At 41.3% G+C, this 115343-nt stretch carries 91 protein-coding genes, 1 pseudogene and 1 riboswitch (2 of these 93 cut by a window edge); of the genes and pseudogenes, 62 read left to right on the top strand and 30 right to left on the bottom strand.

What is annotated here, in order from left to right; genetic code table 11:
* The 14 genes from RMZ41_RS13370 to RMZ41_RS13305 form a co-directional block, all read left to right on the top strand.
* Positions 1 to 373: the end of an anthranilate synthase gene (locus RMZ41_RS13370; protein ID WP_322641798.1), read on the top strand. It extends 1832 nt beyond the left edge of the window; 373 of the gene's 2205 nt are visible here — the last part of the coding sequence; its start codon lies off the left edge, out of view; its stop codon occupies positions 371 to 373.
* A 70-nt stretch (positions 374 to 443) separates the two neighbouring features.
* Entirely contained in the window at positions 444 to 1319 is an 876-nt protein-coding gene (gene trpC, locus RMZ41_RS13365; protein WP_322641799.1) for an indole-3-glycerol phosphate synthase TrpC, read from the top strand.
* Between the two features lie 121 nt (positions 1320 to 1440).
* Positions 1441 to 2247 (top strand): tryptophan synthase subunit alpha, encoded by an 807-nt coding sequence (trpA, locus tag RMZ41_RS13360; RefSeq protein WP_322641800.1) that lies wholly within the window; start codon positions 1441 to 1443, stop codon positions 2245 to 2247.
* Positions 2248 to 2285: 38 nt separating this feature from the next.
* Positions 2286 to 3539: a tryptophan synthase subunit beta gene (trpB, locus tag RMZ41_RS13355; protein ID WP_322641801.1), complete on the top strand. Its 1254-nt coding sequence runs from the start codon at positions 2286 to 2288 to the stop codon at positions 3537 to 3539.
* A 426-nt stretch (positions 3540 to 3965) separates the two neighbouring features.
* Complete coding sequence (trpD, locus tag RMZ41_RS13350; RefSeq protein ID WP_322641945.1) at positions 3966 to 5066, top strand: anthranilate phosphoribosyltransferase; 1101 nt, start codon at positions 3966 to 3968, stop codon at positions 5064 to 5066.
* A 51-nt stretch (positions 5067 to 5117) separates the two neighbouring features.
* Complete coding sequence (locus RMZ41_RS13345; RefSeq protein WP_322641802.1) at positions 5118 to 6674, top strand: NAD(P)/FAD-dependent oxidoreductase; 1557 nt, start codon at positions 5118 to 5120, stop codon at positions 6672 to 6674.
* A 692-nt stretch (positions 6675 to 7366) separates the two neighbouring features.
* Positions 7367 to 10861 carry a ferritin-like protein gene (locus RMZ41_RS13340; protein ID WP_322641803.1) on the top strand — a complete coding sequence of 1165 codons (3495 nt, stop codon included), beginning with the start codon at positions 7367 to 7369 and terminating at the stop codon, positions 10859 to 10861.
* A 59-nt stretch (positions 10862 to 10920) separates the two neighbouring features.
* The gene (locus RMZ41_RS13335) at positions 10921 to 12525 is read left to right on the top strand and encodes an FAD-dependent monooxygenase (RefSeq protein ID WP_322641804.1); all 1605 of its coding nucleotides are present in this window, start codon (positions 10921 to 10923) and stop codon (positions 12523 to 12525) included.
* 124 nt (positions 12526 to 12649) lie between these two features.
* Positions 12650 to 13288 (top strand): hypothetical protein, encoded by a 639-nt coding sequence (locus RMZ41_RS13330; protein ID WP_322641805.1) that lies wholly within the window; start codon positions 12650 to 12652, stop codon positions 13286 to 13288.
* Between the two features lie 183 nt (positions 13289 to 13471).
* A complete protein-coding gene (locus RMZ41_RS13325) occupies positions 13472 to 14449 on the top strand; it encodes an aromatic ring-hydroxylating dioxygenase subunit alpha (protein WP_322641806.1) in 978 nt (325 codons plus the stop codon).
* A gap of 159 nt (positions 14450 to 14608) precedes the next feature.
* Positions 14609 to 15760: a methyltransferase gene (locus tag RMZ41_RS13320; protein WP_322641807.1), complete on the top strand. Its 1152-nt coding sequence runs from the start codon at positions 14609 to 14611 to the stop codon at positions 15758 to 15760.
* Positions 15761 to 15767: 7 nt separating this feature from the next.
* The gene (locus tag RMZ41_RS13315) at positions 15768 to 16454 is read left to right on the top strand and encodes a glutathione S-transferase family protein (RefSeq protein WP_322641808.1); all 687 of its coding nucleotides are present in this window, start codon (positions 15768 to 15770) and stop codon (positions 16452 to 16454) included.
* Between the two features lie 253 nt (positions 16455 to 16707).
* Entirely contained in the window at positions 16708 to 17775 is a 1068-nt protein-coding gene (locus RMZ41_RS13310) for a methyltransferase (protein WP_322641809.1), read from the top strand.
* A 142-nt stretch (positions 17776 to 17917) separates the two neighbouring features.
* Complete coding sequence (locus RMZ41_RS13305; protein ID WP_322641810.1) at positions 17918 to 19192, top strand: cytochrome P450; 1275 nt, start codon at positions 17918 to 17920, stop codon at positions 19190 to 19192.
* Between the two features lie 98 nt (positions 19193 to 19290).
* Here the strand turns inward: RMZ41_RS13305 and RMZ41_RS13300 are convergent, their stop codons facing one another.
* Complete coding sequence (locus RMZ41_RS13300; protein ID WP_322641811.1) at positions 19291 to 19443, bottom strand: hypothetical protein; 153 nt, start codon at positions 19441 to 19443, stop codon at positions 19291 to 19293.
* Between RMZ41_RS13300 and topA the strand changes: the two genes are divergently transcribed.
* Positions 19436 to 21604 carry a type I DNA topoisomerase gene (gene topA, locus RMZ41_RS13295; protein WP_322641812.1) on the top strand — a complete coding sequence of 723 codons (2169 nt, stop codon included), beginning with the start codon at positions 19436 to 19438 and terminating at the stop codon, positions 21602 to 21604. The genes RMZ41_RS13300 and topA overlap by 8 nt on opposite strands.
* A 31-nt stretch (positions 21605 to 21635) precedes the next feature.
* On the opposite strand, the gene RMZ41_RS13290 is transcribed toward topA, so the two are convergent.
* The 3 genes and pseudogenes from RMZ41_RS13290 to RMZ41_RS13280 form a co-directional block, all read right to left on the bottom strand.
* On the bottom strand, positions 21636 to 23264 hold the full coding sequence (locus tag RMZ41_RS13290; protein ID WP_322641813.1) for a DNA sulfur modification protein DndB: 1629 nt from the start codon (positions 23262 to 23264) through the stop codon (positions 21636 to 21638).
* Between the two features lie 3 nt (positions 23265 to 23267).
* Complete coding sequence (locus tag RMZ41_RS13285; protein WP_322641814.1) at positions 23268 to 23822, bottom strand: GIY-YIG nuclease family protein; 555 nt, start codon at positions 23820 to 23822, stop codon at positions 23268 to 23270.
* Between the two features lie 241 nt (positions 23823 to 24063).
* Positions 24064 to 24227 (bottom strand): annotated as a pseudogene (locus RMZ41_RS13280) (phosphoribosyltransferase); the annotation flags it as partial.
* Positions 24228 to 24474: 247 nt separating this feature from the next.
* Here RMZ41_RS13280 and RMZ41_RS13275 point away from each other — a divergent pair.
* On the top strand, positions 24475 to 25269 hold the full coding sequence (locus tag RMZ41_RS13275) for a peroxiredoxin-like family protein (protein WP_322641815.1): 795 nt from the start codon (positions 24475 to 24477) through the stop codon (positions 25267 to 25269).
* A gap of 163 nt (positions 25270 to 25432) precedes the next feature.
* Complete coding sequence (locus RMZ41_RS13270) at positions 25433 to 25795, top strand: hypothetical protein (RefSeq protein WP_322641816.1); 363 nt, start codon at positions 25433 to 25435, stop codon at positions 25793 to 25795.
* 218 nt (positions 25796 to 26013) lie between these two features.
* On the opposite strand, the gene RMZ41_RS13265 is transcribed toward RMZ41_RS13270, so the two are convergent.
* Positions 26014 to 29328 (bottom strand): ATP-binding protein, encoded by a 3315-nt coding sequence (locus RMZ41_RS13265; protein WP_322641817.1) that lies wholly within the window; start codon positions 29326 to 29328, stop codon positions 26014 to 26016.
* 865 nt (positions 29329 to 30193) lie between these two features.
* Between RMZ41_RS13265 and RMZ41_RS13260 the strand changes: the two genes are divergently transcribed.
* Both RMZ41_RS13260 and RMZ41_RS13255 read left to right on the top strand, forming a co-directional pair.
* Entirely contained in the window at positions 30194 to 31291 is a 1098-nt protein-coding gene (locus RMZ41_RS13260; RefSeq protein WP_322641818.1) for a response regulator, read from the top strand.
* Between the two features lie 125 nt (positions 31292 to 31416).
* The gene (locus tag RMZ41_RS13255) at positions 31417 to 32109 is read left to right on the top strand and encodes a response regulator transcription factor (RefSeq protein ID WP_322641946.1); all 693 of its coding nucleotides are present in this window, start codon (positions 31417 to 31419) and stop codon (positions 32107 to 32109) included.
* 480 nt (positions 32110 to 32589) lie between these two features.
* On the opposite strand, the gene RMZ41_RS13250 is transcribed toward RMZ41_RS13255, so the two are convergent.
* On the bottom strand, positions 32590 to 33504 hold the full coding sequence (locus RMZ41_RS13250) for a DUF928 domain-containing protein (RefSeq protein WP_322641819.1): 915 nt from the start codon (positions 33502 to 33504) through the stop codon (positions 32590 to 32592).
* 294 nt (positions 33505 to 33798) lie between these two features.
* Positions 33799 to 35700 (bottom strand): ATP-dependent zinc metalloprotease FtsH, encoded by a 1902-nt coding sequence (gene ftsH, locus RMZ41_RS13245; protein ID WP_322641820.1) that lies wholly within the window; start codon positions 35698 to 35700, stop codon positions 33799 to 33801.
* A 369-nt stretch (positions 35701 to 36069) separates the two neighbouring features.
* Between ftsH and RMZ41_RS13240 the strand changes: the two genes are divergently transcribed.
* Entirely contained in the window at positions 36070 to 36615 is a 546-nt protein-coding gene (locus RMZ41_RS13240; RefSeq protein ID WP_322641821.1) for an NADPH-dependent FMN reductase, read from the top strand.
* A gap of 43 nt (positions 36616 to 36658) precedes the next feature.
* Here RMZ41_RS13240 and RMZ41_RS13235 read toward each other — a convergent pair whose 3' ends face one another.
* Both RMZ41_RS13235 and RMZ41_RS13230 read right to left on the bottom strand, forming a co-directional pair.
* Positions 36659 to 37783 carry a ferrochelatase gene (locus tag RMZ41_RS13235; protein ID WP_322641822.1) on the bottom strand — a complete coding sequence of 375 codons (1125 nt, stop codon included), beginning with the start codon at positions 37781 to 37783 and terminating at the stop codon, positions 36659 to 36661.
* A gap of 148 nt (positions 37784 to 37931) precedes the next feature.
* Entirely contained in the window at positions 37932 to 39269 is a 1338-nt protein-coding gene (locus tag RMZ41_RS13230; protein WP_322641823.1) for a voltage-gated chloride channel family protein, read from the bottom strand.
* Between the two features lie 416 nt (positions 39270 to 39685).
* A riboswitch (Fluoride riboswitch) is annotated at positions 39686 to 39762 on the bottom strand.
* A gap of 316 nt (positions 39763 to 40078) precedes the next feature.
* Between RMZ41_RS13230 and RMZ41_RS13225 the strand changes: the two genes are divergently transcribed.
* From RMZ41_RS13225 to ilvB, 3 genes are all read left to right on the top strand, one after another.
* Positions 40079 to 40660 (top strand): hypothetical protein, encoded by a 582-nt coding sequence (locus RMZ41_RS13225; RefSeq protein ID WP_322641824.1) that lies wholly within the window; start codon positions 40079 to 40081, stop codon positions 40658 to 40660.
* Between the two features lie 175 nt (positions 40661 to 40835).
* A complete protein-coding gene (locus RMZ41_RS13220) occupies positions 40836 to 42098 on the top strand; it encodes an MFS transporter (RefSeq protein ID WP_322641825.1) in 1263 nt (420 codons plus the stop codon).
* 132 nt (positions 42099 to 42230) lie between these two features.
* Positions 42231 to 44144 carry a biosynthetic-type acetolactate synthase large subunit gene (gene ilvB / locus RMZ41_RS13215; protein ID WP_322641826.1) on the top strand — a complete coding sequence of 638 codons (1914 nt, stop codon included), beginning with the start codon at positions 42231 to 42233 and terminating at the stop codon, positions 44142 to 44144.
* A gap of 443 nt (positions 44145 to 44587) precedes the next feature.
* Here the strand turns inward: ilvB and RMZ41_RS13210 are convergent, their stop codons facing one another.
* From RMZ41_RS13210 to RMZ41_RS13200, 3 genes are all read right to left on the bottom strand, one after another.
* Positions 44588 to 45397, bottom strand: a complete 810-nt coding sequence (locus RMZ41_RS13210; RefSeq protein WP_322641827.1) for a DUF928 domain-containing protein — start codon at positions 45395 to 45397, stop codon at positions 44588 to 44590.
* Between the two features lie 145 nt (positions 45398 to 45542).
* Positions 45543 to 47879, bottom strand: coding sequence for a CHASE2 domain-containing protein (locus RMZ41_RS13205; RefSeq protein WP_322641947.1), 2337 nt, complete (start codon positions 47877 to 47879; stop codon positions 45543 to 45545).
* A gap of 183 nt (positions 47880 to 48062) precedes the next feature.
* Entirely contained in the window at positions 48063 to 49031 is a 969-nt protein-coding gene (locus RMZ41_RS13200) for a DUF1822 family protein (protein ID WP_322641828.1), read from the bottom strand.
* Between the two features lie 976 nt (positions 49032 to 50007).
* Here RMZ41_RS13200 and RMZ41_RS13195 point away from each other — a divergent pair.
* Both RMZ41_RS13195 and RMZ41_RS13190 read left to right on the top strand, forming a co-directional pair.
* A complete protein-coding gene (locus RMZ41_RS13195) occupies positions 50008 to 50529 on the top strand; it encodes a hypothetical protein (protein ID WP_322641829.1) in 522 nt (173 codons plus the stop codon).
* A gap of 311 nt (positions 50530 to 50840) precedes the next feature.
* Positions 50841 to 51389, top strand: a complete 549-nt coding sequence (locus RMZ41_RS13190) for a L,D-transpeptidase (RefSeq protein ID WP_322641830.1) — start codon at positions 50841 to 50843, stop codon at positions 51387 to 51389.
* 113 nt (positions 51390 to 51502) lie between these two features.
* Here the strand turns inward: RMZ41_RS13190 and RMZ41_RS13185 are convergent, their stop codons facing one another.
* The 4 genes from RMZ41_RS13185 to RMZ41_RS13170 form a co-directional block, all read right to left on the bottom strand.
* Positions 51503 to 54226, bottom strand: coding sequence for a CHAT domain-containing protein (locus RMZ41_RS13185; RefSeq protein ID WP_409875255.1), 2724 nt, complete (start codon positions 54224 to 54226; stop codon positions 51503 to 51505).
* Positions 54227 to 54424: 198 nt separating this feature from the next.
* Complete coding sequence (locus RMZ41_RS13180; RefSeq protein WP_322641832.1) at positions 54425 to 57103, bottom strand: ATP-binding protein; 2679 nt, start codon at positions 57101 to 57103, stop codon at positions 54425 to 54427.
* A 102-nt stretch (positions 57104 to 57205) separates the two neighbouring features.
* A complete protein-coding gene (locus RMZ41_RS13175; protein WP_322734429.1) occupies positions 57206 to 57385 on the bottom strand; it encodes a hypothetical protein in 180 nt (59 codons plus the stop codon).
* Positions 57386 to 57478: 93 nt separating this feature from the next.
* The gene (locus tag RMZ41_RS13170) at positions 57479 to 58576 is read right to left on the bottom strand and encodes an ATP-binding protein (RefSeq protein ID WP_322641833.1); all 1098 of its coding nucleotides are present in this window, start codon (positions 58574 to 58576) and stop codon (positions 57479 to 57481) included.
* A gap of 198 nt (positions 58577 to 58774) precedes the next feature.
* Here RMZ41_RS13170 and RMZ41_RS13165 point away from each other — a divergent pair, with 198 nt between their 5' ends.
* Positions 58775 to 59116: a hypothetical protein gene (locus tag RMZ41_RS13165; protein WP_322641834.1), complete on the top strand. Its 342-nt coding sequence runs from the start codon at positions 58775 to 58777 to the stop codon at positions 59114 to 59116.
* A gap of 121 nt (positions 59117 to 59237) precedes the next feature.
* On the opposite strand, the gene RMZ41_RS13160 is transcribed toward RMZ41_RS13165, so the two are convergent.
* The 3 genes from RMZ41_RS13160 to RMZ41_RS13150 all read right to left on the bottom strand — a co-directional run bounded on the left by RMZ41_RS13160 (position 59238) and on the right by RMZ41_RS13150 (position 63252).
* Positions 59238 to 60263, bottom strand: a complete 1026-nt coding sequence (locus RMZ41_RS13160; RefSeq protein WP_322641835.1) for an ABC transporter permease — start codon at positions 60261 to 60263, stop codon at positions 59238 to 59240.
* Positions 60264 to 60503: 240 nt separating this feature from the next.
* Positions 60504 to 62153: an ABC transporter substrate-binding protein gene (locus RMZ41_RS13155; RefSeq protein ID WP_322641836.1), complete on the bottom strand. Its 1650-nt coding sequence runs from the start codon at positions 62151 to 62153 to the stop codon at positions 60504 to 60506.
* Between the two features lie 223 nt (positions 62154 to 62376).
* Positions 62377 to 63252 (bottom strand): DNA adenine methylase, encoded by an 876-nt coding sequence (locus RMZ41_RS13150; protein WP_322641837.1) that lies wholly within the window; start codon positions 63250 to 63252, stop codon positions 62377 to 62379.
* A 294-nt stretch (positions 63253 to 63546) separates the two neighbouring features.
* Between RMZ41_RS13150 and RMZ41_RS13145 the strand changes: the two genes are divergently transcribed.
* The 5 genes from RMZ41_RS13145 (at position 63547) to RMZ41_RS13125 (ending at position 68357) form a co-directional block, all read left to right on the top strand.
* Positions 63547 to 63873, top strand: coding sequence for a hypothetical protein (locus tag RMZ41_RS13145; protein WP_322641838.1), 327 nt, complete (start codon positions 63547 to 63549; stop codon positions 63871 to 63873).
* A 425-nt stretch (positions 63874 to 64298) separates the two neighbouring features.
* Entirely contained in the window at positions 64299 to 65828 is a 1530-nt protein-coding gene (psbB, locus tag RMZ41_RS13140; RefSeq protein WP_322641839.1) for a photosystem II chlorophyll-binding protein CP47, read from the top strand.
* 108 nt (positions 65829 to 65936) lie between these two features.
* Positions 65937 to 66044, top strand: a complete 108-nt coding sequence (locus RMZ41_RS13135) for a photosystem II reaction center protein T (RefSeq protein ID WP_084227385.1) — start codon at positions 65937 to 65939, stop codon at positions 66042 to 66044.
* A gap of 320 nt (positions 66045 to 66364) precedes the next feature.
* Positions 66365 to 67462, top strand: coding sequence for a 30S ribosomal protein S1 (locus RMZ41_RS13130; RefSeq protein ID WP_322641840.1), 1098 nt, complete (start codon positions 66365 to 66367; stop codon positions 67460 to 67462).
* Between the two features lie 160 nt (positions 67463 to 67622).
* Entirely contained in the window at positions 67623 to 68357 is a 735-nt protein-coding gene (locus RMZ41_RS13125) for an HAD family hydrolase (RefSeq protein WP_322641841.1), read from the top strand.
* 168 nt (positions 68358 to 68525) lie between these two features.
* Here the strand turns inward: RMZ41_RS13125 and RMZ41_RS13120 are convergent, their stop codons facing one another.
* Positions 68526 to 69911 (bottom strand): AtzE family amidohydrolase, encoded by a 1386-nt coding sequence (locus RMZ41_RS13120; protein WP_322641842.1) that lies wholly within the window; start codon positions 69909 to 69911, stop codon positions 68526 to 68528.
* A gap of 231 nt (positions 69912 to 70142) precedes the next feature.
* Entirely contained in the window at positions 70143 to 70292 is a 150-nt protein-coding gene (locus RMZ41_RS13115; protein ID WP_409875250.1) for a hypothetical protein, read from the bottom strand.
* Between the two features lie 226 nt (positions 70293 to 70518).
* Here RMZ41_RS13115 and RMZ41_RS13110 point away from each other — a divergent pair, with 226 nt between their 5' ends.
* Together RMZ41_RS13110 and RMZ41_RS13105 are read left to right on the top strand one after the other, a co-directional pair.
* Entirely contained in the window at positions 70519 to 71160 is a 642-nt protein-coding gene (locus RMZ41_RS13110; protein ID WP_322641843.1) for a ParA family protein, read from the top strand.
* Positions 71153 to 71773, top strand: coding sequence for a hypothetical protein (locus RMZ41_RS13105; RefSeq protein ID WP_322641844.1), 621 nt, complete (start codon positions 71153 to 71155; stop codon positions 71771 to 71773). Before RMZ41_RS13110 ends, RMZ41_RS13105 begins: the two co-directional genes overlap by 8 nt.
* 144 nt (positions 71774 to 71917) lie before the next feature.
* Here RMZ41_RS13105 and RMZ41_RS13100 read toward each other — a convergent pair whose 3' ends face one another.
* Both RMZ41_RS13100 and RMZ41_RS13095 read right to left on the bottom strand, forming a co-directional pair.
* Positions 71918 to 72937 carry an acyltransferase family protein gene (locus RMZ41_RS13100; protein WP_322641845.1) on the bottom strand — a complete coding sequence of 340 codons (1020 nt, stop codon included), beginning with the start codon at positions 72935 to 72937 and terminating at the stop codon, positions 71918 to 71920.
* 483 nt (positions 72938 to 73420) lie between these two features.
* Positions 73421 to 74308: an alpha/beta hydrolase gene (locus RMZ41_RS13095; protein ID WP_322641846.1), complete on the bottom strand. Its 888-nt coding sequence runs from the start codon at positions 74306 to 74308 to the stop codon at positions 73421 to 73423.
* A gap of 309 nt (positions 74309 to 74617) precedes the next feature.
* Between RMZ41_RS13095 and RMZ41_RS13090 the strand changes: the two genes are divergently transcribed.
* The 8 genes from RMZ41_RS13090 (at position 74618) to RMZ41_RS13055 (ending at position 85569) form a co-directional block, all read left to right on the top strand.
* Positions 74618 to 74929, top strand: coding sequence for a BMC domain-containing protein (locus RMZ41_RS13090; protein ID WP_322641847.1), 312 nt, complete (start codon positions 74618 to 74620; stop codon positions 74927 to 74929).
* Positions 74930 to 75014: 85 nt separating this feature from the next.
* Positions 75015 to 75365 (top strand): carbon dioxide-concentrating mechanism protein CcmK, encoded by a 351-nt coding sequence (locus RMZ41_RS13085; RefSeq protein ID WP_322641848.1) that lies wholly within the window; start codon positions 75015 to 75017, stop codon positions 75363 to 75365.
* A 1054-nt stretch (positions 75366 to 76419) separates the two neighbouring features.
* Positions 76420 to 77607 carry a HetZ-related protein 2 gene (locus tag RMZ41_RS13080; RefSeq protein ID WP_322734465.1) on the top strand — a complete coding sequence of 396 codons (1188 nt, stop codon included), beginning with the start codon at positions 76420 to 76422 and terminating at the stop codon, positions 77605 to 77607.
* 273 nt (positions 77608 to 77880) lie between these two features.
* Positions 77881 to 79110, top strand: coding sequence for a pilus assembly protein PilB (locus tag RMZ41_RS13075; protein ID WP_322641849.1), 1230 nt, complete (start codon positions 77881 to 77883; stop codon positions 79108 to 79110).
* Between the two features lie 394 nt (positions 79111 to 79504).
* On the top strand, positions 79505 to 80188 hold the full coding sequence (locus RMZ41_RS13070) for a Crp/Fnr family transcriptional regulator (protein WP_322641850.1): 684 nt from the start codon (positions 79505 to 79507) through the stop codon (positions 80186 to 80188).
* A gap of 239 nt (positions 80189 to 80427) precedes the next feature.
* Positions 80428 to 81645, top strand: coding sequence for a lipid-A-disaccharide synthase-related protein (locus tag RMZ41_RS13065; RefSeq protein WP_322641851.1), 1218 nt, complete (start codon positions 80428 to 80430; stop codon positions 81643 to 81645).
* A gap of 67 nt (positions 81646 to 81712) precedes the next feature.
* Positions 81713 to 83464 carry an ABC transporter ATP-binding protein gene (locus RMZ41_RS13060; protein ID WP_322641852.1) on the top strand — a complete coding sequence of 584 codons (1752 nt, stop codon included), beginning with the start codon at positions 81713 to 81715 and terminating at the stop codon, positions 83462 to 83464.
* Positions 83465 to 83787: 323 nt separating this feature from the next.
* Positions 83788 to 85569 carry a M61 family metallopeptidase gene (locus tag RMZ41_RS13055; RefSeq protein ID WP_322641853.1) on the top strand — a complete coding sequence of 594 codons (1782 nt, stop codon included), beginning with the start codon at positions 83788 to 83790 and terminating at the stop codon, positions 85567 to 85569.
* Positions 85570 to 85669: 100 nt separating this feature from the next.
* Here the strand turns inward: RMZ41_RS13055 and pyk are convergent, their stop codons facing one another.
* Positions 85670 to 87439 (bottom strand): pyruvate kinase, encoded by a 1770-nt coding sequence (pyk, locus tag RMZ41_RS13050; RefSeq protein WP_322641854.1) that lies wholly within the window; start codon positions 87437 to 87439, stop codon positions 85670 to 85672.
* Positions 87440 to 87818: 379 nt separating this feature from the next.
* Between pyk and crtR the strand changes: the two genes are divergently transcribed.
* Complete coding sequence (crtR, locus tag RMZ41_RS13045) at positions 87819 to 88709, top strand: beta-carotene hydroxylase (protein WP_322641948.1); 891 nt, start codon at positions 87819 to 87821, stop codon at positions 88707 to 88709.
* A gap of 303 nt (positions 88710 to 89012) precedes the next feature.
* On the opposite strand, the gene RMZ41_RS13040 is transcribed toward crtR, so the two are convergent.
* The gene (locus RMZ41_RS13040) at positions 89013 to 89990 is read right to left on the bottom strand and encodes a carbohydrate kinase (RefSeq protein WP_322641855.1); all 978 of its coding nucleotides are present in this window, start codon (positions 89988 to 89990) and stop codon (positions 89013 to 89015) included.
* A gap of 364 nt (positions 89991 to 90354) precedes the next feature.
* On the opposite strand from RMZ41_RS13040, the gene RMZ41_RS13035 reads away from it, so the two are divergent.
* The 6 genes from RMZ41_RS13035 to RMZ41_RS13010 all read left to right on the top strand — a co-directional run bounded on the left by RMZ41_RS13035 (position 90355) and on the right by RMZ41_RS13010 (position 96116).
* Positions 90355 to 90618 carry a helix-turn-helix domain-containing protein gene (locus RMZ41_RS13035; RefSeq protein ID WP_012410583.1) on the top strand — a complete coding sequence of 88 codons (264 nt, stop codon included), beginning with the start codon at positions 90355 to 90357 and terminating at the stop codon, positions 90616 to 90618.
* A 397-nt stretch (positions 90619 to 91015) separates the two neighbouring features.
* Entirely contained in the window at positions 91016 to 91702 is a 687-nt protein-coding gene (locus RMZ41_RS13030; RefSeq protein WP_322641856.1) for a DUF6391 domain-containing protein, read from the top strand.
* Positions 91703 to 91827: 125 nt separating this feature from the next.
* Positions 91828 to 92823 (top strand): glycosyltransferase, encoded by a 996-nt coding sequence (locus RMZ41_RS13025; protein ID WP_322641857.1) that lies wholly within the window; start codon positions 91828 to 91830, stop codon positions 92821 to 92823.
* Positions 92824 to 92929: 106 nt separating this feature from the next.
* The gene (gene rfbB / locus RMZ41_RS13020; RefSeq protein ID WP_322641858.1) at positions 92930 to 93991 is read left to right on the top strand and encodes a dTDP-glucose 4,6-dehydratase; all 1062 of its coding nucleotides are present in this window, start codon (positions 92930 to 92932) and stop codon (positions 93989 to 93991) included.
* Between the two features lie 228 nt (positions 93992 to 94219).
* Positions 94220 to 95413, top strand: a complete 1194-nt coding sequence (locus tag RMZ41_RS13015; protein WP_322641859.1) for a serine/threonine-protein kinase — start codon at positions 94220 to 94222, stop codon at positions 95411 to 95413.
* A gap of 76 nt (positions 95414 to 95489) precedes the next feature.
* Positions 95490 to 96116 (top strand): type I restriction endonuclease, encoded by a 627-nt coding sequence (locus RMZ41_RS13010; protein ID WP_322641860.1) that lies wholly within the window; start codon positions 95490 to 95492, stop codon positions 96114 to 96116.
* Between the two features lie 213 nt (positions 96117 to 96329).
* On the opposite strand, the gene msrA is transcribed toward RMZ41_RS13010, so the two are convergent.
* Positions 96330 to 96998, bottom strand: a complete 669-nt coding sequence (gene msrA / locus RMZ41_RS13005) for a peptide-methionine (S)-S-oxide reductase MsrA (protein ID WP_322641861.1) — start codon at positions 96996 to 96998, stop codon at positions 96330 to 96332.
* Positions 96999 to 97157: 159 nt separating this feature from the next.
* Here msrA and RMZ41_RS13000 point away from each other — a divergent pair, with 159 nt between their 5' ends.
* A complete protein-coding gene (locus RMZ41_RS13000) occupies positions 97158 to 97667 on the top strand; it encodes a YidH family protein (protein ID WP_322641862.1) in 510 nt (169 codons plus the stop codon).
* Positions 97668 to 97719: 52 nt separating this feature from the next.
* On the opposite strand, the gene RMZ41_RS12995 is transcribed toward RMZ41_RS13000, so the two are convergent.
* A complete protein-coding gene (locus tag RMZ41_RS12995) occupies positions 97720 to 99927 on the bottom strand; it encodes a recombinase family protein (RefSeq protein WP_322641863.1) in 2208 nt (735 codons plus the stop codon).
* A 78-nt stretch (positions 99928 to 100005) separates the two neighbouring features.
* Between RMZ41_RS12995 and RMZ41_RS12990 the strand changes: the two genes are divergently transcribed.
* Both RMZ41_RS12990 and RMZ41_RS12985 read left to right on the top strand, forming a co-directional pair.
* A complete protein-coding gene (locus RMZ41_RS12990) occupies positions 100006 to 101358 on the top strand; it encodes a proton extrusion protein PcxA (RefSeq protein WP_322641864.1) in 1353 nt (450 codons plus the stop codon).
* Between the two features lie 94 nt (positions 101359 to 101452).
* Positions 101453 to 102742: a murein transglycosylase A gene (locus RMZ41_RS12985; RefSeq protein WP_322641865.1), complete on the top strand. Its 1290-nt coding sequence runs from the start codon at positions 101453 to 101455 to the stop codon at positions 102740 to 102742.
* A gap of 161 nt (positions 102743 to 102903) precedes the next feature.
* On the opposite strand, the gene RMZ41_RS12980 is transcribed toward RMZ41_RS12985, so the two are convergent.
* Positions 102904 to 103137, bottom strand: a complete 234-nt coding sequence (locus tag RMZ41_RS12980) for a DUF3134 domain-containing protein (protein WP_100900013.1) — start codon at positions 103135 to 103137, stop codon at positions 102904 to 102906.
* Between the two features lie 202 nt (positions 103138 to 103339).
* Entirely contained in the window at positions 103340 to 103768 is a 429-nt protein-coding gene (locus RMZ41_RS12975) for a hypothetical protein (protein WP_322641866.1), read from the bottom strand.
* Between the two features lie 890 nt (positions 103769 to 104658).
* On the opposite strand from RMZ41_RS12975, the gene RMZ41_RS12970 reads away from it, so the two are divergent.
* From RMZ41_RS12970 to RMZ41_RS12920, 11 genes are all read left to right on the top strand, one after another.
* Positions 104659 to 105276, top strand: a complete 618-nt coding sequence (locus RMZ41_RS12970; protein WP_322641867.1) for a hypothetical protein — start codon at positions 104659 to 104661, stop codon at positions 105274 to 105276.
* Between the two features lie 18 nt (positions 105277 to 105294).
* Entirely contained in the window at positions 105295 to 105672 is a 378-nt protein-coding gene (locus RMZ41_RS12965) for a hypothetical protein (protein WP_322641868.1), read from the top strand.
* Entirely contained in the window at positions 105620 to 108367 is a 2748-nt protein-coding gene (locus RMZ41_RS12960) for a hypothetical protein (protein WP_322641869.1), read from the top strand. Before RMZ41_RS12965 ends, RMZ41_RS12960 begins: the two co-directional genes overlap by 53 nt.
* A gap of 80 nt (positions 108368 to 108447) precedes the next feature.
* Positions 108448 to 109242: a hypothetical protein gene (locus RMZ41_RS12955; protein ID WP_322641870.1), complete on the top strand. Its 795-nt coding sequence runs from the start codon at positions 108448 to 108450 to the stop codon at positions 109240 to 109242.
* 152 nt (positions 109243 to 109394) lie between these two features.
* Positions 109395 to 110444, top strand: coding sequence for a hypothetical protein (locus tag RMZ41_RS12950; protein WP_322641871.1), 1050 nt, complete (start codon positions 109395 to 109397; stop codon positions 110442 to 110444).
* Between the two features lie 57 nt (positions 110445 to 110501).
* Positions 110502 to 111323: a hypothetical protein gene (locus tag RMZ41_RS12945; RefSeq protein WP_322641872.1), complete on the top strand. Its 822-nt coding sequence runs from the start codon at positions 110502 to 110504 to the stop codon at positions 111321 to 111323.
* 55 nt (positions 111324 to 111378) lie between these two features.
* Complete coding sequence (locus tag RMZ41_RS12940; RefSeq protein ID WP_322641873.1) at positions 111379 to 112083, top strand: hypothetical protein; 705 nt, start codon at positions 111379 to 111381, stop codon at positions 112081 to 112083.
* Positions 112080 to 113690 carry a TrbI/VirB10 family protein gene (locus tag RMZ41_RS12935; RefSeq protein WP_322641874.1) on the top strand — a complete coding sequence of 537 codons (1611 nt, stop codon included), beginning with the start codon at positions 112080 to 112082 and terminating at the stop codon, positions 113688 to 113690. Before RMZ41_RS12940 ends, RMZ41_RS12935 begins: the two co-directional genes overlap by 4 nt.
* A gap of 117 nt (positions 113691 to 113807) precedes the next feature.
* Positions 113808 to 114377, top strand: coding sequence for a hypothetical protein (locus RMZ41_RS12930; protein ID WP_322641875.1), 570 nt, complete (start codon positions 113808 to 113810; stop codon positions 114375 to 114377).
* A gap of 197 nt (positions 114378 to 114574) precedes the next feature.
* Positions 114575 to 114814, top strand: a complete 240-nt coding sequence (locus RMZ41_RS12925; protein ID WP_322641876.1) for a hypothetical protein — start codon at positions 114575 to 114577, stop codon at positions 114812 to 114814.
* Between the two features lie 60 nt (positions 114815 to 114874).
* Positions 114875 to 115132: a hypothetical protein gene (locus RMZ41_RS12920; protein WP_322641877.1), complete on the top strand. Its 258-nt coding sequence runs from the start codon at positions 114875 to 114877 to the stop codon at positions 115130 to 115132.
* Between the two features lie 52 nt (positions 115133 to 115184).
* Here the strand turns inward: RMZ41_RS12920 and plsY are convergent, their stop codons facing one another.
* Positions 115185 to 115343 carry the 3' portion of a glycerol-3-phosphate 1-O-acyltransferase PlsY gene (gene plsY / locus RMZ41_RS12915; protein ID WP_322641878.1) on the bottom strand. Its footprint extends 522 nt past the window's final position, so 159 of the gene's 681 nt are visible here — the last part of the coding sequence; the start codon falls outside the window, past its right edge; its stop codon occupies positions 115185 to 115187.

Here is a 115343-nt window from a genome sequence, read left to right as displayed (position 1 = left end):
GTCAATTGTTGAAGCTTTCGGTGGTGAACTGGGAGTTCTGGACTATCCCCAGCATGGCAAAGTATCTCGTGTTTCTGTCATAGCATCTGATTCTGCCATTTTCCAAAACATACCACGAGCATTTGAAGTTGGTAGATATCACTCATTGTTTGCGATCAAAAAAAGTCTTCCTAAAGAACTTAAAGTTACAGCCATCTCCGAAGATGGTGTGATTATGAGTATCGAACATCAAACATTACCAATCGTAGGTGTTCAGTTCCATCCAGAATCAATCATGACTCTGGTCGGAGGGGTTGGTCTGACGATTATTCAGAATGCAGTCCATACATTAACAACCAAAAAACTTGCCTCAGCTATTGCAGATTGCAAGTAATTAACTCTAGCCGTGATTACATTTAATCGCTTGCTAATGCCATAACTACATCAAAATTTCTAGAGTCTATATGTCAAATAGTCAATATCAAACAACCGAGTTTCTCACTACCATTAATAACCAAGTGACACCAGTACCAGGAAACTCCCCCCATATTCTCGCAGAGATTGTATTGTACAAACAGCAAGAAGTCGCTCAAAGACATGAGCAGCTGCCTCTAGAGGTGTTAAAAAATCAAGTTAGTACTGCCCCTTCCCCCCAGAATTTTCTCCATGCTTTGCAACATAATCCTCATAAACCCAGTTTGATTGCAGAGGTAAAAAAAGCTTCACCTAGTAAGGGAGTCATTTGTGCCGACTTCGATCCTACCAGGATTGCCCAGGCATACGATCGCGGTGGTGCTACCTGTTTATCAGTCTTAACCGATGAGAAATTTTTCCAAGGCAGTTTTGAGAATCTGCGAAAAATAAAAAACAGCGTCACACTGCCATTATTGTGTAAAGAATTCATTATTGACCCATATCAAATTTATCTAGCACGGGTTCATGGGGCAGATGCAGTATTACTAATTGCCGCCATCTTATCCGATCGAGTTCTCCAAGATTTTCTAGCAATTGCTCAAGATTTGGGTATGAACGCTCTAATAGAAGTGCATACTCTCAGCGAACTCGATCGGGTGTTAGCATTGCCAAAGGTGCAATTGATCGGGATTAACAACCGTAATCTCGAAGATTTTACTGTTGACTTAACAACAACTCAATCCTTACTAACAGAGCGTCAGCAGAAAATAACTAGTTTAGGGATAACAGTTGTCAGTGAGTCTGGTTTATACACATCGGCTGATTTAGCTAGAGTTGCCGAGTGGGGAGCCGATGCAGTTTTGGTTGGAGAATCCTTGGTGAAGCAAACTGATATAGAACAGGCTGTGAAGCGTTTGTTGAATTAAAACAATTGGACTTGATGCTTATATCTAACTTCAAGTAGCTAATCTATCGCAGACTTACCTATCAACCTGAATCTTCAGTCTAAATTTCAATTAGTTATTAACCTTTCAGTGGATCGTCAATATGCCTTCTATCTCTCAAAATTTTGAATCTTTACGTGCAAACAACCAGTGTGCCTTAATTCCCTTTGTGACTGCTGGCGACCCTAGTTTAGATATCACAGCAGAAGCTTTGCGCGTTTTAGATGCTAGCGGTGCTGACTTTATTGAATTGGGAGTTCCCTACTCAGATCCCCTCGCAGATGGCCCTGTGATTCAAGCAGCAGCAACCCGTGCTTTAAAACAAGGGACTCGATTAGCTGATGTTTTAGAAATGGCTCATAAAGTCATTCCTAGTTTGCGATCGCCAATTATTCTGTTTACTTATTACAACCCAATTTTGAGCTTGGGCATTGGGCAGTTTCTCCAACAAGCTGCTGTATCAGGAATTAAGGGGTTAGTAATCCCTGATTTACCTTTGGAAGAAGCCAACAAAGTACTAGAACTTGCTGATGCTGTTGGCATTGAAGTTATATTGTTAGTAACTCCCACAAGTTCAAAAGAGCGGATTGAAGCGATCGCCCGCCAATCTCGTGGCTTTATCTACTTGGTAAGCGTTACAGGCGTAACTGGTGTACGTTCCGAAATTGATACTCGTGTTAAACATGTCATCAAAGAAATTCGCAGTGTAAGTAACAAACCGATTGGTGTTGGTTTTGGCATCTCTGAACCAGAACATGCTCGTCAAGTAAGAGATTGGGGTGCTGATGCGGTCATTGTCGGAAGTGCCTTTGTGCAGCGTTTAGCAGAAGGTACACCATACCGAGGGCTGCGAACCATTAAAGATTTCTGTAACGATTTGAAGACATCAATTACCCTTGCTTTGAGATAAATATTTACGTCACTACACGCAAAATTTTGGAGATTTTTATGTTAACGAACGCACAACCAATTACTCTTTCAACTCCACTAAACAAGCAACAACCTAATGTGCTTGGTAGATTTGGCCAATTTGGTGGTAAGTACGTACCAGAAACTTTAATGTCGGCTCTTACCGAGTTAGAAACGGCGTTTCAGAAATACCACAACGAGCCGCTATTCCAAAAAGAGCTTCAGGAAATGCTGCGGGATTACGTTGGACGTGCCACTCCCCTATACTTTGCACAAAGACTGACTGCCCGCTACGCTAAACCTGATGGTACAGGCCCACAGATTTATCTCAAACGTGAGGATTTAAATCATACAGGAGCGCACAAAATTAATAACGCTTTAGGGCAAGTACTTTTAGCCAAGCGTATGGGCAAACAACGCATTGTTGCCGAAACAGGAGCCGGTCAGCATGGTGTAGCTACAGCAACAGTATGCGCTCGTTTTGGTCTGCAATGTGTGATTTACATGGGCATTCACGATATGGAACGGCAAGCCCTGAATGTATTTCGGATGCGCCTGATGGGAGCAGAAGTTAGACCCGTAGAAGCAGGAACAGGAACACTTAAAGATGCAACCTCAGAAGCAATACGGGATTGGGTGACAAATGTGGAAACAACCCACTACATTCTAGGGTCAGTTGCAGGGCCACATCCCTACCCAATGATGGTGCGATTCTTTCAAGCAGTAATCGGCCAAGAAACTCGCAATCAAGCCCTAGAAAAGTGGGGAGGATTACCAGATATTCTTCTAGCTTGTATAGGTGGAGGTTCTAATGCCATTGGGCTTTTCCATGATTTTGTTGATGAGCAATCTGTGCGCCTAATTGGAGTTGAGGCGGCGGGCGAAGGTATTGATACTGAGAAACACGCAGCAACTTTAACACGAGGCAGAGTAGGAGTTTTGCATGGTGCGATGAGTTATGTGCTACAGGATGAAGACGGTCAGATTGTTGAGGCACATTCTATCAGCGCTGGGCTAGATTATCCTGGTGTTGGGCCTGAACACAGTTATCTCAAAGATATTGGGCGGGCTGAATATTACAGCATTACAGATGAACAAGCTTTAGCCGCATTTCAATCAATTTCTCAATTAGAAGGAATTATTCCCGCCTTAGAAACGGCTCATGCGATCGCATACTTGGAAATACTTTGCCCACAACTCACTGGTAGTCCCCGGATTGTGGTCAATTTTTCCGGGCGCGGAGACAAAGATGTACAAACTGTTGTCAAGTTTCTTAACTTGAATCCAGCTTAACTAGTAGTTCGCTTTCGTGACTTGGCGGGGTAAAGGGGAAAGGGGAAAGGTTTTAAATCCCTTACCCCTTTCCCTAGCCCTTACCAAGCATTGTTAGCTTGCCAGACTACTAGCTACTTTGCTTTACCGCCAAATTAGAGATTATGTATGGCGAGAGCCTTCTATGCAAATTAGGTAAAATCTCTGCAATAATTCCAGAGCATAACTTACAGCTATTTTCAGTCAACCAAAAAGTTTTAAAAAAAATCTGTAATCTGCATAAATCCTTAAACTACAACTGATAAGTTAACTAAGTTTGCAATTAAAGACACCTGTTTCATTTTGATATCTGCAATACAAAAATGAATTTGACTATTGCAAGTTTTAAGTAGTTTTTTAGATAGATTAACTAGCTTTTATTAAAAAAGCTGCATGGTATCGAAATTTATGATTAAAGTACCTGTTTTGATTGAAGAAGTTTCTCCAACCTACAAATGTCCTGATTTCTCTGCGTTATTGCAGCAATTGTTAGATGGTCAATCGCTTACAGTTTCTCAAGCTGGCGATTTAATGTACAGTTGGCTCACAGAAGCTATTCCTCCCGTGTTTTCAGGTGCAATTTTAGCTGCAATTCAATCTAAGGGAGTGTCAACTGAAGAATTATTGGGTATGGTGAAAGTTCTATACTCCCAATCGTTAAAAGCAACTTTGCGCGATCGCGTTGTTGGGACATCACCATTAGTTGATACTTGCGGTACTGGTGGAGATGGAGCATCAACATTTAATATTTCCACAGCTGTTGCCTTCGTAACGGCCGCAGCTGGAGTTAAAGTTGCAAAACATGGCAATCGTTCAGCATCTGGTAAAACAGGTTCAGCAGATGTATTAGAGGCTTTGGGTTTAAATCTCAAAGCTAGCACCAAGAAGACTCAAGAAGCTGTTGAGGCGGTTGGGATAACTTTTCTATTTGCACCAGATTGGCATCCAGCTTTGAAAGCGATCGCACCATTACGAAAAACGCTAAAAGTACGAACAGTTTTTAACCTTCTTGGGCCATTACTCAATCCCTTACGACCAACAGGACAGGTTATTGGCGTAAATAATCCCGCAATGGTTGAGACTTTTGCTCAGGTTCTACATCAACTTGGAACTCGCCGAGCCATTACCCTATACGGACGAGAAAAATTGGACGAAGCAGGTTTGGCAGATAAAACTGACTTAGCAGTAGTGTCCAACCAACAACTGCACCTATTGACAATCGACCCTCAAGATTTAGGTCTTAATCCAACCCCCATTAGTGAACTCAGGGGTGGAGATGTTCGAGAAAATGCTGAGATTCTCAAAGCAGTTCTGCTTGGTAAAGGTACTCCAGCCCAGCGAGATGTAGTGGCTTTAAATACAGCTTTAGCTCTGTATGTAAGTGAGTCTATAGCTGAAACTGGTAACTATTTCGATACTTTTACTAAAGCGATCGTTCTGGCTAAAGACATTCTAAACAGTGGTATTGCTTGGGAAAAATTGGAACAGCTTGCTGAGTTTCTTCAGTAATAACACGTTGAACGGTGGTATTTTTAAATAAAAATTTGGAAGACTTAGAAAATGGACACCAAGACAATACTTCATGTGTGCAAACTGGCTAATTCCCAACAAAGCAAGCACATAACCATTCTAGGGGCTGGCATTGCTGGTTTGGTAGCAGCCTATGAGCTTGAACGCTTAGGTCACACAGTCGAGATTATAGAAGGTAGTTCGCGCATTGGGGGGAGAATCTGGACTCACCACTTTGGGGACGATCCGCAAGCTCCTTATGCTGAACTCGGAGCTATGCGTATTCCCAGCGAACATAAGCATGTCCTCCACTACGTACACGAAATGGGACTGGACAAAAAACTGCGGAAGTTTGTCACAGTATTCGAGGAGCAAAACGCTTTGATGAATATCCAGGGAAACATCTTCTCTATGAAAGACGGGCCTCGGATATCCCAGCAGCACTATCAAGGTATTTTTCTCGATTCTCGCTACAGTGAGAAAACTCGGCTATTTGGGGCTTGGCTAAAAACTATTGTCAATACAATATCTCCTGGGAATTTGCGCGAAAGTCTAGAGCGCGACCTGAATTCACACTTAATGGATGAGCTAGAGAGGCTGGATTTGGAGCCTTTTTTCAGTGAAGATGGCGAAAGCATTGATTTTCATGGCTTCATCAAAGCTAACCCTGGTTTTCGGGCTAGGTGTAGTAAGGCACTTGATATGTTCTTCAGCGACATCCTAGTTGAAACTAGCCACGATTTATTGCAGCTTGAAGGGGGTATGGATCAGCTAATTCACTCTTTAGCTGCCGCAATTAAAGCTCCCATCAAGTGCAACCAAAGGGTAATAGCTTTACATGTGCAGGAAGATGGCGTTGAAGTGTCCTGGTTAGAAGGTAAGCAAATGCATACACGCCATTGTGATTATGTGTTGTGTACTATCCCTTTCTCAATCCTACGCAAAATGGATTTGAGGGGGTTTGATCGAGAAAAACTTACTTCAATCCACAACACCGCATATTGTCCAGCCACCAAAGTCGCTTTTCACTGCGCCCAACCCTTTTGGGAAAAGCATGGGATTAAAGGCGGAGCATCTTTCAGTGGTGAGGGCATTCGTCAGACATATTATCCTTCAGTGAATACTAACCCCTCTTTAGGTAGCGCTTTATTAGCTAGTTATACCATCGGTGACGATGCCGATCGCTTAGGGATGATGTCTGAACAAGAGCGCTATACTTACGTCAAAAAGGTAGTGAGCCAGCTTCACCCAGAAATTGAAGCACCTGATATGGTTATGGATATGGCTAGTATTGCCTGGGGTAGTTACGAATGGAGCGATGGAGGATGCTCTATACCTTGGGGTGATGATGTATCTAGTGAATCTAACCACCATATTCATTATCTAGAAGCTGCTAGACCACAGAATACACTCTTGTTTGCTGGTGAACACTGTTCTAGGTTCCCAGCGTGGATTCAGGGATCTATTGAGTCTGCACTGGAAGTTGTGTACGAAATTGTCACCCATAAACCAGTGAGAAAATCAACGATAACACTGCCAATGGTGTCTGCAAAAAAGGCCAAAACCCCTATCGGCTCGCTTCAAGGAACAAGCAAAAGAACCGAATAAGATTACTTACAGCAATTTTCAGGTAATTACAGCAGTTTTCATGTATTTGAACCACATCTATCGTAAGGGCACAGCATTACTGTACCCCTAGTAGTACGCCAAGGGAACTTGGCGGGGTAAAGGGTAAAGGCGAAGGGGGAAAGGGTTTAAATCCCTTACCCTTTTCCCTTTCCCCTTTCCCCAGCCCTCACAAGCGTATTTTTGGGTTGGCAGACTACTAGTGCATAGTCTATTTACGTGAAAATGGCTGTAATTAATTTGTAGCGACTTCTTTGGAACAGTTTAAAATAGGCAGCTTCATATTTATGACCCAATGCAGTTCAGATAAGACCAAAACACTTCTAGAGACGGCGATTTATCGCGTCTCAATAACCCAAAATTTTTTACCAATAGTCTTTAACTGAACCGTATTGATTTATGACCAGGAAATTTTGTAAAAAAAGGTAAAGTTACTATCAAGCTGCATAAATTGCTAAATTAACTCTGATAAGTACGCAAAGGTTCAAATCAAGCCTGGTACATAGTCTTTAACTCGTTAAAAATGAAAGAAGGCACATCCAAGAGCTTCCTCTGCTCTCCTGCTTTCTTGAAAAGAATCCACTTTCAAACTGGCATTCTGCAATGCCCGAAAAAAAATTGGCAAGAAAAGCCAGATCGCGCAAATATTGCCATTTCTTTCTCAGGAAACTGCTATGAGCATTTTGGATTTTCCCCGACTGCACTTTCAAGGCTTTGCCCGCATCCACGCCCCTACAGGGCACAAAAATGGGCTAGTTGATCTCACTACCAATACAGTGTACATGAACGGCGATCGCTTCGATTGCCACCGCCCTATATCCGAATACCACGAACATCTCTACCAATTAGGGCCCCGATTTAATAGTGAAGGTAATTGGGATGACAATGGCCCATTCAGTATGGCTCAGGGATGGGACTTCGGGGGGAATGGTCATTTTGCAATTGAAGCACAGATTGTCAGCACTCAAACAACGCTCGGACAGGTTGATCGGCAAGACCCAGTAGTGGGACGTAGCATTGATATGTGGGGTCACTACAACGAATATTTAGCTACTACCTTCAATCGCGCCCGGATCTTTGACTGCGATCCGGCCTCTAACTGGACTACCACAATTATGGTAGGTCAATTAACCTTTGGCCGCCTTGGTGCCTCCCATGAAGTCTCAAATATGCTCTCGGCACCTGTGGAGGGGGTGCAACCAGCCCGTTGGCAGAATTTCAATCATATCCACGAATTGCCTAAACACTGCTTGAACAATGAATTTGGGCGGGCAGCAGTGCATCAGTTTACCATCTCCAAAGCGGCGACAGATTTATTGTGGGGCGAAGAAGCAGCACTTTCACCAACAGTTTCCTTATTGCACGAGGCAATGACTAGGGACGACGTGTTGGGGCTAGTAGTACAATTCGGCTTGAGCAACATGTCAACACCGCAGCAACCCGACTCGCCTGTGTTTTGGGAACTGCATGGAACCATAGGTTTATGGTGTGAGGGAGAACTTAGCACTTATCCAGATGGGCGACTACTGACTCCTCGCCACTTACCACCTAACTCAAAAACACTATCCAATCTAACTGTTCAGGTAACTCGCCAAGGGGCAAGCCTGAATATGGTGACAGCAGTACCGTGTGTGGGACGAGCGATAAAACCGGGGCCAGGGCCAACTCATGCGATCGCAGCCAAGCTCGACTTTGGTGAATTAGAATTGCGTACAGTCCAAAGTCTGCGGTTAGTAGCACGAATCCCTAAAGATGCCTATCAGCAAGAAGCACATCAACTTACCAGTGGGATTGTAGATGTACCACTCGCAGAACCCTTTGAAGACCTGAGCTATGAAATTGAACAGCAAGGTTTATGCATCATTGCGACACAGCCCAATGGTCAACAGCAGATTTTGCTTCAGGAGGAGGAAATTAATCTCCAGATCGATCAAGCCTGCTTGTCCGTGGAATTCCCCGATTGGCAACGGGGCGAAGACCACGCTGTGGAATTAGAGGTGCGGTCTTTTGTGCGGGGGCATCCTGCGCCAGTTGAGGCGGTCTACCTGCGACAGTTCTATAATCCGAAAGCATTGCCTCACCTACGCTACGAATTTGAACGTGACCCCGCTAACGTTGGTCAGACTTTCCACTTTCCCCAGAGTCACGAATTGGAAATTGTCCATTTCAAACCAGGGAAACAGCAAGAAATCGGCGAATTCACCCCTAGTTGTGTTGTCTCGACAGACGAGAAAGGATGCGGGTGGGTAACTCTACGTGGTTCCCAATCAGGAACTACACGGGTATTGTTATCGGCTCGACCCGATGAACAACCTGGCGATCGCCTCCAGCACGCGAAGCGCGAGCGCAACCATCCCGATCAGGCAATTATTGCCTACGATAACGATGATTTGCTCGGCTTTTGGTCTGGTGCTGGTTCCTTTGCTGTCCGGGTATTAACAAACGATTGGCACTTAGAGGAAATTGCAGAAGAGAAAGTCAATTTCCACCTCATCTATGAGCAAATCCTAGCTTACTACGAGTTAGTCTTCTCCTTTATGAAAGCTGAGGTTTTCAGCCTAGCTGATCGTTGCAAGGTAGAAACCTATGCTCGCTTGATGTGGCAGATGTCCGATCCCTGCAACAAAAACAAGACTTATTACATGCCACCAACCAGGGATATGTCCCAGCCCAAAGCAATGCTTTTACGTAAATTCTTAGCTAATCAACAGCGAGTTGGTTACATTCCCAATCCAGTACCAGAGCCAAAACGCACCCAGCGCACCATCGATACCCGTGATGAATTAGTCGTTGCTTTACGACATGCTGCGGAATTGGAGATCGCAGTTATGCTGCAATACATCTATGCGGCATACTCTATCCCCAACTATGCTACAGGTCAAGAATATGTGCGTCGGGGTTTGTGGACAACCGAGCAGTTGCACCTCGCTTGTGGTGACGGTAAAGAAGTGCGCGATTATGGGATGCGGGGTATGTTACTGGATATATCCCGTGAAGAAATGATCCACTTTTTGATGGTGAATAACATTCTCATGGCGATGGGTGAGCCTTTCTATCCAGCAACCCCTAACTTTAGCAACATCAATCGCCGCTTTCCGATTGAAGTAGATTTTGCTCTGGAACCCTTAAATGCCACCACTCTACAGCGATTCATGCGTTTCGAGTGGCCTGACTTCCTAGAAGAAGACCTCGCTGGTGAACCTGTCTTGAACGATCCTACAGCCGATCGCCTTCACGGTTATGGTTCCTTAAGCGAACTGTACCGTCAAATCCGTTCGGCACTGGAGACAATTCCAGATTTAATTGTTGTCAAGAAAGGTTGTGTTGGTGGCGAACACCACCTGTTTTTGCGTGAAGATTTTAACAAAGCTCACCCAGACTATCAATTCCAAGTAGACGACGTGAAAAGTGCGCTGTTTGCGATCGATTTAATTGTTGAGCAAGGGGAAGGATGTGACTCATCCTCACCTAAGTTTGAAAAATCCCACTTTCAGCAATTCCGACGCATAGCTGAGGCTCTGGTTCGAGAGCAGGTAACTGATGCTGGAACTAGTAGTACGCCAAGGGAACTTGGCGGGGTAAAGGATAAAGGCGAAGGGGGAAAGGGTTTAAATCCCTTACCCTTTTCCCTTTCCCCTTTCCCCAGCCCTCACTTAGCATTTTTGGGTTGGCAGACTACTAGCCGCCAGGTTCCTTGGAATCCAGCATACCCCGCGATGCGGAATCCGACATTGCATCATCAAGATTACAACACCAATATTGTGACGGTTCCCCAAACTCGTAGGGTGATGGAAATCTTTAACGAGTGTTACTTGTTAATGATGCAGATGATGGTACAGCATTTCGGGTTAACGCCATCTGGCAGCTTGCGGCGATCGAAGCTGATGAATGCTGCTATTGACGTAATGACAGGTATGATGCGCCCTCTAGGGGAATTGCTGATGACTATGCCCTCTGGGAAGCGCGGCAAAACCGCAGGCCCATCCTTCGAGATCGCGACCCCACCCGCGTATATTCCCATACCAGAAGTAGCATATCAGGCGATCGCTCGGCGGTTTGAGCGACTGGGGAATCAGGCTAGGGAATGTGAGGCGATCCACAGCACTGTTTATGAAATGTTCGACTTCTACACGAACTTCTTTGAAGACCTAGCTAAAAATCATCGGTAAACGCTACATAAAAATACTGACAGCACCTCAGTTGAATACTCAAAATCTTTCAAAAGTATATGAATAACACTGCTCTTAAAACAGATGTCCTTATTATCGGCGGTGGCCCTGTAGGTTTAGCGATGGCGCTTGAACTGCGTTACCAGGGCATCGATTGCATACTTGTGGAAGAATCTAATGGGGTAATTACTCACCCAAAAGTAGGGACTGTTGGCCCACGTTCGATGGAAATATTCCGCCGTTGGGGTATCGCCCAACAAATACGTGATGCTGGCTGGCCTGAAAAACACCCCCTGGATATTGCATGGGTGACAGCTGTTGGTGGTTATGAAATACATCGACTCTCCTTTCCTTCTTGTGCCGAAAGACCTCTGCCTGTTCATACACCTGAACCCGAACATCCATGCCCTCAGCACTGGCTTCTTCCATTGCTTGTGCGTAACCTGGGCACATATCCAGAGGGTTCAGTGCGTCTGTGTTGTCGCCTAGAAAAGTTCGAGCAGGTAAATGATGGTATCGTTGCTCAAGTCACAGATGTTGATAACAGACACACAGAAGTAATTCATGCTCGATATATGGTAGCTTGTGATGGAGCTCGTAGTCCCATACGCAAGTTATGTGGCATTGACGCTCCTTCGTTTCACCCCACACGCATTTTTCAAAACATTCTCTTTAAAGCACCAGAACTACCAAATCAACTTGGGTCGAGCAAAGCGTTGGTTTTTTATCTGCTTAACCCAAAGACATTGCGTTATCCACTCCGTACCATTGACGGCAAGGGTTTGTATCGCCTAACAGCAGTTCCAGGGGAAAATGGCGAATTGCGTGACCCTTATGAAGCAGTTAAAGAAGCGATCGCCATTGATACACCGATAGAAATTCTTTCCAGTATTTCATGGCATCTCACTCACCGAGTCGCTAAACGTTTCCGGTATGGAAATATTTTCTTTGTCGGCGACTCTGCTCACACACTCTCGCCTTCTGGGGGTTTAGGAATGAATACTGGTATATGTGATGCAGTAGACCTTGGTTGGAAACTTGCTGCCACCATCAATGGCTGGGCGGGGCCTAACCTGCTTGATACTTATGAAAGTGAACGCCGTCCCATCGCAATGCGAAACTTGGAAGAGTCAAACCTCAACCTCCAGCGTACTCTCAGCCGCACTCTACCGCCAGAAATCTTGAGTGATTCTCCTGAAGGTCAGCAGTGCCGACAAAAAATCTCTGAGGGTATGGAGCGTGGTGACATTAGGCGTGAGTTTGAAGCCCCAGGAATTCACTTCGGGTTCCGTTACAAATCAGATGCCATCTTCTGTGACGGTAAGGCCCCCAGTGACCATCCCCAGCAGTGGACTCAAAGCAGCTACCCCGGCTCACGGGCACCGCATACATGGTTAGAGCCTGGTAAATCTACTCTGGATCTTTTCGGATATGGGTTTGTGCTGTTGTGCTTTCAGGGGGAACAAGGGGTTGAAACTTTCGAGAAAAACTGCCAGCAAAGAGGTATGCCTTTAAGAATTCACCAGATTGTTAACCCTGAAATTGCTAATCTCTACGAGCGCGCCTATGTTCTAGTGCGACCTGATGGCCACGTAGCTTGGAGAGGGGATGTTTTACCTGAAGACCCAACTGTTCTCATTGACCGCGTGCGGGGCTACTTCTAAACTATCCTCAACCATTCTTGGAGGTACGGTTTGAGCCAGACTTAAATCTTCAACCTTAAAAAGACACACCACAGATTTTGTCCCGAACCCAGAGTGATCATTACGGTTTAGAACGCGGATTGGTATGAGTACACTCCCTGGATTAGTGCATAAAGATAACTCCTACTCGAAAATTCAGCCCATAAACATTCTAAGTAAAAAAGTTGAGACAATCATGAAAGTTGAAACAGTTGATATAGTTAATGACTTTGCTTCGCAACAGATATCAAAGACTCTCTTAAACCAGTATGAGAGTGAAGAGTATAGGCTTAGTTTTCTTTGGCACGGTTTCTTTGTCTTTGTTTTGGGATGTATCGCGCCCATATTCATCCCTCTGTACGCCAACCCACGAGGAGGACTTTCCGCTCACACCCTTGGTCTGATGCTAGGAATATTCCTTATATGCATAGGTCTGACCATTCCCTACGCTCAGTTTACAAAGCGGCGTGCTGAACTGGCATTTTGGCTTTTTGTTGTTAGTGCCTATAGCGGTTATACTATCCAAATTTTTGCAGCAGTGTTTGGTCTGACACAAAGCTTTCTTGTCACCGCCAGGGGTTATTCTGGGGGTCTGTTCTGGATGGAGATAGCTGCAACTGTCGGTTTAAGGCTAATTAGTGTCTTTACCCTCGCAGGTTGTTTTATTGTTCTGTACAGTTTAAGACAAGCTCAAGTTAATTCAAAGTCAATTTTATCGCCGCTTTCAACTACTAAAATCCAGTAAGCGAGCCAAGTCGCTTCTCGAAATTAAAAATTATTAATTGAAAATTACCTGTTCCCTTCTAAGAGAGAAAACCCCTGGGTTTGAAGCCCCGTTCCTTAGAACGAGCATTTAGGTATGGTTCTAAATCCCCACCAATTCCCCATTCCCAATTCCCTTTTAAGTATTATTAGGAGCTTAATCAAGATGGTAAACGATATCACCCTCCAAAACGACTGGCATGTAGTAGCGCGATCGCAAGACTTGGAAACAGGCAAAATTTTGACAGTTCGGCTACTAGGAGAAGATTTAGTGTTGTGGCGCTCTGGCGACCAAGCTTTGGCTTGGGAAGACCGATGTCCACACCGGGGAGCCAGCTTTGCTCAAGGGTGGGTTAAGGATAATAACCTCTTTTGCCCTTATCACGGTTTTGCCTTTAACGATTCTGGAGAATGCGTACATGTTCCGGCTCATCCAAATCAGCCACCATCAAAACTTTCACGCGGTTGTGTAAAAACATTCCACACTCAAGAGCGTTATGGAATGATATGGGTGTGTCTCGGAACACCACAAAGAGATTTACCTCCTCTTCCAGAGTGGGAAGACACTAGCTATCGGCGGTTTTTCTTTGGCCCAGTCCGCTATCAAGCTAGTGGTCTGCGTGCGGTAGAAAACTTCTTTGATTTTAGCCACATACCATACGTGCATGGGGGAAGTTTGACCAAAGCTGAACGTGCAGTTATGGATGGGGACTATAAAGTAGAGGTGCATTCAGAAGGTATCAACGTCAGTGAAGTTAATGTCTGGCAGTTTGATATTGAGACAAAACAGGAAACATCTGTGATTGCAGACTACTGGATCTTTCGTCCTTTGACTGTTTGCCTACGCAGTAGCGGTTCAGACAATCACCGGATGGCTGTTTTCTTTACAGTCACTCCAGTAGATGAGGAGGAGTCTATTGCATGGAGATGGATCTTTCTAAATCATGCTCATCAAGTCCCAGAAACCGAGATTAATGAATTAGCAAATGTAATTATTTATCAAGATGTTGCAATTGTAGAGTCTCAACGACCACGACGTTTACCGTTGAACTTGGAAAGCGAGTTTCATGTGGCAAGCGATCGCTCCTCTGTGATCTACCGTAAATGGCTAAAACAGTTAGGTGTCAGTTTTGGCGCTGTATAGTCAATAGTTTTGCGAAAACAGCTATTGTTTTGATGATTGTGTTACAAAAACAAAATATTTTGGATAAATCAGATTTTAGTAACACAATCTTTTTGCCTAGTTTTTGTTGAAATTATAATCTCATAAATAAACCTCAATTAAATCTGAGAATAATACAAAATGACAACACAGCTTTCTCAACAAAACCAAAAAACTTTTGCTTCTAAAGCAATCAAATCAAGTTCAATTAAACTACCTTCTTGGTTTGAATTTAAGTTTGGTACCTGGATTGCTAATAAGTTAACTAAATTTTTAGAGTCTCAAACCCCACCTGATGTACGCTTGCTTGAAATGGCTAGTGTATATGAACAGTCTCAATGCTTGTATGTAGTTGCCAAATTAAAAGTAGCAGATTATTTGGTCGATGCTCCCAAGAATATTGAAAGTTTGGCGGCTGAACTCAATGTTCAGGTAGAGCCATTAGATAGAGTCTTACGCTATCTGCATGAATTGGGAATTTTTGGGCAAGATCGTTTTGGCAGATACACCTTAAATAAAGTTTCTGAGTTTTTAGTCAGCAATCATCCTCAATCTATGCAGAATGTTGTTGCCTTATACAATGAAGAACCTTACACTGCTTGGAGTCATTTACTGCACACTGTAAAAACTGGGGAGAATGCCTTTACCTCTACTTACAAAATGTCCTTATATGAATACCATGAGGCACATCCAAATTCTGCCGATATTTTTAACCGGGGCATGAATTCTATTAGTATCCCCCTTGATCAAGCTGTGGCTTCTGATTACAACTTCTCTATTTATCATACCTTGGCTGATATTGGTGGTGGACAAGGAAATTTGTTGAAACAAATTATCCAGCGTTATCCTTCAGTGCAAGGTATTCTATTTGAGACGGCTGCTGTTCTCATTGAAGAAGTAAAAGAAGAGTGGCAGTACGATCCGTTGGCGAGCCGAATTAAATTGCAAATTGGTGATTTCTTTAATTCAGTGCCGACGGATGTTGATGCATATATCTTGAAAGGTGTTATTCATAACTGGCCTGACGATAAAGTGGTTCAAATATATAAAACTATTTACCAAAATATGAAACCAGAAACCCAGTTGCTACTCATGGAGCCGGTTATTCTGGAGGACGATCCACTACGACGGGCAAAGCTAAATCTTGATGTCAATATGATGGTTATTAATAATAGTCGAGAGCGGACAATAGAACAACATCGCCGGCTTTTAGAAAAATCTGGTTTCAAAATTACAAAAGTTGTCCCGACACGTTCTTTTATTTCTGTTATTGTGGCTCAACGAGCATCATAATACTAATATGAAGCTTTACTATGCCCCTGCTTCATCCTACTCACAGCGAGTCCTCATCGCCCTATACGAGAAGAATATTGATTTTACACCCATTCAAGTCAATCTTTTCGATCCGCGATCGCGCGAACAATATATGCAAATTAACCCTTTTGCTAAAATTCCAACGCTGATTACGGACTCTGGACAAGCTTTTTTTGAAGCTTGCATCATTATTGAATACCTTGACGAGTACTCTAAAAACCAACCCCGTCTCATTCCTGATGACTCAAATCTGGCTTTAGAAGTCCGTTTCTTGGAGCGGGTTCTGGATGTGTATATCAATTTGGGACGTGAGGCGCTGTTTGCGGATACCCAGCGTCCGGTTGAGGAGCGAGGCAATAAGGAGGTTCTGAAAGCAAAGCGGCTATTGGAAACAGCTTGCAATTTGCTAGATGCACGGCTTCAGGGGCGTAGTTGGCTAGCGGGCGAACAGTTTTCCTTAGCAGACTGTGCAGCAGCCCCGATTTTGGCCTATCTACGTATGGTTTATAACTACCAGCACCTACCTATGCTAACAGATTACGTTAGCCGTCTTGAGTTCAGACCTTCTGTAGCGCAGGTGCAGCATCAGGGAAATGAACAGATGAGGCAGATGCTAGCGACACTAAAGTATCCACTCAAACTAGTAGTACGCCAAGGCAACTTGGCGGGGTAAAGGGGAAGGGTGAAAGGGAAAAGGTTTTTTATCCTTTACCCTTTTCCCTTTACCCAACCTCCACCTAGCATTTTTGGGTTGGCAGACTACTAGTGCCTATTAAGACTTATCGAAGCAGTGTTATTGCATGAGTTACGGAACTTCTGAGTTGTTGAGTCAAAAAAAGCATTATTTTTCTGCTAAAAGACAGGTACATTTTCTCAAAACTTTCCAGACACAATTCATTCAAAAATTGGTTTTAGGATAAATAATTATGTTATCAACAGCTATTGTTCAAACCAATATCGATAATCAAAAAGATGGTACACCGCCTTCAGCAATACTGATGCAAATGTTGAACGGTCATTACCTAACTCAAGCAATTTACGTAGCAGCAAAACTGGGTATTGCAGATTTACTCAAAGATGGTGCAAAAAGCAGCGACGATTTAGCTAAGGATATAGAAGTTGATGCCCAGTCTTTATATAGATTACTACGTGCCCTAACAAGTCATGGTATCTTTGCCGAGATTGATAATTCCTACTTTGAATTGACATCACTGGCAAAATATCTTCAGACAGATACCCCTGATTCAATGCGTTCCGTGGCACTTTTGGAAGGTGAAGATTGGCTTTGGCAATCTTGGGGAAATATGTTCAATGCAGTGAAGACAGGAATTTCTGGCTTTGAAGATAAGTTTGGTATGAATGTTAGGGAGTATTTTGCTCAGAATCCTGGAGTTAGCAATAACTTTAAAGCAGGACTGAATAGATATTCGGCAATCATTAATAATGCTGTCTTAGAAGCTTATGATTTCTCCTCCTTTTCTTATTTAGTTGACATTGGTGGCGGATATAAGACTCTATTACCTACTGTCTTAAAAGCAAATTCTAACATAAGTGGTATTTTATTCGATTTACTATCTGCGGTAGAACGTTTCAAAGAAGAACATAATTTGCAGGTAAAAGAACTGCTGGGAAGATATAAAATAGTTATCGGAGACTTTTTTGAGTCAGTACCCACTGGGGGGAATGCCTATATTCTCAAACAAATGATTCACAATTGGGGTGACGATCGCGCAATTCAGATTCTGAAAAACTGTTACCAAGCCATGCCTAAAGATGGAAAACTACTTGTGATTGACCCAGTAGTTTACTCTAATTCTGAGCCATCTTTTGCTACGTTCTTAGATTTACAAATGCTGGTAACTAATTCTGCTACAAGTATACGAACTATAGATGAGTTTGAAAATCTTTTTACTAAAGCAGGCTTTCAACTTACCAACATCATACCCACTAAATCGCCATGCAGCATTATTGAAGGCAGTAAAGGTGGTTGTTAAAAAAATTTATTTTCCATTCCCCACTACCTCAGCGCAGAGCAACCTTTGATTACGAATTACGAATTGGCACAAGTAGCCAATCGTAAACGATTACATGAGTAATTTACGCCATTTTTGAGTTAAACAACACTAGGACTTTTATATGATTGAAAGATTCAATCCATTTTTGCCTGAAGTTATCGCAGATCCCTATACGGTCTACCGTCATTATCGAGAAGAAGATCCTGTTCATTGGGGAATTTCCTCCAATCCCCAACTACCAGGAGCTTGGTACATCTTCCGTTATCAAGATGTGATGCAAGTCCTTGAAGACACTAGATTTGGCCGTGAGTCCCATAAAGCGCGAGAAGGCGGTGAAGGCGCACTTGTACCTCCAGCTTATAAGGGATTTCGCTCAATGGTTAGCAATTGGATGGTCTTTCGAGATCCCCCAGACCATACACGGCTGCGTTTGCTGGTTAATAAGGTTTTCGCTCCAAGGGTGATCGAAAACGTCCGTCCGGCTATCTTGGCGATTACAGACAATTTACTCGATAAAGTCCAAAACCTTGGAGAAATGGACTTGGTAGAGGAGTTTGCTTTCCCTTTACCTGTCATGGTAATCGCCGCTTTGTTAGGTGTCGATCCAGAAGATCGCCCATTGTTTAGACAGTGGTCGGTAGCTTTGTTAGAAGCTAGTAGTTCGCGTCTGAAAACAACACCAGAAGCCTATGCACGGGCAGAGCAAGCAACTCAAGAATTGATAGACTATTTTAAGCAGGTCATTGCACAACGACACAAACATCCGCGCCAAGATTTGATTACGGATTTGGTCAAAGCCCAAAATGAGGGCGATAAACTTAGTGACGACGAAGTTCTTTCTATGTGCATACATCTGCTAACAGCAGGTCATGAAACAACGGTAAATCTAATTAGCAAGGGGACGCTAGCTTTGTTACGTAACCCAGATGCTCTTAAGATGTTGCGTGCCCATCCTGAACGCATCCCGACGGCAGTTGAAGAACTGTTACGTTATGATAACCCCGTCCAACTGGTGACGCGCTGGGCTTACGCAGATATCGAAATTGGCGATCGCCTAATTCGGCGCGGGGATAGCGTGGGGCTGATGCTTGGTTCTGCCAATAGAGATCCCGCACAATTTCAAAATCCAGAGGTTCTAGATATACAACGTGAGAACTACAGGCATTGTGGGTTCGGTAGTGGTATCCATTTCTGCATTGGTTCAGCACTAGCGCGGGCTGAGGCACAGATAGCCTTCAATGTCCTGCTAAACCGTTTACCCAACCTTCATTTGATAGATAACACAGTTGAATGGACACATAATATTGTGTTTCACGGGCCTAAACACCTACGAGTTGGCTTTAGGACACCAGAGGCGATGGAAGCGAAGCAGTTGCAGCAAAGTGTCGCTAATTAACGAAGAGTTTTTAAACGGTGAAGAGATTCTTGGTAGTTTAGCACAGATGGCTGTGCTAAACTACCAAGGTATTTGTATCAACTTTTAGGTAATTCACTTTAGAGTTCAGCAATTGCCAAAGCTTTTTGGTACAGTATTCTCAAAAATCCAGATAATAAAGAAAGGCGATCGCCCTTGGCGTTAGCTGTGCGATCGCTAATTGTAATTGCCAGTTTATTACTCAGAATCAAGAATGCAGTTGCTATGATCAAACGCCTGCTTGTGGTCGAGTCTCCCGGAAAAGTCAAAAAACTCAGTCAAATTCTGGGTTCAGATTGGAAAGTTCTCGCTAGTTGTGGTCATATTCGAGAACTCAGCAATGAAGGGGACGATTCCTTGGGCTTTGTCATGGATGGTAGTAATGTCCGGTGCAACTACATCCCGCGCGACCAACGAGCGAAAGAAACAATTCAGAAACTCAAGTCTGCGGTGAGGCAGGTTGATGAAGTTGTCTTAGCAACTGACCCAGACCGGGAAGGTGAGACAATCGCTTGGCATCTCAAAGAAACACTGGGTTTAAGGGAACCGAAACGAGTAATTTATACTGAGATTACAGCATCGGCGGTGCAGAGTGCGATCGCTAATCCCAGAAAGCTAGACCAAAACTTAATCGGTGCTGGGTTGTGCCGAGATTGTTTAGATAAGTTGGTAGGTTACAAGGGTAGTCCTTTAGTTTGGGCGTTGAATAACGGCGCTAAAAGTGTCGGCAGAGTCCAAAGCGCGACATTGCACTTAATTTGTCAGCGAGAAAACGAAATTCTGGCTTTTGTCCCCCAAGATTACTGGAGTGTTTGGGTAGATTATGCTGAAGGATTCCGGGCTTTTTATAAAGGGACAGTCGATTCTGCAAAAGATGCAGCAGAGCAAGAAACGGAAACTCACGATGATGCAAAGGTAGGAAATAGTACAGAAACACCAGAGTCTAAGCGTGTTCTTTCCGAAGCAGAGGCAACACGTTTAGTTGAAGAAGCAAAGCGACATCCTCATCAGGTGATTCATTTTGAAGGAAAAATCGTTAATCGTCAGCCACCGCCACCATTTACAACCTCCAGCCTTCAGCAAGCAGCCGGTTCAAAGCTGAGGTTTGCTCCCGATAAAACTATGGTTGTTGCTCAAAAGCTTTATGAGGCTGGGCTGATTACATATATGCGAACAGATTCAGTAATGCTGAGTCCAGAATTTTGTGCCAGCGCCCGTAAATGGTTAGAGCAAAATGACCCGCCGAATGTACCGTTGCAAGTCGCCAAACATCGTAGTAGCAAATCGGCTCAAGAAGCACATGAAGCGATTCGCCCCACGGATGTGTTTCGTCCCTCGGCTCAGTTGCGCTTAGAACTTCCTGATGATGAATTTAATTTGTATGTAATGATCTGGAAACGGTCAATTGCCTCTCAATGTAAGGCTGCCCAATTGCGTAAAACTTTGGTGATTACTCAATCTGGTTCTTTATTGTGGTCAGCTAGAGGGCAAGTGATTGAATTTTACGGTTATGCACGGTACTGGAACAATCTCAGCAAGGATAGTGTTTTACCTTCATTACAACAGGGACAAGCATTAAAACTGGAGAATGCTGGACATGAGAAGAAGCAAACTCAACCACCACCACGTTATAGCGAACCCAAATTAGTGCAACTGATGGAACGTAAAGGAATTGGTCGCCCAAGTACTTATGCACCTACTGTTGCTACCCTAAAAAAACGCAATTATGTTGAATTGAAAAAAGACCATCTGCAACCGACAGCGTTAGGGTTAGAAGTTGATGCGTTTTTGCTCAAAGCACTGCCGGATTTACTAGAGGCGGAATTTACAGCAAAAATGGAAGATGCCCTTGATGCCATTTCCGAAGGAAAGAATTCTTGGCAACATTATTTAACTAGTTGGAATCAGAATTACTTTGTCCCAGCACTCACCAAAGCTAAAACTGTAGTTGCGAGTTCTCCAAAAGGTAAAGCTAATGTGATATCTGAGCGCAAATATGAAACTTCTAAAACGCGATGTCCTGAATGCAAAAGTTTTCTTGCCAAAATTCCCAGTACTAAAGTTAAAAAGAAATATTTTCTTAAATGCACAAAAGGCTGTGATATCGTGCTATTTTGGAGCGACTTTAATAAAACTTGGCAGCCACCACGAACTAAAGCAGTTGAGGCTGAGAATCAACAAAAGCCTCCCGTGAAAATAACAGAGTATCCCTGCCCAGTATGTAAGAAACCTCTAGAGGAGTACAGTTATATCAAAGAGGGACAGAGTAAGAAAATGTTGCGATGTTGCGATCCAAAAGCCCGTAAGGATACTAAACATAAAGATGTAGCTTATTTCAGCACACAAAAAGGGTGGTGGAGTCCGAAGTTTGGGGAAATATCAAAACCTAACTGATTTTAGCTATTAGTGTTGCAGGTCATTCAATTTAGTCTTTTACTTCTTCAGTTTCTTTAAAAATATCCTCATCATCTTCAATTTCATCAGATTCCTCTTCGTCCTCTTCAGAAGAGTCAAGAAAATCTCTAACTTCAGCAAATGAGTCATCTGATTCAGAAGATTCCTTTATCTGCTCATCAATAAAATCAACTTCAGGTAATATTACATGAAACTCTTTTCTCCAAGTTGAAATCGAAGCTTCATTCCAGTTGATCTCGTTACTGACATCATCTTTAGTACGTTTTATCAAATCTCTCACGCCATCAGACGAATCCAACAATATCATTTTGACAAGTTCTATACATTTCTCAGTTCCAGTTCCTGTAGTAATCATGGTTAGTTTTTCATTTGGCCGCACTAGAACATTAAACCAATGGGGTGCATTTCGGCAGAAAAAGCCATCTTTATCCATTTTAGTAATACTAAGCGATACGGCATCAAGAATCGTTGGAATACGATACTCTATTCTTATCTTAAGGAGGAACCTTGCAACAGCAGAAAATAGAATTTTTTGTCCTAGTATAGTATACAGAATATTAGAATCTCGTAATTCTTTTATACTTGTTTTTTGAACTGCACTTAATCGAGATTGTTCAGGTTGAATAGGGATATTAATACCTACGTAGTTAAGCTGTGATACCCAATCCTTGAATGGTTGAAGTTCAGTAAAAAACCACTTAAGCAATGCTTTTGTGCCTATTACAGGAAGTTTAGGATGAGACTCATAATAGTTTGCTAAAGCTGTATCACGTTCTGTTAATGAATTAAATGATTTCTTTAAAGCTTGCTTCTGATAATCTTTCAATAGTTCAATAGTACATTGGCTAACCAAATCTAGAGTCGTTAGGTAAGGTTCTGATTGAGTCAAATTCCTTGACTTGGAAGACCATTTAACGAATCTATCTTCAAGCACTCCTTCCTCTAAAAGCTTTCTAGGAATCAATGCTGATATTTTACTGTCATCAAGCAATAGTTGAGTTTGTTTATCGATTGATTTAGCAGTCTTGTTTATAACTGTAAAGATATTGCGAGTTGCTTTAATTATCTCATCTCTTACAGTTTCGCTTGAGTCTGCATGACCAACCTTGCCAAGATCGCGAAAGACTAGATAAACGACTGGTATATCAAAGGTTTCTGAGCAATTGAAATTTTCATTTATTTGTTGGGGATTTAAAGGCTCTTTTCCAGTATGGGCATTCCAATATCTCCTTAGCGAAAGAAGTCTATGTTGACCATCAATTACAATTCTAGCGACATTCTTATATAATTTTAAATTGACCCATTTTTCAATAGGTTTTCCGTCGCTACTAACTGTAGAGAAATCCCAAAACTCTCTTTGGTCATTCGAGTTGGGTAAAAGTACGACGACAATTGAATTAAAAAAGCGAATTCCACCTTGTGCTAAGTAAGAAAATATTTCTGTATTCGCTCTGTTTTCATCTAGTTTCCTCTGAACTCGTTCAGAAAAACTCCAACTGCCTTGAATTTCATCAGCAAATCTAATATTTTCAACTGCATCACTTTGATCGAGTGTTGTTACAAAGTACCTAACATCACCAAACTTACCACTGATTGCCTTATATTCAATCGTCTCTGGAGACTGATTATCTAATTCCATTTTCTAGCTCCTCTGTGTATTAAATTTAGGCTGACATAGTTGAATTAACAGGCTTTCCAATTCTCTAGAAATATTTTTTGGGCAAGGAAAACAAATGAATAAGAATTCATCATTGAGTCTCAAGTTTGCGTACTTTGAGAAAAACCCATCATCTCGCTCTAAATGCTGAATGAATCTATTTCTTAAGTTGCTTGCAGTACCAATGTAATCTGGGCGTTGGAGAATGCTACATGAAATTAAAAGATTTTTTAATATTCTTCGTTCTTTAGGCTGAGAAACAGCTTTGATAAATTGATTCATTTGTTGAGACAAACCAACGGACTCTCCACAAGTATCGACAATGAACTTACTTCTATTATCTTTCTCAGAAAATTTTGTTTTAAATACCGTATTTTTCATACGAGTATCTATATGGTCAGATAATTTATTTTCTAAAAAATCAAATGCATGATACAAGGCATAAATACCTGATGTTTCAGGAAGATAATCTGCTGCGGATATAGTTGCTGTGACTACAGTAAAGTTCTTGAAAAAGTTGTCGTGGACTGTTTCTTCCATAGATAGAAATAACAAAAAATTTAGATAAAAAAGATCCTTTCTATCTCCATGAGCAGAAAGCTATCCTTTTCTCACCACTTGGTATTTAAGACGGTATCTACTCACGCCCGAGGAACAAGAGTACATCTTAAAGGCAAACGATGCTCCTAAAACAGAATACAGACTGTTTCGAGGTTGCAATGTGTACTTTAGCACAAATAAAGAACAGCTAAAAGCTGGTAAATATAAGACTATGTATTTTTTAACACAGTTTCCTTGCTTTAACCGCTAGTTCTGCGATGTTCATCTGCTCGTAGTGTTCAAAGGGTTGATGAATCCAGTATCAGTAAAGTACTCGACATAATAATAGGGTTTTAGAACTGAACAGGCTTTATACCAAAGAACGACGGTGCAAATTCCTTCAATAGTGATTAAATTTTATGGTTATGCCCGCTACTGGAACAACTCAGCAAGAATACAGTTATATAAAAGAGGGGCAGAGTAAGAAAATGTTGCGATCTTCTGATATACAAGTACGTAAGGATACTAAACATAAAGATGTAGCTTATTTCAGTACTCAAAAGGGTAGTGGAGTCCGAAATTTGGGGAGTTAAATTGTTAGGTTCTAGCTCTGATATTCTTACAATAGATAGGGAATTGGAAATAGAGAATAATGAATACTCAAACACGCTGCAATTCTCCAAATATTTACTCGATTTTGAGTCAAACTCAACGCTTGCGAGTTAGTGATGGAGAGATTAAACCTGTTTTAGATGGTTGGTCGAATAGTTCACAGTTGCTCGTACTTATTTGGTCGCAGTTGGGAGATTTTGATAATTTAGAATACTCTTGGTGGCTGCAAAGAGAAAAAGAAAAGATCGAAGCAAGAGGAATCACAATTCGCGCGATTGGAATTGGAAACCGCAATTCTGGTGTCAAGTTTTGTGAATATACGGGGTTTCCTCAAGAATGGTTGTTTGTGGATACAATAGCCGAAATTCACACTTTATTAGGACTTTATCGCGGTCTATCTATACAATTCCCAATGCTATCAACGTCGCAAAAAGCTTGGTTGAATTTAATGCTAATGTGTGCTGGGATTGGTAGCCCAGGAACTCTGAAGGAAGTTTTTCGGGGTTATAAAGGTGATAAAAAAGCTCCTCAATTAATTGCTGATGAGGAAGTTGTCAGGGGTACACCTTTACCACCAATGAAAGGTTCATTTTTTAAAGCTGCTGGAGGAAAAGGCTTTCAGCGTCCGTTTGAACTAGCAACCCTGCGCCTGAGAAACATGACCGAAGTTTTGAGCAACTGGAATACTTATGTACCAGATTCATCTCATTTGACACAACGGGGAGGAACTTTTTTATTTGATTCTCAAGGTAAATTAATTTACGAACATTGCGATCGCAATATTCTGGGTTTTGCCGAAAATATGAGCAATCCCTTAGATTTTTTGGATAAGTAATTCCTTATTAAAATTAAATCGTTGTTATAAATTTTCCCACTTACGCACCTAAAAGTACTTTCATTACTTTTGCGTTACTCAAGTTTGTGAATTCTGAACTATATAGTTGTTTAACTTAGGTATTAAATAAAATGACTACCAATAGTTTAGGAAAAGCAAAAACTTGAACCGTTTCAAAAAGCTATCCTCAATTGTGTTCCTGCTATTAGCCTTCAGTTATCCGCCTGCTTTGGCTGAAGCTAAGGATACTACTCTCAATCATGTGCTAAATGAACAGAGTCTTGACGCACAGACGAAATTAGTTGGACAAAGTGAAGAGCTTTTGTTAGCTCACCGATGGAATCGACGACGTTATCATAGACGGCAACGGACTGGACGATATTATTATCAACGCCAGCGCAATCGACGACATTATTACAGACGACGCTATCGCTCTATAAATTATCACGGACAACCATATCGTCATGGAGAATGGGAACTTGTGCGCGATCGTCATGGGCGATTAATCTATAATTGGCAGCGTTAGTAGTAAGTTTTACACTTATTATCTTTGAGAATCTTTATGCGTAAATCTTTTTTAATTTTCAATTATTTATCAAACAGAATTCAGAGTCAGGAGCCAGAAAACAGAGATGAATTCTGTTCGTAACGCACTACGATCAGGGATTTGATGCGTTACGCTGTCGCTAACACATCCTACGTATATATTCTCCAAATCAAACCGGATTCTTATAACTTTTCAAGTCAACGCAAGTTTTTTGGGTCATTTATTTTTTTTTGGTAGTCCTTACCTAATGTAATAATTTGTTCAAAGCAGAAGCAGTCTACGAGATTGGTTAGCGTCTTAATTAGATGATCGTGATGTTCAGGAATTTGCTGAATTAGCATAAAAATTTCCTTTGCATTTATTCGGAGTGCTGCTTGATGCAGTTGCCCGATCCAGTCGCTGGGCATTACGCTTAAATCTGCAACTGTTAATAAATTAGGTGTGAATGATGAAGCATTTGAAGACCAAGATGCTTTTTCTTGATTTTCCAGTTCATCAGCATAAACATAACGAACACCCAAATATTCAGCCATTTTTTCAAAAATTACAGTCGTCCGAAATGGCTTACGCACAAAGTCATCAAAGCCTACGGACATTGCTGTTACACGGTCTTCCTCAAATGCACTTCCGGTCAAGGCAATAATCACTGGGGCTTGTGGGCTGGCTGCTTTAATATGTTTAGTCGCCTCAAATCCATTCATGATTGGCATCCGCAGATCCATCCAGATGAGGTTGGGCGACCAGCTTTGCCAAAGCTCGATCGCAGCTTGACCATTTACCGCCTCGCGCACTTCAAAGCCAATGGGGGTTAATAACTCAACCAAAAGCTGCCGATTTTCTAATTTATCCTCAACAATCAGAATGCGATAGCTGGGTTGTCCCTTTTCTAAACCGATAACTTGCCGATTCTGTGCAGGCGTTGGCAAGGTATCCATAATTACTGCACGAGTTCGGATATCAAAGGTAAAAGTTGAACCTTTTCCTAGTGTGCTATTCACTCTTATATCTCCACCCATGAGCCGCACAAATCGCTGGCTGATAGGTAATCCAAGTCCAGTGCCTTCCTGAGCTTTTTGTCCCGCCTCTGTTTGCACAAATGGCTCAAATAGACGATTAAAGTCGGAGTCAGCAATGCCGCAACCTGTATCTTCGACGCTGAAGTTCAGGGTGACGGGTTCATCTAGGGTAATGTTTTGGTTCAGGGTGTCTACCCGCAAAGTTACTTGACCGATTTTGGTAAACTTAATTGCGTTTCCTAATAGATTAACCAAAACTTGGCGCAATTTACTTTCATCAGCGCAGATATATTGGGGAATTAAAGGCGATCGCTCTAAAATGAGTTGCAACCCTCTCGATCTGGCTTTCAATGCAAACATCTGCTGGAGTCGATCCAGAAGCCCATAGAGGTCAAAATTTGTTTCGTTGAGGATAACTCGACCTGCTTCAATTTTGGACATTTCCAACACATCATTGATTAAGGTGAGTAAGTCTTCACCACTGCGGTTGATTGTGTCCAGATATTCTTCCTGTTGCGAGTTGAGCGATCGATTTCGGAGCAGTAGTTGGGTAAAGCCAAGGATGATGTTGAGAGGAGTTCGCAGTTCGTGGCTCATGTTGGAGAGAAACTGGCTTTTGGCGAGGTTGGCAGCATCTGCGGTTTCTTTGGCTTTCTTGAGCGCAGCTTCGGTTTTTTTCTGTTTGGTGATATCACGAGCAACCCAAAGTACTGTATTGTCAGATAATGGCGAAACACTAGCTAAAAACCAAGTTTCTCGATTTTTGTTCACTAAATGGTATTCAACAAAAACATTCTTGCGACTGCCATCAGGGTTTCTGGGTTCTTCTTTCAGATGCAGTGCTTGCTGAATAGCATCGAGTATTAAATTGGCGATTTCTTTTGGTAAAACTTCATCAACTTTTTTGCCAATGCGATCTATATCAGGTTTATAAGCAAAGGATTGTGTTAGCACATACTTCGTTTGCACATACTTTTGGTAACGGCCTTCCGCATCAAAAACCACTACCATATCAGTCATAGCAGCGAACATTAATCGGAGTTCTGCTTCGGATGTTTTTAGTGCTGCTTCTACTTTTTTGCGACCCCTTTGGGCAGCTTCGCTAACGCTAATTTCTTTCTGAAGTTGAGCATTTTTCTCCCCAAGTTCTCTGGTGCGTTGCGTGACTCGGCTTTCTAATTCCTCGTTGGTTTGTGCTAAGGCTAAAAAGGATTCACGTAACTGATGCGCCATCAGATTAAAAGACTCCGCCAAAGAGTTTAGCTCGGTTGTACTGTTCACAGAAACCCTTTGATTTAAGTTTCCCGAGGCGATCGCTTTGGCTGTACTTCCTAGTTGGAGAATTGGCTGTGTAATCCAGTGAGCAGTAAAAATGCCCAATCCAGTTGCAAGTGCAAAGGCAACTAGACAAAGCAAAATTGTTGAACGAGTATTGGCATTGATTTGATCCATGAAATCCGTTTCTGGAACAACCACAACGATTAACCAGTCCAATCCCTGCTGATTCTTCATCGGCACAATCTGTAAGAATTGCCGTTTACCCTCAATGTCAAAATCTAGTTGTTGTTTTTCAGTAATCTGGGTTAAGTCTCCAAAGCGTTGCTGCAAATATTCAGCAGTACGTCGCGTCAAAATATCATTACTTGCGATCGCCTGAACTCGCACCGGGTTCTGATCTATCATTGGGACTGTCGGATTTGCAATTACGTAGGGTTGTTGCCCAGCAGAACTCCCAACCAGCAATCCTGTACGGCGTTCTACAATAAAAGTTTCACCCGTTCGCCCGATTTTGAGACTCCGCAGATATTGACTAATTCCAGTCAGTGAGAAATCGACAGCAGTAACACCTAGCAGATTTCCGCCTCGATCGTAAATGGGTAAGCTGGCATTTAGCACATATTTGGGTGTGGCAAACAATTTATAAATTCCACCCCAGTTAGCTGCCCCAGACTTTACTGCCAATTCATACCAAGGGCGAGTCCGCGGATCGTAATTAGGTTTGGATCTTAAAAGTTGAGTGTAATGTCCAGGTTTATCTGCGGCATAAATCCGAATTTCATTCCCAGTGGACTTGCCTGAAAGTTTCACCTGAAACTGTCCATCATCCGCCCTTTGAACTGCAACGTGTTCGCCATATTGTGACCCAATATACACTGCTGTCACTGTGTCAAAGGTCTGCAATTGATACCAAAGGTGTTGCTCTAATGTTGATAAATTTTGAATATTAACTTCACCTAGTTGAATGGCATTAGCATTGAGTTGATTTATTTTATGAGGCGTTTCAACATATATTTGCAAATACTGCTGAATTCGAGCCGTGATTTCATTTCGGAGTTGGATTGCAACTTCATTAACTGCCCGTTGCCCATTGTGTATTGATAGCCACCCAGTAAGCCCCACGGCTAAGGAAATTTGCAGTATAAATGGCACTACAAGAATGTGGCGCAATGGCAAGTTTTTGGTAAGCTTTGAAACTTTAAGGGTGAGAGTATGCATATCCGAACTCCTGAAATTAAACAGCAATGTCAAGGTACGAATAATTACCCATAAGCTTCTTAAGCTTTATGAGTTTTATGAGCATAATTATCCAAATATGAGTTGTTTAAGATGATATTACTCAAGAGGGTAATATTCCAAAATAATACACAATCTAATTATCTGAGAGTTTTAATTTATCATTATTTTTTTAAAGTTAAGCATCTCCTAAATCTTTCTTTTTAAAGAGACACTAGACAGAGCTTGCTTGTACTATTAAAAACTCTGGCAACGCACTATCTACTGAATAAATCTTTTAAAATCAAGCTAAAAAACAGATAATAACAGGTTGTAAATTAATTAAAAAAGTTCTTTAAAAAAATTAAAATAAAAATTTCTTCCGTACTCAATTTATTTTTAATAACTACTAATAAAAATCATTTAAGTAAGTAAACGGATATAGCAATCCTATTTGATTGATGACAACTCGCAGTGTCAGATCCCCGACTTAGTAAAAGTTGTCGCGGCTCTAACTTTTCACGAATGCTTCATAACTGCTAGAACAAAGTAAAATATAAATAAATGTAAATTAATTATCACTTTTAAAATAAAAAATATGATTAATAAATTTGTTACATATAGGATTACTATTTGATTTTTAAACGAAATTAGGTATTGTAGAGTGTGTTAGAACGGAATTCGTGACGCACTATTTATTATCAAGGGTTTGATGTGTTACGCTGTCGATAACACATCAAACGTATATTCTCAGCAATCAAACCGGATTCCTATAGATGGATTTTTATATTACTTGTAATCAAAAATCTCTATAGAATCTGTTATCAGTAGCTTGATAATTAACGCCTCTCTTAGCCAGTTGAAAAGTATGGAAGTAAGCCCAGCGAAGGGAGATATTCTCATCGTTGATGACACCCTAGATAATCTTCGCCTTCTATCAGCAATGCTTACCGAGCAAGGATATGAGGTTAGGAGTGTTACCAATGGTTCTATGGCGTTGATTGGCATCCAAGCTCAACCTCCAGATTTGATTCTGCTTGATATTACTATGCCCGGAATGAACGGCTATGAAGTATGTCAACACCTCAAGTCTAATCCTCAGACACAAAAGATTCCCGTCATTTTTATTAGTGCTTTGAATGAGGTATTTGATAAAGTGAAAGCTTTTGCGGTTGGAGGTGTTGATTTTATTAACAAACCTTTTCAGATTGAAGAGGTGGTTGCACGGATGGAGCATCAACTCAAGCTTTGCCGCTTACAACTGCAACTTCAGGAGCAAAATTGCCGCTTACAGGAAAAAGAAGCAGAATTGAGGCGATCGCTCGAACAGCAGAAGGCGCTGAATCAACGCATTGAGGAAATGGTGGCGATAGAAGAACGAAATCGGATTGCGCGTGATATCCACGACTCTCTAGGACATTCTCTGGTAGCGCTAAATGTGCAAATGGAAACAGCACTAACCCTTTGGGAAAACGATCCCAATCGAGCGCGATCGTTTTTATTAGAAGCGAAAAAATTGGGTTCCGAAGCTTTACAAGATGTGCGGGAATCAGTTGCGGCAATTCGCTCAGATCCACTCCACGGACAATTGCTCGAAGGTGCGATCGCTAAACTTGCAGAAGAATTCTATCACCTCACCGATGTCTTACCATACTGCAAAATTGATTTATCACAACCGCTATCCGATTCAGTAAATCATGTTGTGTATCGCATTATCCAGGAAGGGCTAACCAATATTTATAAACACGCTAATGCTACAGCTGTGCAAATCAAAATTAAAACAACGGCGGCAGGGCTATCGTTGATACTCCAAGATAACGGCAAAGGGTTTGAATGCGATCGCGCCGTAGCAGGTTACGGACTCCAAGGAATGCGAGAACGAATGGCTAAAGTAAACGCCCAGTTAGAAATTGTCAGTAAACCGGGCGCTGGTTGTCGGATTGTTGCTAACTTTCCTAGAGACTAAAAAGTAAAGAATAAATGAAAGACGTTACATCTTGTAACGTTTCTGCAAGGGTTTCAGGTAATGCATCATTAATTTTTGGAGATATCTATGCGATCGTTCATCAAAACCAGCAAGAGATAGTTACCATGAAAAATGATAAATCCTCTCCTATTCGCCTGTTAATCGTTGACGATCAGAGCCTTATTCGTCAGGGACTCAAAGCAATGCTAGAGCAGGAACCTGATTTGCAGGTGGTCGGTGATGCTGAGAATGGTAAAGTTGCTCTAGAACTTGTTGCAGAACTTCAGCCCGATGTCGTGCTAATGGATATTCGGATGCCCGAAATGGATGGACGAACTGCAACAAAGTTGATTACCCAAAACTTTCCTAATATTAAAGTTCTTGTCTTGAGTACATTTGATGATGATTCTTATCTAACAGGGGCAATGCGGGCAGGTGCAAAAGGATATTTGCTCAAAGATATGCCTTCAAGTGAGCTAGCAGATGCAATTCGCTTTGGTCATTCTGGTTATACTCAATTTGGCCCGGGGTTATTTGATAAATTATTAGTTACGGAAGCAGTTTCAAGTAACCAAAATTCCGCCTCACCAAAGCCATCAGAAATTACCGCACGAGAACAAGAGGTTTTATGTTTGATTGGTGTTGGTGCAACGAACCGCGAAATTGCCCAACAACTTTTTATTACCGAAGGAACCGTAAAAACTCATGTGACGAGTATTTTAAGCCGCCTCAATCTCAAAAACCGATCGCAACTTGCAATCTATGCAAATTCTGTTCTCAATCAAGAAAAAAAACTATCCGGTAAGCTACCAGAATAAACAGGTGGAGAGCTATAGATTCTTTCCATACAAAGTTTTGGCTAGCATTGACTGCTATAGGATTACTATTTGATTTTTGAACGAAATTAGGTATTGTAGCGTGTGTTAGAACTGAGTTCGTAACACACTATGATCGCGGGTTTGATGCCGTACTCTTTGCGCTCACATCCTACGGATATTTTCTCCAAATCAAACCGGATTCCTATAGCTCAATACTGAACAGATGATAAAACTTAGACACAAAAAGACTTTTCACCCAGTCCCTAGTCCCCAGTCATATAGTGTCCGGTTAAAGACTTATCATTTAGGCCGCAGGGGGCAGGGGGCAGGGAGCAGGGGGAAAGAGGCTTTTGCGCTTTTTGTACAGATGCAGGGATTATAACTAATTAGGCGGACATGATATCACTTGCTATATGATTCAAAGCATAGTTAAAAAACCCGGCTTCTATATCAAAACCGGGTTTTTAAGTAATTTTTAATTTATTTCTGAACAGTACAACAGGGTAATAAAGGCTTGTTTACAACTTCTTTAATCTCTACTGAACTCAACAAATCCTCCCAATATTTCTGAACTTCAGGATCGTTAGGACGCTGGCGGCGTAAATTAGCTAAAGTTCTGAGAGAATCTTCCCAAAATCCAGCAGTTGCAAATAGAACTGCACGATCCAAGTCTGTGTTTGGTTTATTTAGCTCAAGAGTGAGGTTTTCATCTTGCGATCGCACTATCTTACCTTGTACATAAGAGTTTTTATCGGGGCTAGCAATATCACAAATCATTGAAAAAGTCCAACTATACTCTTTACCAATTTGTAGAGATGGCTGATTAGCAGGTAAATTTACACTAACAATACCATTTTGCCCAATAGGTTTGAAAGTTCTCTTATATAATGGGTCGGAATTAAGATCATCCTGCAAAACAAATTCTAGTGCTTGCACTGTTGTAGAGGTTTGAGGAATATAGAAAAATAGCGTGGGACGCTCTGCCGTGGTTCGTTGAGCTTCCTTATCTGTTGGAGTCAAAGGAATAATATTTTGTCCAGTTTGAAAGCAACTTCCTCGTGTTCCTGCTGACCTTACTCTACCAGGTCTACCTGGAACGAAAGCAATACGATTTCTACCGCGTTGAATGTAACTTGTAACATTTCTAATTGCAGCAGTAGCATATCTATCTCCAGGACGTAGCCGTTCTGCTTGCTGAAAATTCAATAAAGCTTTTCGATAATTTCTCCGTCTAGTTTCGTTATAGCCAAGTTGCATATATTGTGTGTAAGCAGATTTGGCCTGTGCCAATTGATAAACCGACTCGGTTGCCAAAACCTGAGTAGTAATTACAGGTTCTAAAGGGAGAAATGCTAAAGCCGCAAGCAGATAGCTTGCCCAAAATCTATGTTTCATAATGTCCATTTCCACGTGTAGTACATTAATTGCGTATATATAATACAATACCTTAAGCTTGACAGCAGCAAGGCTTTATGTACCAGTTTGTGGAAATGCTGAAGTAGTCTTCTAACTTTTTTTACAAGAAGATTCCCGACTTGTTTAAACAAGCCGGGAATCTGAGCCTTCGGATTTTTACTAGTACAGCAGGCGTAAATTAAGTTACTATCTCAATTAATTAGACAATGGGCAAAATCTCATTATTCCAAGTAGACAAACTCCCTCCACAGTGTAGGGAGTTTCAACTATTCCCTAATGAGGTACGGCCAACTGTGCATCGGCTACTTGGGCATTATCAGCAACAATTTGGCGGAATGAATCACCTTCAATTGTTTCCTCTTCTACTAACAAATCTACTAAACGCTCCAAAACTATGCGGTTTTCTTCCAACAGTTCTTTTGACCTGATGTAAGAAGTGTTGACAATTTCGCGCACCTGTGAATCAATTTTGGCGGCAATTTCCTCAGAATAGTCTGATTTATTCATCCAGTCGCGTCCTAAAAATACCTCTCCACTCTGATTTTCCAGGGACAATGGGCCTAATTCTGACATCCCGAAGCGTGTTACCATCTGCCGTGCCATCCCTGTCACCTGTTGCAAGTCATTACTTGCACCTGTGGTTACTTCTGGTTTACCAAAAACGATTTCCTCGGCGGCGCGACCACCAAGAGTAGCAGTAATTCTGGCTTTAAGTTGGGAGCGGGAAATTAACCCCTGTTCTTCGTTAGGAGTAAACCAAGTTAATCCTAATGCTTGTCCCCGTGGGATGAGTGTAACTTTCTGTACAGGGTCGTGGTCTTTGAGCAATGTGCCCACTAAAGCATGTCCAACTTCATGATAAGCAATCAAGCGCTTGCTCTTGCTGTCTACCAATGCAGTACCTTCCATACCTGCAACGACTCTATCCACAGCAGCATCAATTTCTAAAATGGTGACAGCTTCTTTGCGTCTCCTAGCAGTGAGAATAGCGGCTTCGTTGAGTAAGTTGGCTAAGTCTGCGCCGGTAAATCCAGGAGTGCGGCGAGCGATCGCTTCTAATGATACGCTAGGATCAATTTTCTTATTCCGGGCGTGGACTTTCAAAATTTCCAGCCGTCCTTTGAGATCCGGTGCATCGACCATCACTTGTCTGTCAAAGCGTCCTGGTCTGAGCAACGCTGCATCTAAAACATCTGGGCGGTTAGTGGCAGCAATAATAATGATCCCTGTGTTGCCTTCAAAACCATCCATTTCAGTCAGCAGTTGGTTGAGGGTCTGTTCGCGCTCATCATTACCGCCACCAATACCAGTACCTCGTTGTCTACCTACTGCGTCGATTTCATCGATAAATATTAGACATGGAGCATTTTCTTTGGCTTTCTTGAAGAGGTCACGCACGCGAGATGCACCCACGCCAACAAACATTTCCACGAATTCCGAACCGGAAATACTGAAGAATGGGACACCTGCTTCACCTGCGATCGCTTTTGCTAGTAAAGTTTTACCAGTACCAGGAGGGCCAATTAACAGCACTCCTTTGGGAATGCGTGCGCCTACAGCCGTAAATCTTTCTGGCTGTTTCAAGAAAGTAACAACTTCTTCCAAGTCTTCTTTAGCTTCTTCAACCCCAGCGACATCTTCAAATTTCACTCCAGTTTTCGCTTCCATTTGGAAACGAGCTTTCGATTTGCCGAAATTCATCGCTTGGCTAGAAGCATTAGTAGAGCGCCGGAGGAATAATAGCATTAAAGCCACTAGTGGCAAAATCCACATAAGATTAATCAACAGTCCAACAGCAGCCCGACTGTTAGCAGAGGAAACCTCACCAAAATCAACATTCTTATCTTTGAGTATGTTAATTAACTCTGTGTTTTGCGCTAAAAGTCTTACCTGTTGTGGTGGCGTATTCTCCTTTTGCCCTTTGAGATAAACCCTTGCTAGCTGTTCAGTTTCGTCAAGCTCTACTTTTTGGACTTCTCCCGCCTTCACTTTCTTGATCAAATCACCATAGTTTAGAGAGGTACTAGAAGAGGTACTCTCTGGTTTTTGTGCCAAGACGGGGGTACTCCCGAAAATTCCTGGTAACATAATCAAGCTAGCCGCAATCGCACCAACCCAAGCAACGCGCTTTGATGACTGTCTTTTTACCAATGCTTTTTTTCCCAAATTTGTCATAATAATTACCCTTTCTCTGCTGGCACAAATTGAGCTATGGTTTTATGCCTATTCTTCTACCAAAAATTGTAATAACTGGAAATTACACTTTTCTTATCTAGTCTAACTTCCAGATAAGGGACTGGGGATTGGGGATTAGGGATTAGGCATTGGGGATTTGAAAATAGAGGCAAAAGGTTAGAAGTTCTTTCGTTTGCTCATTACCCAGTACCCAATCCCCAGTACCCAGTCCCCAATCCCCAGCCCCCAATCACCTTGATATCAATTTGACACATTCCTACACAAATCGTTAAAATCAGCATAGTCATAACGATTCCGCTTTTTAAGAAATTTCGTGATAGTAGCTAGTTAATAGTTTGTAGGTTAATTATGGTGAGAATTGTTGGTATTGGTGGTAGTTTAAGACCAAACTCCTATACGCAGCTTGCTCTAGAAGTGGCAGTGCAAAGGGTAGAAGCCCTTGGTGCAGAGGTAGAAATTCTTGATTTAAGACAGTTGCAGTTACCGTTTTGCACTGGCGCAAAGGAATATCCAGAGTACCCAGATGTTAAGCGGTTACAAGATACTGTCAGTCAGTCAGATGGGTTAATTTTAGCCACACCTGAGTATCACGGTGGGGTTAGTGGTGTCCTGAAAAATGCTCTAGATTTGATGAGCTTCGATCAACTATCTGATAAAGTGACAGGACTAATCAGCGTATTGGGCGGTCAGTCTAATAGTAACGCCTTAAATGACCTACGGCTAATTATTCGTTGGGTTCATGGCTGGGTGATTCCAGAGCAGATTGCGATTGGACAAGCTTGGGGCGCATTCAGTCCTGAAGGCAAGCTAGTAGATGAAAAACTCTCCCAAAGATTCGATCAATTTGCTCAGAGTTTAGTTGATAATACTCGCAAGCTGCGGGGCGTGAATTAATTGTAGGGTGGGCATAGCTTTGCTCACCCTACTCAAACTTTACTTAATGATGATGATGATGGTGATGGTGATGATGATCTCCAGCAACTTGGGGATTAACTGCTAAAGTTTCTTCTGACAACAACTCTGCAATATGAGTATCAGCCCATTGAGCCACCATTGCCAAAAATTCTGGGCGATCGTTAACACAAGCCATTTGCACGTAGTTCGTACCAGAATGCTGTTTCTCTAAAGCATGGATGATATGGTGTACATCCAATAGAGTTTCGTGGTTTTCTGTGGCAAAGCCAATTGGCATAAAAATTACCACTTTTGCACCCAGTTGAATCAGGTTATTTGCCGCTTGCTCTGCGTTTGGCTGTGTCCAATCAATTAAGGGGGTGTCATGATTGAGCCAACCCACTGAGATTAAAGGATAGCGGTTAATTAACTTATCCCGAACTAAATCGTACATTGCTTCACTTTCGGCAATCCCAGAAGTAAAGCCCTTAGCTTTGTGGGGACAGCCGTGATTCATTAAGACAATACCGATTTGAGAAGGTAGGTAAGCGCCTGCTAACTCAGCAATTTTTTCTTCAACCAGATGAGCCATTAAATCGATGTAAGCTGGTTCGTTGAAGAAAGAAGGAATGTAGCGCTGGGCTTTAACCCAGTGTTCCTCACCCTCAGTCAACTCAACGAGAGCATTGTTAACTTGCTCGATCGCAATCCCACTAGTAAAAATAGAATCAACAACCAACAGCGGGTAGATTAGCAGCTTCTCAAAGCCTTGGTTTTTGATTTCTGCCAAGACTTGATTAGGTAGGAAAGGGGCGCAAAAGTTAAAAGCTTTGAAAACTTGAACCTTATCACCCCATTTTTCTTGTAAATTCTTCTCAATCCCAGCCCGCTGCTGTTCAAAGATGGCGTTGTGTGGGGAGATAAAATCGTGGTGTGTGTGTCCCCACTCATGGCGGTCAAATAGCGCCAAAAGCTTTGCCAGAGGCGGATAAATCCAGGTTGGGACTGGTGCGAATTTTGCTGTCAGTAGATTTAAAGCCTGTTCGTTATAGTTGGCGAAATCTTCGTAGCTTTCGACTTCGCCGTAGCCCATAAGCAGTACGGCTACACGGTCTTTACCTGATAGATGCTCGTGGGTATGTTGTACTTTTTCCGGCGTGGCAACCACAATGAGTTCCTCAATATAACCAGAGTGCAAAGAGATATGAAGTTAGGGAATATCTTAAGTATTTCCCCTACTAGTAAAATAATATCCCATCCAGGGGGATAGGATAGGTACAAAAATCAAAATAATACATCAAAAGAGATACTTTGAGTCAGGGTTTGTCATCAGACATCTGAACTTCGGGGGAAACCCCATCGCCCTTTGAGAGAAATCCGGGTAGGGACTGGCTAGCTAAACTTCGTCCTTCTTGCAGAGGCATAAAATGGTATTTGCCTGAGCCAGTACGTTGTGCCTTATAAATGCCAGCATGACCAGAAAAAAGATAGCTGACTACACAAGCGATACCAATAAAGACTCCAGATTCTGAACCAAACAGTTCAATTCCCATAAAAGTTGAGGCGATCGGGGTATTGGCTGCACCACCAAACACAGCTACAAAGCCCATACCTGCAAGTAGTGGTGCAGGTAAAGTCAATATTAAAGACAAAGAATTGCCTAATGTTGCACCGATATAAAATAAAGGAGTTACTTCTCCTCCTTTAAAACCTGCTCCCAAGGTCAAAGCAGTAAAAGCTATTTTCTCAGCAAAATCCCAGGGTGGTAACTGGGTGTTAAAAGCATCAACAATTGTAGGAATACCAAGTCCAATGTATTTTGTAGTTCCGGCTGCCCAAACAGCCAACGCCACGATCGCCCCACCGATGGCAGGACGTAAAGGAGGGTAAGAGATTTTTTCTTTAAAAATGTGGCTAATTTTGTGAGTCAGCTTGGCAAAAATCATTGCCACAATGCCAAAGATTGCGCCAGCGATAATTGCCGAAATCAGCCCCATGACGGTGACTGTTGGGACAACGGAGGCATGGCGATATGCCGTATGCTGTAAACCCAAAATTAAGGTAACGCGATCGCCTACAATTGCTGCAACTAAACAGGGAAAAAGTGCATCGTGTTGGATTTTACCAATAGCTAAAACTTCTAAACCAAAGATGGTTCCAGCTAAGGGAGTTCCGAAAACTGAAGCAAATCCTCCACTTAAACCAGCCATTAATAAAATTCGCCGATCTGCGTGCTTGAAGTGGAATATTTTTGTCAACCGATCTGCGAGTGAAGCTGCTATTTGTAGGGCTGTGCCTTCACGACCAGCTGAACCTCCAAATAAATGAGTTAGGTCTGTACCTAGCAAAACTAAAGGAGCCATTCGCAAGGGAATAATCTCTTTGGGGTTATGAATTTCTTCAAGTAAAAGATTATTTCCTGCTTCTACACGTTTGCCAAACCGATGATAAATCCAACCGCTTAAGAAGCCGCCCAGAGGTAATAATGCAATTATCCAAAGATGAGATTCTCGCCAATCAGTTGACCATTCCAACGATGCCAAAAGAGCAGCAGAACCTATACCAGAAAAAATACCAACCACAAAGGATATGATTAACCATTTGCTGAGTTGGACTAAGACGATTAACTGTTCTAAATTGCGTAATTTCTTCATATCCAAATTGCTTTTATTTGTTACTGATTTGTATTGCTCATTTGGGTGCAAGTGCTTTTTTATAAGTAATCTGCATTTGGTTACAACATTCTAGGCAAATATTTTCGATTGATAATTAGCCACAATTATCTGAATCAAATTGAGATTTTTTGATGTTACAAAATTATTCATAATTTTAAAAATTAATAAATCAGTAGAAGTATTAGTCACATTCAAGAATGTAAATTTTTGACTAGCAATACTTGCTATTAATTGAATTGTGTTAAATATTTTGGTAGCTTCTAAAAACCGTAGCTTGGTTTTTACGAAGCTTATTTTGAAAATTTTAAAAAAAACTTCGCCCATTATCTCTACTCAAACTTGACTGATAGTTTTTAGCTCTTACCACCTACTTGTTGACAGCAGGTTAATGCAGTATTGAACTAGAAACTATCAGCCTACATGGGCGGTTCTCTGGCTGTTCCAGAAGGCGAGTCTCATCACCACTGCTCTTGTAATACCAAAGTCTACCTTAAGTTGTCAAGATATTAGATTTATGCTTTTTTACAAGAGAACTATAATCGTTGACAGTTGCCGATTATCGGTCATCAGTCAACGGTTAAGCATCACCATTCACCAGTTATCAGGTAAATGTACAAGTTAAATGCGTAACAGTCTAGTACAGCAGAGCGGAAATCAACCACCCATTCCAAATCAATGCAACGCTTACGCTGTATTCATTTCTAATTTTTAATTTTTAATTTTTAATTCACGGCGATACCAGTAGGTTTAAGTTATTAATAATTTTGAAAGCTGCCACACACAGACAGATGAGCATCATTATTTGCCCTGGAATCCACGATCGCGCCTTCACTCAATCCTTTATATCAGGATTGTTCGATGGCTCAATAGACCAAAATCAAGCTAAGATACTGGTTTTTCCGGGAAAAGACTTTTTGAGTTTATCAGCTTTGCACATTTTTGAGTTTTTGCGCGTTAGCGTAGCTCACCGCAGGTATAGCTTGAGCAACTCTCTAGAATCGCCAGTGATATTCATTAGCTTTAGTGCTGGCGTAGTCGGGGCAATAGGGGCAGCGCATTTGTGGCAACTGATGGGTGGTCGTGTCAAAGCATTTATTGCTATAGATGGATGGGGAGTACCACTACAGGGTAATTTTCCGATTCATCGCATGAGCCATAATTATTTTACTCATTGGAGTTCCTGTTTGCTAGGTTGTGGGCAAAATAACTTTTATGCACAGCCAGCAGTCGATCATTTGTCAATTTGGAAATCTCCCCAAACTGTACAAGGCTGGTGGGTAGATTCATCCATTGGAATTTCTCCACCTAAAGGTTATCTGACAGCAGCTGAGTTTTTGCTTATGCTGTTAAAGCGCTATGAAGCAAATTAGTCCGGACAATAGAATTATGAGTTAGGAGTTAGGAGTGGGGAAGCAAAAAGGTTACAGGTAACAGGGTACAGAGGACAGTCAAGAAAGACTATGCCCAAAGACCCATGCCCAATCCCCAATCCCCAATGCCCCATCCCCCATACCCCATCTACCCTAGTCACGATAAAGTATCTAAATGTTTCCAACTGAACCAGCTGCTGTTAATAACGGGTTTGGCGCACTGCTAAAAAACCGTGGTTTTATGCTTCTGTGGATTGGGCAACTGGTGTCCCAGTTAGCAGATAAAGTTTTCTTCGTTTTGATGATTGCTCTGTTAGAGAACTACTCACCGCTTCCTGGGTTGGCACAAAACTCGATGTACTCAACCTTGATGCTGTCCTTTACAATACCAGCAATTTTGTTTGGTTCTGCTGGTGGTATCTTTGTTGACCGTTTGCCGAAAAAACTGATTATGGTTGGTTCAGACATTGTGCGGGGAATCTTAACGCTATGTCTTCCCTTGTTACCACGACAGTTTTTGATTCTGTTAATCCTGACTTTTGCCATCTCCACAGTGACGCAGTTTTTTGCACCAGCCGAGCAAGCAGCTATTCCCCTGTTGGTGAAGCGAGAGAATTTGTTAGCAGCCAATGCGCTGTTTACCAGCACGATGATGGGAGCTTTAATTGTTGGGTTTGCTATAGGAGAGCCAATTTTAAGTTTGGCGAAAAGCTGGATGGGAGAAGAATACGGTCAAGAGATTGTGGTTGGTGGACTATATATATTATCGGCTGCGATCATGCAGCCAATAAAGTTTAAAGAACCCAAACGGCCAAAGGAACATCGGGCATCAAATAACCCTTGGGTTGAATTTACCGAAAGCCTGCGCTATCTCAAGAAAAATCCTTTGATCTTGAACGCTATGCTACAACTGACAACTTTATATTGTGTGTTTGCAGCGTTAACAGTGCTGACAATTCGATTAGCTGAAGAGTTTGGTTTAAAAGAAAAACAGTTTGGCTTTTTCTTGGCAGCAGCAGGTGTGGGTATGGTATCTGGTGCAGCGATTTTAGGTCACTGGGGTGAGAAATTGCGTCACAAACCTCTACCTTTAATTGGATTTTTGATGATGGCATTAGTTTTAGGGGTATTCACTTTTACGCACAACTTATTGCTGGCGTTAGGACTCTGTGCATTGTTGGGTATAGGTGCTGCCCTAATTGGCGTACCCATGCAAACTTTAATTCAACAGCAAACACCATCTACCATGCACGGTAAAGTATTTGGCTTTCAAAATCATGCCGTCAACATCGCTCTGGCTTTACCCCTGGCAATTACTGGGCCATTAACTGATGCTCTAGGTTTGCGAACTGTGCTTGTAGCAATGAGTGTTGTTGTTGTTGTTGTCGGTGTTTGGGCTTGGAAAAATACCCGCAATGTCTTGCAAGACGTACTTTAATTAATGTAGGCTAATAATCTAGATTTATATTTAATATAAAAATTAATAAGATTTTGATTGAAGTTTTCAACTAAAATGAAATCTTAAATACAGAATTCAGCATTAACTTTAGCTATAGTCTGAGGTTTGACCGTGCGTTCACTAAGTGTCTCCGCAGGAGAATCGCTCTCCCAAATTAGTCTCCCACAAATTGAGAATCAAAAACAGTCTCATGCTTCTAGCCAACCAGTCGTGCCCAAACGTGCATCTGGTGGTTTTGCTTTGCTTGACAGCCTTCATCGCCACGGCGTTGATTATATTTTTGGTTATCCTGGTGGAGCAATTCTCCCAATTTACGACGACCTGTATAAGGTGGAAGCGACTGGTGCTATGAAGCACATTCTTGTGAGACACGAGCAAGGCGCAGCCCATGCCGCAGACGGTTACGCCCGTGCAACCGGGAAGGTAGGAGTATGCTTTGGTACTTCCGGCCCAGGAGCAACTAACTTGGTGACAGGGATCGCCACCGCCTACATGGATTCAATCCCGATGATTGTGGTTACGGGGCAGGTAGCGCGTCCATCCATTGGTACAGATGCCTTTCAGGAAACTGATATTTACGGAATTACGCTACCCATCGTCAAGCACTCTTATGTAGTGCGCGACCCCAAAGATATGGCGCGAATTGTCGCCGAAGCCTTCCACATCGCCAGTAGTGGGCGACCGGGGCCAGTTTTGATTGATGTCCCCAAGGATGTAGCTTTAGAAGAATTTGACTATGTACCTGTAAAACCAGGTTCAGCAAAGTTACGCGGTTATCGTCCCACCGTAAAGGGAAATCCTCGACAAATTAATGCCGCAATCCAGTTGATTACTGAAAGCCGTCGTCCTCTACTGTATGTCGGCGGAGGTGCGATCGCAGCTGGCGCTCATGAAGAAATCAAACAACTAGCTGAATTATTCGATATCCCTGTCACCACAACCTTAATGGGGATCGGTGCATTTGACGAACATCATCCCCTCGCTTTGGGAATGTTGGGGATGCACGGCACTGCTTACGCTAACTTTGCCGTTAGTGATTGTGACTTGCTCATTTGCGTCGGCGCTAGATTTGACGATCGCGTAACTGGTAAGTTAGACGAATTCGCCTCCCGTGCTAAAGTAATTCACATCGACATCGATCCCGCAGAAGTCGGCAAAAACCGCATTCCTGAAGTGCCCATCGTCGGCGATGTGCGGAATGTGTTAGTAGACTTGTTGCGTCGCTGCAAAGAAGCAGGCGTTAAGGCTACACCAAATCAAAACCAAGAATGGTTAAATCTAGTTAACCGTTGGCGCGAAGAATATCCTCTAATAGTGCCTCACCATCCTGGCAGCATTTCACCTCAAGAAGTGATGGTAGAAGTCAGTAGCCAAGCACCCCACGCTTTCTACACCACAGATGTGGGACAACATCAAATGTGGGCAGCACAATTCCTCAAGAACGGCCCAAGGCGCTGGATTTCTAGTGCTGGTTTAGGAACGATGGGTTTTGGCTTACCTGCGGCTATGGGCGCGAAAGTAGCCTTTCCTGATGAAGAAGTCATTTGTATTAGCGGTGATGCTAGTTTCCAAATGTGTTTACAGGAATTAGGAACACTGGCACAATATGGAATAAATGTCAAGACAATAATTATCAATAACGGCTGGCAAGGAATGGTGCGCCAGTGGCAGCAAGCTTTCTATGGTGAGCGTTACTCATGCTCCAACATGGAAGTAGGGATGCCAGATGTGGAGTTATTGGCAAAAGCTTATGGCATTAAGGGTATGGTAATCAGCGATCGCAGTCAATTAAAAGATGCGATCGCCGAAATGCTGGCACACAAAGGCCCCGTAATCTTGAATGTCCACGTCACCAGAGACGAAAACTGCTATCCAATGGTAGCTCCAGGTAAGAGCAACGCTCAAATGGTCGGTTTGCAGAAGCAACCACCCAAAGCAGCAGCAGAGCCAGTTTATTGTAGTAACTGCAATGCCAAAAATGCTCCTACCCACAACTTTTGTGCTGAGTGTGGGACAAAGTTGTAACGCTTTTTGATAGTTTTGGACATTTATGCCCATTAGGTGATTGCTAAGGGACTTCCAGTTAAAAAAATATCCCATTGTAGGGGCGCAAGACCTTGCGCCCCTACAAATATGTAAATGATTTGGGATAATTTATTTTCTGCAATTCCCTAAATGATATTATTTCCGCTTGATTACTTATTAAACCCGAAGAACCCCACCCCCAACCCCTCCCCGCTTTTCGGGAGGGAAGACAAAGCACAGCTTTGGCGGGGTGGGGTTCTCTTATTATGGGTAATTTGGCGGACATGATATGACCCGTCGCAATACTTGTCGGTTAAAGGGAAAAAAGAAAGGGAAAAAGGGAAATAAAAAACCTTTAACCTTTACCCTTTAACCTTTTCCCCAAATCCAATTCCGAGTTAAAAATGCACAAAGCGAGCAGTATGTGACCCGTCGAACTCACGTTAAGGTTGTTCCAAGAAAATCGGTTCTGCTGCAATATCATTTAAGTCGATGCTGCTTAACAGATTTCGCCACTCTGTTTGCAGTACTGGATCTTTAGGATTTTTCTGGTGCAGTTGAGCCAGTATTGTCAGAGCTTCGTACCATATCCCATTTTGGGCATAAATAGCATAGCGCTTGAGAAGTTCTGTCGTTTGTAACTCTTTGACTACGCCGGGATTGAGTTGAACTCTTTGAATTACCCCTTCGACGAAAGTTGGGGGAGAATTCTGTTCCTGCTTACGGCTAATGGTGAAAAACCAGCGATATTGTTTGTCTAGTGCCAAGCCGGGAGCAGTAGTAGGCAAAGACACACGGATCACTCCTGGTTTATCTGGTAGAGCGATCGCTTTTTTGTAAATCTCGTTAGAGTCTTGATCTTGCAGCACAAATTCAGCTGCATAGCGCAAATCTTTGGTATATGGCACATAAAAAAACCAACTTGGGTGTTCTAGTGTTGTCTGCCCCCAGACATTAATCACTGAGTTAGATTCCTGAGTAAAGGGCACTAAAGCAGTCAAGTCATGTTTAAATGCAGCCAACCCCCCACGCTTCGCTCCACCACGAACACGACCCCCTGGAGGGGGGCCAGGTGGAATTGGAGGTTGATTAAAGGTTTTGGCTTGAGCAAGAGTCGTTTTAGCATTAGAGCGATTGCTAATTGAAAAACCAAGAGTTGGTTTTGCCACTACTGAAGTCAGGCTAACTAGTAAACTGGTACAGCTAAAAGCTACTACTAAAAACAGTTGTATCGGTTGTGAATTTGACTTCATAAAAACCTTCCTTTAACTATACAAACCTTGTAAATTTATTTACTGGCTATTAAAAAATTTAATCAAACAAAAAAATCTTTCCCAATTCCCAATTCCCAATTCCCAATTCCCAATTCCCAATCCCCAATTCCCAATCCACAATCCCCTATTTCCCACTTTCCACCCGTACTTTTGTTGCTGAATTATAAATTGACATCAGGCTAACGGTGGCTACCAACGACAAAATCGACGGTACAAATGGAACCCAAGCACCCGAAATTAACAAACCAAAGCAGAATATATACAGAACACTAGAGGTAATACTTACTGCCAATGCCAACCAGGGCAAGGAAAGCTTTCGCCAAGCCAAAACTCCGCCAACTAAAGACCAGCACCAAATCCAAGCCACCTCAGCCCATAGCGACCAAACCCTTAGCAACGGCCGCCCATCCTCCACAGCACTGAGTATCTGGCTAATCATGTGGGCTTGTACTAACACTCCTGGCATCTGCTCATCTAAAGGAGCGCCATAAGGTGTAGGCCAGGTGTCTGGAGAATCCCCCTTGGCTACTACACCAATCAAAACAATCTTGTCTTTGATAGCACTGGCATTAATTGGACTAGTTAAAAATTGGGTTAGCTTCACCTGTTGGGCTATTTGTTTTGGAGAACGATAGTTAAGTAAGATTTGACCGCCGTTAGCATCAATATCTTGATAGCCGCCAGCCCTAGAATTCAGCTTCAGAAAAATAGTCTTACCAAATTGCAAATTCCCTTCAGGAGTGAACTTTGGTTGAATTCCTGAAGGTTGCAGATAGAGAGAGGCCAGTTGTAGACTGAATGCAAGGCGAGCAGGGCACAACGATGTCGGCTCCTGGTTCATGAATAGAAGATGCCGACGGATAACTCCATCAGGATCGTGAATAAAGTCACTGAATCCAAGATTTGTAGTGGGGATTTCTGGTGGCGGCTTAATACCTGTGATATTTTCTGTGCTATCACTTCCTTTACATACGCCAATCAAGTTTTGAGTTTGTTGAAGACGAGTAATTAAATCTGGTTGTTTGGCTTGAAAATCACGGTAGATATCTAAGCCGATTGCTCTGGGTTGGTATTGATTCAGTTTTGCCAGGAGTTTGTTGAGAGATTTTTCAGAAATGGAAGCTCCAATCAAGGACTCATTATTTTGTCTTTGAATTGCCAGATCGTCATCGTCAATTGTAATTACCAGCAGACGCGAATCTAGTCCTTCCGCAGGGCGCGATCGCATCATCTGATCAAAAGCAGGAATTTCTAAACTTTCCAGCAATCCTACCCATCTCACCCCACAAACCAAGGCTGTAATTGCCAAACTGGATAACAAAGTTGTTGCTAATCTGCGTTTGCTAGACCAAGTTAAATTCGGTTTATCTTCAGTTTTTGTTGTAGACCTTAATTCATCCCAAGTGGGTGGTATCTGCGCTGGATTTTGGCAAATCATTGGTAGCCAAGTTGCACAGGGAAATCGATCTTCAAGTCCTTGCAATCGTTCCCGTGCTTGGCGTACCGCTTGATATAAAGACTCACCACCAGCAAAACCTTCGAGAAAATACTTTAAAAATTCCTTCGCAACCTGGTCTGGGACGGGTTCACGCATAACGATCATTTGAGGAATTTGCAAATCAGCTAATTCTCGCGCCAATCCCAATCCATCACAGGAGTTGAATATAGCTAGTTGCAAGCCGTTTTCAATGGCTTTCCTCAGAGCGTATTTTAATTCGCCAATGGTGAGACTATCAGTTTTATTTAGGTAAATTCGTCCGCATTCGCCATTTTTGTTACTGGAACTGTGCCCAGCAAAGAAGAGAATATCCCAGTTTTTTCCCCAAAGATGCTCGGTTAATTCTTTCCTCTGCGGTTCTACTAGAAAACTCACTTCTGCGTTATTACACTGTTGGAGTAAAGCTTGATCCGCCTCGGTGTCAATTCCTTGACTATTGCCCACAATTGCCAAAATATTGACTAATGGATTTAAAGAGTGTGGCTTGTGAATGCGATCGTAAGATGGTGAAGAAAGGGCAATTTCAGTCTTGGGGTAGCGTTCTAACAACTCCCACAGATGCCAAGGTAATAGCTGCAATTGGCTATTTTCTGTTTGCAAAATTACTCGCACTTCTTCTGTGGACGACAATCTTTCTAACCATTTTTCCCTCAAAGGGCGGAACTCTTCTGCTCGCAACCAGGTATTAAAGCGGGCGCGCAAGATATGAGAAGTGTTTTCGCAATCCTGAACCATTGATACATTCGTCACCTGCATTTTGTCAGCATGAAGACGATAACGATTGCCTATCTGCCGATAACTAGACTGCCAATGACTGTAATAGAGAGGCATTTCGGGAAATGAAGGTAATCTTCCTGTGATTTCTGTTGTAGCCCGCTCATGTTCTTCACCAATTTGGAGGGTGACAGCAAAGCCCTGCTCAAAACTACCTTCTCCGAATTTCAGAACCACTAACTTACCCATGACCGTCACTATCTCCCTGTGCAAAATCATGCCCTGTTCTAATGTCTCATAACAAACTCCACAAGCTTTTACAGACTTTTCTCAAAATTCTTAAAAGCCGGCTTGAATTTTTAATTTTTAATTTTTAATTAACCAGTTAGCACTTAGTAAATTATCGACAAAGAGGGAAGATAGGTAGATGTCTCAAATCCGAAAATGCTCAGTAATACTAGTATCATTAAAGGCTACCCTAACGCTAAATTGCTCTGTAGGTTCTCCGCGAAACTGCAACTGAATGTAATTGTCTGATTTTCTTGATTGAGCGTCTAGAAATACTGCCCCCGAACTATCTAGAACAGTGAGATGAACTTCCGGTGGTAAGTAGATTTGATTTCCTGTGGCGTGTAATTGCAGATGAATAGTGGTTTGCCGATCTTTTTCTGGGCTGATTTCCACAATCAACATGACGGGTTGGTTAAGAATTTGGATACCCAAATCAATCAGTTTTGCGCGTTTAGTAATTGATTCTGGTCGATTGAGGACATTAGGTTCCATAGTTTCAGTACTACGAAAGGCATAAGCGGGTCTTAGTTCCGGCAAGTTCCACAAAGATTCAACAGTCTGCCAACCTGTTTCAAATATACCAGCAAACCACTGACTTAAATTCACGAGTGAACTAACTGGGGATTGACGGAGTTGATCTAGGTGGTCGATAAAGGCTTCCAATGGTTGCAGTTGTCTTAAGGGCAGTGTTTCACTTACTACACTAGGAATAAAACCAAGCAGCCTCGCTTCTTGGAGCAATTCATCAAATTGAACAACTAAATAACCCACCCGTTCTTCCCAAGTTTCTGGAGGAATGGAACATATCTGCTGATGTAGATGGACAGGGCGACACTCCAGGCGACCAACTGAGGGCACTTCTAAGTCAGCGATATTTCCACACAGACGCATGATAGGGTTCCAGCTGTCACTAGCTTGGAGGTTAGTAGGAATATCCATCATTTCCAAATAGTCATTCACTACCCATACAGCTAGCGTATTCAGCCGAACTTGCTCTCCTTTTTCCGAATTTGGTTGTTGATTAGCAAATTCCTGGGCAGTTCTACGAGCTAATTGGGAAATCGGCAACTTTAAAGCGAAATCGTCTAGCTGATAAGTGTAGTTACTCATAAGTCAGTCTCTAGTGATCAATGCTGCTATGTACATATCATCTGCATTCACTAAATTTATGCCACAAAATCGAGAATGATTATTGACAAATTGGGGATTGGATAAGAACACTAGCAGTACTCCCAACTCTGACCACCCACCCACACCCTCATCAACCAGTGTTACTTGATAAGTAATACCGAAAAAAGAATGCGACAGCTATACACAGCCAAACCCTTGTTATGACTGGTTTTCTTAATTTTGAATTTTGTTAGCGTAGCGTAAAGCCTACGGCATAGCTTCTCTGCGAGACGCTACGCGAACGCTTAAAGTGAGCCTGTGTACTCTGTAAGAGTTGCAAGCTACGCTTTTAGCATCTCGTAGAGAGCGTCATTTTGAATTTTGAATTGGTATAACCATGCTTCTTTAAGCGATCTCTACAATGAGCCACTTGGTGTTCCGGTTTACCGAATAACCCGCTTGATGGCATTTAAATAGTAGATTAATAATCAACAATGGCAAATAAGCAGATGTAATACTATTGCACCTAAAGAGTTACACCCAACACTCTGCACTTCAAAATTTCATACTTCTATGTTTCCATAATTTTTACAAAAAACCTTAGTAACAGCAAGTTGAATTTAACTACATCCATAAACAATTGTGTTATTTCTGGATTTATGCTATCAGATTGGAACTTTTAGCTGTTTCAATAAAGCAATGTCTTTAAAGTATATCTAAGGTAGTAGATTAATTAAAAATAATTAAATAAAACTTGTCTAAAATATCACGAAACTATTTAACGTTAGATTAGACTTTAGACAGAAGGATAAGAAAATTAATTCAGTTATTTTAGTAGTTAAATAACAATATTTATCTCAATATTTTTGATTGAGAAGTATTAGTTGTGGTTGAAAAATAGAAAAAACTTTTTCTAGATTTCAGCAAATTGTTTAGTACCATAAGAACCATTTAATTTCAAACTCAGGAGATTCCAATGAACCGAAATCACAGTAAGAATTTGCTCAAAATGCTTGCTAGCCTCGTGGGAATTGCTAGTACTAGTGCTTTAATCAGTCTTCCAGTATATGCTTTGCCTCAATCCATCTCTAGAAATTTAGAAGCTAGTAAAGCCCCTACTGCCGATAGATTGTACTCTCAAGCAGGACAATCTACAGGTGACTCTACTACCGGAACACAGCAGAATAACGGTACTAGCGGAACACAGCAGTATCCGAATAATGGTACTAGTGGAACACAACAGTATCCGAATCCGAATAACGGCACTACTGGAACACAACAGTATCCAAATAACGGCACTACTGGAACACAGCAGTATCCAAATAATGGTACTAGTGGAACAACTAATGATACTACTGGAACTACCGATACTACTGGTACTAGTGGAACAAATAATGATACTACTGGTACTAGCGGAACACAGCAAAATACGGGTGGTAGCAACACAACAGGTGGACAAAACACCGGTGGAAGTGGAGGTGTCAGAGCGCTATGGTAATTTATTAGCCTCTACACGGGCAAGGGATTTTGTTTAGCTTGCTGCTTTTGGTTAGATGATTTCAAATGCTGGCTGTTATCAACAGTAAATGCAGTAGAAAAGATGAGATGTACTGTCAATTGATTCGATTTCTACTGCAACAGATTTTAGCAATTTTATTTTGCTTTATTCACTATGTTACGATATTTAGTATTTAAGCTCTCTATTAGGAATAATTGACTAAAATAACTACTAAGATGTAAATTCAGAAAAGAAATATTCGATGATTAATTTAGCACTTAATTATTAATTCAAAAAGTCTAATTTTTAAAATGTATAAGCCATTAGATAAATTAGTTGTTTTTATTTGTGTATCTGGATTAAATTTTAATTCGGCAATTTCGTCAGCTTCTGAGATAAAAGTAATTTCTCATATTTCAACCAAGAATTTAGTCTCTCAAAAGGTTAATATTAATAATTTAATTACTCAACCTCTTCACTTAGAGATCAGCCTTCACAACCGTCGAGTAACCCTCTATCGAGGAAAAACCCGAATTAAAAGTTATCCTATTGCAATAGGTCGCCAAGGCTGGGGCAGTCCAGTTGGTAATTTTCGAATACGTACAATGTTGGAAAATCCTACTTGGATAAATCCTTTTACAGGTAAAGCTATTCCAGGAGGAGATCCTGAAAACCCACTTGGCAAATACTGGATTGGATTTTGGACAAATGGTAAAGATTGGGTTGGCTTTCACGGTACACCTAATCCTGATTCAGTAGGTAAGGCTGCCTCACACGGTTGTATTCGGATGTACAACAACGATGTTAAAGAATTATTTGATCAGGTAAGTCTGGGAACACCGATTACTGTAGTGCGATAGCTGATATGGGGGGATGACAAATGTTTAATTGAGCGGTATATAGTACCGCTTCTGGTAATTCGTAATTCGTAATTCGTAATTACCATTGCATAAGGGTTTTAGCCTGGGAAATATTACAACCAATTTCCAATTAGCACATAGGCAGACCAAAAGCTTGGTGCTTTGTAGTTAGGATGTTTCAAAAGTTGTAGCTGGGCACGGTGGACAGCTTCGGCTTTGGTAATTTTGCCACTTTTGAGTTCTCGATAGAAGGCACTAACAAACATTGCTGTTGATTCATCATCAATCTGCCATAGGGAGGCTATGGTACTGCGTGCGCCAGCCCGTACAGCTGCTCCTGCAAGACCGAGTGCTGCCCGACTATCTCCTGTTGCTGTCTGGCAAGCACTTAAAACTAATAACTCTACGATGGTTTTATTCTGACTGCGAAAGAGAGTATCAAAATCCTTGACATTGATTTGACCATCGAAATCTAAAATAAAAGTGTCTTCAAGGCGAGAACTAAACTGACCATGAGTTGCTAAATGTACTATGTTGAATGAAGCAGCACTAATTTGATTCTCTAAATTCTTTTTCTTAAAATCTCCATCTAGTAAACTAGTTGTCGAGACTCCTGCTTTGGTAATACCATCAAATTCAGATTTGATTGCAAGTAGTGGTGCAAACTCGGAAAAACCTGGTGGTGGCTGAGTCAGTCCTGCGGTTAGCGCTCTTAGCTGCTGTTGAACGAGGGGTTTAGGGTTGAGGAGTTGCAGACCTACGCTCAGAGCGATCGCATATTTCTCTATCAAGTATTGCTTACCATCATAAAGGGCTGCCATTGGTAAGTTGCGTAAGGGGCCATCCAGGACGAATACTAGGGTATCTACCCCACTTTTCTGCAATTCTGACTCAATAGGTTGAAGCAGCCAGTTGTAAACTTGATGCGCCTGTTTTTGGACGGTTTTGGTAGCGGTGGGGTTGACCAGATTTTTTCTTAGGTCTACTAAGAGTTCTTCTACTGCTGTGTGGGAAATAGGAGTAGTGTAGCTTTCTAGGGGGTGTTTGGGAATTTTGACTATTACCTGGAGTTCGTTTTGAAGAATAATCGGATAAAGGATGGCAGCCGTGGGATTATCTTTGTCTACTACTTCATCGAGGGCTACTTTTTGACCTAGTAAGCAAGCTTCCTGGAAAAAGTCGTCCAATTCTGCTAGTTGGAGTGCTTCAATTCTCTGGCGTGCTTTCTCCAAGATTTTTTGATCTGATTTTCCTTCTTGGGATTTCAGCAGTAACTCTACTGACTCGCGGTAGATGGGTTCTACGCTGTCCCGGAAGTTGAATTGCAGATCCTGGTTTACTACATCCTTATTGACTACTAAATCTCTGCGAAGAGACTGGAGAGTATCCACAGCAGCATCATACGCCGCGATCGCACCATTAATATCTTTTTGTACCCGCAGCAATCTACCTAACTGCCACTCCAAAGCGTAGGTAATCTCTGGTGCATTACTGCTCTGTGCCAAAGCTAACCCTTTCTGCGTAAGCTCTTGCGCCTCCGACCATTGTCCACTTTTTTCGTACAAGCTGCCTAAACTCTTTAGTGCGTGGGCTTCTGCCCGCTTGTCACCCAAACTGCGGGATTTCTGGATGGCGCTAGCAAGTAATGTTGCTGAGTCATGAATACGGCTTTTAAAGTAATAACTATTACTTGATGCTTGCAATACTCCTCTCTTGACTTTTGTCATGCTTTGTGAGTAATTGACTAAAGCGTAAATACTGGCACGACTAAGGGGGAGTTGGTTGAGTTGTGATTCAATCGACGGCAAAAGAGTTTGAAGCTTTGCCCATTGTTGATCTTCAATGAGTAGGCTGAGGAGATTGAGTTGCGCTTGAACTTTTATTAAGGGTGGGGGAGATGCTGCAATAGTTTGTTGATAAAAAGCGATCGCTTTTGCTTTATCGTTTTGTTGACGGGCATGATTCCCCAGGCTGAACAGACTAGCGGTGATATCAGCGCTTGATTGCAGATTTCGAGCAATTATTAGACTTTCTTCTAGTACCTGACATGATTTTTCCAAATCGCCTACTACTAAAAGGGCATCACCAAGCGATCGCAAACTCACTGCCTTTTCTCTAGAGTCTGGTTGAGATTTTAAGGTTTGACTTACCCGATCGAGTGTTTTGATCGCGCGAGGGTAAAATCCTTGGCTTCGCCACGCCTGTGCTTGATTGATTAGCGATCGCACCATACCGCTTTGATTATCTATTTGTTTGTAAATTTCTTCTGTCTGCTGCCAAGTTGTTAAAGCATCCTCTGCATGTCCCGTTCTCAGTTGCAGACGACCTTGAATATCTAATGTTTGAGCAAATATTTGGAGATTTTGGTTTTCATTTTGAGCTTTGAGTAAATTCAAGCTCTCTGTAATTGCCTGCTGTGCTTGATTCCATGCACCGAGTTGCTGATAAGCTAGGGAAAGATTACTCAGTGTTACTGCCAGTGGAAGGCTTTCTCCATCCTGCCTATATGCTTGGACAGCCTGTTCTAACACTTCTACTGCCTTGGCAAAGTTTTCCGTATCGTATAATATTTTACCTTGCTGTAGTAGTGAGGCGGGATCGGTGACTACAGCCAGCGATGTCTGACTATTAATTGGTAATTGCAATGAGGAATTAATTGAGTTAGGAACCCTTGCTAGCACGGGTGAACCAAGGGTACATAGCAAAGCCATGAGGAAGTACAAAGACAAACGTAAAAAGTGAGCCAGCCTATTCTTCTTCCAAAGTCCAGGTTGCTTTTGCCTTTTAGCTTTTACAGAATTCGCGCCAAAAATCCTAGTTGATTTAGTCATAAGCATGACAAGGGGTAAGTGATAACCAGGAACGTACAGGATTTACTGTAAATATTTGGGCTACCAGGGTAATGTTACCATTGGCATCCATGACTCATGCATGAGCTTTCATAATCTTAGGAATATGGCTTTTGTTGTCGCTGAAGTAGCAAATGCGTAGCCCGCCGCAGGCATCGCCAAAATAGCTTTTGCTGTCATTCGGCTCTACTGCTGCAAAACCCAACGGCGAAACAGTTCTACCATAATCCGCCAGCTTCCCTGAGTTTCCTCAACAACATCATGACGCTTTAGAGTATCCAGCGCTTCTTGTAAATCAGCGTCATTGATACCTGTAGATTGAGCTAAGGCATCCAAACTTAGCCCCTCTATGTGAGGTGCAAGCACTTGTAGAATTACCTGTTGACCCTCAGCACCCCGCGCCGCCTGACCCCAAACTCCATCAAAGTAGTAGCGTCCCCGCTTGAAAAATTCAGGGTCATTGATAACTGCTTCCACATCTTCTATTGTGAAAACTGGGTCACGCGATCGCCCTTGCTCAAAAACAAAGTCATTGTAGCGGCGCACTAGCTGAAAACCCAGCAGTTGCACTAAATATGGTTGGCCATTTGTTAAGGCATAAATTTCATCTAAAGCTTCCGGTATGTAGTCGAGGAGGAAGTCTTCATTACCTGGATTAGCGAGAATTTGGCGGGTAGCTGCACGTTTTTGAAAGCCTACATGAATAGGAATGACGCTGGCAAAGAAGGGTTGAAAATAATCTGCTGTCATTTCTTCTAAAGTGTGCAAACCAGCAAATGCAAAAGCGATTTTAGAACTCATTTGCACCAAACCGCGCAGAAAACCCATAAAATCGATAGGGATTTTTTTCGCTTCAATTAAATCTTCAATTTTCTCAAATTCGTCTAAAGCGATGATTAACCCACCTTCTAGTTTTGCTTCCACCTGCTTTACATAGCGTTCAAAAGTCCGGTAGGGAAGATTTAGTAAATCAGCGTCAGCTGGTGGTGGAAGTTTTACAGTTCGAGAAATTTCATCACAAATTGCCATTAGTACTTCACCTACACCTTGAGGGCTATCTCCCAAACGTAGCAAGTTTACATAAGCTAGCTGGATTTGTGAACCTAGACAATTAGCAGCGTTAAGCAGAATAGAAGTTTTGCCCATGCGCCTGTGACCGTAGAGAACTACAGACTGGAGTTGATTACCCATCACCCAGAGTTCTTCTAACTGTCTGATGATATCTTCTCGCCCAACGAAGAGATGACCTTGAACCGGATCGCCTACAACATAAGGATTAACCACAGCCTTGGTGATGGAAATTTCTCCCACTTCACCAGTGATTTGTAAAAGGCTTTCTTTCCAAGTTTGAGTGATATCTATGATTAACCCTTGCTCTGCTTGGGGCAAGGTGTCGGCTTGATTTAGGATGCTTGTGAGTTCGCCTAATGCTCGATTGAGAGCTAAAGACCTAGCTGAACGTGAGACGCTGCGATTAACAAACTGGACATCCTCAACAACTCGATGCAAATTAGTAAGGACTTTCCAAGTAATTGGACGTAAAAGCGGTTCTTGGGGAAAAGGAGGAACTTGGATAGCTGCAATAGACGCTGATGTTTGAGCTTTCTTAAACGCTCCTAGAGTTTGGGCAAGGGTAAACATTTCCTCGCCATAGAGAAGAGAACGCACTATAGTAAAAGCCTTTACTGCTTTCGCTGGTTCTTCTTCATAGAGATGCCAGAAACCAGCAGCAGTAGCACGAGCAGGAGTCTCTAAGCGAGTATCTGTGTTAAAACGAGCCTGTAAACCTTCTTGCCAAAAATCAGGCAAGAAAAAGTAGAAGGAAAACAAACCTCTGATAAAGCTTGACTTTAGGGTTTCATCCAGAGAAACTGAAGCAAAACGTACTATCTCCCAATCAAAAGGATTTGCTGCCAGTCGAGAGACAGTCCAAATAAGTTGTTCTGAAGGGATTTTGGCAAGTACTCTATTCACTGCTTGGACTACGGGAATAAATTGTAGAGTATATGCCAGCAGTTCATTAGCATTATGTAAACCTGTTTCCCAATCATTTTGCAACCAATTTTGCAAGCGCCAAACAAGATTAGGAAGGGGAAGCGGAGTGATGCGGGGGAGTAGCCAACTACTATTTTGAATTGTTCGCAAGTTTAAAGGTGAGCCAATAAGCCAGACTTCTGGACGCAATATCGCCACGCCTACCGTCACGCCTAATGCCACGCCGAACGCCACGCTTATCGCCACGCCTCCCGCCACGCCCAACACCACGCCTCCCGCCACGTCTACCGCCATGCCGAACGCCACGCCTACTGCTACGCCTCCTGCTACGCCTCCTGCTACGCCTACCGCTACGCCTACTGCCACGCCTACCGCCACGCCTACTGCCACGCCTACTGCCACGCCTACTGCCACGCCTACTGCCACGCCTACCGCCATGCCGAACGCCATACCGAACGCCACGCCTACCGCCATGCCGAACGCCACGCCTACCGCCACGCCTCCCACCACGCCTCTCGCCACGCCGAACGCCACGCCGAATGCCACGCCAAATGCCACGCCAAACCAGTTAATGCGAACATTTGCAGTCTGAAAAATTAAACCTATAGCTACAGGTGTAATTATTGTTAAAACTAATCCTTGAAAAAGTAACTGACGTTGGATAGCATTTTGACGCAATAACTCCCATCCCTTCCGCCAATTCATTTCCTCTTCAGGAATATACCCACCCCCGAATCTATCCACATACCACCGCAAAGCCTGGGGAAAGAAAAATACCCAATACAAAAGGCGCAGATAATCTAAAGGATTCCACAAAGAGAGGGGACGCTTCAACTTGGGCGCTAAGTCTAAACGGGGTACTGGGGTCATTATTCAACCTCCATCTTCGCCCGTGAAGAACCTAACCCTCCAGGCCGCTTGTTTATGACGGAAGGGAGAGTAAAAGTAATCTTATTCCCCTCCCCTCCGAGGCTAAGGCGTACATACAAGTATTTTGACTTGCACCTTTGTTGTATCGACTTGCACCTTTGTTGCATTGACCTGCATCTTTGTTGCATTGACGTGCGCCTTTGTTGCATTGACGTGCGCCTTTGTTGCATTGACCTGCACCTTTGTTGCATTGACCTGCACCTTTGTTGTATCGACCTGCAAAAATTAACCTACCCTACATTAAGCAGTAACTCTAAAAAACTTGTGTGTACACGGTAGCTTTCCAAGGGCAGGGGTAAAAGTGGTGTCTGTCATTCATCGCAAACTCTCCACATACCGCGAATAAGTTTGATAACACAATTGCATGAGTTTTCGAGGATGTCCGCCACTTTCTTGGATGAGTTGGATGATTTCTTCTTCAGTAAAACTCACTGAAGTTCTAGCCAAACGGTTAGTAATAAAAGTAAGCATAGTAGCTTCATCCCAAGGATGAATGTGTTCCTCTTGGAAAATACCCGCTAATGGAGAAATCTTACCTTGCTCCTGACTATCGTTAAATAAGTTGTTCAGAGGTTCGGTGGCAGCTAAAATCAGCTTCAACGGAGCATTACTTCCTTCACCTAAACCGCGCAAATAATACCTTATGTTGCGAGTAAAACCTTCGGTTGTAAGCTTTCCTACATTGTCTATAGCCAGTAGTATTTTACAACTTTGCAAATTGCGGGTTAACTGATAGTCTTTACTTTCGGGTATACCAATCTCGTGGCACAAAGCACTATAAAATTGACTTTCATTATGAAGTAAATTTAAGTCTAAAAAAACTGGCTGACGTTTAACGTTTAAACGAGTTTCTGCTTCCTGGCAAATCATCCATAGCAGCGAGGATTTTCCGATTCCCTCTTCCCCAATTAAAACAACACTACTACCGCTATTCAACACCTCAAATACTCGCCGGATTTCGCCCTCCCGGTCAAAGAATAAATACTTTTCTTCTACTCTGCCACTAAAAGGAATGAAGGGATTTTGATTTAGGTCAGATTTAGTTAACTCTGGAGAAGTAGTATAATCTGGTTCTGGCGCAGTGGTATAAGATAGTTTTTTAGTAGAGTAATTGTAATTTCTCTCAAAAAAGTTTTCAAGTTCTTCCCTCAAATTTCTTTTATCAAGGTCGTTTATATTTAATACTCTTTTAATTTTATCGTTTAAACTTTTACCTATTTCTTTTAAATACTGTTCTGTATATGGTTTGGCAGTAGGATTAGACTTCGTTATTTTAGAAGGCATTTGACTATAATTCATACCTTGCCAACTTAGTAGAAAAACTTTTTCTTCTAACTTGCTCAGTAATACTACTTTTCCTTTCCTCTCCTCAAATATTTGCTTAATAGATTCTAATGCTTCTTCAGCTTCCATTTAACCTGATTGAGTTGGTAGAGTAAAGTTAACACTTGGATATAAGTTTATTATTTTACAGTAAAACCTACATAATCCTACGTCTATGTAGATATTCTTTGTATTTATGACCTAATCCTACATTTACCTACATCCTACGTATAACTATGGACTACAGGCGAATATAGAGACATCGAAACAACAGAGGAGTACAAAACGATGTCTACTTACTATCCTGTAAATGAAAATTTAGCCGCACAGCAACAGCCAATAGTTCAATCTCTAGATGTTCTCAGTCAGTCAAACAATACAGAACAACTTCTCGATATCGCTGAAAATATTACTGCTGCTTTAAGCAAATCAGATACAGTGGAATTAGTTCAAGCTGGGGGTCAGACAGCAGAAAATATTTTTAAGGTCTTAGTGCAATATGGTGGTAAACCAGTTGCAATTATCCTAGCTACTGCTGTTCTGATTGCAGCTACGGCTATACCGATCTTAGCTGTAAAAGTATCTCTGGGTCAGATAACTCAAATCGATAATATTTCACAGACGAAATGATAGTTTTGTGTTGGGTTACGCTTTGCTTAACCCAACCTAGATTTTACTGCTTCATCTAATACAAAAGGGTGGGCAAGATGCCCACCCCACAAGAAGGTTAGAAAGAATTAAGAATTTTTTGCTAGTAGCGAATTCGCGGATCTACATAAGCATTTAAAATATCAATTAAAATGCTGGCACTCACAACGATCGCACCAAAAAAGACTAGCACTCCCTGGACTGTGGGATAATCGCGATCGGCGATCGCTTGATACAGTCGATTCGCTAACCCAGGCCAAGAAAATGTTACTTCTGTCAAAATCGCCCCACCCAACAGAGAAGCAAAAGTTAACCCCAAGACTGTAATTACTGGGATTAGAGCATTCTTTAAGGCATGAGAGGCTAAAATCTTATTTTCACCAATACCTCTGGCTCTAGCGGCTTCTACATAATCTGCTTTCAAAGTTTGCTTTAAATTCACTCGCACAATTCGTTCAAAAATCCCACTCAGCAAAATTCCCAAAGTGAGACTCGGTAGGGCAAGATGGTGCAAAGATGTGAAAAACTGAGTGAGATTTCCACCGAGTAAGCTATCAATTGTATACAATCCAGTCACAGTAGTGGGAGCCGGAAGGTTAGGCGGAAAGCGGTTGGAATTGGGAAACCAACCCAATTGGACTGAGAAAATCAATTGCAAAAGCATTCCCGCCCAAAACATGGGGAGTGCGTAGGTGATAATCCCAAACAAGCGTCCACCGACATCGAAATATGTCCCAGGACGAGAAGCTGAAAGAGTTCCAACCGCAATTCCAACGATGAGTGCAACCGCCATACTGCATACTGCTAACTCGACAGTTGCAGGGAAATATTGTCTAATTATGTCCCAAACATTCTCTCCCCGACTCAACAAAGAACTTCCCAAATCAAAGCGCAGTAGGTTTCCCAAATAATTAAGGTACTGTAGCCACAAAGGAAAGTTTAAACCTAATTGTTTTCGCAATTCTTCTTTAGCTGCTTCTGGCGCACGTCCACCAAGAATTGCATCTGCTGGATCTCCTGGTGTTGCTCTTAGTAAGAGAAAGACAATGGTGATAATTGTTAATAGCTGAAGTGGTGCGAGCAGCAACCGAGAAACTATGTAATATTGTAAAGCTTTAGAACGAGACATATTTTAGTTATTTATTATTTGTCATTTGTCATTTGTTATTGGTCATTTGTTATTTGTCATTTGTCATCTGTTATTTGTCATTTGTTTAGAAACCTTGATTTTGCAGAAGGGAAATTCATGAATTACCCTTACGTGTGTAGTTTTGCGTAAGTCCTAATTTCATGAAAAACTCCAAATTTCAAAATAGACAATATTTAACTCTTTACTAATGACTAATGACCAATGACTAATGACTAATGACTACTTTTTAATTTTCTGGTAAACCAGAATTTGGGTCGGGTTAAGTTGTACGCTGTTTACACCTTTTTGGGCAAACACATAGTCTTTGCTTTGCCATAAGGGAACGTAAGGTACATCAGCAGTTACTAGTTTTTGAATTTCTGCAAAAATTTTCTGACGCGCTTCGGGGTTTAGTTCTTTGCGTTGTTGATCGATTAGTTTATTCATGGCTTCGCTATAGTAAAACGAACCCTGACTTTGACTGCCTCCATCTTCGCAGCCTTTAGCAACCGAACCTTTAGTACAAGACAAAAACGGTTGGATGTAATTATCTGCGTCTAAAAAATCTGGATACCAATCAAGTAAAGCTCCTGGATATAAACCTTTGGAGATGTCTTTAAAGAAGGCTGGCCCTTCGGCGGGGGTGACTTCAAATTGTAGAATTCCATCCATTTTGGCATCTACAAGAGATTTGAGTGTCTGTGCTGCCAAACTACGAGTAGGCGAACTAGAAGGATACCAAATTTGGACTTTTGCCGGATTTTCTTTGGAAAAACCAGCAGTAGTTAACAATTTTTTAGCTTGATCAAAGTTAGCATCGCCATAAGCATCTTTGAATAATGGCACAGAAACATTCAATGTCGTAGGAATCATGCTATATAGCGGATCAGCTTGACCAAGTAACGCCCGCTCATTTAAAAGTGGACGGTCAATTATTGACGCGATCGCTTGTCTAACCTCTAATTTATCTAAAGGCTTTTGATTCCGGTTTAATACCAGATAACTTACTACACTACCTTCAGCTGCGATCGCTTGCCAATCCCCTTTTTTACCACCTTCTTCTAAGCTTCGATTTTGATCTGGCTGTAGCGACAGATAAGCTACATCAATCGCGCCTGTACGGAAAGCATTGAACAAATTAACCGGACTAGTTTGAATTTGGAGGTTAACACCCTTGTTAACTGGTTTTTCTCCCCAATATTTATCAAACGCATCAAATCTTATTGAATCAGTACCATACTGAGCTAACTTGTAAGGGCCAGTTCCCACAAAAATATTCGGCTTAAATTTACCAGCACCGAGTTCGTAAGCTTTGGGCGAAACTGCACACACCCCAGGAAACGCCAATAGTGAGGGAAAGGCTGCAAAGGGTTTTTTCAGCTTAATGCTTAACTCATACTCCCCTGTAGTTTTCACTGAATCTACTATATCGCCTAGTAAAAATGAAGGTTTTCCTTTATTTTGAATAAAGCGGTTGATAGTAAACGCCATTGCTTGGGCGTTGAAGGGAGCCCCATCGTGAAAAACCACTCCCTGACGTAAGGGAATGGTATAAGTTAAGCCATCTTGACTGACTTTAGGTAATGCTGTTGCTAGCTGGGGCTTAATTTCTGTGCTTCCTGGTTCGTAGGTGTAAAGGCGATCGCTCATATTAAACACCAAGCCCAAAGCTGCTAACTCATAAGTATCAGCCGGGTCGAGGGTTCTTGGTTTCGCTGTTGTACCTATAGTAATACGACCATCACCAGGGCTATTCACAGAACCCGATGGTGGCGTAGTTGGCTGTGGACGAGGAGCGCAACTAACAACTAAAAATAAGCATAGAGAGAACAAAGATAGGAATTGTGTAATCCGACCCCACCGTTTCACGGACAAGGAAAACCAGGTCATACAGTTAAATTTCATGTAATCAGAAGTCAGTGATTATACTATATATTTGCTAGTTTTATAGAAAATGTTACAATTAATTACTACCTTAGATACTTTTTATAAAGGATTTTGCTCGAATAGATAAAATTATGTGTATTCAGGATGATTAAGTAAAAATATTACAATACTAACTCTAGTATTTAGAACTTTACCTCATGTAAATTAATTATTTCGATAGAATCATTCAAGTTTTTAAAACTAACTGTTCAGAAGCTTGAGAACTAGACTCAACAGAAGAGTAATTTAATATAAAAATTTCTTTCCCTTTATATCGTTCACCTTTAAAGTTATCCTGCTTACTTTTTCCATTTTTTTGATCGTCTGTTCTATTAATTGTATAATTCCATTCTTTATCGTGTATTTCTAATGCCCATTTATATATATTTCTAATTTCTTCGCTATTATCGTAAGTTACAAGATATTTTATTCTCTCCTTATGCCTGTTTAATATTCGGCATAGCCTAAAATGATCGTCTTTAAAAAATGAATGAGCATAGAATTTATCTTGATCTGCATTGAAATAAGGAGGATCAATAAATAAAAACGCTCCATCAGGTACAGATTCGATAACTTGTTCAAAGTCGAGATTAGTAATTTTAACGTTTTGAAGTTTCTCTGAAGTTCGACGTATATTTTTGGGCCAATTCTCTGGGCGCATACTGTATTTTTCACCATATCCCCAATAACAGTTTTGATGCTTCATAATCCCAGAGTAGGAGGTTCTATTTAGGTAAAACCATCTACCGGCTTGTTCTAACTCATTTTGTGGGATGAATTCATTTTTGTAATATGTATGTCTTTCTTTAGTAGCAGATTCACTTGCTAAAAACTTTATTAATTCTTCAGGTTGATCTCGAATTACTAATAAGGTATTTATTAACAATTTATCAATATCATTGAGCCAATTAATATTTACTTTATCTTTTACAAAAAAGATAGACCCACCCCCAGCAAAAGGTTCAGCATAATAAGAGTGAGAGGGAATATGATTAAGAATCAGATTGCGAGCATAAAATTTTCCGCCAGGATATCTAAATGGTGAGTTTATAGGTTTATTCATAATTACCTAAATTATTCATAAATTTATGTTTCCCATTTACTGAAAATCTCTAAATAGTTGAGTCAAAGTTGATAATATAAAAATATTTGTTAATTGCTATATAAATTCTTGTATTGTGGTTTTTATCTTAAAATACATAAATAACATAAAGAATTATTTTTTATTAGAATGTGGTTAATAATGGTTAATAAGTTAAAAACTATTAACTTAAAATATCATTAGTTATACATAAATAACAAACAATATACGATATCGTAAACAGCAGATTGAAAGTTTAATAGTGAGACTAAAAGCGTGAAGTATTTCTTTCTATCTGAAGGATGGGCAGTTGCTAGAGTCTGGGCATCTGATGGACTCTGGCAAGTAACTGCATGGCGACGGCAACCAGATATTCAGCGAATGAATGTTTGTTTAGTGGAAGAAAACGAATTGCTATGGCTTTATCGAGTTGAAGAAGCCATTTTAACTGTAGAAGTGAAACCTACAATACCAGACACAGCCAGTACTACCATAGGTCAAGTAGTACTCAAGCGGCTGATGAGTGCCGAACAGGTAATTGAACGCCTCAACACAGCAAAGGCAAAGTGTCAACTTCAAAATATCCAGTTAGTAGTTCAGTAGGGATTGGGCATTGGGCATCGCGTATGAGGAATGGGGAATGAAAAGATAAGGAAGACAAAGGGAATAACCAATGCCCAATGCCCAATGCCCAATGCCCAAGTAGGGATTGGTAGCGAAAAAACTTGGAGATGCTACGCGATCGCATCAATTTACACGCTTGCAAACAATTCCATCAATAGTTACACTTTTTAAAACATTCTCATTTTTTGCTTGGCGATGGCTACCCTACAAGGTAAACCTCCCGAAGCGAGTAAGCATTGCCTCATCTCCCACTCTGTCTAACTTATAAGACTAACTGTGGTAGTACTCTGGCTCTGGCAATAACAAAAAACAAGAGAGAGTTTTCTGAGTGGCGAATTTCGTTTCTTAGAATCTCAGTAAGAAAATTGCTTTGTAAACTAACTCATCGAGGAGGAGCGTAGTCGATGGGACTACCCTGGTACCGAGTACATACAGTCGTTCTGAATGATCCAGGACGGCTGATTTCTGTACACCTAATGCACACAGCCTTAGTAGCAGGCTGGGCTGGTTCGATGGCACTCTACGAACTAGCTGTTTTTGACCCTAGCGATCCGGTTCTCAATCCCATGTGGCGGCAAGGAATGTTCGTCCTCCCCTTCATGTCACGTTTGGGCGTTACTCAATCTTGGGGTGGTTGGAACGTTACTGGTGGCCCAGCAACCGATCCTGGCTTTTGGTCATTTGAAGGCGTTGCTGCGGCTCACATTGTTCTTTCCGGTCTTTTGTTCCTAGCTGCCGTATGGCACTGGGTTTACTGGGATTTGGAACTCTTTAGAGATCCCCGCACTGGTGAACCTGCCCTCGACTTGCCAAAAATGTTTGGCATTCACCTATTCTTATCTGGTCTACTTTGTTTTGGCTTTGGTGCTTTTCACGTCACCGGACTATTTGGGCCGGGGATATGGGTTTCTGACGCTTATGGTATAACTGGGGCTGCCCAGGGAGTAGCACCAGAATGGGGCCCTGATGGTTTTAACCCATATAACCCTGGTGGCATTGCGGCTCACCACATTGCTGCTGGTGTTGTTGGTATTATTGCAGGCTTATTCCACCTCACAGTTAGACCCCCCGAACGGCTCTACAAAGCCCTGCGGATGGGGAATATTGAAACAGTACTTTCTAGCAGTATTGCAGCAGTCTTCTTTGCTGCTTTCGTTGTTGCTGGTACTATGTGGTACGGAAACGCTGCCACTCCCATCGAATTGTTTGGCCCTACCCGCTACCAATGGGATCAAAGCTACTTCCGTCAAGAAATTCAGCGCCGGGTTCAAACTACCGTTGCTGAAGGTGCAACCCTTGAGCAAGCTTGGTCGCAGATTCCCGAAAAACTGGCTTTCTATGATTACGTCGGTAATAGCCCCGCGAAAGGCGGTCTATTCCGTACAGGGCCAATGGTGAAGGGTGATGGTATTGCTCAATCTTGGCAAGGTCACGCCGTATTCAAAGATTCTGAAGGACGGGAATTGAACGTGCGCCGTCTCCCCAACTTCTTTGAAACCTTCCCAGTAATTTTGACTGATGCTGATGGAATTGTCCGCGCTGACATTCCCTTCCGTCGGGCAGAATCTAAGTATAGCTTCGAGCAATCTGGTGTCACCGTTAGCTTCTATGGTGGCAATCTGAATGGTAAAACCTTTACAGAACCAGCCGATGTGAAGAAATATGCCCGTAAAGCTCAAGGTGGTGAAATCTTTGAATTTGACCGCGAAACCTTGAACTCCGATGGTGTATTCCGTACCAGTCCTAGAGGTTGGTTTACCTTTGGACACGCCGTATTTGCTCTGCTATTCTTCTTTGGTCATCTCTGGCATGGCGCTCGGACAATCTACCGAGACGTATTTGCCGGTGTTGATGCGGATCTAGAAGAACAAGTTGAGTGGGGTCTGTTCCAGAAAGTGGGTGACAAATCAACCCGCCGGAAAGAAGCCCTCTAAGATATTGGGGACTGGGAACTGGGGACTGGCAAGAGTTTTCCAAATCCCCAATACCCAGTACCTAATCCCTAATCCCTCATTACTAGCTGGATAGGCAGGACTAATAATATGGAAAGCGTTGCTTACATCTTGATTTTTACTCTGTGTATAGGTACTCTATTTTTTGCGATCGCATTTCGTGAACCCCCTCGCTTTGAGAAACCAAAAGATAAGTAGATCCTATTTACCAGACCTTTAACTTGATTTCAAGAAGTTAGTATCCGTTGCCACTATATTTAGTAGCAACGGATATTATTGTGTTTGTCCTTTGTCATTTGTCATTTATCTTGTTTCTCACTATTGACCAATAACCAATGACTAATGACTAATTATTGTGATATAATTTCCAATCTTGGGAGTAGATATGTGTTAATACTAGCTTTTCTGCGCTAGGATGAAATTGGATGTTTTGTGTAAGCTGCCATAGAACTGCTTACAGAAGTACATCACGCCTGTCACACAACCTTTACGGAGACTAGAACCAGGAACAAATCAGCATGGTCAATCAGAATTTAACCGCTACAGAAATTGGATTCACTCACGAAGATTTCGCTGCTCTACTTGACAAATACGATTATCATTTTAGCCCTGGTGATGTTGTCCCAGGAACCGTCTTCAGTATAGAGCCGCGCGGCGCTCTGATTGACATTGGTGCTAAAACCGCAGCATATATTCCTATACAAGAAATGTCTATTAACCGGGTTGATAGTCCGGAAGAAGTCTTACAGTCAAACGAAACGCGAGAATTTTTCATCCTTACCGATGAAAACGAAGATGGGCAATTAACCCTTTCCATTCGCCGCATTGAATATATGCGGGCTTGGGAGCGCGTCCGACAGCTGCAAGCAGAAGATGCCACTGTCCGTTCTGGCGTGTTTGCAACCAATCGCGGTGGTGCATTGGTACGGATTGAAGGATTACGTGGCTTTATCCCCGGTTCTCATATCAGTACTCGCAAACCTAAAGAAGAATTGGTAGGCGAAGATTTACCATTGAAATTCTTAGAGGTTGATGAAGAACGTAACCGTTTAGTTCTATCTCATCGTCGGGCGCTGGTTGAGCGGAAGATGAACCGCCTAGAAGTCGGCGAAGTAGTAATTGGTACTGTTCGTGGCATCAAACCCTACGGTGCTTTCATCGATATCGGCGGCGTGAGTGGTCTACTACACATTTCTGAGATTTCCCACGAACATATTGATACACCTCATAGTGTGTTCAATGTCAATGATGAAGTGAAAGTTATGATCATTGACTTGGATGCAGAAAGAGGTCGGATTTCCTTATCTACCAAGCAGCTAGAACCCGAACCCGGTGACATGATTAAAAACCGGGATTTGGTTTACGATAAGGCAGAAGAAATGGCTGCTAAGTATCGTGAACAGCTACTAGCCAAGCAACAAGGTGCTACTGCTGCGGCGGCTGCACCTGCGGATGCTGTAGCAGAAGAAGATATTCCACCAGCAGCAGAACTTGAAGACGAGATTCCGCCAGCAGCAGAAATTGAGGAAGTAACTCCAGTAGTTGCAGAAATTGAAGAAGAGATTCCAGCAGCAACGGAAACTGAAGAACAAATTCCAGCAGCTATTGAAGAATAATACATTTTATAGTTTTACTTGTTTTTAAGTAAGAGTATTAAATCTTTATATAAAGAGGGTTTTTCCCTCTTTTTTTATGGAGAAAATTGGGGAGAGACGCGATTAATCGCGTCTGTACAAGGAGTTAGGAATATTAATTAAATAAGTGGGGTGAAATATTGTGGTGACTATTAAATGTAGAAATATCACTTTTGATAATATCCAGGCAATTTTGTTTGACAAAAACGGTACTTTAGAAGATTCTGAAACTTATTTGCGATCGCTAGCACAAAAGGCAACAAGATTAATAGATGCTCAAATCCCTGGAACTGGGGAGCCTCTGCTAATGGCATTTGGCATCAATGGCAATCTTTTAGATCCGGCGGGTTTGATATCGGTAGCAAGTCGCCGCGAAACAGAAATTGCAGCTGCGGCATATATTGCCGAGACGGGAAAAGGATGGTTTGAATGTTTAAAAATCGCGCGTCAAGCTTTGGATGAAGCAGAGAAATATATCGAACAAACTCCTTCACCGCTATTTGTAGGTAGCTTAGAATTGTTGAAATATTTACAGAAAGCAGGCTTGAAACTCGGTATCCTCTCAGCTGCAACAACTGATGAAGTAAATAAGTTTGTAGCGAATCATCAATTAAGTGATTATATCCAATTGGAAATGGGAGTAGATGAGGGGCCGAGTAAACCAGATCCAGTGCTATTTTTGCAAGCTTGCCAAGCTTTGGGAGTTGAACCGGGCGCTACCTTGATGGTGGGTGATGCAGTTGGTGATATGCAAATGGCACGTAATGCTAAAGCCGCAGGTTGTATTGGTATCACTTGGGTGGGTAAGTCAGATAATGTCCGAGGTGCGGATGTAGTGATTAATCAACTTGATGAAATCCAGATTTTAGAAGATTAGCAACCTTAGAGGTTATTTGAAAAGTGTTATGTTGTGATTTGAATCGAATTATTACCCCCCTTAATCCCCCCTTATTTATAAAGGGGGAAATAAGATAATCCGGTTCCCTCCCCTTTATAAGGGTTAGGTGGGGTAAAAAATATTTGATCCAACATTGGTTTACTATAACTACATTACTGGTGCTGAAATTACACCCTTTATTTCTAACGCAGCCGCAACCCGTAAAATCAACGCTTCATTATATGGTGCTGCGATCAATTGTACGCCCAATGGTAAATCATTTTGACGCTGGATTGGAACTGATAAAACGGGTAAACCGATAAAAGATAATGGTTGAGTAAATAGCCCTAAATGAGGACGAATAAGAATTTCTTCACCATCTAAAACCATAGTTTGTTGACCGATTAGCGGTGCAGAAATTGGTGTAGTTGGGGCAAGAATCACATCCACATTTTGAAACACTTCTCGAATGCGATCGCCATACCATTTTCTAAACCTTTGTGCTTGAAGATACCAGCTACTAGGAATTAACGCCCCAGCCAAAAAGCGATCGCGTGTTGCTGGATCAAAATCTTGGGGACGACATCGCAAATTTTCCAAATGTAGATTCGCGCCCTCGCTAGCTGTAATCACAAAGGCTGCTGCACGGGCGCGTTGTGCTTCTGGAATTGTCACATATTGATTGACATTTAGAGCATCAGCGACTTTTTGCACTGCTGCTAAAGCTTCCTGTTCTGCACCTTGGGTAAAATAATCGCTGGCAATAGCAATTCTGAGATCGGAAATATCTTGCTTAAGTTGTGGTAAAACCAATTCAGGCGGACGTTTTGTGCAAATTGGATCGCGATCGTCTTCTCCCTGAAGCACATCAAACACTGTCGCAATATCTTCCACCGAACGCGCAAATGGGCCAATATGGTCAAAACTGCTAGAAAATAAAGCTACCCCAGCCCTAGATAACCTTCCATAAGTTGGCTTCAAACCAAAAACGCCACACAACGCCGCCGGAACCCGAATTGAACCATTAGTATCAGAACCCAGGCTCAGAGGTACTAACCCAGTAGCAACAGCCGCCGCCGAACCACCCGATGAACCACCAGCAACTCGCTGTAAATCATGGGGGTTGTGAGTAGCACCGTAATGGAAATTTTCTGTCACAAATCCATAAGCGTACTCATCCATATTCAAAGCGCCAATTAATACTGCACCCGCTTGTTTCAGCTTGGCTACTGCGGTTGCATCTTGGCTAGCTAATGGTTTTTCTGCATTAATTTTCGATCCCGCCAGAGTTGTTAAACCAGTGATATCAAAAAGATTTTTCACCGCAAAAGGGACACCAGCAAGGATTCCCGGATTATTACCTTGGGCAATTCCTCGATCAATGCGTGCTGCATCTGCTAAAGCCGCTTCAGCAGTCACAGCCGTAAAACAGTTGAGTTGATCGTCCCGTGCTGCTATTCGTGCTAACGCAGTTTTAGTAACTTCCACAGCGCTAGTTTTACCTTGGCGTATAGCAGTTGATATTGTTATGGCATCGGCTGAATCAAAATTCATGCTCAAATATTGAGATATAGGGCAATACGCTTGGGTTAAGGTTTAATTCCTTATCAAAGTATTTTTTTAACAAACCGCAAAGGCGCATTCACCCAGCGTTTTAGAGAAGAACATAAAGGAAGAGAAGAAAGAAATGCTTAACTAAACTGTATTGAGATATAGCGCGTTTAGCTTAAGGAACTCCAACTGCAATGCCAATGCATCGACTTGTTATGCCAATGCATCGACCTGTTATGCAATAATTTTGCGATCGCACTCTAATTTAGGCGTTGCAGAATAGAAATATGAATGAGGGCATTTCATCGGCTGACTAATAAACTCGATCATCCTCAACCAGCGCGACATTTTAGACTCATAAGGCAGATTGTAAGTTGCTGTCATCTAATTTTATAGATTTGATAGCTTCTAAATTTTATTGTTACGAGTTTTCATGTTACTTAGGGTTACATAAAGCGCTATATTCATCATTGGGGACTAGAAACTGGGGACTGAGGACTAAGGACTGGGAAGACAAGCTGGACAAAAAGGAGAATAATAACTCCTAACTCCTAACTCCTAACTCCTAACTCCTAACTCAGCACTAAAAAGGCAGCATCGGAAGCAAGCAGTGCCAAAAATCATCGCTATTCTCAACGGTAAAGGAGGAGTCGGTAAAACGACTACCGCAGTCAATCTGGCTGCAAACTTTGCGAAGAAAAAAAAGGTGTTGCTGATTGATGCAGATATTCAAGGTTCTGCCAGTTGGTGGTTTGGGCGCAGTCAGCAAGGAATGGGGTTTGATTTATCTCAAGAAACAGATCCTAAGCTTTTAAGTGATTTAGGAAAGATAACAGGTTACGATTTAGTAGTGGTGGATACGCCTCCCGCGCTGCGCTCTGAAGCATTAGTGGCGGTAGTTGCGATCGCAAATTATCTAGTTTTGCCTACACCCCCATCCGCAATGGATTTAGCTATCCTCGTGGAAACAGTCAAGGAAGCCGTCATCCCTGTGGGAACCCCCCATCGGGTACTCCTTACCAAAGTCGATACGCGCAGTATTGGGGAAGCGCTAGAAGCAAAAAACACTCTCACTAGATTAGGTATTCCTGCTTGTAATACCTTTATCCGTGCTTATAAGGCTCATGAACGAGCAGCACTTGAGGGTGTAGCGATCGCTCAATGGCGAGGAAGTAATGCACGAGAGGCGGAGTCAGACTACCGCCGTGCAGCTGATGAATTACAGCGTGATTGGAGAAATAATAATGGCTAGGAAACAAAGTCTCTCTGATTTATTACAAGAAGAGGCACAAAAATTTACATCCCCAGAAGGTGAATCTGCGATCGAAGTTACAGCAGAAAAAATTGTCGAAGAAGAAGCTTCATCTGATGAAGAATCCTCATTACAGACAAATGAGCCAACTTCTACTAAACGCACAAGTCCCACTAAGGCTGATTTAGAAGCAACTGTCAAAGAATTGACAGCTAATTTGGAAAAAAGCCATAAAAATGAAGCCTCTCTAGAACAACAAATTACTGATTTGCAATCAAAATTATCTAAACAACAAACCTTAGCATCGGAACAAAAATTATTAGCACAACAGATAGCAAAAGAACTTGATGAAACCAAAAAAGCAGCATTGCAGCTAGCAGACGCAAACTCCAAACTTATAGAAGAAATTAATGCTTTAAAACAAACAGCAGAAGATAATTCTAAAAAACTTGTTGTCAAAGAAACTACTGCTATCAAACCAGTCAAAGACCATTACAATCCCCTTAACTACAAAAAATCACATCGGTCATCGGAAACATTAGCTCAAAATCAACCACAAAATCAACCAAATGAGTATCCTGAGAGTTCTAATGAAATGTGGTTACTTGACTAGTAAAACTTGCCTCAAATCCAGCTAAAATTAACCATACAAGTAGGGGAACTCATAAATTGCCCCTACTCAACCCTTTGTTCAAGTTAAGTAAACTTACGCCATTGTCTACTAGAGTTAGTCAATCATTCAGATAAAATATACTTACTAAGCAATAAACTGCTTTAAAAAAGTTAACTTCAATAAATAAATTGATAAGATAGTAAAAAATACAACAAAAAATCCCTCAATTATAAATATTTCGCTCAAATAAGTTCCAAAAATTCCTATATTTATGCCAACTTGATAATGTTGAACTAGCAAGAAGAATAAGTATTGCCAGTATTTATGTAATGAAAATAAACCAAGAGAGTATTTAGATAACTTTTGTACTAGGAAACTTTCTTTTATTTCTTTTCGAGAATAAATATAACAGAAAATAGTCATAGCTCCAGAAATAATGGAAATTCTGCCATAAATGCTTGAGTAATAGCCAGATGTACGCAAATAAATGTCATGGAACGAAAACAATATAAATGCAATCAGGTAATAAAATTTGAAATTTAATAACTTCTCTGGACACTTAACTAAGTAAAAAGCTATAGGAATATAAATAACAAAATTTATTACCCAATGATAAGGAATACTCAGATTTAGTAAGCAGCAAGCTTCAAAATAAAATAAACAAAATATTACTACTGTAGTGGATATAATTATTTTGAGATAATCTGATTCTATGAGTTGATATAAATAGGCTAAAATTGTCAAACAAATTAGATTAAATATAAAATAGAAAACTGAATCACCAACTAATGGTAAGCTTGGTTCTACACCTTTTATATTTTCCCATGAGAAATTAGGTATTGTTCTCACGGCACTCATAAAAAATATATTCTGAACAATCAACCAAAATAAGTAAATTTTAATTAACTTAATAATTCTTTTTTGAAAGTATCTAAAGTCACTAGAATTTTGAAAAAACAAGTAAAGAGAAACAATATAAAAAATCGGAACGGCTGTTAAAGATAATTGCAGTTCCAAATTCCTCAAATTCTTAGCAAGAATAAATACATTAACAGGAGTAAAATCATTTATAATAAATTGAAATGGGCGTAAATGCCAGATAAAAACAAAACTAATGCTTAATGCTTTTAAGGTATCTAGATTATTATTCCTTTCTATTGCCATAGTTATTTCTCTATAAACTGACTTTCTAGGAAGTGTTCAAATCTATTCGCATGACTTTGCATAGCTATGGCTAGAAAACTTTGTATTATAACGTCTTACAAGCCATTTTTGATTGAACTGTATTGAGCTATATCTTTCCCTAAAATTATGTGAAAATAACAGGAAGAAAATAACGGCTTTTGCAGAAGCCGTCATCAATAAGTGAAAAGCTTTTTATATATGTAACCTTTGCCTGCGTTCAGTAGATTGATAGCATGGGGCTTAGATATGAAGAAAGGGAAAGGGGGAAAGGGTAAAGGGTAAAAGGAACCAGTAACTTAAAAGCAGGGGTTTCAAATATAGACACTGATTTTTATTGTACTAAGTGTCTGAAAAATCTTCTTTTAATATTTTCCATATTTAAAAATACTTGCTCTATACGGTGTGGGAAAAGTTTTACTCTTTTTTTCCCTTCCACCTTTTCGGTAACCCAATATTCCTCGGTTAATTTTGAAAGTTTAAAATATGCTGCGCGGTAATTTGTGGTTGTTCCAGGTGTGGGAGATGGCCACAATCTTGAATCCAGATGAGATTACTTTGTGGAATTGCCTTTTTAAACCTCATTGCATCCCCAGTCCCCAAAATCTTATCGGAATCGCCCCATAGAATAAGCGTTTGTTGCCCAATTTGTGATAATTTTTTGAATCTAAAAGCACTGTAACCACCACTTTTAGTAAAAGTAATCAAAGCTTGATTCCAACTCGGCATTTGTAGGTGTAATGCGCCACAATATAAAGCATCGACAGAAGCAAGACTTTGATTTTTATATCCAATACGGGAAACGCGATCGCGCACCTTCAGATTACTCAAAAATTGAGTTGCTAAATAATCCAAAGGGGGAAACATAAATTTACTTAACGGTGAACCACCCGCCAAGCCTGCACTGTCAATTAACACCAGCTTTTTTACTACTTCCGGGTAAGTTAGTGTAAAATCAATCGCCGTTGCACCCCCCATCGAAGCGCCCACTAAAATTACAGGTTGATTAATTAAGCTTTTCCAAAAATAATAAAGATGGGTTTTAATGGCAGTTGGGCTATAAGCAATCCCTGAGAGTCTATCTGTAAATCCAAAACCCAACAAATCAACAGCCCACGTTTCATTATCTCTAGAAAGCAGTGGCAAAAGCCGCCGAAATTCTAACACAGAACTGTCAAAGCCGTGAATTAATAATATAGGAGTTCCACCACTCCCTTGCTTGACATAAGTTGTGGTAACTGGTTGATTAATTAAAGGAGTAGCGATCGCAGCAGTTTGAATACTCTGAGCTAGTGCGATCGAAGCAGATTCAGTTAGTTGCCCAACTGCTTGAGGGAGAAAATTCGGAAACATAAATTGTCAGTTTATCGTACTAGCTTGCTTTAACTCATCGCTGATGTAGGTTAAACAACAAAATTGCACAAACTAATATCCTGAAGTATTATTTTTAATACATCAAATATAGTCTAGCAGCTAATTAAAACATTCTAACTCCCCATTCCTAACTCTTAACTCCTAACTCCTCACCCTTAACTTTTAATACTCCACTCCCTACTCCTATAGAATTTGGCGGCATCAAAGAAAGTTTTGCAAAATGTCAAAATTGGGACTAAAGCCACGTACAATTGATATCGCCTATCCCTTAATCCAGGAGCTAATGCCATGCCAATGGCGGTTGGCGTAATTGAAACTTTAGGTTTTCCTAGTGTCTTAGCAGCAGCAGATGCGATGGTTAAAGCTGCCGCAGTCACGATTGTGTACTATGGCCAAGCTGAAAGCGCTCGTTTGTTGGTCGCTGTTCGGGGACAGGTTGCTGAGGTAAAAAAAGCTGTTGAAGCCGGAATCGAAGCTGGAGAGCAAGTCAAGGTTGGTACAGTAATTACCCACTACATCGTTCCCAATCCCCCGGAAAATGTTGAAACCATATTACCAATCCATTTCACCGAAGAGTCTGAACCTTTCCGCATTTTCTAAGCAATTTCGCCATCAAAATCTGTAGCGAAGCTTCGTACAATTAACTTGTAACCCCCATCTCGTTTATTCATACAGGAGATTAATAATGTCATTACAGGCAGTTGGAGCACTTGAAACGAAAGGTTTCCCTGCGGTGCTAGCAGCAGCAGATGCTATGGTAAAAGCTGGTCGAGTCACCCTCGTTGGATATATCAGAGTGGGTAGTGCCCGTTTTACGGTTAATATTCGTGGTGATGTTTCTGAGGTAAAAGCGGCTATGGCTGCTGGTGTTGAAGCCGCAGAAAGTGTATATGGCGGTACTCTAGAATCCTGGGTGATTATTCCTCGTCCCCATGAAAACGTCGAAGCTGTTCTACCAATTGCTTATACAGAACAAGTTCAACAGTATCGAGAATCTTTAGAAAACCCCATTGTTAGATCGTCGAATAATCGATAGATTCAACCCTGTGCGGGGAAATTCAAAACGAAGAATCCCCCTAAACAAATCTAACTAGAGAAGTTTCTAATATGACTTCTGAGTAGTAAACTTTTGAGGGTTGCATTATTTCTGTTTTTAGATTTTGCATAAGTTTAATTTTCAAGCAGAGAGAAAGCAACGGTCAGAGTCAATAGTCAAAATTAATATTGACTGTTGACTGTTCATTTTTATGAGTTTAAAAAAGTTTTTCATAATAACTTGTCAATGATTAGAAGCAGAGTTTTGACAACTTTCTACCACTAAAAGCCTGATAATTATTATCTAATTTTAGATATTAAGGTTTTATATAACGCAATACCGTTGAGATAAGACCAAAACACTTGTAGAGACACCGATAAATCGCGTCTCGAAAACCAAAAATTTTTACCAATAGCCCTTAACTGAACCATATTGTTATATAATATACTACAAAATATGCTCTTAAATACCAGCATACGTATATATACTTAAATAAAATAAAAATATATTAATGAAATATAACTTAATACAATTTATCTCAGGTTTAATTCTCCCTAATCCTCGTGAGGGAGGAGGAAATTAAGCCCATTTCTAAAAAAGCTTGGGGGAAATTCTGGGGCAAAATATCACTAACAGCAAGTGTATTAAGGTTTAATTAAGTATTTTACTACGTAATGCGTGGTAAAGTGTTGAAAATTATACGGGTTAAAAAACGTATGATATTAAGTTAAATTAGATTCGTTCCTCGGCTTGGTTACAAAATGTCAGATTTTTCCTACCCTCTCTTGAAAGGCTTTATTATTGCCACTCTAGGGGGATTTTTGTTCTTAGTTAAAAATATAACTTTACAAAAATTTTAAAATACCAGAATTGCTCCAAACAGCTTATATATAAGGGTTTGGAGGCATTTTAAAGTTGAGAGCAAAACACTAAGGCGAAAGTTTTTGCATAATTCTCTTGAATTAAGACGTAATAAAAGTGGAATCACTGAGATATTTTCATGATTCTCATGAAATCTGGGACAGCTGCCAGTTAAACAATTAGGTGGGGATAAATGGGGGTTGTGATGCAAACTTCAAAATTAAGTTTCGAGGAGCGCAATCTCACTATGACAAAGGATGTGGAAAAACTGGCTTTAGATTGGCAAAACCGTTTGCTTGCAGAATGTCCAGACCAAAATGAAGCTACCAGACAAAGTATTATTCTCTGGCTTTTAGGATCTGACTCAAAACGTTTTGATCTGTTGAACCCAAAAGAACTTGAGATCGCCAAACAAGCGATGGAATATCGTTGGAGGATTTTACGTCAACGCTATTTGGGGTTTGGACGGGAACGTGCTTATCGGAACTTGATAACGCGGCTCGGAAGTTTAGTGACATTACGGAATAAGATTCAGACTTGGGTTTCCCTCAGCCGCGATCGCCAGCGTAGTGTTATGGATGTGTTGCAAGAGGTACTCCAAGAATTGCTGCAAACCGATGCCTACATGCAACAACAAATGGCCGATCTTGCCAAATATACAAGCGATCGACGATTGGGAGATGCTCTGCTATTTGCCACTGTAGAAGAATATTGTCTGCGACCAGTACGCAATCAACCTTTATTAGCTTATCGATTTGTAAATTACCTGCGTCGGACTCAGCGCGGTGGCTTAACCCAAGTACCTGGTCGTGACTTGATTAGACTGGTGTCAGAAGAAGTTCTCACCGACGACAGTGACAATCGAGTTAACTTAGTGGATAGTCAAGCGATCGCAGAATATATTGAAGCACAACAGCAAGAAGAACAACAAGTTTTACGGCAATCAGTCCAAAAAGAATTAGAAAATTATTTACAAGAAAATCTGGGTACAGACGCAGTGGAATGGCTACGACTGTATCTGCAAGGTAAGTCCCAAGAAGAGATCGCCCACAAATTAAATAAGCAGGCTAGAGAAGTATACCGTTTGCGAGAAAAAATTAGTTACCATGCAGTACGTGTTTTTGCTCTCAAAGGTAAACCAGAACTCGTAGATAATTGGCTCTCAATTTCTTTGCAAGAACATAACTTGGGGTTAACCCAAAGCCAATGGCAGCAACTTGATGAAAAGTTAACTCCTCTGGGGCGGCAGATCCTAGACTTGCGAAAAGCAGGTAACTCGATAGAAGCAGTAGCCCAACAGTTAAAACTCAAAACCCATCAAGTTTTAGGCGAATGGACAAGAATCTATCTTGCAGCCCAAGCTTTAAGAACCAACGAATAGCCAATTTAGATCCTAGCAGGCAAGATACATGGGGAATGGAGGAGCAGGGGAAGAAGAACTATTAATATTATGATCTTTTATACCCCATGCCAATGCCCCATACCCAATATCCTAATCCTCAGTATTATCCCTAGCCTGCAATCAAAACTCCATCTTCTATTTACGTTTACTTAAGTATATATAAGTGAAATTTTAACAATCCAACAAAGTATCTTTATTAACTACCTAGTAAATTAGAGGCAAAATATAAATAAATACCACACAATCAAATTTATGTTGTCTTCAGAGGGTGAACTAAATAATACGGCAGCAAATGGACAGCAAATGCTAACTGCTGCTCAAGCTAGATGGGAAGAAGAAGAGGAACGCAAGCAAATATTCCAACTGATAGATAGTCTTTTATCCTTTGAAGCTTGCCTCTACCACCAGATTTTACCCTTTGGATTAGAAGACAAAAACTTCTTGTTAGGTATGGTTCATCCAGAAGATAGCGAGGCACTAGATTATGTTGGTGGTATTTTGTCTTATCTCAATTACACAATGGTGATTGAAGCGATCGCATCTGACGCTCACCGCAGAATCTTGTCAGCCTACCTCAATCATAAGAATACATCCCAACTAAATGCCCAACAAGGGCATCAGCCGACAGCCGACTCTCCCCAACAAAATAGCCCAGCTAGCATTGCTGATAAACTTATTGCTTCTCTAAATACCGACTCTGAATCAAATCAGCAACCAATATTGATGCTATTTGAGACATCAAAGCGTCAACATTCTGGGCAGCGTGTAGATTTGCCTCCTATCCCAGAGCTAGATCCATCATCTCAAACAACGAGAAGTCATGAAGGTAAGACTTCCGAAATAGCTGCACCAAAAAATTTACCAATTTTACCTACCCAAGTTCCTGAACTACTTACTCCTATTGAGTTGCTAACAACACTACCACCTAAGAAATTACTAGAAGAATTACTAGGGCGCATTCTGGCTGGGGGAATTGGTCGGCTGTATTTAGAAAGACAAGCTTACGAAGCCAGAATACTATGGAGTGACAATGGAATCTTGCAGTCTGTATTAGATAAACTGCCACTCTCTGTTTTCCAAGGAGTACTGAATGAATTAAAGCGGTTTGCTTCCTTACCTCTTACCACAGTTTCAGAACCAAAACAGGTAGAGAAGGAATACGTATATCAAAAAAATCGCTTATTATTACGCTTGCGAGTCATGCCAGGAATCTACGGTGAAGAGGCAACACTGCAAGTCCTACGGGGAGCAGCATTAAAGTTCTATCAAGAACAACAATTGATGCGTCTAGGACGCGATGCTTTAGGAATTTCTCAGCAACTAAGTTTCAAGTTACATGAACTACAAGAACGGCTTTTACTGAATCCCAGTCTTGATTCTCAGCAATCAGAGGCTTTAGTTACCCTAAATCAATTAGTAAAAAATTTAGACCAACAGATCAAAATACTGGCGCTACATAGCAATTCCCCACAGAGGGAATAGGGAATTGGGAATTGGGTAAATCCACGGCTTGTAAAGCTGGGATTGTAACAAGGACACCAAATTTAAGAGCGCTGTGCGCCTCGAAAAACATCTTTTTTAAAATCGGCTTTTGATCCATAACTCAAGTTTCTATCACTGTTGCTAATTCCCAATCCCTAATCCCCAATCCCCAATCCTCAATTCCCTACCCAAAGGGTTTTGTCAGTGAAACCTCTGATTTCGATCGCATACATAATTGTTATGTTGTAATAGAATTCTAGACCGATCGACCTTAGAGGTTCAGATCAAATAAATACGAATTTTGCGATCGCATTCTAAGTAAAATTACGGTTTAAAAAACTTATAGTAACGAAATTATTTTCACGCTCTTGAATCCATTTCTTGCAGATATTTCATGTTAACTGAGGTTTTTAGTGAACTTTTCCCCTTGATGAGTACAGCCAACCCCCAGACCTTAGAATGGCTGCTCAACGTTGCAATTGAACATGAATACCCATCTGGGCGAGCCGTTGTGATGGAAGATGCCTGGGGTAACGCCGTTTACTTCGTGGTTTCTGGTTGGGTCAAAGTCCGGCGTACCGTCGGGGAGGATTCAGTAGCTTTGGCAATTTTTGGTCGTGGCGATTTTTTTGGAGAAATGGCAATTTTGGATGAATCTCCACGCTCAACCGATGTCATTGCCCTTTCACCCGTAAAGTTGCTTAGTATCTCCAGAGAGCGTTTTATTCAAATATTGTTTAAAGACCCGCAGTTACATCATCGAATGTTGCAACTGATGGTGCGGCGATTGCGGCAAATTAACCAGCGCTTACAAATGCGGTCTTCACCACCAGCAGTCAAACTCGCTCATACTCTAGTGACTTTAGGCGAAAGCTATGGTCAGGAATCAGACTTAGGAAGAGAAATTTTTAATGTTCCCTTTAAAGATTTAGCAGAAGTTACAGAAATCGGCGTTGATGAAACTACCAAAATTATGGAAAAACTCCATGAAAAAGGGTGGATCAAGATTGATAGCGCTAACAACATCAATTATCTTGTGAACTTCAAACAGTTGATGAACTTGGCTGGTAAAGTGTGACTGCTTTATTTATTCAGCGACAAGTAAGTCGGCAGAAATAAATTCAACTAGATTACGAAACGTAAATAGGCTTTAAACTCTTACCAATGACCAATGACAAAGGACAAATGACAGTCCCCACTAGTTAGCCTTAATAGCATCAACCTACTTACAAATTGTTTGACTATCTTGGACTAGTCGCCCAATGTAGGTTTAAAATCTTCACCAAGCAAGCATTTTAGACCTATCCAAATCCCAAGATGCCTTTTAAGCGAATCTTGTTTATCAGTAACGGCCACGGAGAGGACAACCATACCTCTCATGTAATTCAGACCCTGCGCCAATTGTGTCCTTCTATTGAGATGGCAGCAATGCCGATTGTGGGCGAAGGAAAAGCTTACCGCAGCTTGGACATTCCCATTATTGGCCCGACCCAAACAATGCCCTCTGGAGGATTCTTTTACATGAAGCGCCTCTATTTGCTCAAAGATTTTCAATCGGGACTAATTGGGTTAACGTGGCGACAGTTACAAGCGGTGTTACAGTATGCTCCCAACTGCGATTTGATTATGGCTACTGGAGATTTTATCTCCCAGACTTTTGCTTACTTAACAAAGCGCCCTTACGTCTCGTTTATCTCTTGTCTTTCTGCCCTCTATGAAGGGCAATTGTATCTCAATCCACTGCTGTGGCATGATTTAAATTCTTCTCGATGTCTGGGAGTTTTCACCAGAGATTCCTATACGGCTTCTGACCTTCAACGCCAAGGTATAGCTAAAGCTCAGTTTGGTGGTATTCCAGCTTTAGATTACCTCGTCCCCACGGGCAAAGACTTGCATCTGAAACCCGATATTCCCACGATCGCTCTTTTACCAGGATCGCGAATGCCAGAAGCGGCGCGAAATTTTTGTTTGCAGTTACAACTGGTGGTAGAAATTGCCAAAGTGATGCCTGAGTCAGGATTCCAGTTTCGTGCTGCCTTAGTACCAAATTTGATGGCGCAACTAGACGACATTGCTAAAAGTCAAGGTTGGCAACTGAATCAAGGCGTACTCACTTATTGCCCGCCAGGAAGTTCTGCTGAGGAATCACCCCTTGTAGAAGTGAGATGTTATTCAGATGCCTTTAGTGATATTTTATGTAACTGTAGCCTTGTCATTGGTATGGCAGGGCTGGCAGTGGATTTAGCAGTGGCGATCGGCAAACCGATTATCCAAATTCCTGGAGAAGGCCCCCAATTTACTTATCAATTTGCAGAGTCGCAAACCCGGCTGTTGGGAATTTCTGCCCAAGTTATCGGCACTAAGCCAGCAACCTCTGAGATTCTTCAGCAAGCGGCTCGAAGAGTCGTCGAAACTTTACAAGATGTAGACTACCTTGCCAAGTGTCAAGAAAATGGCCCTCAGCGATTTGGACCACCCGGCGCATCTGAAAGAATAGCCCGCTTTTTGCTAACCTCTCTAGGGGAAACTGAGTAGAAATTGTGTCAGAATTCAGAATTCACATGAATTCTGACACAGCTGCTAAATTTCAATAGTGAAGGTTATGAAAGTCCGCTCTAGCTACTGGCAACTGTTACCTTATCTGTGGCCCCAATGGCCGCTTTTAGTTCGGGGATTCGCTTGTATTTTAGGATTTGTGTTGCTTACCTTAGCAATACCTTACCTAGCAGGTCAGGTTGCTTTTTTTCTTGGTCAGGGAAATGTTAATCAGATTGCCTACTGGCTGGGAATAGGTACTTTAGTATTTTTATTTCGAGGGCTTTGTCAATACGGGCAGAATGTCTTTATGATTGCTGCTGCCCTCAACATGGTTTTAAACTTGCGTAAGCGGGTTTACGCCCATCTGCACAAACTCGGATTAGATTACTTTGAAACTACACAGACTGGCGATCTCACTTATCGGCTGACTGAAGATATCGATCGCGTCGGTGAGATTGTAGACAAGTTATCTCATCAATTTCTTTCCAATCTCTTGCAGTTGATTGCGATTCCCATTTACATGCTTTACCTGAATTGGCAACTCACCCTTGCAGGTTTGCTTTTGGCTCCCTTGATGGCTTGGTTAATCGGGCAATTTGGTCAGCGATTACTTGTGCTATCTCGCCAGAGTCAAAATCAGGTTTCCAATTTGTCGGCGCTGCTAACTGAGGTATTTAGCGGGATTCGCGTCGTCCAAGCTTTTGCAGCACAAGGGTATGAAGTTAAGCGATTCAATCAGGAAGCAGAACGCAATCGCCAAGCTAAGTATCGTGCTTTACAACTCAAATCTATTCAGTTTCCCGTTGTTGGTTTTTTAGAAGCAGTTAGCATTATGCTGCTGTTTCTCTTGGGAGGATGGCAGATTTCTCAAAATCAGTTGACAGCCCAAGGCTTTATCAGTTTCTTAGCTGCTGTGGCTATACTGATTCAGCCAATCGACCTGTTGATTAGTAATTACAACGAGTACAAACAGACCGAGGCTTCTGTCGAACGCATCTTTGAATTGATGGCGAAGCAGCCTAGCTTAAGCGAACAATCCAATGCTAAGGAACTACCACGAGTTGCTGGCAAGGTAGAGTATCGTCATGTCAATTTCGCCTACAATCCCAGCCAACCAGTCCTCAAGGATCTCAGTTTGCATACTTCTCCTGGCAATGTGATTGCCTTGGTTGGTTCTTCTGGGGCGGGCAAATCGACTTTAATTAATCTTTTACTTCGCTTCTATGACCCTCTTGAGGGCGAAATTCTCATTGATGATATAAATATCCGCGATGTCACACTTACCAGCCTCCGCCGTCAAATTGGCATTGTTCCCCAAGACATTACCCTGTTTTCAGGAACGATCGCCGAAAATATCGGTTACGGTCAGGAAGAATTAGATTTGCCAGCAATTGAGGAAGCAGCAAAGATTGCTAATGCTCACTCCTTCATCACCCAATTTTCCCAAGGTTATCATAGCTGGGTAGGGGAACGGGGAGTCAATTTATCTGGTGGACAACGCCAAAGATTAGCGATCGCCAGAGCGATCGTCAACGATCCTCGAATTCTGATCCTGGATGAAGCCACTTCTGCCTTAGATTCGGAATCAGAAGCATTAGTTCAAGAAGCGATCGAGCGAGTGATGCAAAACCGTACCGTGTTTATTATCGCCCATCGTTTGAGCAGTGTTCGTAGGGCTGACTGCATTCTCGTACTAGAACAAGGAGAGTTGGTTGAAACTGGTACTCACACTTCCCTCTTGTCACAGGAAGGACGCTATGCCCGTTTTTATGCCCAACAATTTTACTCTACAGATGAGCAAGGAAATAAAGAGTAAGTAGAGACGCGATTAATCGCGTCTAGGAAATGGGAAATCAAACATCTGAGAACCTTCCGCCAGTGCAGATTTTGGTGCGTTGGTCTAGCTCATCGTAGACATTGCAGGCTGCTAAATATGGTTGAAATACCCAAATGACCTGTAAGAATTATGTACAATGCATAAATACTATATGAGTTACGCAAAAGAAATAAACTGTAATCTTTATTTGAGAGCAAGCGGATTTATCCGTGGGGTCTTAACTACTAATTACTATTTTCTCTACAAGACGCTCCGCGATCGCAAAGGGGAATACCCCATCAACAATTACCTCAGCACCCAAGATGACTGAAGCAACAGCAACTCGTCCCAACGCCTACATCCACCAAACCGGGCCAACGATTCATTACTTGGTGGCAATGTCTCAACCAGAAACCCATCTGTTTGAAGTAACTTTGCACCTTGTCAATTATCCCTCACCGATTCTCGATTTAAAATTGCCGGTGTGGACACCTGGTTCTTACTTAGTTCGGGAATATGCCAAGAATTTACAGGATTTTGGAGCTTTTGCAGAAGAGAAGCCTTTACCTTGGCGAAAAATCAGTAAAAATCACTGGCAAGTAGACAAAACTGGTGTTTCAGAATTAACTGTACGTTACCGCATTTTTGCCAATGAGCTATCGGTACGGACAAATCACTTGGATGCTACTCACGGTTATTTTAATGGGGCGGCACTATTTTTCAGAATCCCAGGCTGGGATAAGCAACCGATTCGCGTCACCATTGTACCACCACACCCGGAATGGCAAGTAACTACTGCTCTAACTCCCGTTGCTGAAGAAACAAATACTTTCTTGGCTAGCGATTTTGATACTTTGGTGGATACTCCCTTTGAGATTGGTAGCCACCAATTGTATAAATTTGAAGTCTTAGGAAAACCCCATGAACTGGCAATTTGGGGGAAAGGTAATTACCAAATTCAGCAGTTGATTGCTGATATCCAAAAAATTATTCAGGTAGAAGCGCAGATGTTCGGCGGTTTGCCTTATGAACGATATGTGTTTCTGCTACATTTATTTAGTCAAGCTTTTGGCGGTTTGGAGCATAAAAACTCTTGCTCGTTAATTTATCAACGTTTTGGGTTTCGCGCTCAGGAAAAATACGATCGCTTTATGCAATTAGTAGCGCACGAGTTTTTTCACTTGTGGAACGTCAAACGAATTCGCCCAAAAGCATTAGAGGTTTTTGATTACGACCAAGAAAACTACACACCATCATTATGGTTTTGTGAAGGTACTACCAGTTACTACGATGTGTTAATTCCTTTGCGGGCAGGAATTTATGATATTAAGTCGTTTTTAAATAATTTGAGTAAAGAAATTACCAGATATGAAACGACTCCAGGGCGCAAGGTACAACCCGTTTCCGAGTCGAGTTTCGATGCTTGGATTAAACTCTATCGCCCCGATGCCAATAGCGGTAACTCCCAAATTTCCTACTATTTAAAGGGAGAAATGGTATCGTTGTTGCTGGATTTACTGATTCGCTCTACTCACAACAACGAGCGTTCTCTTGATGACGTGATGGTGAAAATGTGGCAGCAATTTGGTAAAGATGAAATTGGCTATACCCCAGAACAGTTGCAGGAAGTTATCGAATCTGTCGCCGGAATCGATTTGACTGATTTCTTTAAACGCTACATTGATAGTACTGAAGATTTGCCTTTTAATCAGTATTTGGAACCCTTTGGCTTGCAATTGGTAGCTGAACAGCAAGAAGAACCTTACTTGGGTGTGAGAATAAATACAGAGAATGGGCGGGAGATGATTAAGTTTGTGGAAACTGGTTCACCTGCACAAGTAGGGGGAATTGATGCAAGTGATGAGTTGTTAGCAATTGATGGGATTAAGGTGACAGCAAATAGTTTAAGCGATCGCCTGAAAGATTACCAACCAAACGATACCATCCAAGTTACAGTTTTCCACCAAGACGAACTGCGTACTTATTCCATTAAACTCGCGTCACCACATCCCACTCGATACCAAGTAAAACCTGTTGATTATCCTAACTCCACACAGCAGAAAAACTTTGCTGGATGGCTTGGAGTTGCGATCGGGACTGTTTAATTTAGGGAATTGGGAATTGGGCATTGGGAATTGGGAATTGGATAATAATCAATAGTTCTTCTTCCCCCTGCCCCCTGCTCCCTGCCCCCTGCCCCCTGCCTTAAGGCGTTCTCACTGCCCCAGAGTAAATTAAACCGCGTTGCAGATCGAGGGTTATAATCGCTCCATCTCTAATCGCCTGTGTTGCCTGCTTCACGCCAACAATCACTGGCACGCCGAGACGTAAACCAATGACGGCCGCGTGACTTGTAAGACTTTCCTCTTCCGTAATAATTCCGGCAGATTTACGAATAGCTTCGACAAAATCAGCACTAGTGCGCGGTGCAACTAATATATCTCCCGGATTAAAGTTACTAGCATCCATGCCAGTATTAGCCACCCGTGCGCGACCACTCACTAAACCTTGTCCGAGTCCGATTCCATGACCTAGTACCGCCGTCACCACCTCTACTTTAATCAAATCTGTAGAGCCGGAAATTCCCTGGAGTGTACCAGCAGTCATCACTACTAAATCTCCTTCAGACAGTAATTTCAACTCCTGAGCCACGTTGATTGCAGCTTGAAATGTCTGACCAGTGGAAGGTAATCCTAGCACCAATAATGGTTTTACTCCCCACACCATCTGTAGCTGCCGTGCTACATTCACATGGGGAGTCACGGCCAAAATCGGTGTTTGGGGACGGAATTTAGAGACATTGCGAGCAGTTGCCCCAGTTTGCGTTAGGGTCATGATTGCAGATGCACCTAGTTGTTCGGCAATTTGACCAACAGCTTGACTAATAGCATTGGGAATGGAGCGCCGGGAATCTTTTAAAGAACGCAAGTTTAAATGTTGAGCTTCCTCCTGCTCCATCCGCTCGGCAATCCGCGCCATTGTCGCCACTGCTTCTACAGGGAAGCTACCCACGGCAGTTTCATTGGAGAGCATCACCGCATCCGTGCCATCCAAAATCGCATTTGCCACATCCGACACTTCGGCGCGGGTGGGGCGAGGATTGCTCACCATGCTGTCTAACATCTGGGTGGCGGTAATGATCGGAATCCCCAAGCGATTTGCTGTAGCAATTAGCCGCTTTTGAAGTACGGGAACATCTTCTGCTGGCAGTTCCACGCCTAAGTCGCCTCTGGCAACCATCACACCATCACATAAAGCCAGAACTGCCTCCATTTGTTCAATGGCTTCATGTTTTTCAATTTTGGCAACCACCGGCACTTGTTTGCCTGTACTGGAAATTAGTTCTTTAATTTCGATCATGTCTTGCGGATTGCGGACAAAGGAAAGTGCCACCCAATCTACACCTTGATCTAGACCAAACATCAGATCCTCTCGGTCTTTGTCGGTCATTGCCTTAATTGACAGGTAAACGCCGGGAAAGTTTACGCCTTTGTTGTTAGAAAGTTTACCAGGGACGGTGACGCGACAATGCAAATCACCTTTGTCGCGGTTAATCTCTTCCACCAGCATTTCTACTCGTCCATCGTCGAGGAGAATTTTTGCGCCAACAGGGACTTCTTCGGCTAAATAATCGTAGGTGACGCAGCTAATTTCCTGTGTCCCTATTACTGGGCGATTTGTCAAGGTAAAGCGATCGCCTTTTGCCAAAACGATCGATCCGTTGTCAAATTTCCCTAAGCGAATTTTTGGCCCCTGCAAGTCTTGGAGAATAGCCACTGGTTGATTTAGTTCAAAGGCGGTTTGCCGAATTAAGCGAATACTACGCTGATGATCGGCATGAGTTCCGTGGGAAAAGTTTAGCCGCAGCGTCGTGGCTCCCGCTTCAATAATCGCCTTGAGCATTTCAGGACTGCTAGTAGCGGGGCCAATAGTAGCAACAATTTTTGTCCGGCGCAGAGAATCTCTTAATTGCATAGGGGCTGAAGTGAGGGAGCTATCTGGGAAGTCATCGTAACTTAAGTTGGATCTCCTTTTCAGTCACTGCTGTACCAATAAATGTAAGCAGTTAGAGAGGTTTTATCGGAGAGTAAGGGCTGTGGGATAGACTAGATATAGTACATCAATCTTGTATCTATCCTCCCAACGAAAGAGTTTATCCCATCAACTTTTTGCCAATTGCCATACCCCATTTATCAGTCAAGATTAGTTCTTGTTTGGAATGATAGCGCTATTCATCTACTGATATACAAAGCCGTGGATAAATATTGCTATACAAAAGGTTACAAAACTTTATTCTTCCCTAATATTTGTCGTATATTCGTAATGTTTGATTAAGAAGGAGTCAATGTTAGAAATGATCGCATCGGAGGCACAAAAGCCAATGACAATCCCGCCAAAGGAATTTTTAGCGCCTCCTGGTGATTTTAATCCCACGCTACTGCTGTTTTTGGTAGCTGTAGCAATGCTGGTGTTATCTAACTTTGGTTACTGGCTGTGGGAATGGCCGCACTGGCTATGCTTTAGCGTTAACACTATTGCTTTGCATTGTGCTGGGACGGTTATTCACGATGCTTGTCACCAATCAGCCCATCGCAACCGGGTGATGAATGCGATGTTAGGGCATGGTAGTGCATTGATGCTAGCTTTTGCTTTTCCAGTATTTACGCGAGTGCATTTACAGCATCACGGCCATGTCAACCATCCCAAAGACGATCCAGATCATTATGTCTCTACGGGTGGGCCGCTATGGTTGATTGCAGTGCGGTTTTTGTACCATGAGGTGTTTTTCTTTCAACGGCGACTATGGCGCAAATATGAGCTATTAGAATGGTTCATCAGCCGCTTGATTATTGGTGTAATTGTTTATATATCAGTGCAATACCATTTTTTGGGTTACATTCTGAACTTTTGGTTTATACCCGCTTTTGTAGTGGGGATAGCACTGGGATTATTTTTTGACTATTTGCCCCATCGTCCTTTTGCAGAACGCGATCGCTGGAAAAATGCTCGTGTCTACCCAAATCCAGTTCTCAATATTCTAATTATGGGACAGAACTATCACTTAATTCATCATTTGTGGCCTTCGATTCCTTGGTATAATTACCAACCTGCATACTATGTGATGAAGCCACTTTTAGATGAAAAAGGATGTTATCAAAGTTCAGGATTGTTACAGAAAAAGGACTTTTTTGAGTTTGTTTATGACATCTTTTTAGGAATTCGGTTACATCACCAAAAAGATTGAAAAAGAAGTCAGAAGTCGGAAGTCAGAATTCAGAATTCAGTAGTCAGAATATAATCAGTGGAGGATTCAGATCCGCCACTGATTGAAGACACGAAATTTTCAATTTGATGGTGATTTTAAACCTGTTTATTCATCCGCTCTTTCGTTCAAAATTCATTCTGTTAGCGATAGCGGGGCGTTTAGCCCATTCTGGCTCCTGACTCCTGAATTCTGTTTGATAAATAATTTTGGATTAGACAGTCAGCAGTTCTTCTTTGAATATCAGCCATTAAAGACTGATATTCTTGTTGGTTTTACTAGTTTTTAAAGTTTGTGTGTGCTTAAAAACGCTTCGACTTCCGCATTTGTTGGCTGGGAAGCGATCGCACCTGGTTTAATGGTAGTCAGTGCCCCAACAGCACTGGCGTAGGTAACAATGCGTTTTGCTGTTTCGGCATCCCGCAAGCTGTGGATGCCATTCTGACTCAGTTGATGGATAAATCCTGCCAAAAAGCTATCTCCTGCACCAGTGGTATCAACTACGGGGATGGAAAAGGAAGGTAATTTGCCTTCATTCTCACCCAAACAGTAGGCGCAACCATTTTCTCCATCTGTTACTAATACTCCTTCAATCGAAGCCAAGCGGTAAGTGATGGCTCCGGGATCTGCGGTTTCAAATAGCCATTCCGCCTCTTCTTTGGAGAGTTTGAGAAAATCGACTCGCTTAAATAATTCTGGAATTTTTTGATGAGCGATGTTTGGCTCATCCCAAAATACAGGCCGCCAGTTGACATCTAACACAATCTTCAGATCGTAATTTTCTGCTAACTCTAAAGCGCGGTAAATTGCTTTTTCACTTTCAGGATAGGCTAATTCCAAAGTACCCAAAACCAGAAAATCTGCCTCTTGAAACAGCGAATCTGGCAATTGTTTGGCTTGCAGACGAGTATCGGCAAATTCTGCGGTGTCATACTCACCAAATCCGGCAAAGGTGCGATCGCCAGCCAGATCCCGTGTAACATAAACTTGCCGCGTTGGTGCTGTGGGATGACGTTGTACTCCTGTTGTATCTACACCCACATCTTGTAATAACTTAACCAGTGCATTTCCTGGTTCATCTTCACCAACGGCTCCAATAAATCCTGCTGTCGTCCCTAGCTTCACTAAAGCACAGGCTACGTTAGCCGGTGCCCCTCCTGGGTAGGGAGTCCAAGATTTAACTTCTTCTAGCTTTAACCCTAATTGATCGGCTAAACAATCAAACAAAATTTCGCCAAAGCACAAAACACGCGAATTGCTCATTTCATTTTAGATTTTAGATTTCGATTTTGAATTAAGAATTTACAGTATAAAATCTACAACAATTTTTGCTAATCTGTCGCCAGTTCTTCATAGAATTCAATAGCAATTTTTGCTACTCCATAACATCTATCTGCTTCTAAATGATTGCCTAAAACATCTAAATATTTTTACTAATTTTTATCTTAAAGCAAGTGTTGTATAATACTTGTATATTATTGTGATTTATATTCTTGCCAACTTTAAATCCAAAGAAAATATTGACAATAGTATTACTGTTAACACTTGAAACCCCTACCAACAAAAGAATCTTCTAGAATTAGAAAGAGCGGTTAAGTACATATACCAAAGGAGCATAGAAATAGTCATGGCTGGTGGCAAGTCTGAGACCCCCGTTAGTCTGTCAGACAGAGAACTGCAAATTATCGACCTAGTGGCCGCTGGCTTAACTAACCAAGAGATTGCAGGAAAGCTGGAGATTAGCAAACGTACAGTTGATAACCATATCAGCAATATTCTGACCAAGACCGAGACAGAAAATCGAGTAGCTCTTGTGCGCTGGGCTTTACAGTGGGGCAAAGTCTGCTTGAATGATGTTAATTGCTGTCTTCTGCCTAACCAGATCGAATAAACAATCTACTAGTAGTAACGTAATTGCTCTGGTCTGGTATGGTGACAAGCCAATTTTGAGGTTTACTGATTTCCCTCTTCACGCCTAAGTTTTCAGTGCGAACATTCTACCAAAAGTGCCGAGTCCTTCCCTCAGCTGGAGTTTATGTTAGTGGAGCCAGCTGACCTTCGGACTCGGAAACTATAATTCATATCAGAATTCCTTTCCAAATTCAGCAGAACCAGGTTGGACACTCAGTGTCTAGTGCTGAGTGGGGACAAAGGGAGATGAGTGAAACAGAAGAACTAATGACAAATGACAAATCACAATAAACAAAAATTAGCAACAATTCAGTAGTGCAAGCGTTACATTTGAGAGAAATCTATATTGCTCCATCGGCTTGGAGAGCGGTGTTCCAATGAATACTTCTGCTTCTTTTCAGGGTGGCTCGTCTGCCTTTGAATTTTTTAACTTTGATTTTACGACACTTGTATCAGAGAAAGTTCCAGCACCAGAATACCGCCCCTTAGACTTTCCGCAACCCACACAAGATGCCGACTTACTCAAGCAGCTTTCATTTATTCCAGGGTTGAAAGAAATTCTAACGATCCGGCAGGTTCATGCCTTAGAACACGCTACAGTTTGGGTTCTTAGCGAATCACAAAGCGGCCAACCTGCTAACGTTCAACGAGATAACGAACTATTAAGCGGTTTGTCTACTGAGCATGGATTTTACCTTTATGGTGAGGTAAATATTAGTGATTTGCGGCGTGCGATCGCACTTGCTCAACATCGCCTCACCAATGGAGAATGGGATTTAGCTATACATCCCCGTTGTGGCACAAATTTATCAGTAGCAATGCTCCTAACGGCTGGACTAGCTGTTGGTGTGCATCTGTTACTACCATTTCGACCAATCGAGCAAATTATCGGTTTAGGGTTAGCAGCAACGACAGCAGCCGAAATCGCACCTGATTTAGGTTCCCTAGCACAGCGTTACCTAACAACAGCTATTCCTTTTAACCTAGCAATTGAAAATATTACCCGTACACGCGACGTTTGGGGACGTGAGGCACATTTTGTTAAAGTGGGTTGGCAAGAATGAGGGGGTAGGGGAGCAGGGGAGCAGGGGGGCAGGGGGCAGGGGGCAGGGAGATTAGTTTTACCGTCTGGCTCTTTTCAATTCCCAATTCCCCATTCCCCATTCCCAATTCCCAAATAAATAAAATTATGAGAAAACTTTACTTCTTACTTCCCGGTACAAATGGCAAATTTGCCTGTGGTGGTCTTTGGGCTGAGTTAAAAGCGCTTAAACTGGCTCATAATTTCTCTAATGCTGATCTTGTAACTTACCGTCAACGAGAAAAAGATCAGCTTTTTCTTGATGATTTGCTCAAAGAGAAAAATTTAAATGATGTAATTTTTATCATCAGTTGGGGATTTCATATAGCTGAACTCGTGGCTAAACTTAAGCAATATAATGTTGTTTACCATGCACATAGTCCAGGTTATCCATTCACACTACCTGCAAGTATTCCGATTATCACTGTTAGCCGCTATACAATGGGATACTGGGGAGAAAAATCACCCAATTCTCTGATTTATTATTTGCCAAATCAAATTTCTGATGAGTTTCAAAATTTAGGTCTGGAACGGGATATTGATGTTTTAGTTCAAGCTCGTAAATCTTCTGAGTATTTAATTAAAGAATTGATTCCAGCGTTACAAAAACGTTGTAAAGTATTGGTTGTTGATTCTTATATAGAGGATTTACCTGGACTATTTAACCGAGCGAAGGTTTACCTCTATGATTCGGCTGAGTACTGGGCACAACAGGGTGTTAGTGAAGGATTTGGTTTGCAACCAATGGAAGCTCTTGCTTGTGGTTGTCAAGTATTTTCTAGTGTCAACGGGGGATTGGCTGATTACTTAGATCCTGGATTTAATTGCTATAAAATTGCTGGATATTCTCAAGAATATGATGTACAACGGATTCTCAAGGTGATTGATTCTTCAGGAAGTTTTAGTTTGTCTGAAGATTTTTTTGCTGAATATCGAACTGAAAATATTATTAAGCGTTTCCAAGTAATTTTGGATGAGTTAAATGAGTTTTTTGACCATAGAATCCAGCAGCCATCCAATATTAAGAGTTTGACGAGAGTACGTATGGCAAAATTACTTGCTCAGAAGATATACGGGAAGCTGAGGAAGAAATATTTTAAGTAATAGAAATGCACCGCAGAGGCGCAGAGAAGCCAAGCCAGTGCGTTGGGCGGGTTCCCCGACTTGTAGCAACTGGCGCAACACAGAGAGAAATAAGAGAGGAAATTGAATGAGTCGGCGGTTATTGGTTACTGGGGGTGCGGGGTTTATTGGGGCAAATTTTGTCCATCATTGGTGTCAGCTTTATCCAAACGGGCGGGTGGTGGTGTTGGATGCGCTTACCTACGCGGGGAATCGTTTGAATTTGGCGATGGTTGAGGGAAAAGAGAATTTTCGGTTTGTGAAAGGGGATATTTGCGATCGCACCATCGTAGATCAATTATTATCAACAGAAAATATAGATACCATCGCCCATTTTGCTGCGGAATCTCATGTTGATCGTTCGATTCTTGGGCCGGCTGCTTTCGTACAAACCAATGTAGTAGGAACTTTCACGCTACTAGAAGCTTTTCGCCAATATTGGGAAGCTAAAGCACAACCATCTGATTATCGTTTTTTACACGTTTCGACTGATGAAGTCTACGGTAGTTTGGGTGCAAATGATGCTGCTTTTTCTGAAACCACACCTTACGCTCCTAATAGTCCCTATTCAGCCTCGAAAGCGGGCAGTGACCACTTAGTGCGTGCTTATTATCATACTTATAAACTTCCAACTATTATCACAAATTGCTCTAATAATTATGGCCCTTATCAATTTCCTGAAAAGCTAATTCCTCTAATGTGTATCAATACCTTAATAGGTAAACCATTACCTGTTTATGGTGATGGTAAAAATGTGCGAGATTGGCTTTATGTGGGCGATCATTGTCGTGCTTTGGATGTAGTAATTAATCATGGTCAACCAGGGGAAATGTACAATATTGGTGGCAACAATGAGGTAGAAAATCTCAACCTGGTGCAACTTTTATGTCAGATGATGGATGAATTAGCACCTGATTTACCAATACGTCCAGCAAAAGAGTTGATTACTTTTGTCAAGGATAGACAGGGACACGATCGGAGATATGCAATTAATGCGAACAAGATTAAAACTCAACTTGGTTGGACACCTTCAGTAACAATTGCTGAGGGTTTACGTTTAACAGTTGAATGGTATCTCAATCATCGTGATTGGTGGGAACCTCTGCTATCTGCGGAATATCAAGCTTACTATCGCAAAAATTATCTGTAGAACGATCTAGAATTGGGCTAAAGTACTCCTTTTTCAATATAAATTCAGGATTTACGCAAACAATATTTGAAAAGAAAAATTTTCTGGTAGGGGCAATTCACGAATTGCCCTTACAACTTGTGGTTTTGCGTAAATTCTAAAATTATCTGGCTCCCACAATTTCTCCAGATAATGACTATCCTTGAATATAAGGGAATCAGATCGGCGTAAACTGCCAGCAGGTGTAAGATGCTGCAACCAGAACAGATATTACAAGATCGTTATCAAATCCAACGCCAACTTGGTAACAATGGGATTCGTCAAACTTGGCTAGCTAAGGATTTACAAGCCTCTGATGGCGAAAATTCGACCGTTGTAGTCAAGCTTTTAGCCTTTGGCGGTACTGTACAGTGGGATGACTTGAAACTTTTTGAGAGAGAAGCACAAATTCTTAAACAACTAAGTCATCCCCGCATTCCTCGATATATAGATTATTTTTGTATCGACGATCGCACTCTTTGGTTTGGCTTAATACAACAATATATTCCTGGGGAATCGCTTAAGGAAAAACTTGCTCTTGGCAAAAGGTTTAGTGAAAAGCGAACGAGAAAAATCGCTGGTGAGATTTTAAATATCCTCATGTATCTACATGAGTTAAATCCAGGGGTGTTACATAGAGATATTAAACCGAGTAATTTAATCTGGGGCGAAGATAATCGGATTTATTTGGTTGATTTTGGCGCAGTTCAGGATAAAGCGGCAAGAGAGGGCGTTACTTTCACCGTTGTAGGTACTTATGGTTATGCCCCAATGGAACAATTTGGTGGTCGAGCAGTTCCAGCTTCAGACCTCTATGCATTGGGTGCGACTCTGATTCATTTGCTCACTGGGATTTCTCCCTGTGATTTACCCCAGCAGGATTTGCGACTGCAATTTACAGACCGAGTTAATCTCAGTCCTAGTTTTGTCAGTTGGCTACAAAAGTTGGTAGAACCTGCTCCAGAACAACGATTTACTGATGCTCGCCAAGCGCTAAATGCTCTCAAATCTGGTCTGGCTATCAAATCTACAAATAGGAGTCAGCTTTTACCGCAAAGAGAAATAATTAATAATTCTGGATGCGGAATAAATAATCAGAATGAAACAGTCCCAGAGGAAATTCTCGGTTGGAACTGGGGCGCATTTCTGATGCCTTGGTTGTGGATGTGGCCGAATCAAGTGTGGTGTGGAATATTCTGTTTTGTACCTCAAATTTCGGGGTTAATGTCGATCGCACTTGGTGCTAAAGGCAATGAATGGGCTTGGAAAAGTAGACGGTGGAACAGTATTGAGCAATTCAAAGCCCATCAGAGAGGCTGGGCGATCGCGGGTATTCTAATTGGAGGGCCTATTAGTATTGTTTTGTGGGTTACTGCGATCGCTTTGCTGAAAGCAGCACTGTAAGGCAGTCTTTTGGGTAAATATCAAGCAAAAATTTTTTAGCCAGATAATTAGCCAGATAAGTATAAGGGTTCAACAAATGGTTCAAATTCTTCAAGGAAAAGATATCACCCTAGCCCAACTGATTGATGAATTTGGACTACAACTTGCAGACGACGAAGATTTTTTTTCAGAATGGCGGCATGATTTACCTGAGTTGAGTGATTTAGAAAAGCAATCTCTCAACGAAGTCAAGGCAGAATATTTGCATCTATCGAAATATCCTGTTTTGGAACCTCTAGTCAAAATGGTAGTGCTATCTCCACTATTCCGTCTAGCAGGTTTTTATCAACCGCCTTTCTACATTGCCTCAGAACAAGAAGTAAAAATCTCTTCTGAAGACGAAGGCACAATTATCAGAGGACGTATTGACATCTTGGTTTTGCATCCTCCATTTTGGGTTTTGGTTATTGAGGCAAAACGAGCAGAATATTCTTTGGAGGTAGCAATTCCTCAAGCATTAGCTTATATGTTGGCTAATGCTTGTAATGATAAACCTAAGTATGGTTTTATCATCAATGGTCGAGAATTTCAATTTGTTAAGTTGACGAAACAGGGTACACCGAAATATTCATTATCTTATACACTGTCACTGAATCGTGGAGATGACTTACATACTGTTGTCAAAGTTTTAAAACGCATAGCTCATTTAATTCGTAATTCGTAATCTTGTTTACAACAAGTGGCATTTGAGGAAGAAAACCCAATTTTTTACGGGGTTTGTTGGGTTGAGACTTTGCGAAACCCAACTTACAAATATTCTTAATTACGCAAATCCTGTTCCTCTCCGAGTCGGAGAGAAACAGACTTGAAATTTAGTTCAAGGCAGGGAGAGGTTTGTCTAACTCACCTTAAGTTGACTACCCTACCAATTCCATTTCTAACTACTAACTTGCGATTCAATTACACCTACCGGACAAGAAACGTTTGTCCCACCTAAACCACAATACCCATTAGGATTTTTCGCCAGGTATTGCTGATGGTAGGCTTCTGCATAGTAAAATTCTGGTGCATCCAAGATTTCTGTTGTAATCTTGCCATAACCTGCACCGTTGAGGGCTTGCTGATAAGCTTCCCGCGATGCTTCTGCTAGCTGTTTTTGACTTTCGGAATATACATAAATTCCCGAACGGTATTGAGTGCCAGTATCATTACCTTGGCGCATACCTTGGGTAGGATTATGGCTTTCCCAAAAGACTTTGAGCAGTTCGGAATAACTAATCACTTTGGGATCAAATACAACCAATACCACTTCATTGTGACCGGTTCGCCCACTACATACCTCTTCATAAGTAGGGTTGGGTGTGAATCCAGCAGCATAACCCACTGCGGTGGTGTAAACTCCTTTAAGTTGCCAGAATTTCCGTTCTGCACCCCAAAAACAGCCCAAGCCAAACACTGCTTTTTCTAATCCATCGGGAAAAGGAGCTTTTAAAGGATTTTTGTTGACATAATGAGCAGTAGGTACTGACATAGATTGCGCCCTTCCTGACAAAGCTTCTTCAGGTGTGGGCATAACTGACTTTTTGCCAAATCCGAATAGTGCCATTGATTTTGACTCTGATATATATCTTTACCTTATTTACTATTGTAAAGATTCTAGCGATCGCTTGGGGCTTTCTCAGATTCTTGGCTGCACTATCTTGACCTTGTGGCGCTAGTTCATGCTATTCATCAATTCAAGAGTAAATCCTCGTCAAAAGTATTCATGGATAAAATACCAAAAATCGATCGTCAAAGGGAGCATCAAGCGAACGAACGTACTTTTCTAGCTTGGCTACGCACTTCTATTGCTTTGATTAGCTTTGGTTTTGCGATCGCGCGATTTGGTATATTTCTGCGCCAGTTGAATCTTGCGATTACTCAACAAGAACCTCCGGTTAATCCATTATCCAACTCGGAAAATTTAGGTCTTGCTTTGGTAATTTTTGGAATTTTGACTGTTGCCTTAGCTGCGTGGCGATACAACAAAGTTTTCTGGCAAATTGAACGAGCAGATTATAGACCAAATAGGTTAATGGTTTGGATAATGACCGGAGTCGTAATTATTTTGGGACTTCTCAGTATTCCTTTGCTTTTAAGGCGCGATAAAGTATTTCTTCGCTCTCCTTCTCCAATTCAACCACAGTCACGTCGCTTTGCTCCGAATTCAAAATTCAAAATTCAAAAGTCAAAATTAATTATCCCCATTCATAAATTTAGAGGCTTGTATCCTTAGTCTCGAATCTATATAGATCCCCGATTTCTTTAAGAAGTCGGAGATTTAAGCCTCACTTGGCAGTAGCCTCAGAAATAACTGTTACACAAGCATTTACCAAAGGTAACAGCGGCCCTAATTGTTCTTGTCCATTCACTGCTAAATCGCTGTGACACAAATAAACTCTTTCAGATACACGAGATAGTAAATCTGTCAATATTCTTTGCAATCGTTGTTCTTCTGCTAATTTCTCATCCTCTGCTGTCCAAGGTTCGCCTAACCGATCTTGCAAGAAAAACGGCGCACCGAATAACGTCGCCGCACCACCTTTAGCCCAAAGAGGTGAACCAGCATCCAGCCAAAAATGCCAACGGTGCGATCGCCTGCTAGACCGATATTGAAATATAGTTGCTAAGGTGACAGCCTTTCTCGCTCCACCAATGGGACGCACCGGGTAAGCGTTGGCGGTAATCGTACCACGCCGCAGTAATTGAATAAACTCGATAATAGTTGTATGAGGCGTTGTCTCAACTGGGGCAATTTGTCGTAATCTGGTGTCAATTTCCCAGTAGTGTTGGGCGGTTTCTAATAATTCGCGTAATGCTGCCAGTTGTTCGTAAGGGAGATTGCTCCCATTCCACAAAAAACGCTGGATTGCTCTATCTAATAGGGAAATGGGACTGGGAATTAACCGCAATTCTTGTTGCGATCGCTGTTTTTCTAACCACTCCAATATTTCATTATAGGCTGTAGTCGCCGCATAGCCGATTCTATCCCAGCGCTCGAAGGCGGATACTGGTAACAAATTTGGGCGATCGGGATGGGGTACAAAGCAGTAATCTGCTATCAATCCCGCGCGTACCGGATCAATATTTGTAGAGACGCGATTCATCGCGTCTGTTGTAGATACCCGATTAATCGCGTCTGTACTAGAGTTTTCTGGTATTTGTTGCTTTCGGCTTAAGACAACTAGCATTTCTGCGACGGCATCCCGGTCTACGAGACGACCCAAGCCGGAATAAACTAGCGCCAGCATGGTGAGTAATGCGCGAATGACGGGTGAACTAATTAAGGGACGTTGGTCATTGAGCGATTCTACTGGGATGTTTTGCTTAACAAGGATTTCTACTAGAGTATAACGAGCGATCGCATCTAAACCTGGCGCAATAATCGCCACTTCTTCTGCTGCAACTTCTTGCGATTGGATGGCATTAGCAATTACCTCGGCTGTTTGGCGCAATAATTGAGCGCGAGAGGTGGTTTGAATGGAATACACTATCTCAGGTAAGCTTACCAATACCATCGGTTCTGTGACTAATTCCACCATCTGTTTAGCTTGCTCACCCAGCGATTCTCTTGGCGGCCCGGTCAAAAATTCTACCCGACAACGCTTTGCTAACCCTTCTAAATAATTAGGATCTGCTCCCAATCCCAATCGCACTGCACCGTCAGGATTGTAGCTAAACGCGCCAATTGCACCTCGATCTAATAGCAATTCAAACAAAAGACGCGCTACGCTAGGATAATCGTCAACATCATCCGCCAATACTGCTTGATAGCGTTTAGTTAGGTGCTGCTGGTAGTTGCGATCGCTTAATAAATATTGACTATAGAGTTCGGTAATAATGCCATAAGTTAGTAACCCTCTTTCTAAACACCAGTTACGCCAATCGATGAGCAAAGATGCCAAAAATTCCGGCTCTAAAGTCGTAGTATTTTCCCCCAGACCCTTTGCCAAAATCTGGGCAATATTTTCGCAATGTACACCACTGTAAGCAGCTAATTGCAACAAGTCTAAAATGCGACGCACCAAGCGAGACTCATTTACTCCCGCAATCCGTAAAATTTCTTCGTCTAATTGGGAACGCCAGAGTTTGGTTGCTAATTCTTGTTCCGTTTCTGGTCGCAATCTTACCGGAAACTGTGCCTTCAGGTTCAACGAGTTAATTAACAACGGCCAAAATAAAATAACTTCATCCTGGAAAAAACCTAGCGGTGTCTTGGCACGCACCGGATATTTCCCTAATGTTGATGTAACAATTATATCGCCCAATTCTCGACGGTTATCATCGTTGGCAGCTAAGACTAAAACTCCTGGCTCGGTTTGTTTAAGATATAAAAACTCGGGTATGCGTTCGCCTTTTTTACGTCCCTGTTTTTTAGTATAAAATGATTCAGTATACTGCTTGTCAGGTTGTACCCAACTACAAAATTGCTCTACCAAACGAGCCGTCTTACCACTGCGACTAGTGCCAACAATCCAAACTGAATGAGAAACCACAAACTTTCTCCTTGTAGATTCGCTAGTATACCTCATGCGTTAACTTAAGGTTAAGAATAACCAAATAATGCTGGATGATTGTTTCCAATGAAAAACTCTATTTTTGTCCAAAAAATCTATTCTTTTTTACTTGATACTTATCGATGGTACTTACAGACTCCTGAACGTTCTTTAAATCAAGCTTACGATGCAGCATTAAAGATTAAGGAAATAGAAAATAAGCATTTCAATGGTAATAAAATAGATGTTGAATTAGCCATGTACAGTAACAGCGTCATGGATTATTTTGAGTCAGACCTAAATAAGCTATTAAAAACTGCCAAAATGCGGTTGACAGAGTTTAGAGCAAGCCGTTGGTTTTTAAATGAAGAGGATCAAGAAGCTGCCGAGAAAACAGGTATAGAGCATCTCAGTCCTGCTTTAGTTTTAGAAAAGCTAAACTTTATCGATCAAGTTATATCCAAATACATAACAAGTCCCGATCAAATAACTTCTCAAGCTTTAGTTGTCAAACCTCAAATACCAGTTAACTCTGTGATATCTGATGACAATTCGCTGGTTGTCAATACTCCAACATTACCACCCAAGATACCAACTCAAGACTCGTATATAAAACCAAAATCTAAGCTAAAAGCGGATACAACAGGGGTTTTACCTCGCTCTATTTTAAGTACTATTAGCCGTCTGCAAGTTGAATTAGACCCTAATTCTGAAAAAGAAGTAATTCAGAATTTTCGTCAAACTCAAAGAAGAACAATAATATCTATCAGGTTTATTTTACTATTAATTATCGTACCACTTTTGACACATCAAATAGCAAAAGCTTTTGTAGTTGGCCCATCTGTTGAACGCTTTAGAAGTAATGAGGAAATAGAGATATTCCTCAACTCAGAAATGGAAGAGGAAGCCCTTGTAGATTTGCAAAGATATGAAGAAAAGCTCAAATTTCAAAATCTTATTAGAAATGCCCCAGCGCTATCACCTGAACAGATAGAAATTGAAATGAAAAATAAGGCTGTGGAGATTGCTGAAGAATTTCGTAAAGAAAGCTCTAATGCTATCAAAAATGTTTTTGCAGATGTATTTTCAGTAGTTGCTTTTATCTGGCTTTTGGTTATCAGTAAGTCTTCTATTGCTGTACTAAAAGATTTCTTTGATCATATTGTTTATGGGCTTAGTGATAGTGCTAAGGCATTTATCATCATTTTGTTTACTGATATATTTGTAGGATTCCACTCTCCGCATGGTTGGGAAGTACTTCTAGAAGGTGTGTCGCGTCATTGGGGATTACCAGCAAATCGAGATTTTATCTTCTTATTTATTGCTACATTCCCAGTGATTTTAGATACCATTTTTAAATATTGGATATTCCGATATTTGAACCGGATATCGCCTTCGGCTGTTGCCACTTATCGGAATATGAATGAATAGATTGGGCATTGGGAATTGGGAATTGGAGATTGTAGATTATTTTTGATTTTTGAATTTGAGCGAAGTGGGATAATATCAAAAATTTTGAATTTTGATGAAAAATACACTTGCTGAGTTAGGAAAGTTTAGCAAATTTCTCGCTATCAGCTTACCTGTGGTTTTGTCAATTTTCTTGGTGCGGATGCAATCTTTGACTCATAAAGAACTCAGTCCACCAGAATGTCGTGTTAAAAAGTGGGATATACCAGTTTCGTTGACTGGTGAAAATCAAAATGCACTTCCACAAAAGCAAAAAGTACCATTAATCCAGAGGCTACCAGTTACTTGTTGTCAAGGTGATACCTCTTGTTTTGATGAACTTATTTATGGAGAAATATCAGATAAAAAGGCGCTCTTGAGTGCGATCGCTCACAGTCTCCAATATCTGCAAACAGCTAATGCTGCGGCTGCTTATCAAAACTATCCGGTAGCGGGGATTACGCGCGATCGCGTCTTCAAAAGCTTGACAAGATTCCGCGAACTTCTACTAACAACTAATTCTGCGACAGAATTACATCAAGCCATTGAGCGGGAATTTGTTCTTTATCAGTCAGTAGGTAACAACACCAAGGGTTCCGTTTTATTCACCGCCTATTATGAACCGCTTTACGCAGCCAGTCGCGTCCCTACACCAGAATATCGTTATCCTGTTTATCGATTACCTCCTGACTTAAACTCTTGGCCTAAACCGCACCCTACCCGCGAAGAATTAGAAGGAGCAGATGGTTTACAAGGTGCAAAAGGAAAATTACGAGGATTAGAATTGTTTTGGTTGCGCTCACGCCTCGAACCATATCTAGCTCAAATTGAAGGTTCTGCGCGGCTTCAGCTTCCCGATGGGACTCAGACAGCAATCGGCTATGCGGGTAATAACGCTTATAACTACAAAAGTATTGGGCGAGAATTAGCGAATGATGGCAAATTACCACTACAAGGGATGACTATGCCAATTATTCTCGACTATTTTCAAAAGCATCCCCAAGAATTAAATATTTATATTCCGCGCGATCGCAGTTTTGTTTTTTTTCAAGAAAACCACGGCGAACCAGCCCAAGGTTCGATCAATGTACCCCTAACAGCAGAACGTTCTATCGCTACAGATAAATCTCTCATGCCTCCTGGTGCTTTAGCATTGATTCGTGCTTCTATTCCCTTTGCTAATCCTACCGGAATGGAGGAGCGCATCGTTAGCCGCTATGTTCTCGATCAAGATACCGGAGGTGCAATCAAAGGTGCAGGTAGGGTAGATTATTTTTTAGGGACTGGGAAATTAGCAGGCGATCGCGCTGGTATCACAGTCAGCAATGGACAATTATTTTATTTATTACTCAAATCCAACAATTAAAATAATTCGTAATTCGTAATTAAATAATGCAACTGGGATTTATACCCCGTCACAATTTTAATATCAAGATTCCCGACTTCTCTAAAAAAATCGGGAATCTTAGCCTTCCAGCAAAACGCCTGCCGTACAGAAACTACGAATTACGAATTACGAATTACGAATTAAGCTTCTATATCCATATCACCATCATCATCATCATGATCGTAAGGAATATCATCAAGGTCGATCATTTCTGAAATTTCTTCTACTTCAGTTAGATACTCAGATTCTTGATGTTCACGCTCGATTAGACGACCAGTTGACTTTAGCCATTCCAAAAGAATAAACTCATTACTTGTACGAATTACAGGCGCTCGTTGGTTACGAGGTTCTTCACGTAAAGGACTTGTAGGCATAAAAAAAACTCACTGTGAATTATAGGGCACTGTACAAAAACAAAAGATTGTACATTTAAGGTGAAAAGGCTTGTTATCCAAGACTTTTCCGAACAGATGAAATATCAACTATTGAGTTTTTTATTCTCTTGTCCGTCTACTTACTTACCATTAAAATGTCTTTGTGTCCGTTTTAATCATAAATCTTCAAGCAGACGCAATCTCACAAAGCAGTTGGTAGCTTGGCGATCGTTTCATACATATCAGAAGGTAATGCAGACAATCTGTTCGCTACAGCGACAGCATCAGCTAAGTTGCTAAACTGACACCGGACAATCTCTTGTCCATTTCCTGAAGGGAATCGCTTTCTAGCTTTGTTAGCCACAACACAAATAATCGCTAAAGCTTTGGCGAATCCGTCTTTTGTCAAAATTGTTTCTTGAGCGAACCCTTCAACAGGGATAAGGCAAACCTCAAACCGATAGCCTGGCCTTGGAGAAACAGCTATATCAATATAGGGTTTATCTTCTTTTCTGATTCTGCGTAAATACTTGGCTGTGGAATTAGTATCATGCAAATCAGTCCCAAGGGCGTAAGTAAAGAAACAATCTTCTGTGAGCGACTCAGGACGGGTAATTATATCCGTTGGCATAAATTAAACTACTATCCGTATGTTGTCTGGGTTGTGACACACTAAACTTGTCCGTTATTTCTAGCACATTTTTTGCTAATCAGAAGTATCAGTTTTACACAAAGTAAGTATAACGACTGGGAAAAATCTAACTATGTTAAGAAAACTCAAGGATAGATTTGCAATATAAACCGACACAAAACACTTCCAAAATCAAAGTTTGTAGAGATTTAGATTCGGAAAGGTGTCTATCTAGTCAGTTACATGACCGAAAATATTTCTCAACTGCTCAATTATAACATAGTTGACGCTCGAACTTTCTTTAACTATTCTGACCGATAGATATTAGACCAGCAGCAATACTAAGGCTATATTAAATTGTCACTTTTAGATAACTCAATACTTGGTTTACTAGTTCTAATTTTTACTATAATCAGTTAATAGGAGAGAAAAAATACTTATAAACTAGTAGTGTTCATACAACTTCAAATATGGCAGTATTAGATTATAGAGATCTAAAGGAAAACCATGTCTTAAATAATACTATTTTCAACCACATTTACTTATATAGTATAGTCTTTGGAAAGTGAAAACATAACCGAAATATCAGTTTCAAGAATTATTTGCTATTTCCATTAAATTCCAAGCTCTAATTGAGACGAAATCTGTCTGAGGGCTGTAAGAGTTCTACTTTGAGGCTCAGGAAATGGTCGATCGAAGTACTTATACTGATTTTTAAAGAAAAATTAATATTTTGTTAACTAAATCATAGTTGTATATAATGTAGGACTTTAACTCTAAGTTAAAATCAGAAATTTGATTAAAAATAAATGTTAAATCATGTTAAATTGATTTGATTATTGTAGGATTTTAGACAACCAACACCCAAGTAACCATAGGAAAATTAGCAAATGTCTAGACAAAGTTCTCACAAGAGAAACTTTTTCAAAGCTTTAACTGGTAGCGCTGTCAAAGAATCTCATAAGTTAAGACTAGGGCTTAAATCCAGCTTACTTGTCTTAGTTGAATCTGTACCTTTTTTGATTGCTTGTGCTGTACTTGTAAGTGTTATCAGCCTAAAAAGTCCTATCCTGCTTTTTTGTTTACTAGTTGGTAGTTTAATTGCAGTCATTACTCAGCAAATTGGGCAACAGTTGCATCTACCTAAGCGATCGCTAATAATATTACAAATTTTAGCAGCAGCCGTAATTCTGAGTTTGTATTGGTTAGACTGTTTTGCAGCCCCCGCACAAGCACAGTTTTTTGGAGAAGCTGAAAGGTTTTTTAAAAGGAACTTAGGTGGTGCAGCAACAACTGGTGGTGGTAGCGAGACAGCAATAAGTTTGATATTTAATGTGTTGCGGGCGATTTACCTACTTTATATTGCAATCTCCCTGGTTGGTGTGATTAACGCAGTGCGTAAAGATGAAGATTGGCAAAGCATTGCCAGAACTCCCTTATTAGTAGTTGTTGCTGTTACCATTGCTGATGTACTCACACGCTTTGTAATTGGCCCACAGCAGCAGTAAATAATTCAGATATTTCAAATGTCTCAAGAGCGGGAACAAGAATTTCGTCCAGTAAATCAGGTTCTAGGAAGCCAACCTTCTCTAGGGCCAATCCCTGCCGATCAAATTCTTCCTTGGACGGTAATTGCCTTAGCCTCCTACTTTATCATCAATGGAATTTTTGGTGGGATTTTCCAAGAAGAGTTTCAAAAATGGTTGTGGACGATATTAATGACTGGTTGGGGAATCGGAACTTGGTGGATTTTAACTGGTGGTAGGAGTTGGAGTTTTTTAAGCAAATTTATTGGCGTTCCCGCTTGGACAAGAGGCTTTGCTCGTTATCAAAGCTTATTGGAAGTTAACCATGAAGCAAAAAATCGGAAAACAAAGCGTCGGCATCGCCGGAAACGAAAGTAGATTAACACCATTTGAAGATGCCTTACACTTGGCGACAATGTTACGTGTCGCCATAAATGGACGCGATATTGGCGGGTATCTTTTGACAAAAGGCACTCAAAAAGATCGGTTTTGCTTTGTTTTTGGTTTTGACTGTAAGGGAATTCATACCACTTTAAGACCCGAACAAATCGATACACTTTTTAATAACATTGAAGCTGGATTAAAAGATATCCCTAGCGGTGAAAGAATGACGCTGCATTTGGGATCTTTTAGTTCTGATAAAGAGCGCCAAAAAGAATTAGCATCCCTAATCAAAAATGCGTCATCACGAGATATCAAATATTTGTTGATGGCAGAAAGAGCCAGAGTCAAAGAACTGACTATTTCTGGTGTTCGCAAACCAAAATTCTTGCGGATTTATGTTACTTACACCGTTGAATCTAACTCGCAACATGCAGATGATTGGATAGAGAAGCTTTTAGTCAAAGCTGAATCATGGTGGTTGAAATTCAAAAATGAACTCTCAGAAGTAGAAAATCAACGCATCGAAACCCTAATCGGCAATGCTTACAAGCAGGGTTTTCTACGCTGGGAACAAATTTTATCTAACCAAATGGGGTTGGATGTAAAACCTTTGACAGCTGTGGAACTCTGGGAAGGCATCTGGAAAAGGTTTAATGATACGCAGCCAATAGAGATTCCCCAGTTAATGACTTTAGATGAACAAGGACTGCACGAGGAAGTTAATTCAGATTTAGCTAGTAGTAAATTGTTGATAGACAATATCCACGGCACAACTTTGCTGATGGAATCTAGCGTACCTTGTGCCGATCGCCGTTGGGTTAATGTTAACAATCGTTATATTGGCGTACTGTCATTTCTAGAAAAACCCGGAGGCTGGCCAAATAAATCTACTCAACTGCGCTACTTATGGGAACTATTAGCGAGAGAAACAGTAGTAGATACAGAGATTTTTTGTGAATTGACTGCCGCAAATCCAGCATTAGTAAAAACTACTCTACAACGAGTGCTGAAACAGTCAAACATGACGACAATCATGGCTCAAGAAAAAAGTAAAACCATTGATGTCAATGCTCAATTAAAGTTAAAAAAATCAGTAGCAGCACAAGAACAATTATTTGAAGGTGCAGTCCCGATTTATACGAGTATTGCTATTTTGGTACATCGTCCAACTGTCGAAAAGTTAGATGAGGCAACAAGATATATTGAAAACTGTTTTCAACGTCCAGCTAGGGTAATTAGGGAAGTTGAGTATGCTTGGAAAATTTGGCTGCAAACTCTACCAATAGTTTGGGAAGGTTTATTAGCAACACCCTTTAACCGTCGCCAGTTATATTTAACCAGTGAAGTTCCCGGATTAATGCCTCTAGTTTTAACTAAACGCGGTGATAAACAAGGCTTTGAGTTGATTGCCGAAGAAGGTGGAACACCCGTACATTTAGATTTGTTTAATCAACATAAAAATTTAGCTTTATTTGCTACAACTCGTGCTGGGAAATCGGTGCTAGTATCGGGGATTTTAACTCAGGCTTTGGCACACGGCATTCCTGTAGTGGCGTTAGATTTCCCTAAACCTGATGGGACATCGACTTTCACAGACTATACAGAGTTTATGGAGGGGAATGGAGCCTATTTTGATATTTCCAAACAATCGAATAATTTATTTGAACAGCCAGATTTACGATCGCTAGAACCAGAACAACAGCGCGATCGCTTCAACGATTATACCGCCTTCCTAGAATCAGCGTTAATGACAATGGTTTTAGGATCGTCTACTGAAAGTCAAATTTTATCGCAAACGGTGCGATCGCTGCTCAACCTAGCTTTAGAAGCCTTCTTTAGAGATGAAGGCATCAAAGAGCGATATCGGCAGGCGATGGCGGGAGGATTTGGTACTCTGGCTTGGCAAAAAACCCCTACCTTAAAAGATTTTCTCTATTTCTGTTCGCCAGAACACTTGCAGCTAAGTTCTTTAACTGGCAGAGTAGAAGATGCTCTGAGTCAAATTCAGTTGCGCTTACGGTTTTGGCTATCTAGTCGCGTGGGACAAGCTATTTCTTCACCATCTAGTTTTCCTACGGATGCACAACTTTTAGTATTTGCTCTCAGAAACTTATCAGATAGTGAAGATGCAGCTGTATTATCTTTGAGTGCCTATTCAGCAGCATTAAGACGCGCATTAGGTAGTCCAGCTTCAATATTCTTCATTGACGAAGCACCAATCTTATTTGAATTCGAGCAAATCTCTGACTTAGTTGGTAGAATTTGTGCCAACGGTGCTAAAGCTGGTATCAGAGTCATCTTATCAGGGCAAGATCCTGATACCATTGCCAAATCTAAAGCTGCATCTAAAATTTTGCAAAACTTGACAACACGATTGATTGGACGCATTCAGCCAGTTGCAGTAGATAGTTTTGCAGACATCTTAAAATATCCCCGCAACATTATTTCTCGTAATGCCTCAGAAAGCTTTTTTCCGCGCAAAGAAGGCGTTTATAGCCAATGGTTGTTAGATGATAACGGGATTTATACATTCTGTCGTTATTATCCAGGTTACGAACAATTGGCAGCAGTTGCGAATAACCCATCTGAACAAACTGCACGTAGTAAAATGATGCAATTTCATCCTGATAAGTATGAAGCAATTTCTGCGTTTGCACGTCAGTTAGTGGCTACTTTACGTAGTAGTTAATCTAAAAAGTTATAAATAAGATTTCAAGCCAAATCTCTGATTCACTACTTAATCTCATCTACCTTTTTAAACATAGATATATGCGAAAAACTACCATTTTCACTCTTACATTGCTATCTCTGGCAATCATACCAGCGATCGCACAAGTTCAAACGAGTGGATTAGGCCAGGTTTGGAATGATTTTCAATCATATTCCACAGATTTGCAAAACTATCTGCAATATAATCTCAGCGACACTGTAGAATCACAGAATCAAAATAATCTGATTAATTCCAGAGGAGAATTGAATATACCTAACCCTGTAGCTGCGGGAAAACAAGTTCGTGATGATTCGACTCTCTACTCAAGATCGGATAAGTTTGAAAATAATGCCGTAGTGCGTGGAAATTTAGTTGGTAATGAATTGAATCGTGTAGTTACCCGTGGAGCAGCAGAAGGCGTTCTCGGTGAAAATGGACAAATTAGGACAAAAACGAAGTTAGAAAATACAGAGAAAAGTCTACAAAATATTACAGAATTCGCTCAAGAAGCCGAGCGAAAGAGCAAAATCTTGATAGATCAAATTCCAATTCCCAATGGTTTCGATCCCACTAAGCTTGATCCAGCTACTGCGGTTTTAGCACAATTGCTAGGGGCTAATCAAGAACAAACCCTTAAAATTCAACAGGAACAAGTAAAAATTGTAGCCGAAACATTTGCTCAGACATTACAAAATAATCAGGCTTTGCAATATTCTAACTTAAATTTGGCAACTATTTCTCAACAAACAGAAGAAGCAAATCGCGCTCGGAGAGTAGAAACATCTACAGAGGCAGCGCGACTTTTACGAGCTACTTCTCAAATAGATTTGTTTGGAAGAGAAGTTAATAAGTAAAATTTTAGGATTAAAAAAACTCTGGTTTTGTTGGGATGTAACATACATTTAAATCGGCAGTTATAAGCGAACGGATCTAATTCGTTTAAGAAAAACCTTCTATCAATAATGTTGTCACACTGCGAATGCAAAAACATCTTAAATAAATCAAAATGCAACTTGCTATTCAACTAATTTTTGCCCAAGTAGGCATTGATGACGTTCTCGATAATGGTGTCGCAACTTCCCAAAGCATTGCTCAAGGTTGGGATACACAATGGCTAGATTTATTACAAAACAATACCAGTAATAACTTGTATGGGGCTATAACAAACCTGGGTATTTTTTTTGCAGTCGGAACGTTGTTATTTTTTATGTTACAATTCCTGAGAGATTTAATATCCTACGAATATAGCCGTCCAATATCAGCTTTGATTTGGCCTTTTATAGTGGTGATCCTATTAAGTAATTCAGGTACTGGAAGTATACTTTCTAATCTGACTCTGGGAGTACGGAATTTTTTAAATACAGTGAATCAGCAAGTAGTGGTATCCGCAGATGCAGACAAAGTGTATCAGCAAGCACTGAATATGAGTATTGCGGAAGACATAGCTGGTTCTTTGCTGCGTCCTTGTGAATCACTAACTGGCCAACAACAAAGTCAATGCTTTGTCAAAGCTGCTGAAAAGGTTGATAATCTCTGGCAGAAATATAGAGATAATTATGGAAATAAAAGCTGGATAGTTAGACTGCAAAATAAGGTAGATAATATTAGATATGGTACTGGTAGTGTATCAGAAGCCTCTTTTAATTCCTTGTTAGGTTCTACAGTCCAGACGAGCATCAAAAACTTTTTAGTTTCCTTACAATATGCCTTTCAGAATTTGATAGAAGCTACTATGTTGCTAATAGCAGCTTTAGGGCCAATAGCTGTAGGTGGTTCTTTACTACCTGTAGCTGGTAAACCCATATTTGCATGGCTGACTGGATTTTTATCTATTGGAATCGCCAAGATTTCATTCAATATTATTGCTGTGCTAACTGCCGCAGTTATTGTAAATGGCCCAGGGCAAGATGCTAATGTTGATCCAGACTTAATGTGGTTCATAATTTTTCTAGGAATTTTAGCACCAGTTTTATCGATACTTGTGGCTGCTGCTGGCGGTTTTGCAGTTTTTAGTGCTATCAACAATACGGCTTCTTTAGTCAAGGAAAGGATATAAGATAACGCAAATCATCATATATAATAGCTGAAATTTTTTGGAGGAGGAGATGAGTAAATGGTGCGTTTACTAGAAAAAAGACAAAGAACGGGAAGTGTATTGACAGTTTTTGCGATCGCTACCTTTAGTTTACATATATTAGTTTTACTTTTCTTCATATTGCAAGGCATAAATATTCGCCAACTCAGCCTGAGAAAACCTCCCAACTTTGTGCAACTAATAGATGGTAAAACAGTAGCTAATATTGATGATTTAGAAAGACAACCAGAAGCAATCCGCCGATTCATCAGCAAAACGATGATATCAATGTTTAGCTGGTCTGGAACCCTGCCAGCACAAACTATCGAAGAAGTTGCTAATCCAAAAACAGATTTAGGGATTCCGATTAGAACATCCCAAGGTGGTAGCCAAAAAATTACTACCAGCAGTTGGATAGCTAGTTTTGCCTTATCAGAAGACTTTCGCAAAGGTTTTTTAAGCACAGTTGCAGAAATGACACCGCCAGAAGTTTTTTCTGAAAATCCAACCCTTGTTATGACATCACAATTAGTTATTAAGCGGATTTATCCACCAAAACAAATTGCCCCAGGCAAGTGGCGAGTCGGTATGGTAGCTGACTTAATTCAAAGAAAACGAATTGGTGATACAAAACTCATAACTCCTTTTAATAAAGATTTACTTGTCCGTGCCACAGATTATTTTGCTAACCCCCAAGTCAACAATAGTACTATTTTACAAAAAGCAATTTATAGTACCAGGGCTGATAAATTAGAGATTTATGAAATTCGTAGTTTATGTTTGCTAGATAACTACAATAATCTGAATGAAGAGAGCTTCAAAGAATGCGGAAGTAGAGGTGGCGGTGGCTTTATAAGATAAGATATTTCTATTTTTATTTATGATAGTTAAATAATATATAATAAATAAATTATTAATGCAGTTACTTAAACCAGAGAATAAGAAGAATAATCCATTACCAATCTTAGCAGTAGGAACATTCGGTTTACATCTGTTTACTTTGCTAGTATTAATATTTAATGGGTCAATGTTACAACAGTTAGGTCAGAAACTTACACCTCGAAGTTTAGTACAACTTGTTGATGGTCGCGCTATAACAGTAGACCCCCAACAAAATTTAGAGCGACAACCAGAGACTATTCGGCGCTTTGTAGGTGAAGCTATGAGCCTAATGCTTACTTGGTCACAGCAGCAGCCACCAACAGAAGTCTGGGAAGTTAGCTCTCAACTGGTAGCTGATGATTTTAAACAAAAACTTAAATCAGAAATTACTAATTTAAATCCAGATAGCCAATTTGAAAATGTTACTAGAGGAACTGAGAATGTATTAGTAATACAAAAAGTTTCTCAACCCACCAAAATAGGCGATGGAAAGTGGAAAGTAGAGATACTTGCCAATCAATTAATTTTTAGCGGTTATGATAAGTTGGGAAAATCAGTTACCTTTAATAAACAAATTCTAGTTAGAGCTATAGATGAACCAGCAACTTCACTGCCAAATGCAGCACTACCATCGTATTTCGCAGCTTACCGCCTCGGTGAAGCCAGATTAGAAATTTATAATGTATGTGAAATCCAAGATAAAAATTGTTCTGGTAATCCAAACAAAGCTCTACCATGACTAGATATTCAATTCCCGCAGAAACTCCTCCACAAAATCTATTTACTCTAACTACCGACGAGCGCCAACTAGAATCTGTAGAATCTTTTGATTGGGAATCACGGATGGCAAGGTTGGTGGGCTTTGAAGAATCTTCTTCTGTCGATACCCAACCATCAGAAGACTCTGCAACACCACAACCGTCGCTTTCTGAACCACAATCTGAACCACAAGAAGTTCAGACTAAAGAACCCCTATCATCTAATCCCTTTGCAAAATTAACTCTGGTGGGGGGTGCTACCTTAGCTGTAGTTTTGATGGCTGGAGTATTTTTGTCGCAGTTGATGAGTCCTAGCAGTCAAAAACCGAGAACTATTGTTTCCCCACCAGTGCGTGAACAGCCAACTGATGAATCTATCTCTCAACAGTTAGCAAGCGAAGTAGATACTCTCAAAACGAAGTTGGCCTTGACTGAACAAGCAGATTTAGTCAAAGCCGCCCAACAAAAGCTCAGAACGGCAAAATCAACGCCTACAGTAGCCGTACAAGCACAACCATTAGTTTCTTCTAGAGGTACAAGAGTGATACCAACACCCCCACCAGCAGCTTATGTGCCTCGGACAGTCACAGTTGAGCGCATCGTTAAAGTACCTGTTTCTCAACCTTTACCAGTAGCCCAGCTACCTGTTGTGAAGCCAGACATTCAACCGGTGGTTAATATAACTCCACCATCTCCACCAAACCCACTTGAAGAATGGGCAAAGTTAGCGAAATTAGGTAGCTATGGTCAAGTAAATGTCACCGAGCAACCTAATAATCAACCTAATAATAATGTGGCAGCTGCTACTTATGCACCTCCAAAGGATACCCAGGTGCAGCAGCAGCCAAACCCACAACCAGTAACTTCTGCTCCTATGGTTAGTCAAGTGCAACAGCAGGGGCAGAAATCTGTAGCAGTCGGGACTAGCGCCAAAGCTGTGTTGGCAACAGCCGTATTCGGGGAAACTACTAGAGCCAAAAATAGTGAAACAGATGAAGCAAAAAACGTATTTGTGATCCGGTTGAAAGAACCGCTAAAATCTACGGATGGTAAAATCGCTGTACCTGCCAACACCGAATTCTTAACTGAAGTTCGTTCCCTTTCCGAACAAGGTCTTTTGCAGATGAACGTCGTCAAACTTATCTCGCAAAATAATGGCAACCTTACAGAACAAAGCTTACCCAGCAATGCAATTATTATTCGTGGTACCCAAGGGAAACCTTTAATAGCAAATAAATTTCCCAGTAAAAGTTCATCCATAGCATCAATGGATGTAGGGTTATTTGTTTTGGGAGGTATTAGTAAAGCAGCAGAGTTAGTAAATCGTAGCGATACTGAATTCAGACCCATTTATGGAATCAACAGCGATGGCACCAGCAACGGCAACATTACCCAATATACTACCGTCACGAAGAACCGACGCAACCTTGCAGCTGGTGTTGTGGAAGGTGGTCTGAACTCTGTAGTACCTCAAATTTCAAATCGTAATCAACAGGCGATCGCTCAAATGTCGCAACAAACCAATGTTTGGTTTTTGCCAGCAGGTACAAATATTGAAATATATGTTAATCAACTAATGCAGTTTTAGGAGGTAAAACTGATCCCAATTTTAGATTTTTGATTGGGTAATGGTAATTGGTAATTAGTTTTCTTTCCATTTTTTTCATATCTCCTTGTTTTCTCTACCAATCCCACCATTTCAACCATGAAAAAGAATACTAAATTGTTAGAAAAGACGCTGAAAAATTCTGATTTTCTATCTATAGCTTCCTTAATTTTCTCGGCAGCTATGTTATTAGTGGCAGGTCGCGCTATGGCTCAAAATGCCGTTCTACGTTCCATGTTTTCCTGCCAAGCGCAAGGTTTAGGGGGAGTAATACCTACTATTGATGTTTCGTATCAACAAGGAACAAACTTAAGCTTTATCCAGGCTGGAGAAGTAGTTAAAAAAGTTTGGTTAAACGATCCATCACAGGTAACTATGGATTTTGATGGCCCAGTATGTATGCAGTTTGGTGCAACACCTAATACTAATACAGGAGATTGCAAAAATTCAGCTGCGAATGTTATTCAACTTAGACGAATCAAAAAACTGAATATTCCTGGACTTCCTAACACTAGCAATACACTTTTAACAGTTGTTACCGAAGGGCAAGGTAAAAATAAGTTGTATACTTTTCGAGTGATGTATGGAACAGGTAGCCCTAATTATCATACTTTAGCTATTTTTCCCGATCCTCCTGGTAAAGAAGCCCCCTGCATAATACAACGTTGACAATAAACCTCTAGCAAAAGCACCAGAAAGCGAAGACAACGGAAGTTTCCCTCCAGCCCTTGTAAAACGCCATAAAGTAACGTTATTGCCTTACTAAGACTTTTTTAGCCGCTAACTTTATAAATCTTCAGATAAAAACTAACCACGAATTCCAAATCTGTGTAAATATAAAGAAAAGCTTAAGAGGTTACAGACTCATGGTGACAGCAAAAATGATGCAACAGCTTTGGGCTGTAATCGAGTCTACCCAGGTCAACACCCTGCTACATTTTGACGATGCAGCTTTAGTACAATTGCTTCTCCAGCAGGTAAAAGCGAAGCAGGTGATTGATGCACAGGCAGATAGCAGTCTCAATACTTATATCAAAGCTAAACTGCCTCTCATTCGTGATACGGCTGAAGGCCGTTTATCCTTCGGACAAAGCGGCAATCATTAAGCACGAGAAATCGGTTGCTCACTGCCAAGTATACGCTCAGAGTCCAAACAGTTGAATATTATGAATCACTGGCTAGTAATTGCCCTAGTAGCTTATCTCATTGGAGCAGCGATTGAAGGGGTGACTACAGCCAGTCAGCTATCTCGTTCAGTGCCAGAACTAGCTAAAAGTACACAAGCTCAATCTTCAGAATCTGCCACTGAAACTAATTCAAGTTGGCGAGTATTGGCTGCCATCGCTTCAGTTAGTATTTGTGGAGCTTTTTTCTGGCCTTGCCGCCTTTTCCACCGTTTAATGAAAGGGAACGTTAATTCGTAATCTTAAACCCGACTGAAGTACGGAGTCAAAAAATATATTTGCAGTTGTTCAATTATACAGTTTGTTCTGGTTCATTCGCTACATTTTGCCCAATTTTTGGCTCAGTACCAGCAAGCAGTCGTTCAATATTAGTGCGATGTCGCAAAATCACATATAGTCCACCGGCAATCCCAAACAGAATATAGGGTAACGGTTTATGCAAAAGTACCAT

It is taken from the genome of Nostoc sp. DedVER02 (genome assembly GCF_034530675.2).
GTDB lineage: Bacteria > Cyanobacteriota > Cyanobacteriia > Cyanobacteriales > Nostocaceae > Nostoc.
This window is presented reverse-complemented; position numbering and strand designations above follow the sequence as displayed.

What these genes read in the sequence shown, in the direction of transcription:
- RMZ41_RS13080 (WP_322734465.1), top strand. Translation starts at nt 76,420, where the DNA reads ATGGGGGTTGTGATGCAAACTTCAAAATTAAGTTTCGAGGAGCGCAAT.
- topA (WP_322641812.1), top strand. Translation starts at nt 19,436, where the DNA reads ATGATCAAACGCCTGCTTGTGGTCGAGTCTCCCGGAAAAGTCAAAAAA.
- trpB (WP_322641801.1), top strand. Translation starts at nt 2,286, where the DNA reads ATGTTAACGAACGCACAACCAATTACTCTTTCAACTCCACTAAACAAG.
- trpD (WP_322641945.1), top strand. Translation starts at nt 3,966, where the DNA reads ATGATTAAAGTACCTGTTTTGATTGAAGAAGTTTCTCCAACCTACAAA.
- RMZ41_RS13200 (WP_322641828.1), bottom strand. Translation starts at nt 49,031, where the DNA reads ATGAGTAACTACACTTATCAGCTAGACGATTTCGCTTTAAAGTTGCCG.
- RMZ41_RS13085 (WP_322641848.1), top strand. Translation starts at nt 75,015, where the DNA reads ATGTCATTACAGGCAGTTGGAGCACTTGAAACGAAAGGTTTCCCTGCG.
- RMZ41_RS13195 (WP_322641829.1), top strand. Translation starts at nt 50,008, where the DNA reads ATGAACCGAAATCACAGTAAGAATTTGCTCAAAATGCTTGCTAGCCTC.
- RMZ41_RS13135 (WP_084227385.1), top strand. Translation starts at nt 65,937, where the DNA reads ATGGAAAGCGTTGCTTACATCTTGATTTTTACTCTGTGTATAGGTACT.
- RMZ41_RS12920 (WP_322641877.1), top strand. Translation starts at nt 114,875, where the DNA reads ATGAATCACTGGCTAGTAATTGCCCTAGTAGCTTATCTCATTGGAGCA.
- RMZ41_RS12985 (WP_322641865.1), top strand. Translation starts at nt 101,453, where the DNA reads ATGAAAAATACACTTGCTGAGTTAGGAAAGTTTAGCAAATTTCTCGCT.
- RMZ41_RS13190 (WP_322641830.1), top strand. Translation starts at nt 50,841, where the DNA reads ATGTATAAGCCATTAGATAAATTAGTTGTTTTTATTTGTGTATCTGGA.
- RMZ41_RS13090 (WP_322641847.1), top strand. Translation starts at nt 74,618, where the DNA reads ATGCCAATGGCGGTTGGCGTAATTGAAACTTTAGGTTTTCCTAGTGTC.
- RMZ41_RS13035 (WP_012410583.1), top strand. Translation starts at nt 90,355, where the DNA reads ATGGCTGGTGGCAAGTCTGAGACCCCCGTTAGTCTGTCAGACAGAGAA.
- pyk (WP_322641854.1), bottom strand. Translation starts at nt 87,439, where the DNA reads ATGCAATTAAGAGATTCTCTGCGCCGGACAAAAATTGTTGCTACTATT.
- RMZ41_RS12925 (WP_322641876.1), top strand. Translation starts at nt 114,575, where the DNA reads ATGGTGACAGCAAAAATGATGCAACAGCTTTGGGCTGTAATCGAGTCT.
- RMZ41_RS13340 (WP_322641803.1), top strand. Translation starts at nt 7,367, where the DNA reads ATGAGCATTTTGGATTTTCCCCGACTGCACTTTCAAGGCTTTGCCCGC.
- RMZ41_RS13330 (WP_322641805.1), top strand. Translation starts at nt 12,650, where the DNA reads ATGAGTACACTCCCTGGATTAGTGCATAAAGATAACTCCTACTCGAAA.
- RMZ41_RS13310 (WP_322641809.1), top strand. Translation starts at nt 16,708, where the DNA reads ATGTTATCAACAGCTATTGTTCAAACCAATATCGATAATCAAAAAGAT.
- RMZ41_RS12945 (WP_322641872.1), top strand. Translation starts at nt 110,502, where the DNA reads ATGGTGCGTTTACTAGAAAAAAGACAAAGAACGGGAAGTGTATTGACA.
- RMZ41_RS12960 (WP_322641869.1), top strand. Translation starts at nt 105,620, where the DNA reads ATGAAGCAAAAAATCGGAAAACAAAGCGTCGGCATCGCCGGAAACGAA.
- RMZ41_RS13170 (WP_322641833.1), bottom strand. Translation starts at nt 58,576, where the DNA reads ATGGAAGCTGAAGAAGCATTAGAATCTATTAAGCAAATATTTGAGGAG.
- RMZ41_RS13130 (WP_322641840.1), top strand. Translation starts at nt 66,365, where the DNA reads ATGGTCAATCAGAATTTAACCGCTACAGAAATTGGATTCACTCACGAA.
- RMZ41_RS13250 (WP_322641819.1), bottom strand. Translation starts at nt 33,504, where the DNA reads ATGAAACATAGATTTTGGGCAAGCTATCTGCTTGCGGCTTTAGCATTT.
- RMZ41_RS13345 (WP_322641802.1), top strand. Translation starts at nt 5,118, where the DNA reads ATGGACACCAAGACAATACTTCATGTGTGCAAACTGGCTAATTCCCAA.
- trpC (WP_322641799.1), top strand. Translation starts at nt 444, where the DNA reads ATGTCAAATAGTCAATATCAAACAACCGAGTTTCTCACTACCATTAAT.
- RMZ41_RS13030 (WP_322641856.1), top strand. Translation starts at nt 91,016, where the DNA reads ATGAATACTTCTGCTTCTTTTCAGGGTGGCTCGTCTGCCTTTGAATTT.
- RMZ41_RS13055 (WP_322641853.1), top strand. Translation starts at nt 83,788, where the DNA reads ATGACTGAAGCAACAGCAACTCGTCCCAACGCCTACATCCACCAAACC.
- RMZ41_RS13265 (WP_322641817.1), bottom strand. Translation starts at nt 29,328, where the DNA reads ATGCATACTCTCACCCTTAAAGTTTCAAAGCTTACCAAAAACTTGCCA.
- RMZ41_RS12975 (WP_322641866.1), bottom strand. Translation starts at nt 103,768, where the DNA reads ATGCCAACGGATATAATTACCCGTCCTGAGTCGCTCACAGAAGATTGT.
- RMZ41_RS13115 (WP_409875250.1), bottom strand. Translation starts at nt 70,292, where the DNA reads ATGACAGCAACTTACAATCTGCCTTATGAGTCTAAAATGTCGCGCTGG.
- RMZ41_RS12930 (WP_322641875.1), top strand. Translation starts at nt 113,808, where the DNA reads ATGAAAAAGAATACTAAATTGTTAGAAAAGACGCTGAAAAATTCTGAT.
- RMZ41_RS13240 (WP_322641821.1), top strand. Translation starts at nt 36,070, where the DNA reads ATGGTGAGAATTGTTGGTATTGGTGGTAGTTTAAGACCAAACTCCTAT.
- RMZ41_RS13065 (WP_322641851.1), top strand. Translation starts at nt 80,428, where the DNA reads ATGCCTTTTAAGCGAATCTTGTTTATCAGTAACGGCCACGGAGAGGAC.
- RMZ41_RS13325 (WP_322641806.1), top strand. Translation starts at nt 13,472, where the DNA reads ATGGTAAACGATATCACCCTCCAAAACGACTGGCATGTAGTAGCGCGA.
- RMZ41_RS13060 (WP_322641852.1), top strand. Translation starts at nt 81,713, where the DNA reads ATGAAAGTCCGCTCTAGCTACTGGCAACTGTTACCTTATCTGTGGCCC.
- RMZ41_RS12935 (WP_322641874.1), top strand. Translation starts at nt 112,080, where the DNA reads ATGACTAGATATTCAATTCCCGCAGAAACTCCTCCACAAAATCTATTT.
- RMZ41_RS12950 (WP_322641871.1), top strand. Translation starts at nt 109,395, where the DNA reads ATGCAACTTGCTATTCAACTAATTTTTGCCCAAGTAGGCATTGATGAC.
- RMZ41_RS13160 (WP_322641835.1), bottom strand. Translation starts at nt 60,263, where the DNA reads ATGTCTCGTTCTAAAGCTTTACAATATTACATAGTTTCTCGGTTGCTG.
- ftsH (WP_322641820.1), bottom strand. Translation starts at nt 35,700, where the DNA reads ATGACAAATTTGGGAAAAAAAGCATTGGTAAAAAGACAGTCATCAAAG.
- RMZ41_RS13180 (WP_322641832.1), bottom strand. Translation starts at nt 57,103, where the DNA reads ATGACCCCAGTACCCCGTTTAGACTTAGCGCCCAAGTTGAAGCGTCCC.
- RMZ41_RS13225 (WP_322641824.1), top strand. Translation starts at nt 40,079, where the DNA reads ATGAGCATCATTATTTGCCCTGGAATCCACGATCGCGCCTTCACTCAA.
- RMZ41_RS12980 (WP_100900013.1), bottom strand. Translation starts at nt 103,137, where the DNA reads ATGCCTACAAGTCCTTTACGTGAAGAACCTCGTAACCAACGAGCGCCT.
- RMZ41_RS13285 (WP_322641814.1), bottom strand. Translation starts at nt 23,822, where the DNA reads ATGGAAGAAACAGTCCACGACAACTTTTTCAAGAACTTTACTGTAGTC.
- RMZ41_RS13155 (WP_322641836.1), bottom strand. Translation starts at nt 62,153, where the DNA reads ATGACCTGGTTTTCCTTGTCCGTGAAACGGTGGGGTCGGATTACACAA.
- RMZ41_RS13025 (WP_322641857.1), top strand. Translation starts at nt 91,828, where the DNA reads ATGAGAAAACTTTACTTCTTACTTCCCGGTACAAATGGCAAATTTGCC.
- RMZ41_RS13315 (WP_322641808.1), top strand. Translation starts at nt 15,768, where the DNA reads ATGAAGCTTTACTATGCCCCTGCTTCATCCTACTCACAGCGAGTCCTC.
- msrA (WP_322641861.1), bottom strand. Translation starts at nt 96,998, where the DNA reads ATGGCACTATTCGGATTTGGCAAAAAGTCAGTTATGCCCACACCTGAA.
- RMZ41_RS13120 (WP_322641842.1), bottom strand. Translation starts at nt 69,911, where the DNA reads ATGAATTTTGATTCAGCCGATGCCATAACAATATCAACTGCTATACGC.
- RMZ41_RS13210 (WP_322641827.1), bottom strand. Translation starts at nt 45,397, where the DNA reads ATGAAGTCAAATTCACAACCGATACAACTGTTTTTAGTAGTAGCTTTT.
- RMZ41_RS13220 (WP_322641825.1), top strand. Translation starts at nt 40,836, where the DNA reads ATGTTTCCAACTGAACCAGCTGCTGTTAATAACGGGTTTGGCGCACTG.
- trpA (WP_322641800.1), top strand. Translation starts at nt 1,441, where the DNA reads ATGCCTTCTATCTCTCAAAATTTTGAATCTTTACGTGCAAACAACCAG.
- psbB (WP_322641839.1), top strand. Translation starts at nt 64,299, where the DNA reads ATGGGACTACCCTGGTACCGAGTACATACAGTCGTTCTGAATGATCCA.
- RMZ41_RS13290 (WP_322641813.1), bottom strand. Translation starts at nt 23,264, where the DNA reads ATGGAATTAGATAATCAGTCTCCAGAGACGATTGAATATAAGGCAATC.
- RMZ41_RS13275 (WP_322641815.1), top strand. Translation starts at nt 24,475, where the DNA reads ATGAATACTCAAACACGCTGCAATTCTCCAAATATTTACTCGATTTTG.
- RMZ41_RS13100 (WP_322641845.1), bottom strand. Translation starts at nt 72,937, where the DNA reads ATGGCAATAGAAAGGAATAATAATCTAGATACCTTAAAAGCATTAAGC.
- RMZ41_RS13015 (WP_322641859.1), top strand. Translation starts at nt 94,220, where the DNA reads ATGCTGCAACCAGAACAGATATTACAAGATCGTTATCAAATCCAACGC.
- RMZ41_RS13150 (WP_322641837.1), bottom strand. Translation starts at nt 63,252, where the DNA reads ATGAATAAACCTATAAACTCACCATTTAGATATCCTGGCGGAAAATTT.
- RMZ41_RS13230 (WP_322641823.1), bottom strand. Translation starts at nt 39,269, where the DNA reads ATGAAGAAATTACGCAATTTAGAACAGTTAATCGTCTTAGTCCAACTC.
- RMZ41_RS13010 (WP_322641860.1), top strand. Translation starts at nt 95,490, where the DNA reads ATGGTTCAAATTCTTCAAGGAAAAGATATCACCCTAGCCCAACTGATT.
- RMZ41_RS13260 (WP_322641818.1), top strand. Translation starts at nt 30,194, where the DNA reads ATGGAAGTAAGCCCAGCGAAGGGAGATATTCTCATCGTTGATGACACC.
- RMZ41_RS13165 (WP_322641834.1), top strand. Translation starts at nt 58,775, where the DNA reads ATGTCTACTTACTATCCTGTAAATGAAAATTTAGCCGCACAGCAACAG.
- RMZ41_RS12940 (WP_322641873.1), top strand. Translation starts at nt 111,379, where the DNA reads ATGCAGTTACTTAAACCAGAGAATAAGAAGAATAATCCATTACCAATC.
- RMZ41_RS12955 (WP_322641870.1), top strand. Translation starts at nt 108,448, where the DNA reads ATGCGAAAAACTACCATTTTCACTCTTACATTGCTATCTCTGGCAATC.
- rfbB (WP_322641858.1), top strand. Translation starts at nt 92,930, where the DNA reads ATGAGTCGGCGGTTATTGGTTACTGGGGGTGCGGGGTTTATTGGGGCA.
- RMZ41_RS13095 (WP_322641846.1), bottom strand. Translation starts at nt 74,308, where the DNA reads ATGTTTCCGAATTTTCTCCCTCAAGCAGTTGGGCAACTAACTGAATCT.
- RMZ41_RS13305 (WP_322641810.1), top strand. Translation starts at nt 17,918, where the DNA reads ATGATTGAAAGATTCAATCCATTTTTGCCTGAAGTTATCGCAGATCCC.
- RMZ41_RS13040 (WP_322641855.1), bottom strand. Translation starts at nt 89,990, where the DNA reads ATGAGCAATTCGCGTGTTTTGTGCTTTGGCGAAATTTTGTTTGATTGT.
- RMZ41_RS13070 (WP_322641850.1), top strand. Translation starts at nt 79,505, where the DNA reads ATGTTAACTGAGGTTTTTAGTGAACTTTTCCCCTTGATGAGTACAGCC.
- RMZ41_RS13335 (WP_322641804.1), top strand. Translation starts at nt 10,921, where the DNA reads ATGAATAACACTGCTCTTAAAACAGATGTCCTTATTATCGGCGGTGGC.
- RMZ41_RS13205 (WP_322641947.1), bottom strand. Translation starts at nt 47,879, where the DNA reads ATGGGTAAGTTAGTGGTTCTGAAATTCGGAGAAGGTAGTTTTGAGCAG.
- RMZ41_RS13075 (WP_322641849.1), top strand. Translation starts at nt 77,881, where the DNA reads ATGTTGTCTTCAGAGGGTGAACTAAATAATACGGCAGCAAATGGACAG.
- RMZ41_RS13000 (WP_322641862.1), top strand. Translation starts at nt 97,158, where the DNA reads ATGGATAAAATACCAAAAATCGATCGTCAAAGGGAGCATCAAGCGAAC.
- RMZ41_RS13255 (WP_322641946.1), top strand. Translation starts at nt 31,417, where the DNA reads ATGAAAAATGATAAATCCTCTCCTATTCGCCTGTTAATCGTTGACGAT.
- RMZ41_RS13320 (WP_322641807.1), top strand. Translation starts at nt 14,609, where the DNA reads ATGACAACACAGCTTTCTCAACAAAACCAAAAAACTTTTGCTTCTAAA.
- RMZ41_RS12965 (WP_322641868.1), top strand. Translation starts at nt 105,295, where the DNA reads ATGTCTCAAGAGCGGGAACAAGAATTTCGTCCAGTAAATCAGGTTCTA.
- RMZ41_RS12970 (WP_322641867.1), top strand. Translation starts at nt 104,659, where the DNA reads ATGTCTAGACAAAGTTCTCACAAGAGAAACTTTTTCAAAGCTTTAACT.
- RMZ41_RS13185 (WP_409875255.1), bottom strand. Translation starts at nt 54,226, where the DNA reads ATGCTTATGACTAAATCAACTAGGATTTTTGGCGCGAATTCTGTAAAA.
- crtR (WP_322641948.1), top strand. Translation starts at nt 87,819, where the DNA reads ATGATCGCATCGGAGGCACAAAAGCCAATGACAATCCCGCCAAAGGAA.
- RMZ41_RS13105 (WP_322641844.1), top strand. Translation starts at nt 71,153, where the DNA reads ATGGCTAGGAAACAAAGTCTCTCTGATTTATTACAAGAAGAGGCACAA.